The sequence below is a fragment of the Glutamicibacter sp. NPDC055354 genome (genome assembly GCF_053644955.1).
The window spans coordinates 1-113549 of record NZ_JBSHMB010000003.1 but is presented as its reverse complement, the minus strand read 5'-3'; the positions used below and the strand labels follow the sequence as shown (position 1 = coordinate 113549).

Genomic DNA, 113549 nt, shown 5'->3' with positions numbered 1-113549 from the left:
GGGCAAAAATTGATTTCTACTACGGGCAATGCCTGCGCCGAGCCGGCAAGCGAGCCGAATGCGTTGCGCCGTTGACCCGTGCGCTGGCGATTTTCACGCACTTCGATGCATCCGTGTACATCGACCGCTGCACTCGTGAGCTCCAGGCAAGCGGAACCGGGATGCTGCGCAGGGAGAGTGCTGACTGGTCGACGCTGACGGCGCAGGAACAAGCCGTGGCCAAGCTGGTTTGCGAAGGTGCAAGCAATCGACGTGTCGCTGAAGAGCTGTATATAGGCACCAAGACAGTGCAATACCACCTGACCAAGATCTACACGAAGCTGGCGGTCTCAAACCGTACTGAGCTTGCTGCGCTGGCGCGTTTCGACCTTGAGGGATAGTGCCTTCCGACTGAGAAAAATTTTCATTCCCGAGGGCAGCAAAACCATGCGGAGTTCGAGTTGACCTGCGCGCTGTGACTGTAGATTTTTTTCATTCAGCACGAATCGCTTGAAGCGAACGCGGCCGGGATTCTTGATTCAGGCCGCGGCCAGCATTGCAACCGGACTCAAAGCCGTTGCTCCTACGAAGTATGGGTGGTGTGGTGGTGCTAGTGACTGAAAAAATTTATCACTCGAAATCCAAATCAGGTACTGGCACTAACTGGTTCCGGTTCCGGGCAGGCCCTCATCTTGGCCGAGCCCCAGTACTCGTCGCACTTCGGGGGTCAATTGCACCTCGCAGGCCGCAGCCTCCTGGGGACGTTGAGGACAACGATCGTTGACATGATCAAATTTCTCCACGTTGTCCACGCTCTCGGGAACCGTGATTGACCGCAGCCCGTGCGGAGATACCCACGTCTTGGAGCCATCCGGGCAAGCGAAGACCTTCCAGCCAAGCGCGTGCTTGTACATCTGATGCTGCTTGCACAAGAGATGGGTGTTCTGCCGGGTAGTGTGGCCGCCCTGTCCATACGCTTCGATGTGATCAATTTCCGAACGATCGGGCAGGCGGCGGCAACCAGGGAAACCGCAATGCTGGTCGCGGTAACGCAGCAAATCGCGCAACCCCTGGGAAGGCCGATATTTCTTGGGCTCCACATCAATTGCGGCTCCCGTCCATGGGTCGGTCAGAACGCGCTGGAACGACGGAGCATCCGCGGCGATTTCCAACGCTACGCCGATTGGGATCGGCCCGTAACCTTCCAAATCAGCGAGGGCGCGAGCGGGATTCACGAGCATTTCAATGGCTGGGATCGTGATGGCAACCCGTGGCTTCAGCGGCATGCCTTCCATTCCGGGCCAGCCATGCAGATACACGTCCGCAAGCACATCGGCTTCAACCTGCGTTTGCGTGCGCAGATCCTTGGAATCAGTGATCTGGGCGGCTGCCTGCTTTATCGAGTTGCGAATCGAATGGATGACATCAGCTCGGTGATGCAGCTGCAAGGTAGCCATGCCATTCTCCTCATTCCACACCTTGAGATTACGGGCTGCGAATGCGTTCTTCTGCCGGTTCTCTGCCGAATTGGGATTCATCCGGTCGTGAAAGCGACGGGCCCGCTGGTAGACGGTTTCGTCGCAGGCTGTTCTTGCCAGAGGCAGCAAGTTTTCCTCCATGCGGCCGACCTGCTCCGGGGAAAGGTCTTGCGAGTATTTGACGATGTCGTGGGCGGCCTTAACGGTAATCTCACCTGCAGCGAGCGCGGCAAGGGTGGCTTTGCAGGCGTGACGCAAGCCCTTGGCATGGAACATCCGTTTGCTGACTTTACGGACGGATTCGCGCAATGCGACAGCTGACTCAGCTACGAAATTGGAGTTGATGACCTGCTCGCTGCCACGGTCTATGCCATAGTATTCGGCACTCTTGCTGGCTTCGGCTTCTTCGTCTGGGGTGTGGGCATGCTCGGTGGCAATCAGGTCATTGAAGGACGCGCTGACCTGCTCGACTCCGTCTGCCAGCAAAACGCAGATAGCGGCTTCAACGCTGCTCATCAGGCGTTGGAGTTTCTTCAGGCGTTCCAATGCGCCTCCGGGCCCATCCACGGGGCCCGCATTGAATAGTTCGTCAGCAACCTGCTTGATGGGTCCGAAGAACAACTGGTGCTCGCGATGGGCGTCGAGTGCTGACGCTCTGTGCGACTCCATGCGGGTGCCCGGCGGGCGCAGTGGAAGGCGATGTTCATCGTCGTGATCGTCTAGATATGCGGGAATAGTCATAGTTAACGTTCGCGCAGATTATCGACAGTATCTTCTGGTTCGAAACCAATTGTGGATAAGTTCTAGAAAGTTTATGCGAATGCGATTAAGCGTGATTCCGGCGCGAAAATCGCTAGACCAGGGAAGGTAGTAATGGGTGCCGTGCTAGTTGCTAGTTGCTAGTTGGATGCAGGGGGCGCGGCGGACGGGTGAAGGCAGTTCGGATGCCACGGGCTGCCATGGCTGCGAGTATGGCAAAGGCGAGGACGCTGGCCATGTACAGGGGTGCGTCTAGATCCGCGGCGGCATCGGCGTTCCAATCGGCAAAGGTGTCGCCCACCGAGTTCATATTGGCGAAAGAAGCGAAGAAATAAGCCGGTGCGCCTAAGGCAATGATCAGGCTCCATGCGCCGATAGCCGCCCAGGCGGGCAGCTTGCGTCCGGCGGAAACTACCGGAACGAGCCAGGAGATGGCGAGAGCGGATCCAATGGCTGCGAAGACCCACCCTCCAAGCGAGTCGTAATTCTGGTCCATTGAGGCCATCTCGGAAATGGTTTCATCGAGGGGAAGCCCACTTGCTGCGGTCACGGCCCAATTGTTCATGAGCAGTGAGCCGTAAGCCGCGTAAGCCACGATCATGGCGAACCCGGAGATAGCTAGAAGTTTACGCATGTCAGTAGCCTAACAGTGCGCTAGTCAACTCGGTGGGATAACCAATAAGCGTATGAGCTGGACGTCCGTGCTACGTCCTTGCACGATCAAGCTGTCCTGATGCCAGCTGTCTGTATTCCAGTGCAAGAATCCGTGAAGCAGATGCCCTTAGTCGGTAAGGTGCATTATGTGCCGATCGGGAGCCCAAAGCGATCGCGCGAGCGATACCACCCAGCGCCGCAACGCAGCGCCAACCGTTAGAAGGAGACTAGGGATGATCTTCACCAAAAAAGGCGACGCCGCAGTTCTGGCCAAGCTCAGCACAGCTCCAGCACCCTATCGCGAGATTGCCGAACGGCTTCACGCCATAATCATGCAGAGCGCACCATCGCTGGAGCCGATCGTCCGCTGGGGACTTCCGTTTTACGTCCGGGATGGCAAAGACGTCTGCTACATCAAGCCTGACAAGGACTTCGTAGCTTTCGGTTTTGGAGAAGTCGTGAATCCAGCCTACGAGGAAGGCTCCCACATGCATCCAGTTGCATGGACTATCACCTCGCTGGATTCTGCAACGGAAGACAGGATCCGGGAACTGGTGAAGAAGGCCGCGGGCTGATCCCGAGCAAGCTAGCTGGCCGCCAGATGAACAGTGCGCCCGCTGCAGGCAGCCGCATTGCCTGGAGTCAGTCCGCAAGTGCGCCGAAGGTCCCGTCAGCGCCATTGCTGTCGGGACCTTCGGCTTTGCGTCGGTAGTACTGAGGGCAAAAGCCTAGGCGGCAAGCATCGAGATGCCGTGCTCCTCTTCTGGCATCCATCCGGTCCAGGCCCAGTGGTTCTGGGGTTCACTGGCATCGGCAGCTCGGTGCGCGATGGATTGGGGCTGGAACTTCCCGGCTGGATCGTTCAGTGTTGAAGCATTCATGCTGCACTCCCATTGGATTGGCGGGTGTTCGCCCGTTCGTCGAGGTTCCGGGTACGGCAACGGCGGGGGTCCGGCCAATGCTGCCGGGACCCCCGCCGTGTTGAGGCGCGCTGGGGCTTACTTCACAGGGTCGAGCACGAAGTCGTAGGTGACCTGCTTGCCGTTGCCCGATGCTGCTGGCTGCACGTCGAGCATCAGTTCCGGCTTCACCGCGGTGGCGATGTCGTCGTCGTTGTGCGCATCGCCCGGGAAGTACAGCTGGGCGGTGAGCAGCTCGTGGCCCTCGGCGGAGACCTTCAGGTGCAGGTGCGCTGGGCGCCACGCGTGCCAGCCGGCGGCGGCGATCAGCTGGCCGCAGGCGCCGTCGGTCGGGATCTGGTACGGGGCTGGCTGCATGGTGTTGATCTGGAAGTTGCCTTCCTCGTCAGCAATGAAGGTGCCGCGCAGGTTCCACTCGGGGATGCCAGGGGCAAACTGCGAGTAGAACCCCTCTTCGTCTGCGTGCCACAGCTCGATCTTGGCGTTCTTCAGCGCCGAGCCGTCGGTGGAGCGAACCTGGCCCTGGAAGAGCAGGTTGGTGCCCTTCTCGTCCTCGCGCATCGAGATGGTGGCAGGGGTGTTCTGCGAAGGCGCTTCGGGCACGTAGTAAGGGCCTTCGATCGAGCCCTTGTTGCCTTCACGGTGGTCGGTGGCGACCTCTTCCACCGAGTGCTCCAGCCACACGTCCAGGAACAATGGCCATTCGCCGTCGTCGCCAACCTTGATCAACCATGCCTTCAGGGCATTGAACTCGTCGTAGCTCACGCGCTCTTCGAGGATGATGTCGTTGGCGGCCTTGACGAGCTTGGAAGCAAGCATGTTCACGCGCTCGGTGGAGGTCGCGATGCTGCCGAGCTTGCCGGAGTTGCGGAAGCTGTCGGTGGCGGCGTTGCCGGACTTGGCTGCAGTTGCGTCTGCTGGAGTTTCAGTGGTCATGGTGACTCCCCTAAATTATGTGGTGTGGCGGATGCGGATCCATACTGTGACCCCCATCATCCCGGGTGATTGATATTCAATGTAGTGCAGCGTCTATGCCAAGTGAAATACTCATTTGGCGGTCATTGGAACGTTCTGAATATCAATGCTTGTGGGCTGGGACACGGAGGGAATCCGCCGGTCCGGAAAAGTCCTAGGCCAGCGAATTCGGATGCTTGGCCAGCGCGGTGACCTTGATCTTCATGTACGGGTACATCGGGAAGCCGCTGAGGATTTCGTGCAGTTCATCGTTGGATTCGACGTTGTACAGCGAGTGGTTCGCGTACTCGCCGACCACGCGCCAGATGCCCTGCATCTTGCCGCTGCGCTGCAGGCTTGCGGAGTACTCCTTTTCCCGGGCCTGGAAGTCAGCGACCTGCTCATTGGTCAGGTGGTCCGGGAAAACAACGTCCATACGGGCGAGGAACAACATGGGGGATCTCCTTTAGTTCGAGGTGGAAAGCACGTGGTCCTGGCGGTAGCGCGCCAGCTTGGATTCGTCGATGGCGGCACCCACGCCGGGCACGGTGCGCACCGGAATGCGGCCGTTGACGATCTGCAGCGGCTCGGCGAGCAGGTCATCGGACATGTCCAGGAAATTGGACAGTTCGCCGGCGCGGCGGCTGGTGGCTTCGAAGGCCGCGCCGAAGGTCACCGTGGCCAGCGAGCCGACCTGGGTGTCGATCTGGTTGCCCATGGTGACATCCACGCCCAGCCCGGTGCACAGGCCCAGGATTTCGGTGGCTTCGGTGAAGCCCGAGCGGGCGGTCTTGATGCAGATTGCGTTCGCGCCGCCGGAGAGCAGTTCGCGCGAGGCATCGCCCGCGGTGGGCGCGGACTCGTCGGCGACGATCGGGATCGGGGAGCGTTCGACCAGGCGGCGTCGGCTCATCGCTTCCTTGGCATCGCACGGCTCTTCGAGCATGGTCAGGCCAAGGCCCTCGGTCTGGCGCAGCACCTCCATGGACTCGTTCGCGCTCCAGCCGCGGTTGGCGTCCAGGTAGAGCTCCACGTCCTCGCCCAGCCCTTCGCGCAGCACGCGGCAGGCCTCGATGTCCAGGGCGAGCGGGCGGCGGCCGACCTTGAGCTTGAAGGTGGTGATGCCGTACTGCTCGCCGAAGCGCAGGGCCTCGTCGAGCAGCTCCTGGGCGGGCTTGAAGCCGAGCATGTGGCTCACGCGCATCGAGTCGGTGAAGCCGCCGAGCAGCTTGTGCACCGGCGTGCCCAGCGCCTGGCCGATGGCGTCCCAGATGGCGATGTCGATCGCGCCCTTGGCCACCTGGTTGTGGATGGTCCTATCCAGCACCTGGCGGATCTTGGCGCGGTCCATGATTTCCAGGCCGATCAGCTGCGGGGCGAAGACATCCTGCACGATCGCGACGATGGACTTCTGCGTCTCGCCGTAGGTGTACGGGCGCGGCGGGGCGTCGGCGGTGCCGATCACGCCTTCGTCGGTGTGCACGCGGATGAGCACGTGCTCGGCGGTGTGCACCTCGCCGCTGGCAAAGCGCAGCGGGTGGTTGTAGGGGATGGCGTAGGGGATTGTTTCAATCCGCTGGATTCGCATCGGGGTCCAGCCTTTCTAGGGGGTTGAGCAATGTGCAAAGTTCCAGGAAGTTGCGCACCAGCGCAGACTCGTTGCCGGCCTTCCAGGCGATCGCCAGGTCGACGGCCGGTGCGTTGCGCAGCGGCCGGAAGGTGATCCGGTTGCTGTGCGGCAGGTAGTGCGTGGTGGGCAGCAACCCGATGCCCAGGCCCGCGGCGACGAAGGTGAGCAGGGTGGAAGTCTCGCTGGCCACCTGCGCGATCTGCGGGGCGAAGCCCACGCGGCGGCAGGAGTCCATGATGATGTTGTTCACCGCGGAGGATGGCGGGTAGCAGATGAACTTCTCGCCAGCCAGCTGTTCCAGGTCCAGCTCATCGTGGGCGGCGAGCGGGTGGCCCAGCGGCAGCGCCACGGCCAGGTGGTCGCGGTCCAGCAGCATGTAGTCCACCTCGGTGCCGCGCACCGGCGGGCGCAGGATGGCCAGGTCCAGGCGTCCTTCGACCAGTCCCTCGACCATCTGCGGGGTGAGCATTTCGCCCTGCACGTTCAGCTGCAGGCCCGGCATCTGCTGGGAGCTGGCTTCGATGAGCTTGGGCATGATGCGCGAGGTGGCGCTGCCGGTGGAACCCAGTCGCAGCACGCCCAGCGCGCCTTGGCCCACGGTGCGCACATCGCGGGAGAGCTGGTCGAGCTCTGCGAGCAGGATGCGTCCGCGGCGCAGCAGCAGCTCGCCGGCGTTGGTCAGTTCCACCTTGCGCGTGGTGCGGATCAGCAGCTGGGTATCCAGGGTCTCTTCGAGCTGCTTGATCTGCTGGGAGAGCGGGGGCTGCGCGATATGCAGGCGCGCCGCTGCGCGGCCGAAATGGCGTTCTTCGGCGACGGCGACAAAGTAGCGAAGTAGTCTCGTGTCCATGGTGCTCCGATCGTCGGACCGCGCGTCGAATGCGCAGAAGACGCTTGCTGGCAACTCTAACGCGGCGGTCCAAGAGGGTGAAATACTTATTCTGGGTCGATTGAGAGTCTACAAGTATGAATGACTGGGCCGCACTGTATTCAACGATTGATTTCCAGGGTTGAATTATGCCGGGAGGCACTAGGCTGCCACGGGCCCCATGTTGCCCCATGCCGCCACTTGGCCACCGGCGCGGCTCCTTCCTGGCGCTTGGCAGCGGGACAGCTCGCGGCTAGGGTGTGAATGTGACGCTGGGCACATGTTTCGTGTCCCCGCCAATTCCGACGAGGCGATCCATGAAGGGGTACGCAGATGAAGGCTTATGCCCAGGGCGAGAGCGGACCGCAGCTGATCGAAGAGACGATCGGAGCGAACTTCGAACGCACCACTGCCCGCTTCGGGCCGGCAGAAGCACTGGTCGAAGCGGCCAGCGGACGGCGTTGGTCATGGAGTGAACTGGATGCGCAGATCAACTCCCTGGCCAAGGGCCTTCTGGCAGCCGGCCTGGAGGCGGGAGACCGGGTGGGCATCTGGGCACCTAACTGCGCGGAATGGGTATTCGCGCAGTACGCCACCGCGAAGATCGGCGTCATCCTGGTCAATGTCAATCCTGCCTACCGCACCCACGAATACGCCTACGCGGTCAACCACTCCGGGGTGCGCCTGCTGCTGGCGGTCTCCGAATTCAAGACCAGCAACTACCGTTCGATGGTGGAGGCGACCCGCGCCGACACCCCGAGCCTCGAACGCGTGGTCTACGTGGACACCGGGGACTTCGCCCAATTGCTGGGCGAGGGCGAGCAGGTCAGCGACGAGGAGCTGGCCCGGCATCTGGCGGCCACCAAGCCCGGGGACCCGATCAACATCCAGTACACCTCGGGCACCACCGGCTACCCCAAGGGCGCGGTGCTCAGCCACCGCAACATCCTGAATAACGGCTACCAGGTCACCGGCATGATCGATCTGGACGAGCATGACCGGCTGTGCATCCCGGTACCGTTCTACCACTGCTTCGGCATGGTGATGGGCAACCTGGGCTGCACCTCCCGGGGCGCGACCATCGTCATCCCGGCCCCGGGCTTCGACGCCGAAACCACGCTGCGGGTGGTGGCGGAGGAGAAATGCACGGGCCTGTACGGGGTGCCCACGATGTTCATCGCCATGCAGAACCTCTCCAATTTCAAGGACTACGACCTTTCGTCGCTGCGCACCGGCATCATGGCCGGATCCATCTGCCCGGTCGAGGTGATGCGCCGCTGCATCGACGAGATGGGCATGGACGGGGTGTCCATCGCCTACGGCATGACCGAGACCTCGCCGGTCTCCTGCCAGACCCGCAGCGACGACGATATCGAGCGCCGCACCTCCACCATCGGCCGGGTGCACCCGCATGTGGAAATCAAGGTGGTGGACCCGGTGAGCGGCGAAACCCTGCAGCGCGGGGAAACCGGCGAATACTGCACCCGCGGCTACTCGGTGATGCTCGGCTACTGGAACGACGAAGACAAGACCCGGGCGGCCATCGACGACGAAGGCTGGATGCACACCGGCGACTTGGCGGTGATGCGCGAGGACGGGTACTGCACCATCGTGGGCCGCATCAAGGACATGGTGATCCGTGGCGGGGAGAACATCTACCCGGCGGAAATCGAGGAATTCCTCTACAAGCATCCGGATATCGAGGACGTGCAGGTGGTCGGGGTGCCCGATGAGAAGTACGGCGAGGCGATCTGCGCCTGCATCCGCCTGAGGGACGGCCGCGAACCCCTGGACGTTGCGGCCATCGGCGAATATTGCACCGGGCATCTGGCGCATTACAAGATCCCCGCCTACGTGCAGATCCTGCAGGATTTCCCGACCACCGTCACCGGGAAGATCCGCAAGAACCAGCTGCGCGAGGATGCGGCGAAAGTGCTCGAACTGTAGCCAAATGCCACCAGGCAGGGCGCAAGGCACAGCGTTGCTTTGGGTGGAGGTGACCTTGGACATAAATACTGCGTCGATGATTTTTCCGACTGCTAGTTTTCCAAGTAGCTTGCCTTGGGCAAGCCTGGCATGATTTGCTGATCCAGATCAGGTCCAGGCCAGGGGTGCCAAGGAATCCGAACGTGAATGGGGCGCGTACTTGCAGAAACATTTCAGCCGCTTAGTGGGCATCGCTGTCATTTTGATCGTCGTTCTCGCGGCCTCGCTCTTGGCCTGGGCGTTGAGCATGGGCGGGAAGCCTGCGCTGATGTGGAACCCGATCGAGGTCCATATCGGAAAACTCTGGACTACTTTCTACAGCACCGAGCTGCCGGATCTGTCCATTCTCGCTTTCGCCGTTGCCGCAGCAGTGATCCTGGTGCTGCTGGTGGTCCTGGGCGAACGCTTTGTCACCTGGCGCTATCGCCGGACGCCGATCCAGAAATCGAGCCGGCCGCTGGCGCCCAAGGCGGTGATGGCCCGGACGCGGGGCATCTACGCCGGGCCGGTCACCGTGACCGTGCTGATCCCGGCGCACAATGAAGAAGCCTCCCTGCCGTACACCCTGAAAGCACTGGAAGAGCAGAGCTTTGCTCCCTCGCGCATCATCGTGGTTGCCGATAACTGCACCGACCGGACCGTGCAAGTTGCCCGCGAGCACGGGGTCGAGGTGTTCGAATCGGTGGAGAACAAGCACAAGAAGGGCGGCGCGCTGAACCAGGCGCTGCACGCCATCCTGCCCGGGATGGGCGATAACGACTGCGTCATGGTGATGGATGCCGACAGCCAGATCGGCGCGGACTTCCTGGCAACCGCCAGGGACCGCTTCACCTGGGACCGCGCGCTGATGTCCGTGGGCGGGCTGTTCCACGGAGAAGAGGGCCATGGGCTGATCGGCCAGTTCCAGCGCAATGAGTACACCCGCTACCAACGCGAAATCGGCCGTCGCGACGGCCGGGTCTTCGTGCTGACCGGAACGGCCTCGGTGTTCCGCGCGACGGCCCTGCGCGAAGTGGCTGCGGCACGCGGGAGCATGCTGCCGGGCACCTTCGGCGAGGTCTACGACACGGCGGCTCTGACCGAAGACAACGAACTGACCATTGCGCTCAAAACCCTCGGCGCGCTGACCACATCGCCGCAGGACTGCACGGTGGTCACCGAGCTGATGCCCAACTGGAAGATGCTGTGGGCGCAGCGGCTGCGCTGGCAGCGCGGCGCCTTGGAGAATCTGGGCGCGTACGGAGTCACCCCGCAGACCTCGCGGTACTGGGCCCAGCAGATCGGCATCGGCTACGGCGTGATCGCGCTGTTCAGCTATTTCGCGCTGATGATCATCATGCTGGTCTCCATGGACACCTGGGTGTGGTTCCCCTTCTGGATGCTGCTTGGAGCGCTCTTCGCTGTCGAGCGCGTGGTTACGGTCTGGCACGGCGGCTGGAAAGCCAGGATCATCGCCGCGCTGGTGATTCCGGAATTGGTCTATGACGCCTTCCTGGACCTTGCGTTCCTCAAGGGCGTAGGGGATATCGCGTTTGCCCGGAGCGCGGATTGGAAGCACGTCGACCACGCGGGCGCCGCACGGAAGGAAAACATCTCATGATGAATCACATCGTCCAGATTCCACATGGGATCATTCTTCCCGAAAGCGTTCTGCTCAGTGATTGGTTCGCCGTGCTCGCTTCATTCGTCGCGATCAACACCGTGCTCTATCTGGTTCTGGGACTGGCCAAGCTGCTGCCGGTGATCCGGATCCGCAGTTCGCGGGGACGGGAACGGCGCTCAGAAACCCGGAATATCGATCCCGAGGCGTCCGTGTAGCTCATGCATCGCAGCTGGCAAGCCCGCAAGCTCTATGCCCGGGCTGAAATAGAAGCCCTGCGCATAGTCGAAGTCCAGCTTCCGGGCCAGATCCAGATGTTCCCCGGTTTCGATCCCCTCGACCAGAGTCCTGGCACCGATCTCGCGGGCAGCGGCCAGCAGGATGCCAACGTGTTCGCGAGCCTGCGTCGATGCCAGGTAGTGGAGGAAAAGCGACCGGTCCAGCTTCACGATGTGCGGCTTCAGCCGGAGGATGCGCCCCCGCGTTGCGTAGCCGATGCCGGCATCGTCAACCAGCAGCAGGCAGCCGAGCTCATCTGCATGGATGCGGGCCGCATCGCAAACTTCCGGCGCGGACTGCTCGTGCAGTTCCAGGCCCCAGAGCAGCCGGGGATCCAGTGCCGGCTCTGCGTGCGCGAACGCCCTGATCGCTGGACCCGAAGCATTCATGGTGAGCAGCAGCCCCTCGGGCAGGCCTTGGCTGGATTCGACGATGCGCTCCAGGGCGCGAAGCTCCAGTTCAACCAGGGTGCCTTCGGCGCGGGCTGCGGAGAAATGCTCGTCAGGGCTGCGCCCGTCGCTGAAGCGCGCCAGTGCCTCGAAACCCAGCAGCGTTGTGGAACGCAGGTTGATCAGTGGCTGGAATACGAACTTCATGGACTACCTAACCTGGCGGTATGGGCTGGCAACTTGATTGCTGATTAGGCTGTTGCTACGAATGAGATCTTACCGCGCCACTGGCCGGGATCACGCGGTTAAGATGAATTTAAGAGAAAGCGGGTGATGGCATGCCGAGGACAATGGACCGGCGGTCAAACGACGATGGAATTTGGTGGAGCCGGTTCCTTCCAGCCAGGCTCCGCCGCATCAAGCGATTGGAAGTGGCTGTCACCGGGATGGTGGCAGTTTTCCTGCTGCTTTTCTATGTGGTCAACCTGGGCAATGATTTCAGCTCTCCGCTCTTCCAGAAGCTGGCGGTAGCCAGGGTTGCCGGGGCGCTGGGGCTGGTGATCGCCGTGTGGTGGATGCTGGATCGTTTTCCGTTGTGGATCGCCTATCTCGGGGCCTTGGCCGAACTCTCGGCCTTCGTGGTCTTCGTGGGTTTTTCGGTCAACCATGAGCAGATCGTGTTCAGGCTCCAGGAATTTCCGCTCATCGCACTGTACATGTCGTGGCTCTTTCCACCGGCTATCACCCGGTGGACCATTTACCCGATCATGGCTTTCACGATTCCCTACTCGGTGTTCTTCGGCCCTGCTGCAGGCACCGAGCACCAAAGCGGGTTGTTGAACGTGCTGAGCTTGGTGTTCTTCACCGTCGCCGGGATATTTGTCGGCCTCTACGTCAAGCGCCGGTTCCGCCAGCAAACCCAGATCGACGCATTGACCGGGGCCTTGAACCGCGTCGGGCTGGCCGTGCGCGGCGATGCCGCCTTGCTCTCCTCCCGGAAATACCGCAGGCCCCTGGCTGTGGCGCTGCTGGACCTGGACAGATTCAAGGAGATCAACGACCAAGGCGGCCACGAAGCCGGGGATCTTGCCTTGAAGCAACTGGTGCGGCATTTGCGCAGTGCCACTCGGGCAGGGGACCTGGTCAGCCGCTTGGGCGGCGATGAATTCGTGCTGGTCTTCCCAAATACGACCCGTGGCCAGGCTCAGGTGCTGATGGAGCGCATCGAGTGTTCATCGCCGCTGGCGTGGAGCTTCGGAACGGCAGAAGCCCGCACGGATGACAACTTGAGCACGATGATTCTCCGGGCCGACCGGGACATGTACTCCTCCAAGCGCCTGCGGACGGCCGAACGCGGGAAGAGCGCGGAGGGAAACTGAGCTCCGTGCCCTAGTCCAGCTTCCCGCCCAGGCGGTCCTGCATCTTCTGGCTGGCCTCGTTCAGGCCGCGGATTTCCACGGTTTTCCCGTAGTTCTGGTACTTGGCGCGGATCGAATCCAGGGCGGCGATGGTCGAGGCGTCCCACAGGTGCGAATCGGACATGTCGATGATGACCTTCTCGGGGTCCTGCGCGTAGTCGAACTGGGTGTACAGGTCATTCGAGGAGGCGAAGAACAGTTCGCCGTTGACCTTGTACACGGCGGCATCCGGGGTTGAGCTGCGATCCACGGTGACCATATGCGCCACGCGATTGGCGAAAAGCACCATCGCCGAGAGGATGCCCGCCCCCACGCCGATGGCCAGGTTGCTGGTGATCACGGTGAGCGCCACGGTGATGGCCATGACGAAGGTTTCGCTCTTGGGCATCATCTTCAGCGTGCTCGGTCGGATGGAATGCCAGTCGAAGGTGGTCGCCGAAACCACGATCATCACCGCCACCAGGGCCGCCATCGGAATCTGCGCGACAATGTCGCCGAGCAGCACCGCCAGCAGCAGCATGAAGACGCCGGCGAAGGCGGTGGAAATGCGGGTGCGCCCGCCGGAGACCTTCACACCCACCATGGTCTGGCCGATCATCGCGCAGCCGCAGATGCCGCCGAAGAAGCCGGTGACGATATTCGCTGTGCCCTGTGCCCAGGACTCGCGGGTCTTGCTTGACGGGGTATCGGTGATGTCATCGACCAGCTTGGCGGTCAGCAGCGATTCGAGCAGCCCCACGAAGGCCACCGCGATCGCGTAGGGCGCGATGATCTGCAGGGTCTCCAGGTCCAGCGGCACCCCGGGCAGGTGGAAGATCGGCAGCGAATCAGGCAGTTCGCCCTTGTCGCCCACGGTCGGAACGGCGACCTTGGCAAAGATGGTGATCGCGGTGAGCACCACGATGGCGATCAGCGGAGCCGGAACCGCCTTGGTGATCTTCGGGAAGAAGCAGACGATGGCCACGCCCAGGATCACCAGCGGGTAGACCATCCACGGGACATTGCGCAGCTCGGGCATCTGCGCCCAGAAAATCGAGATGGCCAGGCCGTTGACGAAGCCGATCATCACCTGGCGCGGGATGAAGCGCAGCAGCTTGGCCACGCCCAGCAGGGCCAGTGATACCTGGATGATGCCGGCCAGGACCACCGTGGCGAAGAGGTATTCCACCCCGTGGGTGCGCACCAGCGGTGCGACCACCAGAGCCACCGCGCCGGCAGCTGCCGAAATCATCGCCGGGCGCCCGCCGGTGATCGCGATGACCACCGACATCGTGAAGGACGCGAAGATGCCCACGCGCGGGTCGACTCCGGCGATCACGGTGAAGGCGATGACCTCGGGGATCAGTGCCAGGGAGACTACCAGGCCGGCGAGCAGCTCTGTCTTGAGCAATCGCGGGGACTTCAGGGTGCGCAGCACCGACTGTCGTTGCAGGGGCGTCAGTTCAGCGGTCGCGGTACTCACCGGGGCTCCGTTTCGTCAGATGTCCCAGGGAAGGGAAATTGGGAACCCGTCTACGTTATCGCACCTATGCCCGATTGGGCTCAGGGCTGCAGATCGGACGCAGGCGCTGACCGTCATTCGGGAGGTACGCGCTCGCCGGTTGGGAGAATGAACAGATTGCTCAACAGTCAGAGCCCAGGCCTGGTACTCTCCACGAGGTCTTTACTGAGAAAGCACCGTTTCCTGCCAAATTACGCTGCGGAGCCAATCAATCCACGGTGGGTTGTGGTTACGACTACTGAATGTTCCTATCGACGAGATTTCCATTCCGCTGTCGAAGTTTCGTGGTGACGAGCGGTGCATGCTCGAATCCACATGGAGGAAGGTCGGTACTTTGTTCGCACGGATTTCATCAGTGCTGCGCGGTCCTGCGAATAGTTACTTTGGTGCCGGTGAGGGGTGAATATCAAAACTGCCATCACAACCCTGCTGTGGGTCTAAGTCGGAGAAATTGAAGCGCACGGTAGGCACAGCCGACTTATTTAACTGCTGAACCAGATCGTATGGCCTCCATCGGCATGCCACATGACCGGAGGCCAAATGCAGTGTCTGAATCACCATATTGAATTGTAGGCTCGATGGCTCGTCTGCTGGTCTGACAGTCGGTTGCATGAGCAATGCTGAAAATTTCAGCGATGTTCGGTACGGGTCAACCTGTCTCCTTTGGTGCGGCCATCATCACGCTGAGAAGCCACGCCTGGTTTGCCCCCTTTTCACGTTCGGCAACTTCACATACTGGCGTAAGGAACTGGATGCTTATCACAAAAGCTCGCCGACACCGCGAAGGTTTATTTCACCGAGGCTGACTCTGTGCAGATATTGACCCGGTGCTTCTTGCTCAGCGGTGTCCCGACTGCAATATAGGCCTGTAGGCTGTGGGGACTCCATGATTCCGAAGATTGGATTCCCATCGCCATCCTCGTCGTACGGCAATAAAGTAGTATGCGTGAGATACAGAATGCCGCCCCCTGTCAGTTCCATGCCTTCAGTATTCCGGACCTTCCGAGCTTCCCAGCTGACTTGAGTTTCTGGGTACTTTTCCTGAATCTCATAGCATTCACGCTCACTGGCCACGATCGCAATTATTGGCTCTATGTGTTCTAGATCTGGAAACGGGCTGGGTTGTTTACCGTAGACAACGAAAACCATCAGTTCCTCTGAATATTTCGATCTAAGACGATTCTTGATTTTTGTCAGGATATTGCTTAGAGGCGGCATCGAACCCCCTTCTGCACAGGAGCATAAGCATCAGCATAGTAAGTCTTGCCATTGTAGACAATTGTTCCGAGGGTGCGACCTGACCAAGTGGTCGTTTTTGCAGATTTACATGTCAGCGCGTGATTTGTCTGCTGGAAGACAGTCGGGTAGTAGGTGCCATTATGTTTACCAGCTTTTATCTTTTGGGCTGGCTGGCCAATCGCGCGACCACCCTTGACCCACCACGCAAACCGCTTAAAACGTGCCTGGGAAGAATGGTGGATCGCAGTGACTTTCTTGGTGCAATAGGTAGTGGATTTGAAGCCACCCGTCTCGTACTTCCCGGATTTTCTGGTGTGAAAACCTTCGGCCACGATCTTGCAAGGCCCATAGTTAACCTTTGCCATGGTCCCCACGTTGAATCCCGCTTGACGCAGTTCATCCATCATGTTCATTTTGGCTACTGCTTCGGCAGGTGATGCCGCTTCAATGTAGTTGGATTCTGCAGAGGTCTTTTCGGAGAAAAAATCTTTCGTTGAAAGGGCGTATTCCGAGGACTGCTGCAACGTGTAGGTTTCGCCAACCGGAGTTTCAACAGCTTGCGCCGTCCCTGGCGATACAGTCACCAAAGACAATGCAAGGGGTAATGCGACAAAGGAAAATTTCATCATTATGGCTTAAGTTGAATATTAAACATTTAGATATGAATGGGACGTTTTTATTATCGATAGTAGTGCAACCGATTTTCGAGAATCTACCATTGGTCCAAGTCCGCACATGGAATTTAGGTTCCACGGCCGCGGGGTGCGGTTATTAGGAACTTTGGCCATTCTGATACCCCTGGTAGCCCTGATCGCAACTCTCCTTCCATGCCGTAATCATGATGCCCAAATTCTCCTTCGCACGGTCGATGCCGTTGGTTACGAGATCTTGGGCCGCGCCTTCGTATTTCTCGATGGTTAGACATAAGGTTCTGCTTACAAGGAGCCCATAACCGTCAGCCGGAGCTGCGATATAGGAGTCAAGCGAAATTAATAGTCACAATTCAGTCACTCCGGATGTTTTTAAGCCCGACGTTAATGCATATAGGACAGGCTCGACGTAGCCCCTCAGCCGACCGATTCATATCGGGGTCACTAAATCAGGTCGCAGATGGCACCTAGATCGTAAGACTTGTGGACGGACCAGGCTGTTGCCGAGGACCGCGGATAAAAGTATCGAGAAATTCAGGACATGATAGCCCCGGGGGGCGAATCGGGGTTAGATTCACGAACGACTTTCAATGCCAAAATGTATACCCTTTTCGATATGTCCATCCATGAAAGCGTGTGTGAGCGGAGCCAAAAGTTGCAGGTGAGCGAGCTGCGATCGACCGGAACAAGTGTTTGCCGAACGGGGGGGTATCGTCATGGTAAGTAGTGCCTCCGAGGTGGAACAAGGGCAAGGCGTTATTGAGGCCAGAGGGCGGGTCGTTGATCCAATCTGTTCAATAAAGGGCGAGTAGCTCTGTAGGGCAACTCACTTAAAGTGGGCACCCAACTACCCGACTATCCGCCGGCCGGTTAAAATCGTAACCCCGGCGAATTGCTTTGCCGGGGTTACTCGATCATCACTCGCACCTTCATGAGGTATTTACCACTGTAGGGTGCAAAGCTATGCCGGCGCTGAGCGCCAACTGCAGGTTTGGGGAATTGCTTCAACTCCATGAGGGCGGGCCGCAGGGCCGGCGGACTGCTGGACACGAGCAAAAAGGTTTTGGATACAGAAACTGGCACTGTCGCAAGACCGACAGTGCCAGTTTCTACGTCATCACTCGCACCTTCATGAGGTACTTAATACTCTAAGTTGGCATTCTGTGGATGCGGTAAGCATGCACTGCGCGTAGGCCATGGATCCCTGGAGGTGAACTAGATCTTCTCCGGGGCGGGCTTGGCCAGTGCCGGGATGCACAGGGCGATCAACCCCGCCAGCAAGGAGATTCCCGCACCGAGCCACAGGGTCATGTGGAACCCGGCTTCGGAGGGCAGCACCGTGCCGTGGAAGTCGGTGGTCATCTGGGCCAAAACCAGGCCAATCACTGCCGCACCCGAGGTGGTACCCAGCGAACGCATCAGGGTGTTGAAGCCGTTGGCGGCACCGGTTTCGCTGCGTGGCACTGCGCCCATGATGATGGCTGGCATTGCGCCGTAGGCCAGGGCCACGCCAGAGTTGATGACCAGGCTGGTGATCAGCAGGCCCCAGAGGCTGCCCATGCCAATCTGGCCTACCGCGTAGCCAGCGGACATGATGAAAATACCCAGCACCAGGGTGAACTTTGGGCCCTTGGCGCTGGTCAGTCGACCGCCCACAGGGGAGAGGAAGAGCATCATCAGGCCGGCTGGAGCCATCCAGAGGCCGGCGGCCAGTACGCCCTGCCCCAGTCCGTAGCCTGCCTCGGTAGGCATCTGCAGGATCTGCGGCATCACCAGCGAGCTGGAATACATGCCGAAGCCCACGAAGATCGAGGCGATATTGGTCAACAGCACCCGGGGTATTGCGGCGGTGCGCAGGTCCACCAGCGGTGCACTGGTGCGTAGTTCCCATACTCCCCACAGCAGGAAGACGATGACCGCGCCGATCAGCAGGCTTAGTACCAGCGGGGAAGCCCAGCCCCAGGTGGAGCCCTTGGAAACGCCGAGCATCAGGGCGATCAAGCCGATGGCCAGGCCGATGGCACCAAGCCAATCGAAGCGGGTTTTCGCGCCGATGGTTGGAATTGCCGGAATGAACTTCAAGATCAGTGCGGCCACCACAACGGTAATCGCCGAACCGAAGAAGAACAGCACGCGCCAGGAAGAGAACTCGATCAGCGCTGCGGAGAGCGGCAGGCCGATCGCACCGCCCACACCAAGGGTGGCTGAAACCGTGGCGATGGCTGCCGGCAGATGCGCCTTATCCACGAGGTCGCGCAACATTGCGATACCCAGAGGGATCATGCCTGAACCAAAGCCTTGCAAGGCCCGGCCGATGATCATGACGGTGACATTTGGTGCCAGGGCACAAATGATTCCACCGAGGATCAGCGGGATGGCCAGGATCAGGATCATTCGGCGTTTGCCGAACATATCACCGAGACGACCGGAAATCGGCATCACTACGGCAGCTGCCAGCAGGGTCGCGGTGATGATCCATGCGGTGTTATCCGGTGAGGTGCTGAAGATTCCAGGCAGCTGGGGGATCAGTGGGGCAACCATCGTCTGGGTGAGCGATGAGGCGATGCCTGCCGTGGCGAGGATGCCGACGGCGAGTCCGGATTTCGGATGTCCGGTGGGGGTGGGGTTGGGCACAAGAGCCTTCCGGGATAAATGTGTAAGCTACATACTGTATGTATTTTACACATTGGAGAAGTTCGGAATGAAGCGCCATCTGGAACAGATCGAATACGAGCAGCTCATGCTCAGCCGCTACACCATCGCGCAGCAGCGCCAGTTCGGTGGTGTCGACCGCAGCGTGTACCTGCTGATGAGTCGCATTCAGGCCCAGGGTCCGCTGAGTATCGCGGAACTAAGCCACGGGCTGAGGCTGGACAACTCCACCCTGCAACGCCAGGTAACCCATGGAATCGACGATGGCTACCTAGAACGCATCGCAGATCCCGATGGCCATATTGCGCGTAAGATCACGCTGACCGACCTGGGGTTGGCGAAGCTGGAGCATGCCCGCGAAGTAACCCTCCATGCCCTGGATCGAATCCTGAATGAGTGGGAGGCTGAGGACGTTGAGCAGTTCGCCGGCTACCTGCAGCGCTTCAACGCTTCCATCGAGGAGTACCGCGACTCCCAGCGGGACTAATCACGAACTTGGTTAAAGAAAGATTCCCGTCGGGCAATATCCGACGGGAATCCTTACGATCATCACTCGCACCTTCAAGAGGTGTTTTAAACTCTAATGCCGCTTTCTGTGCCATTCCTTTGGCAGAGCTAGCTATTAGCGATGCACTTGAAAAGCATCTGCGAGCCAGACAAATGCACATAAGCAGGCCCCGAACTTCGCTCGAACTACAGTCAAAAGACCATAGGTGCAGGTCTCAAGAGTGCCTAGGCTGATGGGTATGACTTCAACCCAGCATTCGATGCCCTGCAAGGTGGCCATTGTGCCCGACTCCTTCAAGGGAAGTGCCCGCGCCAGCGGGGTAGCTGCGGCCTTGGCACGAGGCTTCAGCAAGGGTGCGGCTAGCCGGTCGCGGGCGGTCGAGATTACCGCGGTGCCCTTCGCCGACGGCGGCGAGGGAACCCTTGAAGCGTTGATCGACACCTGGGGGACCGAGGCGATCGCACTGGAGACCACCGACGCCTTGGGGCGCCCGGTCACCTCCCGGCTGGGGCTTTCGGCCGACGGGAAAATCGCGGTGGTGGAAGCGGCCGAAGCAGCCGGGTTGCCGCAGGTGAGCGACGTGCAACGGCAACCACTGGATGCCACTACCTATGGGTTGGGCATACTGGTATCTCACGCGCTGGACCTAGGGGTCGCCCGGATCATCCTGTGCCTAGGTGGTTCAGCAACCACCGATGGCGGAACGGGTTTGCTCAGCGCACTGGGCGCAAAATTCTTGGACGCCAACGGGGAGCAGCTTCCCGCAGGGGGCGGGGCACTGAACCAGCTGTCGCGGATCGACGTTTCGCAGCTGGATGCCCGGGCCGGGCAGGTTAACTGGCAAATCGCCTGCGATGTCACCAACCCGCTACTGGGCGCCAAGGGTGCGGCTGCGATCTTCGGTCCGCAAAAGGGCGCCAGTGAAAATGATGTCCAGATTCTGGATCAGGGGTTGGCGCAACTGGCCGATGTTTTGGAAGCCAATACCGGCCGGGCACTGCGTGAGCAGCCGGGCATGGGGGCTGCCGGCGGGATTGCGGTGAGCCTAGGGTCCTACTTCGAGGTGGAGCTGGTGCCGGGCTGGGATTTGGTGGCCAAGGTACTTGGTGCCCATGAAATTCTGGCCGACGCTGACCTGGTGATCACCGGTGAAGGCCGGCTGGATGCGCAATCCTTGGACGGCAAGGTAGTTTCCGGTGTGTTGCAGGCTGCCGGTGAACAGGCCGAGGTGATCGTGGTGGCCGGTTCGGTGCAGCTGTCCGATGAGCAGCTGGAGGCCTCGGGAATCCTGGCCGCGTACTCGATTGCGCCAGGTCCGGCCACGCTGGCAGAACTTTCAGCAGACACCATGGAGCTAGCCGAGCGCACAGCTTTCAGCGTGGCCCGAACCTTCCTGCGCTAGGCGCTAGAAAATATCCAGCTTGAGCAGGCCGGCATCCAGAATAATCTTGGCCGAAGCCTCATAGTGGGTTCGCAAGCGCGCAGCCAAGGTTGGTGCATCCCGATCAAGTGCCGCCTGCAGCAGGGCCTCATGCTCGGCCTCAACATTTCGGTGCGTGGCACCCTGCGAAGCGGCCGCCCAACGCCGGTAGAGCAAGGTGGAATTGGCCAGGTTGGACGACAACTCAAGGATCGGCGGGCAGGCGCATGGAGCCAGCAGCAGCTGATGGAAATCGCGGTGCGCCTTACCCCATTCAGGGGTAAACTGCTCCGGGTTATCTAGTTGCCGCCGCGGAGCCTTGGACAGCCTGTAATGCGTGGCAATCAGCGCGGACTCCCACTCCAGATCCCCGCGGGCGATGGCTAGGTTGACCGCCAACTCCTCGGTGACACAGCGCAGCTCAGTCTGATCCTGCAACTGCTGCAGGTTCAGCTCCGGTACGAAAAATCCGCGGTTGGGGATCGCCGCCACCAAACCCTCACCGGAAAGCCGGGTGAGAGATTCGCGGATAACGGTGGTGCTGGTGGAAAAACGCTGGGCCAGATGCGGGGGAGTCAGGCGCTCGCCGGGCATCCACGCGCCATCGAGGATGGCTTCGCGGATGCCGGACAGGGCAGCTTCTGCTGGCCTAGCCACGAGTTCCTTGCTTGGCGGCACCGAAGGTGCGCAGCACGGTGGCCTTGGCGCTGAGCGCCTCCAGAAGTTGGTCGACCTCGCGTGCTGGTGCAATGCCTGCTACATAGTAGTCTGGACGCACCAGCAGTACGGTACCGGTGGCGGTATCGAAGACCCGGTTGATGTCCTTGGCCCTCACGCTATCGCCGTCCTGATTGGTGAAGACCAGCTGGGATCCGGCAGCCACCTCAATGGTGTTCCAGCCGGCCGACAGCAGCTCGTCGAGCATCACAGTGGCGCCATTGACCTCAAGGTTTGGCTGCGGAAGCATGCGACCGGCAAAGTTCTGGGCCAGGTGCGGAACCCCGGAAACCGGTGCGGCGACGGTGCCGGTGGTGTAGTGAGGCTGCTTGAGGAAGCGCATGCCGGTTAGCCAGCGGTTCAGCGGTGGGATGATGCGGGTGCTGGTGACCACGGCATCGCGCACGCGGGTGATCACCGGGTTGGTGTTCATCACTACCCAGCCGATGCGCTTGGAAAGCTTGACCATTTCCTCGGCATGCGGGCGACGCTCGGTTTCGTAGTCATCGATGAGCACTTCGCTTGCTTCACCCTTGATGACCGCGGCCAGGCGCCAAGCAGCACCCACGGCATCGCGGATGCCGGCGTTCAGCCCCTGCCCGGCGAAGGGCGGCATCAGGTGCGCGGCGTCGCCGGCCAACAGGATGCGTCCCTTGCGGTAGGTGTCGGCGATGCGCTGGTGTGCGGTGTAGACCGCGGCGCGGCGTACGGAGACTACGTTGGTGTCCTGGAATGGTGCGACCAGGGCGGTGATGGATTCGGGGGTGATCATCGCGTCGCCATCTTCGTGATCGAAGAGCATGAATTCATAACGGCGGCGGCCACCGACCCCGGGGACCACTACGGCCGGGCGCTGCCCGTTGCAGTGGAAGGACGCGAAAGGTTCGGGGTTGCCGGGCACATCCAGCAGATCCACCACGATCCAGCGTTCGGTTTGGGTGGAACCCTGCAGCCCGATGCCCAGTTCGCGGCGGGTGAAGGAGCGACCGCCGTCGCAGGCAAGTACCCATTTGGCTTTAAACTCGAGGGCGGTTTCTTCGCCTTCTGCTACTGCGTAGGGGTTCTGCCCGGTGTCTGCTGCCTTGGAGCCGTTGAATCCGGTGGTGGCTTCGCCGGTGCGGGTGGCGTGCACGATCACGTGGTCGGCATGCTGTTCGATCCTGGTGGCCGCGGTGGCGTAGTGCAGATCCAGGTTCTGGCGCAAGGTGGCGGCCTCGTAGAGCAGGCCTTCCATGATTGGCTGGTCGAACTGGCTCTTGCCGGGCTGGCCTAGGCGGGGTGTGCCGGGGCGAACGTCGGCAATGACCTTGCCGCCCAGGCCGAAGTAGCGGGCACCGGTGTCCATGAGCATCTGCGGTCCCAGCTCATCCATGATTCCCAGGTGCGCCATGACGCGCAGGGTTTCATCGGTGGCGCTGATGGCACGTGGCTCATCGCCACTGCCCGGGTTCTTTTCGATCAATGCAACCTGCAGGCCGGTATCTGCCAGCAGGTTGGCGGCGGTCAGGCCGGTGGGACCCGAGCCGATGACCAGGACGTCGATTTCATGAGACTGTGCCACTGCCCGCTACTTCCTTTGTGCTTCGTGTATTAACAGTGCGCGGCTGCGCGTCAGGCGGTGGCGCCGGCGGTCGCCTGTGCGCCGGCCAGCAGCGAAGCCTCATCGGCGACGGTGTTGCGCAGGATGCCCAGGCCGGTGATCTCGACCTCGACGACGTCGCCGTGGTTGATCAGGCCCTCTGGACCGTAGAACAGGCCCACTCCGCCCGGGGTGCCGGTGACGATCACGTCGCCCGGGTTCAGCTGGGTGAAGCCGGTGACGTAGTTGATCAGGGTCGGGATGTCGAAGACCAGGTTGGATACCGGGGCGTTCTGGCGCACTTCGCCGTTTACGCGGGTTTCCAGTACGGCGGTGGTGATGTCGCCCAGATCGGCTGCAGGAACCAGGTACGGTCCGAAGCCGCCGGTGCCCGGGAAGTTCTTGCCCGGGATCCACTGGCTGGCGGCCTTCTGCCAGTCGCGCACCGAGAAGTCGTTGTAGCAGGCGTAGCCGGCGATGTGGTCCCAGGCGTCTTCCTTCTCCACGTGGAAGGCTTCCTTGGAGATGACCAGGGCCATTTCGCCCTCGTAGTCGAACTTGGTGGTGGAAGTCGGCTTGACCGCAGGAGCCAGGTGGCCCATCTGCGAGTCGGCGAAGCGGGTGAAGACGGTCGGTGCGGTCTGCCCGGTCTTGCCCGACTCTTCCTGGTGGGCCAGGTAGTTCACGCCGATGCAGATGATCTTGCCCGGGTTGGTCACCGAGGGCAGGAAGTCGATCTCGGCCTCGGCAATGGTTGGCGCGCCGGACAGGTCCAGCTGGGTGCCGAAGATGCCCTTTTCGATCGCGTCGCGGGTGTTGGCGGCCAGGTTCTTGCCGGTGGGGCCCAGGTCGTAGACGGTGCCGTCGATGGACACGCCCCAGGTTTCGGTGCCGTCAGCTGCCTTGAAGGATACGTACTGCATGGTGGTGCCTTTCGGGTGTTCTAGATGAAGGTTTTCAGTTCGGTGACAGTGGGAATGCCGAAGGTGCGGAAGTCCTCGGTGCGGCGGTTGGACCACATGTTCCACCAGTTCTCGTCTTCGCCCCAGACAATGGGATCGCGCTCATCGTCGTAGATCTGCTCCAAATCGGTGTAGAGCTCCACGACCGCGCCGGAGGTTTCCACGTAGTAGGCGGCGATATTGTGGCCGGCGCCGTGGCGGACCGGGCCCCAGATCAGTTCGCGGCCGGCCGCGCCCAGACGGTCGCCGAGCTTGGCGAGGTCGCCGATCGACTGGACCTGCCAGGCATGGTGGTGGAAGGTGCCCTGGCCCTTGATCAGCGCGATGCCGTGGTGATCCGGGTTGCAGCGCATGAAGTAGGCGAAGTCATCCCCGATGACATCCGAGAGGCGGAAGTCGAAGATCCGGCGCAAAAATTCCATCATGCCGCGCACGTCGCGCGGGTGGAAGTTGATGTGGCCGTAGCGGTCCGGGCCGAAGGAAAGCAGGCCGCGGTCGTTGTGCTGCATGCCGGTGTAGACCTCGAAGATCCAGCCTTCGGGGCCGATGAACGAGAAGCCGTCCTGCACGCCGGCGGAGACCGGGGTTTCGGAGACGATTCTGAAGTTCTCGTTGGCTACGCGCTTGCGGATCTCGCGCAGCGCGTCGCCGTTCTGCGCGATCAGGCCCAGGGAGTGGATGCCGTTGACTTCGGACTCGACGTAGGTCAGCTCGTGGTGCACTGAGTTCGCTGCGAGGTAGGCCTCGTTGCCGGTGCGCTCGGTGACGCGCAGGCCGAGCAGCTGCGTGGCGTCGAAGATGGATCCTTCGATGTCATTGGTCTGGATGGACACGTGGCCCATTTCCCTGATTAATCCCCAAGCCATGGTGGATCCCTTCTGTTGCCGATAAAAATATTGTGATCTTAATAATTAGATTATTTGCATTAAGTTAGATTGTCTAGTGCTTTCGGAAAAGACTCGCGCGCCTGCCCGAGCAGACCTGCTGGTCCGCAAGAATAGGCGCGCAAAGACTAGGCCAAAACCGGTCCCCTGGTGCTGAACGGACGCTGAATTTCTCGCTTGATCAGGCCTGTTTCATCCAGTGCTGTCAGCGATTGAGCACCCGTCTGGTGCACCGCAAGAGCGTTATTATCGCTGGTAGCTGCGGTTCCCAGGCGGATAAATGACCCTAGGGCATCACCCAGAACCTTCGCCGTTTGCTCGAAGAGCTCATCGGCCACGCCATCGAGCATCGGGGCATCCTGCCAGCGCTCACGGTTGCCAAAGAGGAACGGCAGCTCTAAGCAGTGGGCCGAACCAGCGTGAGGCAACGGGGAGCGAACTTCGAAGCCCAGGAGCTGCACCTGGATGCCGGCAGCGGCTGCCGCATCGGCCAATTCCACGGCATAGAGTTGAATCTGGTGCAGGCTCATCGCCCTAACCATGAGTGACTTGGCCGTTGCTTGCGGTTCTGCGGCAATCAGTGCGTCGAAGACTTCTTGCGGTTCATTGAAGTTCCCTGCAATAAACCCGCGCACACTATCTAGGGTGAATGCCTGCTCGGGGGCCATGCCAATGAAGGCACTTGCCTCATCGGCGGTGTAGGACAGCAATAGCTGCTTCACATGCAGGCGTTCGACTGCCCGCGCGGTATCAAAAAGATCCGCCGGAACGGACTCATCGGCACTCGGGTAGAGGCCCAAGCCGCGCCCGGCCCAAGCCTGGGCCAGTGCTGTGCCGGTAGCCAATAGCTGCTCGGTGCTTGCCTCGGCCAAGGCGGTGCCATTAAGCGCTTGGGCCATCACCGCATTGCGTTCCTGCGCCTGGGTTTCACCCATCGGCGGCTGGAAGGACAGCGAACCAACGTAGAGCCTGTTGAACAGTCCGCGGGCTGCCTCAAGCTGGGCCAATGCGAAGGCCCAGAAGGCACCTGCGGACTGGCCTGCCATGGTGACTTCCTGCGGGTTGCCACCGAGTTCAGCAATATTGCGCTGTACCCATTCGAGCGCCAAGAGCAGTTCTTCGGGCGGCGTATTCCCGCCGCCCACCTGCTGGTTGTGGGCCAGCAATCCGATGCGGTAGTTGACCACGGCAACCACGCAGTTCTGCTTCTCGGCAAAGTTCTGCGCGTCGTACCAGCGCACGGTGCCGGCGCCGGAAACGAATCCGCCGCCGGGAAGGAAAACCATCACCGGAAGCCCTTCGGCACCAGCGGGTGCGAACACCGCAACCTGGAAAGCGTCCTCGGACTGGGGCAGTTCCTGCAGTGCAGGACCTAGCAACCAATCCAGGGAACCTGGGGTCTGCGGGAAAATTGCCGGCTGCGCTTGATGAAGCTCGAGCACAGCTGAGAGCTTCTCGAAGCGCCCGGCGCTGCGCTGCGCGTAGCTGTAAACCCCCATGCCTAGCGGATTTCCGTGTACTGCGACTGGTCGACCGCGCGGGTGATGTTCCAGTACTCGACGATCGGGTAAGGCCAGATCTGCGAGACGCGGCCGAACTTGTTCTTGTACCAGGTGTGCACCTCGGGGTGGCCCCAGGCCTTCTGCGCGTTGGCGGCATCGAGATCCGCCACGAACGCATCGAGCACCTCCTGCTTCAGGTCCAGTGCCTTGATGTCCTTGTCGAGCACGATGTTCAGTGCGTCCAGGATGTAGGTCAGGCCGTACTCGATCATCGAGAACAGCGAGCCGTTGACCACATGCCCGGTATTCGGTCCGGAAACGATGAACAGGTTCGGGAAGCCGGGCACTGTGGCCCCGGCATAGGCGGTGGCGTTGCCGCCCCAGTATTCGTGGATGTCCTTGCCCTCGCGGCCGGTGATGCGCAGCGGCTCGAGGAACTCGGAGGCCTGGAAGCCGGTGGCGTAGATGATGACGTCCAGCTCGTGCAGGGTGCCGTCGCCATCGATGATCCCGGCCTCGGTCATTTCGCTCATGCCCGAGGTGACCAGGGTGGTCTGCGGCTTCTTCAGGCTCTTGGCCCACACGCCGTTATCGCGCAGCATGCGCTTGCCGCCCACGATGTAGTCCGGTATGACCTTGGCCAGCAGGTCCGGGCGATCGGCGTACTGCTCCTTGAGCATCTCGGTCAGCTGCTGGCGCACGCGCTCGTTGACCGCGGACACTGAACCTTCCTTGGTCCAGTTAGGATCCGCGGCGGTGGTGTGCTGGCGGCCCTCGACGCCCAGCCAGTGCTGCCAGAAGCGCAGCCACTGGCCGTACTGTGGCAGGTGCTCGACCAGCCAGGTCACCGATTCGGGCATGTCCTCGTAGTAGAACGGGGTAGGCAGCATCCAAGGGGAGGAGCGCTGGAAGATCTTGAGCTCTTCGACCTCGTCCACGATGGCTGGGACGATCTGGTAGGCGCTGGCGCCGGTGCCGATGACGGCAACCTTCTTGCCCTTCAAATCGATGCCCGGCTTCCATTCGGCCGAGTGCACGTGGATGCCGGCGAACGTGTCGTGGCCCGGGGTATCGGGGAACTTCGGGCGGTCCAGCTGGCCGACGGCGGTCAGGACGGCATTGAAGCGGCGTTCCTGGACTTCGCCGCCGTCCACGATCATGGACAGTACCCAGCGTCCGTCTTCTTCATCCCAGGTGGCCGAAAGCACCTCGGTGCCCATCTGGATGTTCTGCGTGATGCCGCCGCGTTCTGCGACGTCGCGGGTGTACTTGTGGATCTCGGGGCCTTCGGAGAACTGCTGGGGCCAGTCATCGCGCTGCGCGAAGGAAAATGAATAGGCGTAGTTGGGGGTATCGAGGCGCACGCCCGGGTAGGTGTTCTTCCACCAGGTACCGCCGACTTCGTGGCCCTTCTCGAAGACGGTGTAGTCCAGGCCGGCCTGCTTCAGCCGGTAAGCGGCGGCCATGCCGGCCACGCCCGAGCCGATGACGGCCACGGTGAAGTCGCGGGTGGGAGCAACCTGTTCCTTGGTGAAGGCCGGTGCGCCGCTCACTTCGGGAACCAATGCCATGTCGTGCTTGAGCATCTGGTGGTAATCGGTGGTGGCCTGGTTGGTGATCCAGTCCAGGATCGTGGTGGCCTGCTCGTCGTCTAGGGTCTCCACCGAGGTGATTTTTTCATCGCGGATCTGGCGCAGTGCTTGGAAGGCCAATTCGCGGGCTGCTTCCTGAGCTGCGGCGTCCATGCCGCCGTGCGGCTGGCCCACGGTGTCTACCGGCGGCTGCGGCGGACGCAGGTCATCACGAAGGATCGAGTAATCGCCGGTTGCCGCGGCCAGGGCCACCATCAGTGGCGGCAGGTCGGTGCTTGCAACGATCTTGCGCAGCTGCTCGTCGCTTTCGGTGATAGCCGAGTAGTTTGCACGCCAGTACAGGTCATCTACCTGTTTGGTGGCGGCGGTCTCGATCAGTGATTCGCTCATTGGTTACTCCTAGCAAGTCTCTTCGGGCCGTGCGCGACAGGGTCTGGCAGGCGCGTGATGTAACCAGTGTCACCTCTTGGTTATGCATAAGTCAACTAAAAATGTATTCTTTGCCGACTTTGGTATGATTTGTGTCATGGCGAAACGCACCGATTCAGAAACGATGTCAAAGCACATCCGCGACATCCTGCGCACCGATATCCTGGATGGGCGCTGGGAACCAGGTGCCCGGCTGCAGCTCACGCATCTTTCTGAGCATTACGAAACCTCCAGTACGGTCATTCGCGAAGCGTTGACCCGGCTGGTGGGGGACAAGCTCGTCACCCTTCGACCCAACAAGGGCTTCTTTGTCCCGGAACTGTCGTTGGCCGACTTGAGTGACATCGTGGAAATGCGCTGCGTCAACGAGCAGCTGGCAATTTCGCTGGGCTTCGAACGTGCGCCATTGGAGTGGGAGAGCGAGCTGATGGCAGCGCACCACACCCTGGAGCGCACGCCGCGCCGTTCGGACGAAGACCCGGATAACCACACCCCGGCATGGAATCACGCGCATCAGAACTTCCATGACAAGCTCGTTGAGGCCTGTGGTGTTCCGTTGCTGACCGAGGTGACTCGAACCTTGTCTGACCTGATCCAGCTCTATGGACGCTGGGCCGGACCGGCCACCCGTGACGCCAAGCGGGACCTGGACAAGGAGCATCGCGATATCCTCAACGCCGCCCTGGACCGCAATGCGGAACTGGCTGGCCAACTATTGCGTGCGCACTATGAAACCACGCTCAGTGCGGTGAAAAACGGTGGCGAGGTAGGCCTAGCCTGCTTGCCGCACGTGAAGCTGCTCAAGTAGCCAGAACCTTCGTGGGCATTCCCACGCCCAGACCCTGACCCGGATTGCTGCAGCGGGAACATCCCCGGCTGGTTCCGGAGCCGACGCAAGCGCAGTTTCCATCATGACGCTGCACGCATCCGGCCTCTATCCCGACAGTGTTTTGGCAACGCGGATTGCCGGCAAGCCTGTTTTGCGGCGCTATCAAGGGAAGAGCTGGGTCGCCGCTTTTCGCAGCGACCTAGCTTAAGAAGCCAGAATGGGAGTTCAGTAGCGTGAATGCTTTCGTTCAAGGAACTGATTGCGCTAGGAATCAATAGCCTGGAGTGCCTGGCCCTCGCCGGTGTACACCGATGAATACGGGCCCAAGGGCATACGCATGAATAACGTGCTTCCCGGCTTCACCAAGGAGGACCCGAGCACGGTTCCTGAAGCATGGGTCCAGAAGATTCCATTGCGCCGTGCTGCCAGCACCACCGAGATTGCCAAGGCCGCGCGCTTCTTGGCCAGCGACGAGTCAAGCTACATGACCGGACAGAACGTTCGCGTTGACGGTGGTTTTGCGCGCGGTCTCTAGCAGCGGCGTGGGTCCGGATGGTGGCGGGAACGAAACTAGTGCCAGCAGGAGATTATTTCTTTTTGCCCGATGCCAGAGCCCGCTTTTTCAGTTGGCGGCGTTCGCGTGCTTCTTCGATGAATAGCTCGCATACAAGGAGAACTGCGCCAGCGCCGACCATGATGAAAAATACTCGGATGCCTTCTGCCGGTGAATCAAAGATGCTGCTCAGAAGTCCTGACATCAGAGCTGTTGGCACTGCGATCAGAATCAGAACCACGATAGCGATGAGGATCGCAAAGGCACGCTTGGACAGGGACTGGAAGAAGTCTTTCACTTAACTGCTCCTCTGGCGCTCATGCGGGATTCGTCGGTTTGCATATGCTCAATGCCAGTGCGATCACGATTGCGCGTTGTGCCCGATCTTCTCCACTTTATATCAATGGTTCATTAAATCAACGCATGTAAAAATGGAGTGTGCTGCACTTTCCTAGCATCTTCCGAGCTGGCGGGGGCGTATGCCCAATTCTCTGTCGACGCTAATTCCGGGGAGGAGCCATATGAAAATCCCCCCACTGCCTATTGCGGCGAGGGGATCATGCGTGGCTCAAGGCACGGGCTTTGGGGCTAGACGCTGGAGCGCTGATCGCGGAAGCGCGCAGGCCAGACGCCCTGCTTGCCAGGGGCCAGGATCCCCGCCGGATCCAGTGCATCCTTGATCTTCTCCTGCAGGCGGCGGGCTGCGTTGTCGTTGAAGTCGAAGCCGTCGGCAATGCGGTCCATGTAGTCCACGTGGCTGCGGTACGGTGCGTAGCCGCGGGCGCGGGCCGCATCGAGCAGCTCGGAGTACAGGGCGCGCGCACGGGCGAGCATCTCCTGGTTGCCGCGCTCGAAGAAGATCATTGTCACGTGAACCATATGCCGGGGGTACAGGTGGTACCCGATGTACAGGTCGAAGCCGTGCTTCGCGTAGAGCTTCTTGGCTTCCTGGTAGAACTCGGCCACGAGTTCGCCGCGGGCCGGGATGATCGGCGCCGCGTCGATGTGTCCGCCGTTTTCAGCTGCCCAGCTCACGGTGGACAGCGGCTTCAAGGTCGGGACGCCGGCCATCTGGGTGCGGTCCTGGGCGGCGATGTCCTCATGCTGCAGGGCCAAGCCCTCTTCTCCCGAGTAGAACCGGGCGTCAACGCGGGCACCGGGGATCAAGCTGATCCTGTCCTTGACGATTTGCAGGCGGCGTTCGCACAGTTCGCGGTCGCCGTAGAAGGCGAACTTGCAGTTCCACTGGCCAATGCCGAATTCCTGGCGCATTTCTTCCAGGCGCCAGTCGGGGATGGAACCTTCGCCATCCCAGAAGTCGGCGCGCGATCCGCGCATGGTTGCCGCGCGCACCACATTGCCGCAGAGGGCATTGTTCTGGATGATTTCCTCGCGGCGCAAGGTGGTGAGGATGTCGATCAGCTGCGGCAGGTGCGCCTCGTCGTCGACGAAAATATCGCCATTGACGTAGGTGTGCGGTGCCGGCATCAGCCATAGTCCGACCTGGGTAACCACGCCGTAGTTGGACTGGGTGAACAGGCCGTCCAAGGTCGGGCCGAAGCCGCCCTGGAAGATCGGGCCCAGCTCGGTGCCGTCCATCGCGCCCATGCCGGTGCGGACCAGATCGCCGTCGGGCATGACCACTTCCATGCCGCACAAGGACTTCACGTGGTCGCCCAGCGGGGTCATGCCGTAGCCGCGGTCGAGCATGTTGCCCATGACCGAGCCCCAGCCCAAGGCCGGAACCGACATCCAGACCTTCAGGCCGCGTTCCTTGATGTATTCGAAGAGATCGAAGAAGGTGACGCCGGGCTCCACCACGGCGTAGCACAGCCGGTCATCGACCGCGATGATGCGGTTCATGCGGCTCAAATCCAGCGCCACCATCCCGGTATCGCGTGGTTCGGGGCCGCCATAGCCCAGGTTCTTGCCGCAGGAGAAGGTCCACAACGGTACCTCGTGCTCGGTGGCCAGCTTGACGATGGCCTGCACTTCCTCGGTGCTGGCCGGGCGGATGCCGGGCCAAGGGGTACGGCCCGGGTTCAGCGGGTAGGGATCCAAGTAGCCCTCGGAATCTCCCAAGGAAACAACGTTTTCTGCGCCAACGATTTCCTTGGCTGCCTCAAGAAATTCTTCACGACGATCCATGATTCACCCTTCCACTGGCCATCGGCGAACGCCGCGGCCCCACTGTCTTAATCTAAAAAAGTTGCTTTGTTTCGTGCCGTCATCAATATGCTTGATGACATGAATCTTGTGTCCCACCCGCAACTGACCTTGCGCCAGCTTTGGCACTTCGTTGTCGCGGCCGAGGCTGGAACCATGGCCGAAGCTGCCCGCCGGCTGCATCTGGCGCCTTCGGCAATTTCCATGTCCATCGCGGAACTCGAACGCATCGTCGGTGCCGAGCTGGCGATCAAGCGCCGGGCCAAGGGGCTGACGTTGACCGCGACCGGCAAGACCGTGCTGCTCCAGGCCCGGGAACTGCTGGAGCGGGCCCATGATCTGGAAACCATGGGCCAGGGAACCCGCGAAGAGCTTGCCGGCCCGTTAACCGTTGGCTGCTTCATGCCCCTGGGCCCGATCATCATTCCGCCCATGCTCAGTGCCTTTGCCCAGCAATGCCCGAAGGTGGAGGTCGATTTCCTGGAGGGGTTCCACCAGGAAATGCAGCATGCGCTGCTCGATGGTTCCATCGATGTCGCCTTCCTCTACGGATCGGAGATCTCACCAGCCTTGCGTTCGGCCACCGTGGCGATGGCCGAGGCCCAGATACTGCTGCCTTCCGGGCATCCGCTGGCCGCCAGCCCGTCGGTGTCATTGCGTGAAATCGCGAACGAGCCGTTGGTCCTCTTCGAATCCGAGCCGATCACCCAGCGCATCCTCGGCCTGTACCAGAGCAGCGGGCTGGAACCGATGATCCGGCACCGCTCGCGTTCCTATGCGACCGTGCGCTCGCTGGTCAGTACCGGCCGCGGGGTGGCTGTGCTGTTCCAGCAGCCGGCCCTGGAAGCACCCTACGAAGAGCTGAACGTGGTGCTCAAGCCGCTGAAACTCGATGACGAAAATATCGCCGTGGTTCCGGTTTCGGTGGCTTGGCCCCGCAGTTCGCGGCTGAACTCCCGTGCCCAAGCCTGGGTGGAAGTCGCCGCGGAACTCTTCGAGAATGCGGGCCGGCGCAGCTAGCGGCTAGACGCGCGTGCGGATCGAGGACGGGTAGGACAATCCGAAGTTATCCCGCAGGGTGGTGCCCTCGTATTCGGTGCGGAAGTAGCCGCGATTCTGCAATTCAGGGATCAGCTTGTCGCAGATGAGCTTGAATCCGCCTGGGTTGAACGGGGCGTTCAGGTTGAAGCCGTCGCAGGCCTTGGAATCGAACCAGTCGATCATGCGGTCTGCCACTGCCGCGGCGGTGCCGGCCATCCACTGGTGTCCGGTGGAGCGGGCCAGGTCAACGATCAGCTCGCGCAGGGTCATGCCCTGGTCCACCGACTTGCGGCGGTAGATCTGGTAGCGCGAACCCAGGGCCGGGTCATCGGAGAACCATTCGGCAGGGATCTTCTCGTTGAAGTCCAGCGAGGACAGGTCCATCTTCAGATCGGCACCCACCTGCACGCGGCCGTTTTCCAGGTGGATGTGGTTGGCCAGTTCCTCGGCCAGCTCATCTGCTTCGGCCTGGGTGTCGCCGAGGATCGGCAGGATGCCCGGGATGATCTTGATGTCGTTGGGGTTGCGGCCCTTGGCAGCCGCCATCGCCTTGAACTTGGCGTAAAACTCCACCGATGGTTCCTTCAGCGGCTGCGCGGTGTAGATGCCATCGGCCACCGAGGAGCCCAGTTCCATGCCTGGTCCCGAGGAGCCTGCCTGCACCAGCACCGGGCGGCCTTGCGGGCTGCGCGGCATGTTGATCGGGCCCTGCACCTTGAAGAATTCGCCCTCATGGTTGATCGGGTGGATCTTGTCGGTGTCCACGTACCATGCCGATTCCTTGTCGTTGGTGACGGCGTCGTCTTCCCACGAATCCCACAACTGGTTGGCTACCTCGACGAACTCGGTGGCGCGGCGGTAGCGGGTGGCTGGATCCGGCGCGCAGTCCATGCCGAAGTTCTGGAAACCATCGGAGCTGGTCACGATGTTCCACCCGGCGCGGCCACCTGACATGTGGTCCAGTCCGGCCATCTGGCGGGCCAGGTTGTATGGCTCCGAGAAGGAAGTGGAAACGGTTCCGATCAGGCCAATGTTCTTGGTGCGTGCTGCCAGTGCGGAAAGTACCGAGATCGGCTCGTAGAAGCCGTTCATCTTGATATCGCCGCGCATCACGGTGTTGGCATGGACGATGTCGCCGAAGAAGATGGCGTCCAGCTTGGCGTCTTCAGCCATCTTGGTCAGGTCGTAGACGAATTCCAGGTTGGCCAGCTCCTCGGAGCGCGAGCCGTCCATGCGCCACGAGTCCTTGTGGTAGCCAGCGGGGAGCATGAAGGTCGTGAGCACCATGTGCTGGGGGTTCTTGGGAGTCATTGAGACTCATCCTTTCCTGCGGATGTGACGGGAAGCACTGAGTCCATGGTTTCAAGAGTCTCTAAAGTCGTAAATGGAGAACTTTTGCGCCATAGCGTTCAGAAAAATTGATGTTTGGTGTTAAAAGCTGGTCCGCGTATCAACTGATACGCGGACCGGTGCCGGGGTTCAGGCGTTCAGCTTTGCGTTGGACGGCGCTGACGCGGCTGCCTTGGGAGGCAGGGCGGCGCCCTCCGGGCTGATGCGGATGGCGACCAGCCCGACGATCAGGATTGCCACCCAGAAGATGCCTACGGCGGTGATGCCGAAGCTGACGGCCAGCGCGGTGCAGATCATCGGGGTGAAGCCGGCCCCAAGGGTCGAGGAGCCCTGGTAGGCCAGCGAGGCGCCGGTGTAGCGGACATCAGCTGGGAACAGCTCGGAGATGTAGGCGCCGATCGGTCCGGCCAGGATGCCCTGGATGACGCCGTTGCCGACGATGACTGCAACTGCGAAGCCCCAGCCGGTGCCGTTGCTCATCAGGAAGACTGCCGGGAAGGCCCAGAGGATGCCGGCGGTGCCGCCGATGGTCAGGATCATCTTCCGGCCGTACTTGTCCGAGAGCTTGGCGGCCAGCAGGCAGACCACGATGGTGACCATGGCCGCGTAGCCCTTGGTGTTCAGCACAAAGGAGCGGTCCACGCCCTGGGCCGCGGCTTCGGAAACGCCCCACGAAGTCAGCACGCCCTGGCAGGTGTAGAAGCCAAGGGAAGCGATCAGGGTGATGATGACGGTGCGCGAATGGTTCTTCAGCACCAGCGAGATAGGAGTCTTGCGCTCCTGCTTGCGCTCGGCGGCCTTGGCATCCAGCTCCTGGAAGACCGGAGTTTCTGCGACCTTCAGGCGGATCACCATGCCGATGATGATCAGGACTGCCGAGAAGATGAACGGAATGCGCCAGCCCCATTCCAGGAACGCTTCACCGGTGGAGAAGGAGATGAAGGAAACCAGGAAGGTGGCCAGCAGGCCACCGGCCGGTGCGCCGGCGTTGGCGAAGGATGCTGCGAAACCGCGCTTGGAAGCGGGTGCATGTTCCAAGGCCATCAGGGTGGCGCCGCCCCATTCGCCGCCAACTGCGACTCCCTGGACCACGCGGAGCAAGACCAGGATGACCGGGGCAGCTGCGCCAATGGTTGCGGTAGTCGGCAATAGGCCAATGGCAACGGTGGCTACGCCCATCATCATCATGGAAAGCACCAGCATCTTCTTGCGGCCAAGGCGGTCGCCGAAGTGGCCGAAGACGATGCCGCCCAGCGGGCGGGCAATGTACCCGACGGCCAAGGTGCCGAAGGAGGCGAAGAGTGCCAAGCCCGGGCTCAGGTTGCCGAAGAAGACCTTGTCGAAAATCAGCGACGCCGCAGTGGCGTACAAGATGAAGTCGTAGTACTCGATGACGCTGCCCAAGAAGCTGGATCCGAGAATGCGGCGCAAATCCTTGGTGTTGAGGGAGTCGCTTGGCTCCATTGCCGGCACTGGCTGGTTCTGTTGCGAGTCGGACACGTCGAGAACCTTTCCTGATCGCTGATGTGACTTAAGCCATAGTGGCCCATTTCACTAACCTTGTCCACTTTTTACGCATTTTAAGACAGATAATATTTTCTTGGGCCTTTGAAAACCGTGTAATCCTGCGGGTTTGAAAAAATTCTTCGGTCCAGAGCTTGATCTAGGTCACACAAGTTATATAAACTGATGCACAGAATATATTTTTGAACCCGCTCAGCGGGACGCCCGATAAGGAGCAGCGAAGATGAGTGCACGCACTGGAGAGCAGTACCTGGCAGGGCTCAAGGATTCCCGCGAGGTCTGGCTGGGCGATCAGCGCATTGACGTCACCGAGCACCCGGCATTTGCCGGCTCGATCAACGGCATGGCCGCCTACTTCGACTACCAGCACAAGTACGCCGATGACTGCCTGATGAACGACGAACAGACCGGCGAACAGCACAACGTCTCCCTGCTGCGTCCCAAGAACGCAGAAGACATCGCCCGCCGCCACCGCGCGTTCGACCGCCTGGCCCGCTACTCCAATGGCATGCTCGGCCGCACCCCCGACTACGTCAACGTGGTGCTCGCCGGCCACGCCTCGCGCCCGGACATCTTCGCCAAATCCGGCGACCCGGTCTACTACGAGCGCCTGGAGAACTACTGGCGCCATGTGCAGGAAAACGACCTGGCGCTGACCCACACCATCGTGCACGCGGCCATCGACAAGTCGGTTGGCGAACTGCAGGGCATCAATGAAGAGCTGACCTTGCGCGTGGTGGACCGCACCGCTGAAGGCCTGATCGTGCGCGGCGCGAAGATGCTCGCCACCCTGGGCCCGATCGCCGACGAGCTCTATGTCTACCCGGCGGTGCCCATCCAGAAGGGCTACGAGGAATACGCGCTGTCCTTCGCGATCCCGGTCGCCACCAGCGGCGTGGTCTCGGTCTGCCGCGACCACTACGGCGTGGACCAGCCGGTAGTGGACAAGCCGTTCTCCTCGCGCTTCGACGAGCAGGATGCGGTCATCATCTTCGACGACGTGCTGGTCCCTTGGGATCGCGTGTTCATCGACGGCCAGCTCGATGTCTACAATTCCCTGAACGCCGGCACCGCCACCGGCAACACCCAGCAGCAGACCGCCATCCGCGCGTCGGTGAAGTTGGAATTCGCCTACGACCTGTGCGTGCAGATGGCCAAGGTCACCGCCACCGACAACAAGCCGGACACCGCATCGATGCTCGGCGAGATCTACTCCTACCTGCGCATCGCCCGCGCCGTGATCCACTCGGCCGAGGTCAACGCGTCGGAATGGGGCGGCGGGGCGTTCTTCTGCCACGACGACATCTCCGCGCTGCGCACCATGATGCCCATCTGGATGGCCCGCGTGAACGACATCATCAAGTCCATGGGCAGCCACAACCTGCTGGCCACCCCGACCGCGGCCTCCTTCGAGGACCCGCGCCTGGGCCCACTGCTCAAGAAGTACCTGCCGGGAGCCAACGGCATCGCGCCAGAGGAACGCGCCAAGATCTTCCGCACCGCTTGGGACTTCGCCGGATCCGCCCTGGGCAGCCGCATCGAACTGTACGAGCGCTTCTACCTGGGGTCGGTCAGCCGTGCCCGCGGGCTGGATCACCGCAAGGCGCAGATGAAGGGCGAGACCGGTGCCTTCGAGGCGATGTTCGCCGAGGTGGGCATCAGCCCGGTCATCGCCGAGCAGGCCGCACTGGACCTGGACGCCGCGGCAACGCGCGCCTAGGGAAGCAGGAAAATCATGGCTAACCCGACGCCCGATGTGCTCGATGCGCTGCTCGAGCACCTGCTGGAAACCCAGTACGGCCAGCTGCCGACGGCCACGATCCAGCGCGTGAACCAGCGCCTGCTGGATTCGGTGGGCGTTGGGCTGGCAGGGCACCGCGCCGACGACATTGCCGGACTCATCGAAGCGGCGCAGGCCTGGGGCCACGGCGATGAAGCAACCGTGCTGGGTACCGGAATCAAGCTTCCGGCCACCTCCGCGGCCTTCGTCAACGCGGCCCTGATCCGCTCCTTCGACTTCGAGCCGGTGGAAGCCGAAGGCCCGGCCGGCAAGCAGGTCGCCGCCCACATCTCCGGAACCACCGTGGCCGTCGTGCTGGCCCTGGCCGAAGCCACCGGCGCCACCGGAGAAGAAGCACTGGCCGCGCTGGCGCTGGGCGATGACCTGGCAGCCCGCCTGGCCATCGCCGGCGGCTTCGACGTGTACTCGGGGCAGGATAATACCGGCACCTTGAATGCCCTGGCCGCCGCTGGAATCGCCAGCCGGATGCTGGGCCTGGACAAGGCGCAGGCACGCCATGCCATCGGCATTGCGGTCAACCAGGCTTCGGGCAATGTGGCGGCGATCTTCGATGGGGCCAACGGCTTCAAGCTGCCCATGGCCTTCGCCGCCCGCTCCGGAATTTCCGCCGCGCAGCTGGCCAAAGCCGGCATGAAGGCGGCGGATGATCCGCTGACCGGCAAGCACGGCTACTTCCAGCTGTTCGGCATCGACGCGCAGCCGGAACTGGCGGTGGCGGATCTTGGCGTGAGCTTCCATGGGGACTGCACGATCAAGCCCTTTGCCAGTTGCCGGGCCGCGCAGCCTTCGCTGCAGGCCTGCGCGGAACTGGTGGCCGACGGCACGGTGGGCTACAAGGACATCGAATGCCTCACCGTCCACCTGAGCGAGCGGACCCTGAACGGATTCGTCGGGGCGCGCTTCGAGGCGGGGGACACCCGCACCGTGGCAGCCCTGTTCTCGGTGCACGCCACCGCGGCGATCGCCTTGATCCACGGAACGGTTCGCCCCGAGCACCTGACCGCCAGCGCGCTGGCGGACCCGGAGCTGGCGCAGATGCTCGGGCGCATCGAGCTAGCCGGCACCCTGCCTAACAGCCAGCGGCTGACGGCGGAGATCACTGCACGGCTGCGCAGCGGCGAGGTGCGCCACGTGCGCGTGGAGCACCCGGACGGAAACATCTTGCGCACACCCCTGGAGCATGACCAGGTAGTTGAGAAGTTCTCGAAGAATCTCGAGTTCTCGCATCCAGAACTGGCAGCACGCAAGGACGCGTTGCAGCACCAGCTCGAACACCTCGCCAGCGCACCGGATCTGACTGATCTGATGGCGGCGCTGGACCCCGCTAGAAACTTCACCCCGAATTACCAGGAGCAACTCCCATGAGCATCACCAACCTTGAATCGGTCACCCCAGTAGACATGAACACCTTCCGCAACGTCGTAGGCCACTTCGCCTCCGGTGTCACGGTGATCACCACGGCCGTGGACGGCCAGCTCTACGGCACCACCGCTTCGGCAGTGTCCTCCCTGTCGATGGAACCGCCAATGATGCTCGCTTGCCTGAACCGCTCCAGCTCCACCCATGACCGGGTAGTTGAAGCAGGCGTCTTCGGCATCAACATCCTGGCCGAGGACCAAGACGCGCTGGCCTTCCACTTCGGCCGCAAGGGCGAGGACAAGTTCGCCACCGTGCCGCATACCCTCTCCGCGGAGGGCATCCCGCTGATTGACGGCGCATTGGCCACGATCGTATGCCATGTGGCCGAAACCCCGACCGGCGGTACCCACACCGTTTTCCTGGGACTGGTCAGCCACGCTGAAGCCCATGACCGCGAACCGCTGGCCTACTACCGCGGAACCATGGGCCGCCTCGAGCCCACCAAGGAGTTGGCTGCCTACCAGGCCACCCGCACCTGGGTGCTGCTGCGCACCAGTCCACTGGGCGAAGACCTCGACGTGGATGCCATCGCCGCGGCTTCCCGGGCCGACGCTGATCATGTAGCCAACGCGCTGGTGAAGCTGGAAAGCGAGCACCTGGTCTTCCGCACCGAAACCGGAAAATACCAGCCAAAGCCGATTACCGCAGAACTGACCGATTCGGCCTACGACTCGCGCGCCACCATCGAGTCCGGGGTGATCGCCTCGCACCTGGGCAAGATTTCCGAAGAGACCATTTCCAGCCTGCGCGAGATCACCGCGAAGCTGGCTGACCTGCGTGAGACTTCGGAATCCGACCTGGAAGAGTTCTTGGCCCTGAATGTCGCCTACCACGATGCTCTGGTTGGCGTTGCCGGCTCCAGCCAGCTGGTGGATTCCTTCCGCCGTTTGGGAATTGGCACCGTCTGGCGCCAAGCGCTGACCGCAGAGCAGTGGTCGCGCCAGCTGGACCACCGCCACGTTGCAGAATTGACCGAAGCGCTGGCTGCCGGTGACGCGCCAGCGGCCCAGGCAGCGCTTGTCGCGCACACCGAGTTCGGCAAGGCGCTGGCTCGTGAAGCAGTGGCCCGCCATGGCGGCCAGGTTTAGGCATTGAGGCGATAGCCACTGTGGAAAGGCGGCAGGTTGGAAGATCCAGCCTGCCGCCGTGGCTTTTAAAGCGTCGAAGTGCGGGCCTATTGCGCTGTGGCCCCGACAAATAGGCGCAGCTTCCACTGGCCGCCGGTATTGGCCCACACCGTGCGGTTGGCAGTTGCCAGATGCTTTTCGACGCCTCCGGAAATCAGTCGCATTTTCATGCTGCCTTCGACGACCACCACGTTGCCCTCCTGGGTAACGGACTCGAAGTCGTGGCTGAGCGCCAAATATTCGACGGCCCCGGAACCGAGCAGTTCCAGCAATGAGTCGCGGTCATCGACACGACCGGTGGAGTGGGTGTACTGCACATCCGGCTCAAGCAGGTTCTCCAAGGTTTCGAGGTCACGGGCGAGCATGGCCGAAAGGCGCCGTTCTTCTGCGATGCGCAGTTCCGATTCAAGTGCCGCAGGGTCAATAGTCGTCAACGGTGATGGCTCCTAAGTAGCGTTTGGTTCGTAGGCAATCTACCAATAAGCAGTGGCGATGTGCGGATATTAGCGAGTGCTTTTACTGGGTGAGATGGAGTTTCAGGGTTGATCCCAGAAGTGGAAACTATCAGCCGAGGGTATGAGCCGGGCACGGGATAGTTACCTCGCATCGCTGATTCCCCGGGCCGCGGAAATTTCTACGATGGAATCATGCTCAAGAAAAAGTACCTCGCCACTGGCGCGCTCGCCCTTCCCTTCGCTCTCCTGCTCACCGGCTGCAGCGGTTCTGATCTCTTCGTCGACAAGTACGATGAATCCACCACTCGAACTGCCAAAACTTCAGAGAAGGCCGTGGCCGATGGCGTGCTGCCCGACTGGGTTCCGTCCGGCGGCACCGACGTTCAGCTGGTCCAGCGCAATACCGGCGCTGAACGCATCTTCATGCTGAACTACGACGGCAAGCTGGACAGCGAACAGTGCAAGGCGCTGGAAACCGTTGGGAATCCGACCGAAGCCGAACTGGCCAAGGCCTACGCTTCTGACCCGCGCACCAAGAACCTCGAGCCTGACGAGATCTCAGCTACCCGCACCCTGGATGCCGACTGGTGGCCAGCCGATGGCCAAAGCGAGACGACTGATCTGTGCGGGCGCTTCTGGGTCCATCAGTCAGAGGGCAAGCTCTATGCCTTTGCTCCGGACATGGTTGCCCAGGTCCAAGCCATCGAGAAGGAGCGGGCCACCAAGGAAGGCAAATAGAGGCTGGCCGCCACTAGCTGGGCTGCAGGCCGCGAACCAGGAAACTGGTTCGCGGCCTGCAGCTTGTTGCTCATGCGGATCAGAAGCGGATCACGCTGCGGGCGATGGACCCGGTTTCCTGCTTTGCATAGGCTTCGTTGATCTCGTCGAGCTGGATCTCCTGCGCCACCAGGTCATCGAGATTCAACCGGCCCTGCAGATAGAGCTCGGCGTAGTAGGGAATGTCATTGCGGACCGTGGAGGAGCCCATGTAGATGCCGTGGAGATTGCGCTGCGGGATCAGCAGGTCCAGCATGATATTCATTTCCAGCGGCTTGCCCTGGGGAATGCCGATGAAATACACGTGTCCGCCGGTTTTGGCGACTTCCAGGGCCTGGCGCTGCGTGGGGGCAATGCCGATGGCTTCGAAGGAATGGTGGACTCCGCGGCCGGTGATGGCGCGGATGGCGCTGACCACGTCTTCGGTGCCGCCGTTGATGACATGGGTGGCTCCGAATTTCTTGGCCAGCTCCAGCTTCTCTGGCTGCAGGTCAATGCCGATGATGGTCTTGGCGCCGGCCAGCTTGGCTCCCTGGATGACATTCAGGCCGATGCCGCCCAAGCCGATGACCGCGACGGTTTCCCCGGGAGAAACCTTGGCGGCGTTGAGCACCGCGCCCACGCCGGTGGCTGTCGCGCAGCCAAGCACAGCAGCCTGCGCGAATGGGATTTCCTTGGGCACCCTGACCAGCTTGTTCTGGTGCAGGACCGTGTACTCGGCGAAACCGGCCACGCCGAAGCCTTCTACGCGCTCGCCGTTGCGCGTCAAGCGTGCCGGGGTATCCGGTCCGCGCAGCGCATGCTGGGGATTCAAGCAGCGGTAGGTCGCTCCGTTGACGCATTCTTCGCAGCTCCCGCAGAAGCTGATTTCCGTGGCGATGACATGGTCTCCCACTTCGAAGTCGGTGGCTTCGGGGCCTAGCGCGATGACGGTGCCGGCCATTTCGTGGCCGACCACCATCGGCAAGGGGCGCCCGCGGTCTACGGTGGCAACTATGTGATCAGAGTGGCACAGGCCTGCGGCTTCGACCTTCACCAGAACTTCTTGCCCCCGCGGCTCGTCGACTTCGAGTTCCTCGATGCTGAAACCTTCGCCGATGGAGTTGATGACCGCTGCGCGCATTGCAGATCCTTCGTTAGATTCTTCTTCTAAAAATGCATTATTTCTAATAGTATATTTTCATTAGTGTTCTGCGTCACCCCCTTTGCGCGACTATTTTCCGGAGGAAGCATGAAAGCAGCAGTCGTTTCTGAAGTTGCCGGCTCTTTTGATGTCCTGGACATCAGCATTGACAACCCTGAAGCCCATGAAGTCCTCATTGACGTGAAGGCCAGCGGCCTGTGCCACTCGGATTTGCACGTGGCGACGTCGGACATCGGCTTCCCCATGCCAGCGGTGCTCGGCCACGAAGTCTCGGGTCTGGTCGTGGGCGTCGGTTCGGCTGTCACCTCGCTTTCGGTGGGGGACCGCGTGGTGACTTCTCCAGTGCACAGCTGCGGGGTCTGCAAGGGATGCCGCACCGGCAAACCCTACCAGTGCCGCGTGCCCTCGCACACCGACCGCACCGCGCAGCAGAATCCGCGATTGTCCCTGGGCGGGCAGCGGCTCACCCAGTTCATCGGTGTTGGCGGCTTCGCGGAACAGGTGCTGGTGCATGAGAACACCGTCGTAAGGGTTCCGGACGCTATCCCGTTCGACCGTGCGGCGCTGCTTGGCTGTGGAGTGGTCACGGGTGCTGGCGCGGCTATTAATACCGCGCGCATCCGTCCAGGCGATACCGTTGCCGTGATCGGCGCCGGTGGTGTCGGGCTGAACGTCATCCAGGGCGCGAAACTGGCTGGCGCGACCCGCATCATCGCTATCGACCTGCAGCCGGCCAAGCTGGAGCTGGCCAAGGTCTTCGGCGCCACCGACGTCATCAACGGCGGGGAGGGCGATGCGGTGGAAACCGTCAAGCGGATTGCTGGCGGGGGAGTGACGCATGCCTTCGAGGTCATCGGCCTGCAAGCCACCAGCGAGCAGGCGGTGGCCATGCTGGAAATTGGCGGCACCGCGTACCTGATTGGCGTTCACAAGCCCGGCGCGCAGATCAGCATCACCCCATTTGGAGACCTGATGGGACGCCAGAAGGGCATCCGTGGCGTGGCCATGGGGTCGAGCAATATCCAGGTGGATATCCCAATGTACGCCGAGTTGTATCTGCAGGGCCGTTTCAAGCTCGACGAACTGGTGTCAGCGCATATCAGCTTGGATGAAATCGACAAGGGATACGAGCAGCTGCGTGGCGGTGCGGTGGCCCGAAGCGTGATTACCTTCTAGATTTATCGACGCCGGTCGCTGAACGAAGCAAGGCCAGCAGTTCTATTTGAACCGCTGGCCTTGTTTCATGTTCTGGGGGTGCTGCTACTCTCCGGTCTGCGCGCGGCGCTGTATGCGCGTGGCGTACAAGACGCAGCCCAGCAACCCGATGAAGCTGAGCGCAACCGCCACGGACCCGGTGATGCCGGGCAGGTGCTGGTTCCAGGTCATGTTCAGGGTGACAAGCAGAGACACCAGAAATCCTCCGGTGAGGTAACTGATTGCCGAACTCATGGTGAACCTTCCGTGGGCAGAACGTGCTCCCGTGAGCCTAGCATCGCGCCAGTCGCTGTCCAAGGATTTGCCGGTGCTGGTTATTTGCGAGACGCGTGCTCCCAGAGCACTTCATCCACTGTTACGGGCTTGTCAATGAGCTCGAAGCGTGCCATTGCATCCAGGCCTGACTGGGAAGCCTCTGCATCGAACGCGGTGCCTGCCAAGGCGAACCGCGTTGGAGCTTTTTCCACCGGAATCTGGTTGACCTCGGCGTGTATCTTCTGCACTTCCTCGAGGTTTGCTGCATCGGAGTAGAACTCCACTGCCTCTTTCATGGCCGATACGAAGGCCTTGGCAGTATCTGGATTCGCACCGGCCCACTGGGAAGTGCTTAGCCACAAAGTGCCCGGCTGATTCCCCTGGTACTCGCGGACCGGGTTGCCCAAGGAGGGGAAGCCGGCCGCAATCATCTGGTGGTAGAAGACGTCGCTGGGGACGACCGCGTCAACGGTCCCGGTCTCCACCGCGGCCTGCATCCCGGCGTAGGGCATGCCCACTTCGCTGAACTCCTCGGCGCCCACCCCTGCGTCTTCCAGGGCTTGGAAGACCGGCAGATCGCTGCCGGTCTTCACGCCGATGACACCGATGGTCTTGCCCTTGAGATCGGCAAGCCTCGCAATCCCAGAGTCCTTGGCGACGAGCACTCCGGAGTTATCGACGTTCGGGTCGACCACGCCATTCGAAGCCAGCGCTTCGATCGGCAGGCCCTTTGACACGGAGGTGGCGACGTTGACCCAGGAACCGGTGGCGATGTCCACCTCGCCGGAGATAGCAGAAGCAATCTGGGCGGCGGGGTCTGCGCCATTGATGATTTCAACGTCCAAGCCATGGTCTTCGAAGAAGCCTTGGGATTCGGCGAGGTAAGCCGGCTCGAACTGGATGCCGGCCACCGAGACCTTCAGCGGGATCAAGCCGCCCGGTGTTTCGGCGCCTTGCCCAGCGTTGCCGCAAGAGGCCAAGGCCATGGTGGAAACGAGCAGGACCGCGGACAGGGGCAGGGCCCGGCGCGCGGAAGATGGAGTTCTCAAGATGGCCTCGTCGTGCTTGAAGGGGGTATGAAGTGGCAGGCAATCAACTGAAATCGGTGATGACCGAACGGGCAACGCCCTGCCCGGCCTTCATCGCTGCGAAGCCCTCGTTGATCTGCGAGATATGAAGTTCCCGGGCAACGAGCGCGTCGAGCTTGAGGCGCCCGGCAAGATAGTGCTCGGTGTATTTGGGGACATCACGTTGCGGGCTGGAAGAGCCCATATAGATCCCGTGCAGGCTGCGCTGCGGCCCAATGATGTCGGCCATGGCATCCAGCGGCAGTTGCGCGCCGGGCTTATGCAACCCGACCAGATAGGCATCCCCGCCTACACGGGTCATGCGCACCGCCTGCAAGCTGGTGGCCTGCAGGCCGATCATCTCGAAGGAATGATCCACCCCGCCGCCGGTGATTTCCTGGATTTTGGCGACAGCGTCTCCACTGCCGCCATTGATCGTGTGCGTTGCCCCGAATTCGCGGGCCAGTTCCAGCTTCTCATCGCTCAGATCCACTGCGATGATCTTCGAAGCGCCGGCGATCTGGGCGGCATTGATCGCGTTCAACCCGATGCCTCCAGCGCCAATGACTGCGACGGATTGCCCCTGGGCCACCTGGGCGGAGTTGAACACTGCCCCGGCACCGGTCAGCGTGGAGCAGGCCATCACCGCGGCTTGGGCGAAGGGCAACTCCTCGGGAATCCTTACTGCCTGGTTGGCATGCACCAAGGTGTACTGGGAAAATCCGCCGGTGCCGAACATCTGCATCACCGGCTGATCCTTGCAGCTGGCGCGCGGTGCTTGGCCGGCCGTGCGCAGCGTGCTGGGGCGGTTGGCGCAACGGTATTCCTGGCCCGAAAGGCACAGCGCACACTGCGCGCAGTACTGGATCAAGGCGGCCAGCACGTGGTCGCCCGCAGTGAAACCGCAGGCTTGGTTGCCGGTGCTGAGCACCACCCCGGCAACTTCATGGCCCAGCAGCAGCGGGGCAGGAAGGCCCAGATCCATGCCCGCCAGGTGGGCATCGGACTGGCACAGTCCAACTGCTTTGACTTCGATCAGCAATTCCGCGCCCAGCGGAGCATCAACGTGGATGTCCTCAATGCTGAAGCTGCCATCGCCGTGCCTTGCCAGTGCTGCCCGTGCGCTGAGTGCCATGGGGATCAATCCTTGCGCAGGCGCACGAGGATCCGTGCGCGGGCCTCGGTGAAGCGCGGGTCAGCCTTGGTGGCCAGCTGGTCGCGGGTCTCGCCGAAACCGGTGACGATCTCGTCGACTACGGTGGCCGGCTTTTCCGCGATCACGACCACCTTGTCGGCCAGGTACAGCGCTTCGTCGATGTCGTGGGTGACCAGCAGGATCGTCACACCCAGCTTGTGCTGCAAGTCCAGCACGAGGTCTTCGAGGTCGAAGCGGGTCTGCGCATCAACCGAGGCGAAGGGCTCATCCATGAGCAGCACCTTCGCGTTGTAGGCCAAGGCGCGGGCAATGGCCACGCGCTGCTGCATGCCTCCTGACATTTCCCAGGGGAACTTGCCGCCTTGGCCTTCAAGGCCCACAGCAGCCAGATGCTCATCGGCCAGCTTGTTGCGCTCGGCCTTGCTGATGCCCTTGCCCTGCAGCGGGAAGGCCACGTTTTCGCGGGTGGTCATCCACGGCATCAGCGAACGCGAGTAGTCCTGGAAGACCACGGCGAGATCGGGGTGCGGGCCGTTGATCTTCGTGCCGGAAACCTCGATGGTTCCGGCTTTTGGCTTCAGCAAGCCGGAAAGGCATCGCAGCAAGGTGGTCTTGCCGACGCCCGAAGGGCCGACTATCGAGATGAATTGGCCATACTCCACGTCCAGATCCAAATTCTCCAGGATCTTGTTTTCGGCCGGGCCGGCGCCATAGCTCATGGACATGCCGCGAACCTTCATGAGCAATGGTTTGGTTTCCATGGTCGTTTCAACGGGTGCTTGGGTGGTCATGGGATTCTCCTTGGTCAGAAGATGGAAGGTCGGACGGAAACGGAGGCTACTGGGCGCCGGAGGCGTGGTACCAGCGCAGGATCCGTTTTTCGACGAGCACGAAGAGGATCGAGATGATGTAGCCGATGACACCGACCAGCAGTGCGCCGGCCCATGTCTCCGGAACCTTGAAGGTGGCCGAGGAATTCAGGATGTAGAAGCCCAGGCCTTCAATGGAGGCGAACATTTCCGAAACCACCATCACGGTGATGCCGATCGGCAATGCGACGCGGATGCCGGCCACGATCTGCGGGGTGGCACCGGGCAGGATCACGCGGCGGAAGTGCAGGCCGCGCGGGATGCGGTAGACCTTGGAGAACTTGCGCACCGTTGGCTCGATGCCCAGGATGCCGTCGATGGTGTTCAGCAGGATCGGCCACATGCAGGCGAAGGCGATGGTGCCCATCTTCGGGCCCTGCCCCATGCCGAAGACGCCGATGATCATCGGAACCAATGCTGCCTGCGGGACAGCGCGGAAGAAGTGGATGATCGGGTCAACGATCTTCAGCAGCAACGGGACTTCGCCCAGCAGCAGTCCGCCGCAGATGCCGAAGAAGGCAGCCAGGGCCAAGCCGACAAAGAGGTTGGACAGCGAGTACCAGGCGCCGGAAATAATCACGCCGTTGCCCAGGTCGCGGACCAAGGCTTCGAGGATGGACTCCAGCGAGGGGATGAAGAAGTTCGTGGAGTTTGCCGAGCCGAACCACCAAGCCGCAACCACGGCAACGATGAGCCATGAAGAAACCAGTATCTTGCGTCCGGCGGCCGCCGAGGAACTCGGAGCCTTGGCCTTCGAAGCGCGTGATGGCACTGCGGGGGCGTTCAAAGTTGCGTTAGTCATCGTTCTGCCTCTTCCACTTCAGCAAACGGTTTTCGGCCTGTTGCAAGAGCAGGGCGATGGCCCATCCGGTCAGGCCGGCGAAGAACAGGTAGGCGAAGGCCAGATCCCAACGCTGCGCCTGCTGCATCAGCGTGATCTGGCGTCCAATGCCTGGCGCCTGGGAGATCACTTCAACGCCCACCGCCACCAGGATGGCGATGGCCGAGGAAATGCGCACACCGGTCGCGATCAGCGGCAGGGCAGAAGGCAGCAGGACCTTGGTGAAGCGCAGCATCGGCGGGATGCGGAAGACGGCGACGGTGTCGGCAACCGCGGCTTCCTGGCGGCGGGCACCGTAGATGGTCTGGATCAGCACTGGCCACAGGCAGGACAGCGCGACGACGACGATTTCCATCATGGTGTTCGAGCCGAGCAGCATGATCACGACTGGCATCAGGGCCAGTACCGGGAACGAACGGCCGAAATCGATCAGAATCGAGGTGGAGTTGTCGAGGAAGCGAACTGATCCAATGACCAGGCCCAGGACGACACCCACGACTGAAGCAATGAGCCAGCCGGTGAGGGCTGCGAGCAGGGTTTTGCCTAGCCCGCCCCAGAAGGCCGCTTGGCCCAGGGCTTCGGCGATGGCAGAGAAGATCTTTTCCACGCCGGGGAGCATGGAGGGCATGGTTCCTGAGGCGATCACCAGTTGCCAGATGCCCAGCAGGGCGGCGATGGCCACGATGCGCAGGGTCCAGAGCAGACCCGGTGAAATCGTTGACTCTTTCATGGGAATCCTTGAGTAAGCAGTTGCAAGCTAGGGGTGCTGGTGGCGCCAGCGCAGGGGATGGCGCCACCGGTTGGGCGAAGCGGAAGTGGGCTACTTGGCGTCTGCCGAAGCCCGGGTAGGGGCTTCGTCCCAGAGCACATCTTCGACGATGACCTTGTTCTCGACCAGGCCGAAGTGGACCATGGCATCGATGCCGGATTGGGCTTCAGCCACGTTGAAGGTGACGTCCGCCGGGACGAAGGTCTTGGGCGCATCGGCTACATCGATCTGGTTGGCTTCGGCGTGGACCTTGCGGACTTCCTCCAGATTGGCCGGGTCCGAGTAGAACTTCACGGCATCCTGCATAGCTGCGTCGAACTTCTTGGCGGTCTCGCCATTCTGCTCCAGCCACTGCTTCTGCACGGTCCAAACGGTTACCGGCATGCTGGACTGGAATTCCTGTACCGGGTTGGAGATGGTCTGGTAGCCCTTCTCCGACATCTGGTGGTAGAAGGAGTCGGCAGGTACTACTGCATCCACGGTGCCTTGTTCCAGGGCCGCTTCCATGCCCGCGTAGGGAACAGCAACTTCCGTGACTTCCTTTTCCTTCACGCCGGCCGCTTCCAATGCCTGGAGCACGGGGATGTCGCCACCGGACTTCACACCAACTACGCCAATGGTCTTGCCCTTCAGGTCTGCCAGTTCCTTGACCCCGGAATCCTTGGCCACCATGACGCCGGAGTTGTCGGCTTCCGGGTCGACCATGCCGTTGCCGCCAATGACCTGGATCGGAACACCTTGGGAGAAGGAGGTGGCAACGTTGATCCACGAGCCGATGGCAACGTTCACGTCACCGGAGACCACCTGGGCCAGCAGCGCGGCGGGGTCGGCGCCATTGACCAATTCAACGTCTAGGCCCTGGTCCTCGAAGTAGCCCTTCTCTTCAGCGATGCGTGCGGTTTCGAACTGGATCGGAGCAATGGCGACGCGCAGCTTCACCGGGCCGTCGGCGCTGGCCTCCTCGCTGGATCCGCACGCGGCCAGGGTGCCGATTGCGAGGGCAGAGACTGCGAGGCCGGAGAAGGCCTTCCGTGCAAAACGTCGTTTCGTGACCATGGGGATCTCCTTGAAAGCTTGGTGCCTAGGCGAAGGCTGCGAGTTGTCGACCGGGGTCGGCTCCCGGAAGAAGAAGTACATTGAGCATCAAAATGTATTCCTTGAATCACAATATATCTTTAGTATGATTGTGTGGCAAGACTCACATTCAAAATGATGCCAACGACGAAGCGCGCCGGGCAGACCAGGAGATACATTCCATGACAGCAACAGATCTTTCCGCCGTTCCGCTGGCTCAGCAGCTTCGCGCCGCTTTGGCGGCCACGCCCCTTCCGCTGGTGATCAATGGCCAGGAGGTCGCTGGCTCGGGGGAAAAGCTGCCGGTAACCGATCCCTCCACTGGCCAGCTGCTGACCGAGACGACGGCTGCCACCGCAGCGGACATCGACCGCGCAGTAGCTGCCGCCCGTGCAGCGTTCGAGTCCGGGCCCTGGGCAGAAATGACCCCGGCAGCACGCCAGCGGTCGCTGCACCGCTTCGCTGACGCATTGGAAGCGAACCTCGATGAATTGGCTACCCTGGAGTCCCTGAACTGCGGGAAGCCCTTCAACATCGCCCGCTTTGGCGAGCTGCCCGCGGGCATCGAGACCTTGCGCTACTTCGCCGGCTGGGCCACCAAGCTCAACGGCGAAACCCGCGATATTTCCCTGCCAGGAACCTGGCACGCCTATACCCAGCGCCAAGCCTTGGGCGTGGCCGCACTGATCGTGCCATGGAATGTCCCCTTCACCATTGCGCTGTCCAAGGTGGCTCCGGCGCTGGCGTCCGGCTGCACCGTCGTGCTCAAGCCCGCGGAGCTGACCCCGCTGACCGCCGTGCGCATGGCGCAGATTGCGCTTGAAGCAGGCATCCCGGCCGGTGTGCTGAACGTGGTCCAGGGCTTGGGGCCGGTGGCTGGCCAAGCGCTCGCCGACCATCCGGATGTTGACAAGCTCTCCTTCACCGGATCCACCGCGGTAGGCAAGAAGCTGCTGGCGTCGGCAGCGGGCAATCTCAAGCGGCTGAGCCTTGAGCTGGGCGGCAAATCCCCGGTGGTGATCTATCCCGACGCGGATCTGGACAAGGCCATTCCGGCCGCGGCCATGAGCATCTTCGGCAACTCCGGCCAGGTCTGCGCGGCAGGGTCGCGACTGTATGTCCACGAAGACATCGCAGACCAGGTCATCGAAGGCATCGCCGGATTCGCGAAGAACCTCAAGCTGGGCGCTGGCCTGGCAGAAGGAACCCAGCTGGGCCCGCTGATCTCCCAGGTGCAGCGCGAGCGCGTGCTGGGGTACATCGAGGCGGGCATCGCTGATGGCGCGGAACTCGTTGCCGGTGGCTTGGCCGAAGGCGGAAAAGGATTCTTCGTGCAGCCGACCGTGCTGAAAAATGTCAGTCCGGACATGTCCATCGCCAAGGATGAGATCTTCGGGCCGGTTCTCTCGGTGAGCACCTTCGGCGACGAGGATTCGCTGGCTGAGGTGCTGCGCCGGGCCAACGACACCGACTACGGCCTCAATTCGGTGATCTTCACCCAGGACATTTCCCGCGCGTTGACCTTCGCCAAGAAAATCCAGGCCGGCAACGTCAGGGTGAATACCGGTGCCGGCATGGATGCGAACATGCCGTTCGGCGGATTCAAGCAGTCGGGGTGGGGCGCGGAAAATGGCCGTGAAGGCATCGAGGCCTACACCTCGCTGAAGTCGGTCACCGTCAAGCTCGACTAGCGGCAATGTTCTAATCCGGGACTGCTTTGCGCAGTCCCGGGCCGATAGGATGAGCTCATGAGCGAAAAGGAGCAACCCCGGCTGGCTAGCGCGTTGGCGCAGAAAGTCGTCGACACGATTGCGCCGACCATCAACCGCAATGTGAACATCATGAATGCTCACGGAGTCATCATTGCTTCTACGGATGCTGCGCGTATCGGTACCCACCACGACGGCAGCGCAGAGGCGATCCGCCGCAACAACATCATCCGTGTCAACCAGGCCGACGGCTCGGCCGGAACCCAGCCCGGGGTCAATGTGCCGCTGGTGCTGAACGACCAGCTCTGCGGCGTTGTGGGCGTGACCGGAGCTCCCCACGAGGTGGAACCGCTGGCCGGCCTGATTGCATTGACCGTTCAATTGCTCTTCGCCCAGGAACGCGAGCACTCTCGCAGCGCGCGGCGCGAGACCGAAGCCCGCGACATTATCTCTGCGTTGATCGCCGGTCGCGTTGCGCCTGAAGTGATCGACCGCTCGCTCGCAGCGCATGGTTTGCGCGGGCCGAAATGCATTGAAGCTTGGCTGCCCCGAAGCGTGGGGGATCCGTCGCTCGAAGAGCCGGCGAAGGATCATCACCGCACGTCATGGATTAGCCTTTCCGGCGCGTACTGGAGGCTTTGCGCTGCCAGCGAGCCAGCTTTCGCTCCCGAGCGCATGGGCCAGGAACGTTTCCTGGTCTCCGCGCCTGTCGAAAAGGCCGAGGATCTCATGGCCGAAACCGAAGTGCTGCGCGTATTGGTGGGCTATCCGGCACTCGTGCCATCCCACGCGCGGCGCCGCATGTGGAGCCGGGAAATTGCTGTGGCTATCGCCCGCACCCCAGCCCGCAGCTTGGACCATGCAGCTGCTCCAGCGATGCAGCTCAATGAGGAACAAGCCAGAACCCTGCTGGTCGTTGCGACAGCTGCTTCGATGAGCCAAGCGGCCACGGATCTGCATATTCACCGCAATACCTTGGTGCAAAGACTTGAGCGGATAAGCCAGGTCAGCGGCGTCGATATTCGGCGGTCCAGCGAATCCCTGAAACTCCAGCATTCCATCTACGCGAGAGTGGCCTTGGGCCAGCTGCATGTTTTCTAGGCCCTGGAAACTAGGGGAGCTGGCGCCGGGGCTGGGAAGGGTGGGATGTTTGCACACATTGGCTCTTTCGAACCCAGGCAAATATGGTCGTGTGCCCATAGGTATTCGGGGTCACTTTTCCTAGTATTGGCAGGATGATCGATCTTTGCGCCCGAAACCGGGGTGGCACGGTGGCGTCTAGCCCAACGGGCAAAGCCTTGAGCGGCTTTGCCGATAGGGCTGGTCCACCCGTTGAGCCATTGCGGGCTGGACGCAGAGAACTACCGATATTGGCAAAGGAGCCAACCCGCCGTGTACGAACTGCTTGTTCTGCTGATCCTTGTTGTGGCCATCGTGATGGTCACAGCACGCCTGAAGATCAGCCCATTCCTCGCCCTCGTTGGCGCCGCTATCCTGGCGGCCTTCGCCTACCGGATTCCGCTGGCCGACGTGGCTTCGACGGTCACCACGGCTTTCGGCAGCACCATGGGAAATATCGGACTGGTGATCCTGTTCGGAACGATGATCGGTGTCATCCTGGAGAAATCCGGCGCCGCGATCTCCATGGCAGATGCGCTGATCAAGGTCCTCGGTACCCGGTTCCCCAACCTCACGCTATCGATTATCGGCTACATCGTTTCCATTCCGGTCTTCTGCGACTCGGGATACGTGGTGCTCAACTCGCTGCGCAAAGCCATCACCCTGCGTACCGGGGTCTCCGGGCTGGCAACTTCCATCGCCCTGATGACCGGCCTGTACGCGACCCACACCATGGTGCCTCCAACTCCGGGCCCGCTGGCCGCGGCCGAAAGCATCGGCATTGCCGATAACCTGGGCTTGATCATCGCAGTCGGATTGCCCGTTGCGGCCATCTCGGCACTTGCTGGCTTGGCCTACGCCAGCCGCTTCAACAAGTCCCAATGGACCCCGTTGCCAAGCGACGACCACAATGACATCTCCGAACTCGACTATGAGCAGCTGCGTGCAAGCTTCGGAAAATTGCCCAGCCCGGCGCTGGCCTTCATGCCGATCCTGGTTCCGCTGGTGCTGATCTGTGTCGCATCCATTGCGAAGCTGCCCTCGCACCCGATGGGCGAAGGCACTGCCCTGGAAATCCTTTCCTTCTTGGGGACGCCGGTTATTGCGCTGATCTTCGGCTTGATCTCCTCGACTTTCCTTTTGAGCGGTGGCAGCAAGCTGGCGGTCTTCAATGAGCAGATGAACGAAGCTGTACGCACCGCTGCTCCGATCTTGCTGATCACCGGTGCCGGCGCCGGCTTCGGCGCGGTCCTGGCCGCGTCGGATCTGACCACGATTCTTTCGGATTCACTCAGCGGACTGGGCTTGGGCCTGGCTGTGCCATTCCTGATCGCCGCTGCGCTGAAGTCCGCCCAGGGCTCGTCCACCGTCTCTATGGTGACCACTTCCGCGCTGGTCGCTCCGATGCTCGGCTCCCTGGGATTGGGTTCGGAGCTGGGCATGGTGCTATCCGTATTGGCAGTAGGCGCCGGTGCGATGGTTGTCTCGCACGCCAACGACTCCTACTTCTGGGTCGTCTCGCAGCTCAGCCGCATTCCGGTGATCACCGCCTACAAGACCCTGAGCGTGGCTACCGCCATCCAGGGCACCGCGGGGTTCCTGACTGTACTGGTCCTGGGAGCCGTACTGCTTTAGCAGCACGGCTTCCAAGAAAGCAACGGATCGCGCCATCGGCAGATGGCGCGATCCGTTGCTTTAAGCAGTGCTGGATTAGCCCAGGCCTGCCGCCGGGAAGCTCCGCACGGCCTTATTCGCTGTGGCAGTCGAGATCACCAGCAACGCGATGGCGGCCAGGTAGCCGGCTCCGGTCGCGGCGAAGGAGAAACCGAATTGGCCCAGCAGGCAGAGAACTGCTGCGCTGGCCAATGCCGCCCAACCGGCCCAGGAAGCCGCGGCAAGCAGGGGCGCAGCCTGCTGATGCCCGGCGAGCCAGGCCCCATCGCTGGCCAAGGTGTGGCGCGTCTTGATGCCGATCGCCGCATTGCGAGCGAGCTTCCGGTCCCGTGCCATTGGGGCGAGGAACGCTGCGACCAGCGTTATGCTCAGCAACCCGAACATGAAGGCAATCACGCCTGCTGGATCCACTTGCCGCCTCTTCTGCCGATTGATCTTGAATGGCCATTCTATGCGGTCGCATGGAAGTGCCCTGATCCACGCTGTGTTCCCAATCGATGCCTAGGGGAACGCCTTTGAAATCCAGTTCCAGCATGCCAATTGCGTCATGCGAAGGTCATATGACGTCTTATCCGCCCGTTTTCCGGCAGGGCGAAGGCGCGAAGATGACGTATTTTGTCCTGCTGTTCCTCCGCATGACAGCGCCCTTCCCGAGGACCTGCCAGCAATGCTTGACTCGGAGCACAACCCATCCAGAGCGGCTGAGAGGCCTGGCTCCGAGACGCCGCAGCAAGCCTGCACTCCGCAGGTAGTGCTAACGCCAGGTTCGATGGATCCGCAGATTTTCTGCATCCTTCGGAATCCATAGCCCAAGAGGAGAACGAAGATGACTGTACTGGATACCCAATTGCCGCGCGTGCCCTACACCGGCACTGCTGATGAAGCTGAACTGGCTCATTGGCGCGACGTCGCCCAGCAAGTAGCTGACAAGCTGGCGGCTGACGCGCTCGAACGCGACCGAAAGAACGCCCAGCCTTTCGCCGAAGTGCAGCTGCTGCGCGAAGCCGGGTTGCTCAATCTCTTAGTGCCTGCAGAATTCGGCGGAGCCGGAGCCCATTGGGAAACGGCCTTCGAAGTTGTCCGCATACTGGCCGCAGCTGATGGATCCATCTCGCAGTTGCTGGCTTACCACTACATCAACCAGTCCGGCATTGCGTTCTATGCCCCGGCAGAAGCCCAAGGGGCATGGTGGCAGCGCACCGTGGAAGGTGGCTGGCTCTGGGGCGATTCGGTGAATCCAGTGGATCCGGATTTGACGCTGAGCGCCGAAGGGGACGGCTACCGACTGCATGGAGCCAAGCGATTCTCCACGGGTTCCGGTGTTGGCGAGGTCATCGTCATCAACGCGCTGGTCCAGGGCGGAGAATACGACGGGCAGATTCTCGCGTTGGTTCTGCCACGCGATATCGATGGCTTGGAAATCGTTGACGACTGGGACTACCTGGGACAGCGGCTGAGCGCGTCGAATTCCTTGAAGTTCCACAACGTGCGGCTCGAAGCAGGGGACTTGCTGGGATTCGTCACCGATGAACCGGTCTCCACCCTGCTTACCCCCGGTATCCAGTTGGCCTTCGCCAACTTCTACCTGGGCATCGCCCAGGGAGCACTGGAGCGCGGCAAGCAGATCTTGCTGGGCCGCAAGAACGCCTGGCTGTTCTCGCAGGCAGAGACCTACTCGCAGGACCCGATCTTCCAGCGCACCGTCGGAGAGCTCAAAGCCCGCACTGCAGCAGTGGCGGCGCTGACCGAGAAGCTGGGCCGGAAATTCGATGCCCTGCTCTCGAAGGCCGGGGAAGTCACCCAGCCCGAACGAGCGGCGTTGGCCGTGGAAATTGCTGAAGCCAAGGTGGTCTCCACTGAGGTGGGAGTGGATGTGGCGAACCGGATCTTCGAGGTGACCGGTTCATCTTCGACTGCGAACTCGGTGGGTCTGGACCTGTACTGGCGCAATGTGCGCACCCATTCGCTGCACGACCCAGTGGACTACAAGAAGATCGAGGTCGGCGCCTACTTCCTGCGCGGAGAGTCCCAGCCGCTCTCGCTGTACACCTAAGAAAACTTCTCCCGGATTGGACTGAACGATGACTGTACTTGCAACTGGCAATCGACTCGCAGGCCTCAAAAACCGCTTCGCACCGCTCTTCGCGCGCATTGCGCAGGGTGCAGCTGAACGCGACCGCACCGGCGAATTGCCCTACCAGCAGGTCGCGGACCTGGCCGCTGCTGGCTTTGGCGCGGTTCGGGTCCCGGAATCGCACGGGGGTGCCGGTGCTACGCTGCCCGAACTCTTCGAGCTCTTCGTGGATCTCGCGGCGGCGGATTCCAATATTGCCCAAGCACTGCGCGCGCACTTCGCCTTCGTCGAGGACCGTCTGGTTGCGGCCCCCGGCCCGGGGCGCGACAAGTGGCTGGCCCGCTTCGTGGCGGGAGAACTGGTGGGTAACTCCTGGACCGAGGTCGGCACCGTCAAGGTCGGGGACGTGATCACCAAGGTCACCCCGGACGGCGAGGGCGGATTCAAGATCAACGGCACCAAGTACTACTCCACCGGCTCGATCTTCGCCGACTGGCTCGATACCTACGCAGAGCGCACCGACACCGGAAAGCGCGTGATCGCCGCAGTCAACCGCCACCAGCCCGGCGTCGAGCTGGCCGATGACTGGGATGGCTTCGGCCAGCGCACCACGGGTACCGGCACCTCCACCTTCACCGATGCGATTGTCGCCGAAGAAGACCTCATCGACTTCGATACGCGTTTCAAGTACCAGACAGCTTTCTACCAGCAGGTGCTGCTCGCTGTTCTGGCCGGCTCCGCCAAAGCAGCCGAGCGCGACTTCGCCGCCGAGCTGAAGGCGCGCAAGCGGACCTTCAGCCATGCCGCGGCCAATCTGGCGGCCGAAGACCCGCAGCTGCTGCAGGTGATCGGCGAGGTCTCCGCGGCGGCCTTCGCTGCCGCGGCAACGGTGGAACGAGTGTCGACGGCATTGCAGGGAGCCTATGAAACTGCGCAGGCGCTGCACACCGGCGAGGTGACCGGGGAAGAGGACGAAGCAGCCAACGATGCGGCAGAGCTGGCCAGTGCCCAGGCGCAGGTGGTGCTCACGCCATTGGTCCTCAACGCGATCACCCACGCTTTTGATGCGCTGGCCGCCAGCGCCACGAGCGTTACCAAGAACCTGGACCGGCACTGGCGCAATGCCCGTACCGCCGGCAACCACAACCCCTGGGTGTTCAAGGCGCGGTTGATTGGCGACCTGGCGGTCAATGGCACCGAGCTTCCGCGCGTGTGGGCGATTGGTGCATCAAAGTAGATTCCATGGTCTTGCGAGCCCAGCATCCTTTGCCGGTGCTGGGCTCGTGGTCGTCGGCCCGGGGCAATTGATCGACCATCGTTCCAGTCGCCTGACGGATAGCTGCCGGCCTTGGCCCTAGCGCACCTGGGTAACCGTGCCACTTGCGATATGGAAGATATCCAAGTCGCGGGGCACGAAGAGGCCGCCAGAGAACTGTTTCGAAGCCCGCTGCCAAACTTCCATTCCAGATCCAGCGGGAACCAAATGATGCAGCGCCAAGTTCCGTGCTCCAGCCCGCTGGGCGATTCGACCTGCGTCTTCTGCGGTGGTGTGCGCGCGCCGATGATGTCCCATGCTCGCTTCCAGTTCGGAGGATGAAGCATGCGGGTAGCTACGAGCGATGGCCTCCAGATCAATAGCTTCATGGAACAGCAAGTCGCAGCCTTGGGACAGGCGCGCAAGATTTGCGCTTGGCGCTGTATCGCCGGAAACCACGACCGATCCATATCTCGAATCAAAGCGGAATGCGAATGCCGGAGCGATAGGTTGGTGCTGGACCAGGATAGCGCTAATTTTTACATGCCGATCAGCGTATATTTCAAAAGGCTCCATGTCCGGATGGTTGTTGTGGTTGGGGTGGAAGCCTGTGCCGGCGGGAATCTCGATATCTACGCCATGGAAAATATCCGAAATATCAGGTGCCGCCGAATCCCGTCGGCGATCGTTGAGATCTGTCGCATGGGCGCGCAGCAGCAAGTTGACCATGGCGTTGGTCCCGGGTGTGGGCGACTGCGGAAATATGGCTTCCGGCTCTTCGGCCGCTGTCTGCATCGAGGGCAGCACTCCTCGATCACCCGGTCCGAAAACAGGAACCTGCCGACCCTCGGTGCCGCGGAACCCAAGGCCGCCCAGGACCATGACAGAATTCAGGTCAATGACGTGGTCTGAATGCTGATGGGTAATGAAAATTCCGCGCAGGGCAGTGGGGTGAATCCCGATCTCAGCCAGGCCCAAACCGACGCCATGGCCGCAATCCACCAAGTAAGCGTGGCCGTCCACAACGATCGCGGTAGAAATTCCGCGACGGTGACCGGTTCCTGGATCCGGCCTCAATAGCGGGCCGCCAGCAGTTCCAAGCGCCACTGCATGCATTCCGGTCTTCATCACTGGCTTCATCTGTCTCCTGTAGACGGGTTATTTCATCGGCAAGCTGATGCCATCATCCGCTTTCACGCTGGATATTGCCACGGGGCAGTGAGCCTGACCCGCGCTTCACGCTGGCCAACGAGCGCACCTTCTTGGCCTGGATTCGAACTTCGCTAGCCTTCCTCGCGGGCGGCACAGCGCTGGAGGCATTCGCCGCAGAGGCCTTCCCGTCGCCAGTTCGCACCTGGCTGGCGGTGCTGGTGATCGGCGTCGGCATCCTGATTGCCGCCGGTGCAGCCGTGCGCTGGGTCCGCGTGGAACGCAGCATGCGCACCGGCAGGCCGTTGCCGATTCCCGCCATTGTCCCGCTGCTGGCATTCGGTGCCGTGGTGGCCTCACTGGCAGCGATCGCCATGATTTTCTGGTCCCTCAGCTCGTGATGAAAGAGCCCATCGAGATCAGCGACCCGGGGTTGCAGCCAGAGCGCACCGTCTTCGCGTGGAACCGGACAATGGTTTCATTTCTCGTGGTTTCCGCGGTCTTCCTGCGCTGGCTTCCGCACTATGGCCTGGCCGTGATCCTGCTGATTGCGATATCTTCCTCGATGGCATTCGGGATTCTGCTCTCGCAGCGTGCCCGGTACCGGAAAATGGCGCAAGGCGTGAAGGCTGAACGCGTCAGCGCGGATGTTCTCGCCGTGCTGCTGACAACAGCGGTGCTGCTGGCTCTAGGCGCTTGCGCGATCATCCTTGTGCTCGGCGCCTAGTTCCGGGTGCTCGCCAGGCGCAGGTTTATCGAGGCTGCGGCAATAGCGGCCAGAGGAGTTGCGGGCGCGGCGCGAGTGCTGTTCCGGCCCTATTGCGAATGCCCGGGCCGGTGCAGCCAGTCCGGGCGCTCTAGCTGTACCGGTGCTGGGACCCGGATTTACCGAAGGGTCAGGGCCCATGGAGCTCGAGAATCTCCGCGGAGCTGAATGCTACCGATTCCGCGAGCTTTTGCACCGCTGCATAACGCTGTGACTCCGCATCGATTTCCTTGTGGAACTGGGAATTTCTTTCGTCCCTATCAGCCTCGAACTTCTTTCCGGCGAGAGCCAGCTCCCGGGCAATTAATGCTGCCAATCCGTCACGCAGTTGTTCCAGGGAGGTGTTGGAAATTTCCAATCTTCGGTTAGCTGCGCTCAGAACGGCATCAGGGTAGCCGGCGGCATCGAGTTGGCCGCGCATGAAATCGCTGGTCAAGAACTCTGTTTCCTCGGCTGCGGGCTGGCGGTTGAAAACCGCGGCAACCCGTTACGCGCCGGGCGCCTTGTCGCTGAGCAAAGTTCCCGGCAGAGAGTTCATGAGCACCGGGCCTATCTTCAGCGGCTGGTGCTTCTTGCCAAGAGTGCGGGAGAAGTCCATCATGGCTTTTCCTTTCCATGTCCGTTCCATGCCGGCGACCAGGGTGCTCTGCCGTGGGCAGCAGCGCCTGGCGCCAGCTCAGCTAGGCTTGCCGTAGGGTTGCTTGGCCCGTAGCAGGCAAGATGTCCACGCGGCGCTCTGGTCCCTGTAGTGGTTCTTGCGAACTGTAGGCAACCTTGCGCCATCCGCATGAGGTGCAGGTCCAGAGCACTTCACGCATCGTTACCAGCATGTCCTGGCGCTGGCCAGCTTCGTGGCCGCCTTCGTTGTCCCATCTCTTGAGCTGGTTTTGATCATCGACGAATCGACGGGTTTCTGTTTCAACCAAGGTATTTCTGTAGCACCTCGGACAGCTGTTCGGCTTGTTCATGACATTCCCTCCGTTGCTGCATAGTCGTTTTTATTGCCGCGCTCTGCCCTCGGTGCTGCAGTTCAAGGCCGGTTCCACGGGAAACGCCGTACCATTTCTTGAGTTGGGCATCGCGGGGACCGCGGCAGTTGTGCGCGTACTGCCGTTTTGCACTGTCGGCTTCAAAGGTGTTGTCCGGCTGTGCTGGTTGCATGATTCGCCACTAGCGGACCGAACCGGTCTGTGGGCTGCTGGAGCAAAACTGTGATTCGTTCCTGGCGGGCAACCCTTATCGGGCAAATGGAAGAAGCGCAAGGAAGCGGGCAGTTAATTCGAGCCGCCTCGATAAAGATCCCGGTTCAACACTGCTGCGTTAATCTGAACGCCGTCCTCGGCAATGAGGAGGGCACAAAAGCTCTACGCCGGTAGGAAGTGCTTCCGATGACGGCATTTCTACGGAAGTTAGATCCAATTCCAGTCTACTCCGGTTTCCCGGTTGTGGACCGGAAAATGGCCAAGTGAAGCGACGAAGGGTGCCCGCGGCTGCAACGGCTTGTGTTGCCGAGGGGCGTCACCCTGTCGCGGTCCGGGCTATGGCGCGGGAGGCCAGCGGAAACCGCCATCGGCTAATGCGGGGCACGATCTTGAATGTTCCGGAGTTCGGGGTCCAACGGGCGGGAATGCGCGTACAGTGAAAATACCGGTCCAGCTCGAATTCGCTGTAAAAGGGGATGATTCGCGATGCAGGCTGACGCTAGATTCAAGATGCCGTTCAATTTCGCCCAGGTGGTTATTGCGGCTTTCGGAGCCATGGGGCTTAGCACCTTGGCCTATTTTGTTGCCAGGGTTATCGGCGCATCCATGGAGTACTCCGGCGGCTTATTCCGGAACCTGGATTTCATCCACATCGTGCGATTCACTGCCCTGCCCATTCTCATTTTCGGCTTCCTGACCTTCTTGATCGGCCGGGCCAAGCCGGGCTTCTGCCGCATCGCCCAGTGGGTCGGCGTTGCCGCCGTCTTGACCTCAGCGGTGGTGCAGTGGTTCTTCGCCGAGGACTGGGGGACCGCGCTGACCCTGGCGATTATGCACCTGGTTGTTGCAGCGTCTTGGTATATCGCGGTGAACTACTCGAATAGGAAGTTCAACGAGATCGCGGCCCTGGAAAACCTATAGCCCTGCTAAGTGTCGCGGTTCTCACGGGCTCCTGAGAGCCGTGGCACAGGCACTCGGGAATAGAATAGTTGCGAACTATCAACAATTCTAGGAGTGCCATGACGTCTCAGGGACAACCCAATAGCCCATTCAATTTCATTCAGGTGATTATCGGTGCGCTGGGTACCAGCTACCTGAATGTCATCATTTTCTTCCTGTCTGGCGCCGCTGGGGCATCCCGCCGGATTGGTCCTAATTCAACTGATGTTGTCGCCTTTGACCACCTGTTGCAGTTCACGTTGATCCCGATTCTGTTCTTCGGCCTGGTGGTCTTCCTGATCGGACGGGCAAACAAGGGCATTTGCAAGATCGCGCAGTGGGCTGGCTTGCTCATCGCGGTAGTCTCGATCGTTTTCCCGATCATGAACGCAGCAGATGCCGCTACCGCTGTGGGCCTGTCCCTGATCCATATCGTGACCGGTATCGGCTGGTTCTTCTCGGTGCACTACGGCAACAAGGAGCTCCACGTTCCTTCCAAGGACGTAGCGCTCGTCTAAGCACGAAAAGCAAAACCTCGCAGAGCGATCAGCAATGATCTGTTCTGCGAGGTTTTCCGTTAAGCCGTGAGAGCTGCTAGTGCTGATTCGGGCTACACCCCAACTTTCTCGAGCTGAGGATGCTCGTAGGCTTTGCGCATGCGCGGCAAGAACAGCAGGCTGACGGCTGCCGCAAGGCACAGCACCGCAGCGGTAATCCACGCGGCCAGGTAGCTGCCGGTGGTTTCCCGCGACAGCCCTGCGGTCAGCGAGCCGGCGCCTGCGCCGATCATGTGGAAGGCGAAGACCCAGCCGAAGACCACGGTGGCTCTAACCGGACCGAAGTACTGGCGGCAGAGCACCACGGTAGGAGGCACGGTGGCCACCCAGTCCAAACCGTAGAAGACAATGAAGATCCACATCAGCGGCTCGACGGTTGGACCCATCAGCGAGTGCAGGAACATCAGGGACAGTCCGCGCAACGCGTAGTACACCGCAAGCAGCAGCCACGGGCGTACACGGTCGGTCAGCCACCCGGAGAACACCGTGCCGAGGATATCGAAAATGCCAACCAGCGCCAGCAACCCGGAAGCGGTCGTTGCCGGCATGCCATGGTCGTGCGCCGCAGGGATGAAGTGCGTCTGCACCAGCCCGTTGGTAGACCATCCGCAGATCCAGAAGGTCATCGCCAAGACCCAGAATGCCGGGTAGCGTGAGGCCGCGAACAGGGCCTTGAGAGTCGCGGCAGCCATCGAACCCTGCTGCGTTCCGGATGCCGGCGCGGCTGCAGCTCCGGCCCCGCCGTAAGGCAGTACACCGGCTTCGGCAGGGGAATTGGCGAAGGGCCAGCGCAGCAACGGGATGATCAGCACCGCGAAGACCGCAACAACCAGAGCCGCGGCCCTCCATGAGTACTGCTCGATGATCAGCACAATGCTTGGCAGGAACACCAGCTGGCCGGCGGCATTCGCGCCAGAGAAGATGCCCATCACCAGGCCGCGCCGTTCGCAGAACCAGCGGTTGGCAACCACAGAACCGAAAACCAACGCCATCGCCCCGGTGCCCAGTCCAACCAGCACACCCCAGAGCGCCCACAACTGCCAGATCTGGCTGATGAATACGGACAATCCGGCTCCGGAGGCCACCAATGCCAGAGCGATGGCAGCCACCTTGCGCATGGAATACCGTTCCAGCAAAGTCGCGGCGAAAGGAGCTGCCAGGCCGTAGACCACCAGGTTGATGGTCACCGCGGTCGATAACTGGGAGCGGAGCCAGCCGAATTCGGATTCAAGTGGTTCAAAGAACGCGCCGGTGGTCGAGCGGAACGCCGCCGTGGCGACTAGCGCCAGCGTGGTCACGATGGCGACCAGCCAGGCTCGATGGATCCGCAATGGCTTCGGGGAGTTCAATCGCATGCTCCTTCTGGGTGTTGCTTTAAGCATTGCACCGGCGCTAACAGGCGTTGGAGTTCGTGACGTGCGAAGAACAAATATTGATGTCCGAAACAGGTGGAGCGCCTTGCCTCGCCGGGATTAGCTGTGCATGGCGAAGCGCGGCAGACTCAGTTTTTGCGCCTGATCGGCTCTGCTTATTCGCTATGCGGGGTCGTTGCCGTTGCTGGGGTTCTGGCGCCGGCTGCGAGGGTGCCGCTCCTGCGGCTGCACTGCACCCAGCGCCTGCCGCGGAAAGGTTTTTAGCTTGGCCCCGGAAGGCGGTTCGTCCTGCTCCAGCGGATCGGCCATGGCCAATGGGGCAGCGGAGGCTTGGCCTGTTGCGGCTGCCTCGGCGGTTTGGGCCGTCACCGGGGCATCGCGGATCACCGGCATCCTGCGTGGCGGCAGCGGACGACGATGATGCACGAGATAAATCAGCATGGCCAGGGCCTTGTGCATGACCACGATGGTGAAGATGGCCGATCCGGCATAGCAGCCCCAGGCGACCAGGTGAAGCGTGGTCACTTCAAGGACGTTCAGCTCCAGCGAGCCGTTGAGCATCATGACGGCGCCGATTTGCTGGATGGCCATGCCGAGCACGGCCAGTCCAACCGCAAACCAGAAATACACCAGGGTATCGGCTCCGGGTTTCTTCACGACAGGCATTTGAACCTCCGTTGGCCAGCTGTCGGCGGTCATTGCTACACACTGTAGCCCATGGCGGGAAACAGCTTATCTGCCCAAGGTGGCCCGGGCCTGGCGCAGCAGCGGCTCATCGACCATCTGCCCTTCGAAAGCGAAAACTCCGGGATTCGCCTCCGCGGCGTCGAGGATCCGCCGGGCACGTTCCCGTTCTGCTTCGGTCGGTGCGAACGCCTCGCGAATGACCGGCATCTGGTTCGGGTGGATCGAGGCTTTCGCGGCGAATCCCGAGGCCTTGGCATCGCGGGACTCCTCGCCCAGGCCTTCCAGATCAGGGATATCGAGGTACACGGAATCAATTGCGGCCTTGCCGTGGGCCACCGCATGCAGCAGCACCTGCGACCGCGCGAACCGTGCCACCTCGCGGTAGCTGCCATCCTCGCCCCGCGAAGAAGTGCCGCCGAGCGAGGCGATCAGGTCTTCCGCGCCCCACATCAGCGCGACGACATTCTGCGCCCCGGCAATGCCCGAGGCATTGGTGATGCCCTTGGCGGTTTCGCACAGCGCCAGCACCTCGTAGCCCGCCAGCGCGGCCGGCTGCGCCGCCGATTCGCACTTGGGCAGCATCACGGTGCGATAGGCCGTTTTCCCCAGCGTTGCCAGGTCCTTGGCGAAGTGCTCGCTATCGACCGGGTTCACGCGCACAATGACCCGCTCGGGATCCAGCGGCGTATCCAGCAAGGCGCGGCGGGCCGCTTCCTTGTTCCCGGCAGCCACAGCGTCTTCCAGATCGATGATGACCGCATCGGCACGCTGTGCCGCCTTGGCGTAGCGCTCGGGCCGGTCGGCCGGGCAGAACAGCAGGGAAGGACCCATCAAGAACTCAGCCATCAGCTTTTCCCCCCTTGGCCTGCAACGAATCCTGGTGCGCCTGCTGGGTCCACATCAGGCAGGTGCGGGTGGCGGTGGCCACGATGTCGCCGTGCTGGTTGCGGCCGGTGTGCGTCATGGACGCCAGGCCCTGCCCGGGGCGGGACTTGGATTCGCGCAGCGCGGTGATCTCGGTTTCGGTGTAGAGGGTATCGCCGTGGAACATCGGGTGCGGGAAGCGCACGTCATTGATGCCCAGCTGCCCCACGATGGTGCCCTCGGTCAGCTGGCCCACCGACTGCCCAATCATGGTGCTCAGGGTGAGCAGGGAGTTGACCAGCGGCTTGCCGAAGGGCTGGGTGGATGCCCATGCCGCGTCCAGGTGCAGTCCCTGGTTGTTCATGGTCATCGTCGTGAACGCGACGTTATCCGCTTCGGTCAGGGTGCGCCCGGGCTTGTGCACGTAGGTGGCCCCCAGCTGCAGCTCATCGAAGTAGAGGCCGCGCTGCTCGACACGTTTGTGGGTTTGCTCGCTCATGCGTCCTGCTCCTGATGCTGTGCTTCGGTTGGCTGCGCTGCTTCCACGGTGGCCACGACCTGCTTGGCCTTGACCAGATCCCCGGTCTTCAACCCGGTCATGCGCACGATGCCGTCCGCGGGGGAGAAGAGCTGGTGCTCCATCTTCATCGCTTCGATGCTCAGCAGCAGCTGGCCTTCGGCGACCGCATCGCCATCGGCCGCCTGCACGTTGATCACGGTGCCGGGCATGGGCGAGAGGACATGCGGGGAGAAGGTCCCGGATTGCTTGGCGATGGTGGCCAGCTGGCGTTCGAGGACTTCTTCGCGGGGCAGCTTGCGCACCGCCGCGGTCCAGCCTTCCTCGCACAGCCACAGCGTGCCATCGGCGGCGAAGGCGTGCTGTAGTGCTGTGCGCTGGCCGTTGACGGACAGGGTTCCATCCGGTTCCTGCCGCACGGTGAATTCTTCGGCGCCCACGCGCACCCGGCTCGAATCGGGATCCCTGAGCAATGCGGTCCTGCCCTCGGCGGCCTCGTCGTCGAAGTGCCCGATGCTGGCCCGGCGATGCTGGGCGCGCCAGCCATCGCGCAGGCCCCACGGCGTATTCGCGGCTGGAATGCGCCGATCCTCCAGATGCGCTGCCAGTGCCAGTTCGCGGGCCCCGACCTGGCGGAAGGCGAACAGGTCCATCTTCCGCTCGATCAGGTTGGTGTCCAGGGCCCCGGCGGCCACATCCTCGTCGGCCAGCAGCAGCCGCAGGTATTCGCTGTTGGTCAGCACGCCCAGCACCACGGTCTGCGCCAGTGCCTTATCCAAGCGGGCCAGCGCCTCGGTGCGATCCGGGCCCCAGGCGATGAGCTTGGAAAGCATCGGATCGTAGTGGGCGCTGATCTCCAGGCCGTCGCGCAGCGAGGAATCCACCCGGACATTCTCCGGCTCGCGCACGTGCAGCACGGTGCCCACCGAGGGCAGGAAGCCGGAGGACGGGTCTTCGGCGTAGAGCCGGGCCTCGATGGCATGGCCTTCCAATGCCACCTGGTCCTGGGTGAAGTCCAGTGGCTGTCCGGCCGCGATGCGCACCTGCCACTGGACCAGATCCAGCTTTGCGCCGTTCACCCGCACGACTTCCTCGGTGACCGGGTGCTCCACCTGCAAGCGGGTATTCATTTCCATGAAGAAGAATTCGTCGGGGTTCTGGTCGCTCACCAGGAACTCGACAGTTCCGGCGCCGACGTAGCCCACCGATTGCGCAGCGGCCACCGCGGCGGCGCCAATGCGCTCGCGGATCGCCGCGCCGTGCTCCAGATTCTCGAACAGCGGAGCCGGGGCTTCCTCGATGACCTTCTGGTGGCGGCGCTGCAAGGAGCATTCGCGTTCGCCCAGGTGCACGGTGTTCCCGTGCGCATCGGCCAGGATCTGCACCTCGATATGGCGTGGATTGCGTACCAGCCGCTCGAGGAACAGGGTGTCATCGCCGAAGGCATTGCGTGCGGTGCGCCGGGCGCTGGCCAGTGCTTCGGTCAGTTCTGCGGCGGATTCCACGGCGAACATGCCCTTGCCGCCGCCGCCGGCCGAAGGCTTGATCAGCAGCGGGAAGCCGACGTCCGCGGCAGCGGCGAGCAGCTGCTGATCGCCCAGGCCGGGTTCGGCGATGCCGGGAACCACCGGCACCTGGTGGGAGAGGACATGGTTCTTGGAACGGATCTTGTCGCCCATGAGATTGATGGAGTTCACCGGCGGGCCGATGAAGGTGATGCCGGCAGCCTCCAGCGCACGGGCGAAGTCCACGTTCTCGGAGAGGAACCCGTAGCCCGGGTGCACCGCCTGGGCACCGGTGTGCCGGCAAGCGGCGATCACCGCGTCGATATCCAGGTAGCTTTCATTGGCCGCAGCCGCGCCGATGCGCACCGCGCGATCGGCTTCGGACACATGCAGCGCCCCGGCATCGGCATCGGAGTAGACGGCGACCGATTCGATGCCCAGCGCCCGCAGGGTACGGATGATGCGCACCGCGATTTCTCCGCGGTTGGCGATCAGGACAGTGTCAAAGAGCTTGGTAGTCATGGTGTTTTCCTCGTACTACATCCGGAAGAGGCCGAAGCTGGTCTCCGGCAGCGGCTGGCGGGCGCAGACATCCAGGGCCAGGCCGAGCACCCGGCGGGTATCTGCCGGGTCGATGACCCCGTCGTCCCATAATCTGGCGGTGGAATAGTAGGGGTTGCCCTGGGTTTCGTATTGCTCGCGGATCGGAGCCTTGAACGATTCCTCCTCCTCGGCGCTCCAGCTGCCGCCGCCCGACTCGATTCCGTCGCGCTTGACCGTGGAGAGCACCGAGGCGGCCTGGGCCCCGCCCATCACCGAGATCCGCGCGGCCGGCCACATCCACAAGAAGCGCGGGGAGTAGGCCCGGCCGCACATCGAGTAGTTGCCGGCGCCGAAGGAGCCTCCGATGACCACCGTCAGCTTGGGCACCCGGGCGGTGGCCACGGCGGTGACCATCTTGGCCCCGTGCTTGGCGATGCCGTCCGCCTCGTAGTCGCGGCCCACCATGAATCCGGCGAGGTTCTGCAAGAAGAGCAGCGGGATGCCGCGCTGGTCGCACAGCTCGATGAAGTGCGCGCCCTTCATCGCGGATTCGGAGAACAGCACGCCGTTGTTGGCGATGATGCCTACCCGGTGCCCGTGGATCTGCGCGAAGCCGGTGACCAGGGTGGTGCCGTAGTCGGCCTTGAATTCGTGGAACTCGCTGGCATCGACGATGCGGGCAATGATCTCGTGCACGTCGTAGGGCGCGTTGACATCCACCGGCACCACCCCGGCCAGTTCACTGCCCGGGTAGAGCGGCTCGGCGACCTGGCTCTCGATGGTCCACGCGGGGGCCGGGTTGGCCGGCAGGGTGGAGACGATATCGCGGATGATCATCAGCGCGTGCTCGTCGTTCTCGGCCAGGTGGTCCACCACGCCCGAGGTCTTGGCGTGCAGGTCGCCGCCGCCCAGCTCCTCGGCGGTGACGATCTCCCCGATGGCGGCCTTCACCAGCGGCGGGCCGCCCAGGAAGATGGTGCCCTGGTTGCGCACGATGACCGTCTCGTCGCTCATTGCCGGAACGTAGGCGCCGCCGGCGGTGCAGGAACCGAGCACCGCAGCCAGCTGCGGGATCTTCTTCGCGGAGAGCTGCGCCTGGTTGTAGAAGATGCGCCCGAAGTGCTCGCGGTCCGGGAAGACCTCGTCCTGCATGGGCAGGAACGCCCCGCCCGAATCCACCAGGTAGATGCAGGGCAGCTTGTTCTCCAGCGCGATTTCCTGGGCGCGCAGGTGCTTCTTGACCGTCATCGGGAAGTAGGTGCCACCCTTGACGGTGGCATCGTTGGCGATGACCAGCACGTGTCGGCCGTGCACCAGGCCGATGCCGGCGATCATTCCGGCGCCGGGGCTGGCGCCGTCATACATGTCCTCGGCGGCCAGCGGCGCGATTTCCAGGAAGGGCGAGCCGTCGTCCAGCAGCGCGTCTACGCGTTCGCGGGGCAGCAGCTTGCCGCGATCCACATGGCGCTGCCGGGACTTCTCGGAGCCGCCGCGCGCAGCGCGTTCGAGCCGTTCGTGCAGGTCGGCCAGCAGCGGTGCCTGGTCGGCGGCGTTGCGCTCGAACTGCTCGGGGTTCAAGTGGGAGGAGAGGGTCTTCACGAAGTCAGTCCTTGCTGGTCGGTTCGCTGGCGATCACCCGGGGTACGGGCAGCTGCTGCGCAGGCAACGGGAATTCGTCGGGCACGGCCAGGATGCGCATGGCCAGGGAAATGAAGTTCAACTGCACTTGCGCCAGTGTGAGCCGGCCGTCCTTGCGGTACCAGTGCGAGACACCGGTGCCCATTTCCATCAGTGCCAAGCGGGCGATGCCCAGGTCCACGGTGCTGAAGCTGCCTTGGCGCTCGCCGGCCTGAAGCGCGTCGGCGAAGAGCTGCTCGTAGGCGTCGCGCAGTTCCTGCATCTGCTCGCGGGCCTTGGCCGATAGCGCGCGCATCTCGTATTCGGTGACACGTGCGGTGCTGGGATTGGTGGCGGTGAACCCCACGTGGAAGGCCACGAGCAACGCGAGCTGGCGTACCGGGTCCTTGCTGCCGGCCAGCGCCTGCTCGGCGCCGGAGATCATGGCGGCCAGGCAGTCGTTCATGATGCCCACCAGCAGGTCTTCCTTGCCGCCGACGTAATGGTAGAGGGTCGCCGAGTTCAGTCCTACGGCACTGCCTAGTTCGCGGATGCCGGTGGCGGCGAAACCGCGCTGGGCAAAGCAGGCTACGGCTGCTTGCTGGACCTTTCCCAGTTCCATGGACACCACCCTGTGACTCAAGAGCCAATCAATCGATTGACTGCTTCCATCCAACCGAAGAAAAAGTGTGGTGTCAATCACCATCTTCCTCGGACGGGGACGCCGAGTGGCGCTGCCATCCGCACCTCATGCAACGCTCACGTTAAAAGGGGCCGAAATATGACGTTTGCTATTTATGAATCAAATGCAAAACACTAGACTGCTTGATGTTATTTACTGTCAAGCTCTAGTTAATTCTGCTGGGCAGCTGATCAGACGCCACTGGAAGGCATGATGCCGCAACCTGAACCACGTTTCCTCAACCGCCAAAACCCAACGCCAGCCGGACCGTCGCGCCGCGGCCTGCTCGCCGGTGCCTCCGGGCTCATTGCCCTGGCCGGACTGGCAGCCTGCGCATCACCGCAGGCCACGGACGCGGACAGGGCAAACCTCGCCGGACCCCCGCAGACCCCCGATGAAGTGCTGCAGGTACTGCGCGCCGGGAACCAGCGCTACGCCGACGGCATGCCAGAACGTCCCAACCAAGCAACCGAACGGCGCAGCGAGCAGGCCGAGCACCAGAACCCCTTCGCCCTGATCCACGGCTGCGTGGATTCCCGCGTGACCCCCGAGCTCCTGTTCGACCAGGGGATCGGAGACCTGTTCGTCACCCGGACCGCCGGCGGAGTGCTCGATGACACCTTGGTTGGCAGCATGGAATTCGCTGTTTCCAGTCCCTATTCGGTCCCGTTGCTGGTGATCCTCGGCCATACGGCCTGTGGTGCGGTGGCGGGCACCTTGAAGGCAATGGAAGAAGATGCCAAGAATCCGCAATTGCCCGGCGAGATGGTCGACTTCGCTGAACAGATTGCTCCTGTTGCCCGCAGGGCAAAAGTGGAAGGTTCGGGTAGCGAAGAGGTGGACCAAGTGGTGCAGGCCAATGCCCGTGCCGTCACCGAGCAGCTACTGGAGCGATCTGCCATCATTCGCGAGGCAGTGCAGGAAAAGCGGACCCGGGTGGTGGCAGCTGTCTACGACCTGGACAGCGGAGAAGTGCGCTGGCTCGATGGCTAGCTCCGATTTTCCGGTTGCGAATTAACCAGAAGTTCCCGCCGGTGGAACCGGCGGGAACTTCTGCGATCATCACTCGCACCCTCGCTGAGGTTGTTTCTACGATATTGACAATGCCTATGGCCACGCTGAGCGCAGGCTCCACGGCGGCAGGGCATCTGGCGAACGGGGCGATCCAGCTGCTGGACCAGCTGGGCTTCCAAGGTTGCAGCCGAAACGCGAATACCGGCGGATGGCCAGCTCGCCGCTATCCTGATGCAGCTGGTCAGACGCAAAACACCCATTCCCGGGCCTTTCGGCACGGTTTCGGGATTTGCCAGCAGGTGCACTGGTACTCTCGACGCTGGATGCTAGTGAAGCATTCCCCGTGAAGAATCCGCATGCACGTGCAGTGAAAGGCCCCATGGCAGCCAGCGAATCCAGCGTCAACTCCCGCGCCCGCGCTGCAGTCGCGGCCCTGTTCCTCACCAACGGAGCACTCTTTGCCAATATGGCGCCGCGCCTTCCCGAGCTGAAGCGGGAACTGGAATTGGACACCGCCGGCTACGGCTTGCTGGTCACCGCATGGCCTGTTGGGGCAATCCTTGCAGGGTTGGCTGCAGGTGCGCTGGTGCGCCGTTTTGGTTCCGCGCAGGTTGCCGTCGTGGGCACGATAGTTACCGGTGCGGCCTTGCTGGCCGCCGGCAGCGCGCCGGGCGTGGTCTTGGTCGTGCTGGCTTTTGCCCTGGGCGGCGCCATGGATTCGATTACGGATGTCGGGCAGAACGCGCACGGGCTGGTGGTGCAACGGCGCTATGGGCGTTCGATATTGAATTCCTTCCACGCGTTGTGGTCTGTCGGAGCGGTGATCGGCGGTTTGATGGCCGCTGGAGCGATCCAGATGAACTTGGCATTGCCAGTGCATTTGGGCATATCGATGGTGCTCTTCGCCGCGGTGGCACTGACTGCCCTGAAATTCTGCCTGCCTCGATCCGCCGAACTGGCGGTCATAGAACCTGTTGCGCCACCTGCACCCGGAACCGCCCGGGCCGCGGCCCCCGCAGGATCCCGCGGACGGCTGCTGCTGATGATGAGCGCCCTGGTCTTGATCTCCGTAGCCGGAGTAATGGTTGAAGACGCCGGGAATTCATGGTCCACGCTGTATCTTGGCCAGCTGGGGGCGCCAGCGGCGCTGGCGGCCAGCGGGTTCATCGCTCTGGTCGGGGCCCAGTTCATCGGCCGAATTCTCGGCGATGGCATGGTCAACCGCTTTGGCCAGCGCGGCATGGCCCAGTTCGGGGGAGCGCTGATAGCAATCGGTATGGGTCTGGCGTTGTTCTTCCCCACGGTTCCGGGCACGCTGCTGGGATTTGCCGCGGCTGGATTCGGCTCGGCAACCCTGGTCCCGGCGGTGATGGACCAGGCCGACAAGCTGTCCGGCCTGCCTCCGGGAACTGGGCTGAGCATCGTCTCCTGGCTCATGCGATTGGGCTTCTTGTTCTCCCCGCCGCTAGTGGGTTTCCTTGCCGAGAACTTCGGGTTGCGCATGGCCCTGATGGTGTTCCCCATTGCGGGACTTGTGGTGCTTGCTTGCTCGCCAGTGCTGCGTGGAAAAAGCCCGCGGAGCGATGGAACAGGGGAGCAAGGAAGCCGTAGCTAGTTTTCGCCCTGAAGCGTGATGGACTCGATGGCTTCTCCGTGCAGGTCTTCAATGACCAGATTAACTACCAGTTCCCTCCAGCTGATCAACGGGCTGATGGCACAGCGAACATAGTCAAGGACTTGCTGCTCGATAACCTTAACCGAGCTATCCCCAGGCATGCTCACATGGCATTGCACCCTCCAGTTAAGGTGGGGAATCTGCGTGTCGGTCGCCTTGATCTCCGTGTAGTTCAATTGCGCTGTCGTCGACTCGGAAAATGCCGCTCGAATCGCCTTGATCAATTCCAGGGACGATACGCGTTTGGCCAGTCCCGTGCCCGCTTCCTGCACATCCCACATCCGCTGGAATGGCGAGTGCTCGGCTATTTTGCCCAATATTCGCTGCGAGAATGCTTCAGGCTGGTGCTCCGGGGTCGAGCTGTGCAGCAGTTGGGTGATGAATCCGTTCTGGTCCTTGAGCCGCTGCCGTTCGGCATGGCACCACCGGCACTGCAATTCGTGCAGATCTGCAGGTTCATCCAGATTCAGCAAAACGTCTTCGGTTGTACGTCCGCAGGGAAGGGTTTTCATGACACCGCCTCGCTGATTGCATTGCGTGCCCGTGCGAGTCGCCCTCGCACAGTTGATTCTGAAACGTTGGTCACCAGGGCCGCTTCCTTATAGCTCATGCCTTGGAGCGCGACCAGTACGAACGCCTGGCGAAGCGCCGAGGGCAATCCGTTGATGATCTGCCAGGCATCGGCAATCTCGCCGCGTTGCACGGCGACGTTTTCTGGCAATTCACGGTCAGGGACTGGGGTTTGCTCTAGCACTTCATCATCCACGGTTTGCTGGTCATTGGCACGCTGGCGGATGCGATCAAGACAAATATTTCGTGCCATGCGGTAGAGCCAAGTCTTGAACGCGGCACGTTCGCGCAGCGAGCCCAATGACTGCCACGCGCGGATCCAGGCATCCTGGGTGGCATCCTCCGCATCGTGCCAGCTGCTGAAAAAAGTCTTGCAGTATTGGCGCAGGCCGGGTGTCAGCGCGGTGACGAGTTCGCCGAAGGCCTCGGGGTCCCCCTCCATTGAACGACCCACAAGCACGGTCAACCGGGTCGGTTCCAAACACCCCTCCTTAAGTGATCTATATCACACTCATAATGTGTGAGGATTAATCTGTAGCTCTCGTCTGTATGAGTGTAAGGCACAAAAATATCCGTTCAATGAATGAGGAGACCATCATGGTGCAACGCGATTCACAAGGGCCAATCATCAAGCCAACCGGCGAAGAGCTGGAACGCCAGGCCAAGGCAAAGGCCGCAAATGACACGCCGGTCCACGAAGAGCTGCGCGGTCCGCTGCACACCGAACTGGGCAAGACGACCATCGAAGACCGTGTGGTCCAGAAGATTGCCAGCATCGCCACCCGCGAAGTTTCCGGCGTCTACGCCATGGGCAACGCCGCCCGCCGGACCTTCAACTCGCTGGCCGAACGCATCCCCGGTGCCCAAGCCAACGCGGCCGGAGGCGTGAGCGTCGAAAAGGGCGAGCAACAGACCGCCATCGACGTGTCGATCGTAGTTTCCTACGGGTTCTCGATCGTTGAGGTCTCCAACGAGATCCGTTCGAATATCATCGCCCAGGTTGAACGCGCCACCGGTCTGGAAGTCATCGAGGTAAACATTGAAGTCACCGACGTGCACCTGCCAGAAGACGATGACGATGACGCCGAGCCCCGCGATGGCCTGAAATAACTGTCCTCATCTAAGGAGCAGAACATGTTACACGTCAAGTGGGGTTTGGCCATCGGCTGCCTAGCCGGATTGCTGATTGCCTTCGGATCATTCACGCAGTTCGTGGTGGTGGCATTCTTCGCCATCATCGGCGCTGGAGTCGGATGGCTTTTGCAGGACAGGGTTGACCTCGGCCAAGTGTTCAGCAAACGTCGGCGGTGAAGCAGATGGCAGAGCTGTCCTCTAGCCGTGGAAGCACCACGGTGAACACGGCCGTCTATTCAAAAATCGCTGCCCAAGCAGCCTATAAGGTGCCAGTTGTCGGCTCTGCCGCGGGTGGGATCCTGGGGTTGGGGAAGTACAAGGATTTTGACAGCCGGCCCAAGGCCAAGGCCGAGGTGCTTGGAAGTGCAGTGGTGGTCGATTTGGACCTTGGATTGAGCTATCCGAGCAATGTCCAGCAAGCCTGCGAAGACGTGCGGAACATGGTTGCGGCTGATCTGCGCAAGTATCTGGGCGTTGAGCAGGTGCAAACCGATATACGGGTGAGCTGGATGTCAACGCCGGATGAAGGAACTAGCAACAGGAGGCTGCGATGAGCAGGTTCTGGCACGTTCGCAGTGCCCGCACCCTGGCCTTGATGATCAGCTTCATCGTCGTATTGGCCACGAGCATTCTCCTGGCGCTATCCTGCCTGCTGCGTTTGACCAGCGGACAATGGCCCGGTTTTGCCCAGCAGGGCATTAACGCGGTCAGCAACTTGCGCTTCAATGACAACCTGGCAGTGATCGCCATGGTGGTTCTTGCGGTGCTCGGTCTGCTGCTGTTGCTCAGCGCGCTCATTCCAGGGCCCCGGCAGAGCATCCTGCTGACTACCGATGATCCTTCAGCGGGGTCGGAACAGGCAATCTCATGCCGTGGAATATCAACCTTGGTGGGGCATGAGGTCGAGCGAACCGATTCGGTGACCCGCGCGAGCGTGAAAACCAGCCCGGCCCTGGTCCAGGTTACCGTGCAGACTCCAGCCCACTCGGTTCAGCGCGTGCGGGAAAACGCGCAGGCGCGGGCGCAGCGCGTGATCGACGGGTTGCCATTGCAACGCGCTCCCAAGGTCAAGGTCTCAGTGCAACGCCGAGGGGGAAACTAGAAATGTTCAGAACGCATGTGGTGCGCCAACGACTTATTCTGGCGATTTTCGGTTTGGTCCTGCTGGCGGCCGGTGCCTCGGGCCTCGCAGCAGTCTGGTGGGGGCTTGGCCAAGGCGCTGGCCTCGGCCAAGCCCGGATTGCCAGCAGCCTGCCGATCGATCAGCAGTACCTGCTGCCACTGGGACTCGCGCTCGGAATTGCCGGCATCGTGCTCGCGCTGGCGGTGCTGATCACTGCCATTCCGCGCCGCCCATCGGCGCATGAATTCAGATACGAATCGAGCAGCGAAGGAGTCAGCGAGATCGAGACTTCGGTAATAGCCAAAGCCGCGGAAACGGCCGCTCGAACGCAACCGGAAATCGTGGATGCGAACGTTCGAATTGGCGGCAATGCAGCTGAACCGGTGCTTTATGCGCGATTCACCCTGCGCGCCGACGCTCCGGCGAATCGAGGGATCGAGCTGGTCAATGGCCGCGTGGTACCTGACCTTGAAATGGTGCTGGGGGTGCCTTTCTCCCGCAAGCACATCTCGTTCAGCTTCCAGAAGCCGGAAAAGCAGGATTCGAATAAGGCCGTGCTCATCTGAGCCGGCCCAGGAAAACAAAAAATAGCCATTAACGGCACGGGCATCGTGCCGCATCTCTTGGGGAAGTAGGAATACATGGGAATAATCGGTTGGATCATCCTTGGCCTCGTTGCCGGTGCGATCGCGAAGGCAATCAAGCCCGGAAAGCAGGGAGGCGGCTGGCTTGCCACGCTGCTGCTCGGCGTGGTCGGGGCGGTGCTGGGAGGCTGGATTGGCTCGGCAGTTTTCGGTGTCGGAGTGAGCGAGTTCTGGTCATTGTCCACCTGGCTGCTGGCCATCGGCGGCTCGCTGCTGGTCCTGGTCATTTGGGGTTTTGTCAGCAGCAAACGCGACTAGGGGCATGCGCTGAACTGCCTGCAGCCTGATGGCGTTGGCTAATGGGAACGGGCGGGATCCTTATGGATCCCGCCCGTTTCCTTCTGCCGCAACGCCTGCATGATGCCGGTGAGAACCTGCAGTGCCCAGGACAGCGCGGGGCCAGGTGCAGCGCGAATCATCCAACTTGGCATGCAAGGCGCCCTCCGCTACGAAGGCCATCATCGACAAGACCAGTCAGATCCCAGTCGAGCGAACGTGGCGGCCGGGACCGCCTGGAAACCGTAGGGCTAGGCTTGGGGAATGGAAGATGCGCTGAAAAAGATCAGCTGGCCGGTACGCACTGAACGCCTGTCCCTGCGTCGCGTGAATTCGCCTGATGTGGAAGACCTCTGGCGCTACCGGCAGCTTGCCGATGTCACCCAGTGGATTACCGCTGGCCCAGCAACCCTGGAAGAATTCCGTTCGCTGTTCTTCGCGAAGGACTATCCGCTGAGGAACCTGGCTGTGGAACTGGACACCGGGCAGGGGACCCAGCTGATTGGCACGGTCATGCTGGATATCGTGGATGGCTGGGGGCAAAGCGAAATTGAGCAGCGCGCCAAGGGCGTTGAGGGCAACCTCGGCTGGAGCTTCGATCCCTCCTTCGGTGGCAAGGGCTACGCCACTGAAGCCGTTGCCGCTGCCATGGGCCTGTGCTTCGGCCCTCTTGGCCTGCGCAGGGTTACTGCCGAATGCTTTGCCGCCAATGAGCCATCATGGAGACTGACGGAGCGTTTGGGGATGCGCAAGGAATTCCATGGCCGCAAGGACAGCCTGCATCGCAGCGGTGAATGGATGGATTCCGTGGGCTACGCGCTGTTGGCTGAGGAATGGACGGCCCAGGCCTCCTGCTAAAGGATGAGGGATGGATCCTTGATCACCGGTGTGTTCTTTGAAAGGCTGGAAGGGAACAGCACCACCCCAGCGAGCTAGGCGGTCCCATGGGCAAATCAACGCGCACCAGTGTTCTTTTGGCGCTGGCAACCGCCGCTATTCTGCTCATGGCGCTGTCGGAGGAACCTACCTGGGGGTTGCTCGTAGGCAGCTGGACCTTGATGCTTTGGGGTTGGACTGGCAGTCCGAAGCCCCAGGAAATCACCGTCGATGCACAGGGGCTCTCACCCCGGGATGTGAAGGAATACCGCCGTCAGCATCCGGGCGTGACGATGGTTGACGCGATCAATGCGCTGGGGAAGTCCAAGCAATAGCAAAAGCAGGGCCCGCAGTGCGGGTGAATGGATGCAGGTGAGCCCCATGAACTAGTTGTCGTTCACGGGGCTCAACTTTTGGTGTTCATGGCGTTGCCTAGTAGTAAACCGCCAGCGGGCCATTGGGGCCCGGGATGACCTTTACCGGGGTTTCGAAGACCTTGGTCAACACCTCATCGCACATGATTTCATCAGGGGTGCCGAACTCGACGACCTTGCCCTGCTTCATTGCGCAGATGTAGTCGGCGTAGTGGCCGGCGAAGTTGATGTCGTGCAGCACGATCACGATGGTGCGGTTCAGCTCGCGGGCAGCGCGCTGCAGGTGCTGCATCATCACTACCGAGTGCTTCATGTCCAGGTTGTTCAGCGGCTCATCGAGCAGCACGGTGTCGGTGTCCTGGGCCAGGACCATGGCCACGTAGGCGCGCTGGCGCTGGCCTCCGGAGAGCTCATCGAGGTAGCGGCTTTCCAATTCGCCCAGGTCCAGGAAGTCGATGGAGCGCGAGATGATCTCTTCATCGGCCTGGGTCAACCGGCCCTTGGAGTGCGGGTAGCGGCCGAAGCCCACCAGCTGGCGCACGGTCAGGCGGGTCACGAAGTGGTTTTCCTGGCGCAGGATCGAGACGATCTTGGCCAGATCCTTCGAGTTGGTCTTGGATACGTCGTAGCCGGAGACCTCGATGGAACCCTGGTCGATGCCCAGCAGGCGCCCGACCATGGTGAGCATGGTGGACTTGCCGGCGCCGTTCGGGCCTACCAGGGCGGTGATGCCGCCGGTGGGGATTTCCAAGCTGACCGGGCCGATGAAGACCGTGGAGCTGTACTTCTTGCTGACGGAATTGAGGGTAATCACAGCCGGCCCTTTCGCAGGATGAAGATCAGGAATGTAATGCCGCCGACGGCTTCGATGATGATGCCGACCACGCCTTCTGCGTAGAAGATGTTCTTCATGACGAAGTAGGCGCCGGCCAGGACCACGAAGCCGATGAGGAAGGACATCGGGTAGATGTAGCGGTGGTCGTAGGTGTCCGCCAGCTGGTAGGCCAAGGTGGCCACCAGGAAGCCGAGGAAGGTCAGCGGGCCCACCAGTGCGGTGGTGACCGCCATGAGAATCGATACGAAGAACAAGGTCTTCATGACCTCGCGGCGGTGGTTGATCCCCAGGTTGATGGTGGTTTCCTTGCCCAAGGCCAGGATGTTCATCTTCTTCGAGGACAGCACCAGGTAGCCGCCGGCAATGGCCACCAGCGGGATGGCCACCGGCATGTAGCTCATGTCGGCGTTGGCCATCGAGCCGAACAGGCGTGCGGTGAGGACATCGAATTCGCTCGGGGTCAGCAGGCGCTGCATGAAGGTCGAGATCGAGCCCAGCCCGGTGCCGATGATGATGCCCACCAGCAGCATGATCTGGATGTTGCCCAGCTTGCCCGAAAGCAGCCAGCCGTACAGCGCCACCGAGAGGCCCACCATGATCGCCACTTGCAGGACGAACTGGCTGACACCGGTGAAGAAGGTCACCCCGGCAACGCCCAGCACGAAGATCGCACCGGTCTGCACAACCCGGTACAAGGCTTCGAAGCCCATGATCGACGGGGTGATGATGCGGTTGTTGGTCACCGTTTGGAAAGCCACCGTGGCGATGGACTGGCAGGCGGCCACGATCACCATGGTCAGGATGTTGCTGGCGCGCAGCTTGGCGATGATCCAGAATCCGTCGGAGCCAAATGGCATGGGGTTATCCCAGGCGAGCAAGCCGATCCCGAAGAACAGGGCCAGCCCGATCATGATGGACAGGGTGATCCAGTAGCGCTTGCGGACCTTTGGGGTGGGCAGCGGGCCGGCAGAACGGCCGGAGCGGTGCATGCCCAATGCGGGGTGAGTCATGAGATTAGCCAACTTTGCGCTGCCTCAGAAGCAGGAAGATGAAGACGGCCGCGCCGAGCACGCCCAGGATCAGCGAGACCGGAATCTCGAAAGGCATGATGATGGTGCGGCCGATCAGGTCGCACACCGTGGTGATGGCAATGCCCAGCAGGCAGACCCAGGGCAGGTTGCTGCGCAGGTCGTCACCGCGGACCATCGAGACGATATTCGGCACGATCAGGCCGAGGAATGGCAGGTTGCCGATGACCACGGTGACCACGCCGGTGGCGACCGCGATCAGCGCGGTGCCCAGCAGCATCACCTGGCGGTAATTCAGCCCGACGTTGGTGGCGATTTCCTCGCCGAGCCCTGCTACGGTGAAGCGGTCGGCCACGATGTAGATGGCAATGGCGACGATGGCCACGATCCACAGCACCTCGTACTGCCCGCGGATCACCGAGGTGAAGGAGCCGGCCAGCCAGATGCCCATGGACTGCAGCTTGTCGGTGGACAGCGCGAAGAAGGTGGAGAAGGCGCCGACCACGGAACCGAGCATGATGCCCACGATCGGCACGGTCAGCGAGGCCTTGAGCGAAATGCGCTGCAAGAACAGGAAGAAGATCATGGTGCCGATGAAGGCGAAGACAATCGCGACGCTCATCTTGGCCAGCAGCGACGCGCTGGGGAAGAGTACCAGCATGGTCAGTAGGCCCAGGCCCGCCCATTCGGTGGTGCCGGTGGTGGTCGGCTCCACGAAGCGGTTCTGGGTCAGCAGCTGCATCACCAATCCGCTCATGGCCATGGCCGCTCCGGCCAGTACCAGCGCAAGGGTGCGCGGAATGCGGGTGACGGCGAACATCATGGCGCCGTCGTCCATGCCGAAAATGTCGTAGACGCCGGTGAACAGGGAGAACGCCAGCAGCACCAGTACTGCGAGGATGCCCAATGCGAGTTTTCCGGAAAGGGCCTTGCTCTTGGTCCGGGCTGGGGAGGTCGTGCTTGTCATTATGCCGCCGTGGAAATAAGTGGTGGGAAAACAGCTCTAGTGGCGAAGCCGGAATACGGCTTCGCCACTAGCTGGCTGGGGTGTCCGGAATGCTACTTGGCAGCTTCCAGCGCGTCAGCGAAAGTATTCAGGAACTCGGTGTAGGTCTGGATGCTCTCGTTGGTGTAGGTGTCAGCAGGCATGACGACAACCTGGGATTCCTTCGAGGCGGTGACATTCTGCAGCGCCTCGGACTTCTCCAGCAGGTCCTTTGCCGGCTGGTAGTCCGCACCGTCGGCTTCAACCGCTGCGTCGCGGTCCATGACGATGATCCAGTCCGGGTTGGACTTGGCGATGGCTTCGACCGAAACGTCGTCGCCCTCGTGGTCGGTGGAGGATTCGTCGAGCTTCAGCGCCGGGGTCAGGCCCAGGAAGTCGAACATCGGGCCGACGGTGCGGCCGGTGGTAGGAGCCGAGTAGCCCAGCTCGCCGCCCGAGGCGATCAGGCCCATGACGGTCTGGTCCTTGTCGTAGGCATCGGTGACGCGCTTCTCGGCGGCTTCGAAGTCCTCAACGAGCTTCTTGGCCTCGGCCTGCTTGCCGAAGATCTCGCCCAGGGTGGTGACCTGGCGTTCCAGCTCAGCGTCAAATGGCTCGCCTTCGCGTGGGTCCAGCGAAATGATGGCGGCTTCCGGAGCCAGTTCCTTGAACTTCGCGGCGTGCTGGGTGTAGCGCTGGCCGTTGATGATCAGGTCAGGGTCGACGGTGACAACTGATTCCAGGTTCGGTTCCTTGTGGCTGCCCAAGTCCAGGACCTTCTCGTCCTTGGTGTAGGAGATGGTGTCCGGCATCAGCGAGACAGCGCCTGCGGTGAGCTTGATGCCCCAGGAATCCAAGGTCTCGAAGGTGCGGTTGTCGGTGGCAACGACAGACTTCGCGGGAACCTCGATCTTCTTCTCGCCTTCATTGTCGGTGATGGTGACGGTCTTGGTGTCGCCAGCCTTGGCCTCAGCTGCCGTATCGGTAGCGGAACCGCAAGCGGTCAGGGACAGTGCGGCGATGCTCAGCAGTGCGGCAGCGCGAAGCTTCATGGAGGACATGTATTCCTTCTTCGGACAGCAACCGGCGTTGGTTGCGCTATTGAATGATCTGATAATTAGCTTAGCCTTATCTGAGCGAATTAAGCCAAACGGCTCTTATGTTAGCTAGGTCACCCAAATACGCGAATTGAAGGCCGGAACCGTCCGCAAATGCGGCTCTTGATGAGGCTTGCCCCAGCTGACTGGGCTATTTCAGGGAGAAATAACGATCATCGGCCTTGTTTAATTAGTGTCCGAAGGCATGGAGGAAGCTGCGTCAGGCAGCGTAATGAATTGAACCTCCAGCTCATTGCATGAGCCGAGCCATGGCGCAGATGCTGCCATTGATGCCCGTTTTGCCCGCCGGTATCAGGCTGCCGGGTAGGTGATCCGCGACTGCTGGTCGATCACCGCGCCCGGGCTCAGCTCGGCAGGTTTGGCCGGATGCCCATCGATGATGTGGAATACCTCGGCACCGCGGGCCAGCAGATGATCAGCAATGATCCTGCGATGGCAACGCCACCATACAGCTTCGGCGCACATGATCGCGGTCTTCTGGCCGGCGGCCCGCGCCTGCAGCCGCTGGAGCGCCTGCAGGAAATCCTCCCCGAGGGCATGGTCGGCGTAATTATGGAAGCTGCGGTTCGTCCACCATGCGTTGACTGCGAAATCGACGCTTCGGCTCACAGGACGCCTGCCGGCCAGCGCTTCCTCGCGGTGCAGGCTGATTCCCGCCGTGCTCAAGGAGGCTTCCAAGGCATCCGCATTGAACTGCGGGAATTTGCGGGAGCCGGCCAGTTTGCGGACATCCACAACATTCGTGATTCCGTACTGCGTTAGCAGTGCGAGGAAATCCTCGATGGATCGTGCCGAATGTCCAATGGTGAAAATTCCGGCGGGCAAAATGCTGGCTCCTTGGGTGGGGATGGGGCGGGGCTAATGCTGATCGTGCTTGGCGGAGCTGAGGACTAGTTGGAGCAGCTCTTCGACTTCGGCAGCACGGGACTGCCAGTAGCCGGTATCGAGCCCGAAGCCGAGCGTTGCTTCATCGGCGCGTTTCTTGAAATAGTCCCGGTGGTCCTCCAGCGCATTGGCCAGGTCCGCGAATTGGTCATTGCTCAGTTCCAAGTTCAAGGTTCTCTGCTTCATGAGCTTCATCCTGGGTCGAGTGCGAATTCTATGAACCCGAGCGTACGCCCATTGCCAGCCGAAATGACCGCTATCAAGCTGGCACTCAGAAAGTCGTCGCCGAAGCTCGCCGGGAATAGGCTCGTGGCAGGCCTTGTTGTGCCGAATACGAGCATCGATCAGAAGGAGCAGTTCATGGCTGAAGAAAATCGAGTAGTTCTCATTGGCGGACATGGGAAGGTTGCCCTGCTGGCAGCGCCCAAGCTGGTTGGGCGCGGCTACGCGGTCAACTCGCTGATACGCAACCCGGAGCATGCAGCCGACATCAGCGCCACGGGCGCCACCCCAGTAGTCATCGACATCGAAAGCGCTGGCGTGGATCAGTTGGCCCAGGCCTTTTCCGGTGCCAGCGCCATCGTCTTCTCCGCAGGTGCCGGTGGCGGCAACGAGCATCGCACCCGCGCTGTGGACTATGACGCCGCGGTGCGTTCCATGCAGGCCGCCAAGCAGGCCGGCGTGGACCGCTTCGTGATGGTCTCCTACAGCCGCGCCCTGGTGGATGTGGACAGCCTGGATCCGGCCAACTCGTTCTACGCCTATGCCAAGGCCAAGCACGACGCCGACGCGTACTTGCGCGGCACGGAGCTGGACTACACGATCCTGGGCCCGGGGGCGCTGACCCTGGAACCGGCCAGCCAGCGCGTGGTGCTGGCTGACAAGGCGGGCAAGGTGAACGGAGCAGACGTTGAAGGCGAGGCATCGCAGACCTCGCGCGAGAACGTCGCCGAAGTGATCACCCATGTGGTGGCCAATAATGCAGCACGCCGCTCCACCGTGAACTTCTACAACGGCAACATGCCGATCGTGGAAGCGATCGTCTAGTAAAGCGCAGCCGCAGCCCTGTCTCCGCAACGGGGGCAGGGCTGTTCTGCGTCTGCGGATGAAAGTTCCGCGGCTTCCACTGAGTGGATGCGGGGCCTTCTGCCTACGGGCAAGCGGTGGGATCATGTGCCCATGACCAAACTAGAACCCGCTGCGAATCACTACGGGCGCGATGTCTCGAACAGGATCGGGAGCGCCGGACCTGCCCTGTTCGAGCAGTACCCGCTGCTGGACAAGCTGTGGGAGGACGCCAAGCAGCTTCTCGCGGTCCGGAGCAATGATGCGCACACCCTGTATTCGGTGTCCTTGGCCCAGCAGCTGCTGGGCCATCACCCGCAAGCCGATGCCAATATCGTGCTGCCGGCCATGCTGCTGCACGATATCGGCTGGTCTGCCGTGGATCCGGCCCTCGTGCTGGGCGCGATCGCACCGGGTGCGGGCAATGCCGAGCTGGTGCTGCAGCATGAAAAGGAAGGCGCCAAGCTGGCCAGGCGGCTGCTGGCGGGCCAGGGCGTGGCATCGGCGGATATCGAGCGCATCGTATTCATCATCGACGGCCACGACTCCCGCAAGGAATCCACCAGCATCGAGGATTCCTTGGTCAAGGACGCGGACAAGCTATGGAGGCTGACCGGCCATGGGCTGGATACCATCATGGACTGGTTCGGCCTGACCCGCAGCCAGGCTTTCACGCTGGTGGAATCGCGGGTTGCCGGACATCTCTTTACCGAGCAGGCCCGAAGCATGGCCAGCGGATTCATCGCGGTGGAGCGTGCCAACATGCTGCCGCAGCGGCTCTTGCTCGACGGCCGGTAGCTGCCACTTCCCCCGGCGGCCAGGCGCCCTGGACCGCCGGGGCCATGGCGCATCGGGCCAAGGGGACTAGTGTGGGCCTTGGCGGCACGTGCAACGAGGGGCATGAGCAGATTTCCTACAGGAGGCATCAATGGCCGGTGGCAGTTCGCAGCCAGGGCGCAGCGTCACATCGAAGATCCTGGCGATCCTGGCCGCATTCGAAACGACCAGGAGATCGCTGAGCCTGACCGAGATCTCCGTGGCGGCGGACCTGCCGCTATCCACCACCCACCGCCTGGTTGGCGAGCTTGTCGAGTCCGGGATGCTCAGCCGCTCGGCCAACGGCGGCATCCAGCTGGGCCTGCGGCTGTGGGCGATAGCCCAGAACACCGGCCGGCAACTTCGCGATACGGCCCGGCCCTATGTGCAGGACCTGTTCTCGTTGACCGGTGAGACCAGCCAGCTGGCCATCCGGGATGGGAACATGACGCTGTATATCGACCGCGTCTATGGCACCAAGCGCATTGCACGGGCCTCGCGCGTTGGCGGACGCCTGCCGTTGCACGCGACCGCCGTGGGCAAGGTCATCCTGGCATTCTCCGAACCCTGGGTTGCCGACGCGTACCTGGAACTGCCGCTGCAGAAGATGACCGCGCATACCCGCAGCTCCGCAAAGCAGCTGCGCGAGGAGCTGGGCCGGGTCCGTGAGAACGGCTATGCCACCACCAATGAGGAAGTCCGGCTGGGTACCTCGTCGATAGCGGTGCCGGTATTCCATACCGGCCGGTTGGGCTGCTCCATCGGGCTGGTCATCCCGACCTCCCACGCCGCGAACATGGACCGCTTCCTGCCGGTGCTCCATGGAACCTCCCAGCGCCTGGAAGCCGCGACCGTGCATATTCCGCTGGAAACATTGCTGGGCATCATATCCGGCCCCGACATGAATGTTCCCGAGGAAGACCTCTCGGAAGAAGGATAAGGGCCCGGAGAAAGACAGCTTCCACTGGATGGAAGACCAGTCTTTGCTTGGGGTGTGGCGTGGGTAACACTTGGGTTAGTGAATGCGGCACGGGAAACACCGTGCATCATCGATTTCCCAAGGAGCAGTTCCATGACGAGCACCCCAGCCATCTCGGGCGGATGCCCCATGGGCTTCGGCGCCGAAGCGCCGGCAGGCCATCACGGGTACGAGCCGTTTGCGATGGAGAATCCCTTCCCGTCCTACGCGAAGATGCGCAGCGAACAGCCGGTCATGTTCGACGAGCGAACCGGCCTGTACGTTCTGACCCGCTATGACGATGTGAAGGCCGTCTTCGAGGACTGGGAGACCTTCTCCTCGGAGAATGCGCAGGCCCCGGTCCGCAAGCGCGGCACGCAGGCTGCCAGGATCATGGACGAGGGCGGATTCACCACCTACTCCGGACTCTCCGCCCGCCGCCCGCCGGAGCACACCCGCATCCGCGCGATTGCGCAAAAGGCGTTCACCCCCAGGCGCTTCAAGGCCCTGGAGCCGATGATCCGCCAAAACGTGCGCAGCGCCATCGAGCAGATGCTCGCCCGCGGCGAGGGCCATGCGGAAATCGTTGCCGACCTGGCCTACTCGCTGCCGACCATCACCATCGTGACCCTGATCGGCGCAGATATCTCCAAGGTCGACACCTACAAGCGCTGGAGCGACTCCCGCGCGGCCATGACCTGGGGGGACTTGAGCGACGAGGAGCAGATCCCGCACGCCCACAACCTCGTCGAATACTGGGACGAATGCCAGAAGCTGGTCGCCGAAGCCCATGGAACCGGGCGCGACAGCCTCACCACCGACCTGGTCAAGGCGCAGCGCGAAGGCGCGGAGATTTCCGACCACGAAATCGCCTCGCTGCTCTACTCGCTGCTTTTCGCCGGCCATGAGACCACCACGACGCTGATCTCCAACTGCGTGCGCGTGCTGCTTGAGCACCGCGATGCGTGGGAAGCGCTCGTCGCCGAGCCGAAACAGATCCCCAAGGCCATCGACGAGGTGCTGCGCTACTCCGGCTCCATTGTCGGCTGGCGCCGCAAGGCCCTGGTGGACACCGAAATCGCCGGCGTGCAGATCCCGCAGGGCGCAGAGATCCTGCTGCTGATGGGCTCGGCCAACCGCGACGAGGCCCGTTTCGAGAACGGCGAGGACTTCGATATCACCCGCGCCAACGCCCGCGACCACCTGTCCTTCGGTTTCGGCATCCACTACTGCCTGGGCAATATGCTCGCGAAGCTGCAGGCGAAGATCGCGCTGGAAGAACTGACCAGCGCACTGCCGCAGCTCGAACTGTTGGACGGGGATTCCATCACCTTCCGCAAGAACATTTCCTTCCGCGTCCCGGACTTCGTGAATGTCACGTTGAACGCGGATCCCGATTCGCTGAAAGAGGCCTAGAGATGAGCAGCAACGAATTCATTGAGTTCTTCGACGGCGGCATGGCGCCGACCCTCGACTCCCTGGGCGGCAAGGGTGCTTCCCTGGTCACCATGACCGCCGCGGGCATGCCGGTGCCCCCGGGATTCGTGGTCAACACCCAGGCCTTCCGCACCTTCATGCACTCCGGGCTCTCCGAGGCGATTGCTCAGCAGCTCAAGGGCCTGGACCCGGAGGATGTCCAAGCGGCGGACGCCGCCAGCGCGGCCATCCGCGAGATCATCCTCTCCCGTCCGGTCCCGCAGGAACTGGGCCGCGCCACCAAGGAGGCCTACGCGCAGCTGCAGTCCCGCTTCGAAAGCGAAGTGCCGCTGGCGGTGCGTTCCTCGGCCACCGCGGAGGACCTGCCCGATGCCTCTTTCGCCGGCCAGCAGGACACCTACCTCTGGCTGAACGGCTACCCCGAGGTGGCAGAGCACATCCGCGCATGCTTCGCGTCGCTGTACACCACCCGTGCGATCATCTACCGCATCAAGAACGGGATCCCCGATGAAGGATTGTGCATGGCGGTGGTCGTGCAGAAGATGGTCAATGCCAAGACCGCAGGCGTGGCCATGAGCCTGGATCCGACCAACGGCGACCGCTCCAAGATCACCGTGGACGCATCCTGGGGAGTTGGCGAAATGGTCGTCTCGGGCACCGTCACCCCGGATAACATCCAGCTGGACAAGGTCACCTTGGCCGTGATCCATGAGCATGTCGGCGACAAGCATGCCGAGATGGTCCCCGATGCGGCCACCAACACCCTGGTGGAACGCGAAGTCGAGGAAGCACGACGCAACGTGCGTTGCCTCTCCGACGACGAGCTGGCCGCCGTGGCCCAGCTGGCCAAGCGCGCCGAGAAGCACTACAAGGCGCCGCAGGATATCGAATGGGCGATCGACGCCGACCTGCCCGATGGCGAAAACCTGCTGCTCTTGCAGGCCCGTCCGGAAACGGTCCACTCGGCCAAGGCCACCGAAGCCAAGCCCAAGAGCACCGGCTACTCCTCCTCCCTTGGATTCGGATCCATCACCGCATCGCTGATCAAGATCAGCGGCTAGCACGCACTGAAGATTTCCACCCGCGCTTTCCCTTACCCCTTGAAAGGGTGCATGACCATGACAATGAAGTCGTTCCCCAAGCCATCCGATTTGCCGGTACCAGCAGGTGCCGAAGGATGGGAAGAGATCTACCCGTACTACCTGGTGTTCCAAGACGAGCTTAAGGAACAAGAAGATGCCAAGTTCTGGTTCTGCGACTCCTCGCACTGGCCAACGGTCTTCAAGCCCTTCGAGACCATTGGCGGCGAATTCGCGGTCAAGTGCCTGGGCCAGTACAACGCCCGCCACCTGATGATCCCGAATGCCAACGGCATCGACTTCCGCGTGCACTTAGGCTACCTGTACATGTCCCCGATCCCGGTGCCCGAGGACCAGATCGCGGCTCGCGTCCCTGAGTTCGAGGCACGCATCGGCCACTACTTCGGCGACTGGGAAAACAAGCTGGCTGCCTGGCACGAGAAGGTCAAGGGCACCATTGCGGACATGGAAGAGCTGCGCTTTGATCCACTGCCTGAAATTGTTCCTTTCCAGGACATCGAGAACGGCGTGGGCAAGGACGGATCGCAGGTCCTGCTGGATAACTACGACCGGCTGATCTCGCTCACCTACCAGAACTGGCAGTACCACTTCGAATTCCTGAACCTGGGCTACATCGCCTACCTGGACTTCTTCAACTTCTGCAAGGAAGTTTTCCCCAACATCCCTGACCAGTCCATCGCCACCATGGTGCAAGGCGTGGATATGGAATTGTTCCGCCCCGACGATGAGCTCAAGGCGCTGGCCCTGCTGGCGGTTGAACTGAAGCTGTCGGATCTGTTCTCCAACACCGATGACCCGCAGGCCACCCTGGCGGCCATCGCCGCAGCCCCAGGCGGCGAACGCTGGATCGCGCAGTGGGAAGCAGCCCACGAGCCATGGTTCAACTTCACCATCGGCAACGGCTTCTACGGCCACGACAAGTACTGGAACGAGCACCCGCAGATCCCGCTGAGCTTCATCGCCGACTACATCCGCCGCGTAGGGGAAGGTGCGCAGATCCTGCGCCCCACCGAAAAGCTGATCGCGGAGAAAGACCGCATTGTCGCCGAATACACTGACCTCCTGGATGCCGAAACCGCGCAGGTCTTCGAGGCCAAGCGCTCGCTGGCTGCTACCGCCTACCCCTACGTGGAGAACCACAACTTCTACATCGAGCACTGGACCATGGGCGTCTTCTGGCGCAAGGTCCGCGAGCTCTCGCGGATGATGGCCGATGCCGGGGTCTTCGAGGATCCCGAAGACCTGCTCTACCTGGGCCGCAACGAGTTGCGCGATGTCATCTTCGATCTGGTCACCTCCTTCGGCATCGGCGCCGGCGAGCCTATCGCCGCGGTAGCCCTGCCGAAGAAGATCGCCAAGCGCCGCCAGATCGTCGACGCGCTGAAGACCGCACGCCCGGCACCGGCACTGAACACCCCGCCGGAATCGATCACCGAGCCATTCACCCGCATGCTGTGGGGCATCACCACCGAACAGGTGCAGTCGTGGCTGGGCAATGACGAGGATGCCCAGGAAAACGTCCTCAAGGGCATGGCCGCCTCGCCAGGCGCTGTCGAGGGCGTGGCACGGGTGATCATGCACGCCGACGACCTGGGCCAGATCCAGCCGGGCGAAATCCTGGTGGCGCCGATCACTGCGCCGAGCTGGGGACCGATCTTCGGCAAGATCAAGGCAACGGTCACCGACATCGGCGGCATGATGTCCCACGCGGCGATCGTTTGCCGTGAATACGACCTGCCAGCCGTGACCGGTACCGGCAGCGCATCGACCACCATCAAGACCGGCGACCGCCTTCGGGTGGATGGCGGCAAGGGAACCGTGGAAATCCTGGTGGACAGCCCCGTCTTGACCGGGCCCGGAGCCCATTCGCACAACCACGGCTAAGACCTTCCTGGTACCCCAAACCAGGAATACCCCCGGGTGCCGGCCCAGCCCCCAAGGGCCGGCACCCATCCCACCAAGAATCTTTTCTTCTGATGAAAGGCACGATCCATGAGCAGCTCACCAACGGTGCTGATCACCGGAGCCGCCGGCGGACTGGGCCGGGCCTTCGCCCTCGGGTTCGCCGAACGCGGCTACCGGGTAGCCGCCGCCGACATCGACCTGGCGGGCACCGAGCAGACCGTGCAGCTGGTTCGCGAGGCCGGCGGGCAGGCCGCGGCCTTCGAAGTAAATGTCACCGACCCGCAATCCACCGACAAGATGGCGGACGGCGCCGCCGAATTCGCTGGCGGGCACATCGACGTGCTGATCAACAACGCCGCGATCTACGCCACCGTGACCCGCTCGCTGTTCGAGGACATCGACCCCGGCGAATGGGACAAGGTCATGGGCGTGAACCTCAAGGGCCCCTGGATGGTCACCCGCGCGGTCTCCCCGTTCCTGGCCGCCGGATCACGGGTGATCAACCTGGCCAGCGCCACCGTGTACTCCGGCTCCGAGCAGTGGGCCCACTACGTGGCTTCCAAGGGCGGCGTCATCGCCCTGAGCCGGGTGATGGCCAAGGAACTGGGCCGGCGGGAAATCACCGTGAACACCATCGCGCCGGGGTTCACCCTCACCGAAGCAAGCCTGGGGCTGATGGAAGACGCGGCCAGCTACGGCGTGGACCGCGGGGCGCTGAAGCGGGCTAGCCAGCCCGCCGATATCGTCGGAGCCGCACTCTTCCTGGCCGGCCAGGACTCCTCCTTCATCACCGGGCAAACGCTCGTCGTTGACGGCGGACGCCAATTCATCTGATTCATGCTTCATCGGACAAGACTTCAATCACCAAATTAGGAGTGATCATCATGGCGACAGTAAATTTCACTGATTTCGAAGGCAATGCACGCAGCATCGAGGCCAACACCGGCGACTCGGTGATGGAAACCGCTGTACGCAACGGTGTCGAAGGCATCGTTGGCGAATGCGGCGGCTCGCTATCCTGCGCCACCTGCCACGTTTTCGTTGCCGAGAATGACCTGGATTCGCTGGAGCCAATGAGCGAGATGGAAGACGAGATGCTCTACGGCACCGCGGAAGAGCGCGAAGACAACTCGCGGCTGTCCTGCCAGATCAAGATGTGCGAAGGGCAAACGATCAACGTCACCACCCCGGAAACCCAGGTGTAGCCATGAAAACCGCAACCGCCGTATCCACCGCCGGCGCCCCGGCCCCAGAGGCGCAAACAGCCACCGGCCTGCTGATTGTCGGCGCTTCCCAGTCCGGCGTCCAGCTAGCGATCTCGCTGCGCGCGCTGGGCTATGACGAGCACATCACGCTGCTCGGGGATGAAGACCACCGCCCCTACCAGCGCCCGGCGCTGTCCAAGGAATTCCTGCAGGACAAGATCGGCAGCGAGTCGCTGATCTTCCGCTCCAACGAGTACTGGGACGAGCACAACGTCACCCTGGTCAAGGGCGAGCGCATCGAGGAAATCGCCTCCAATGCGGATGGCTCCGGCGTCGCAGTGGGCAGCTCCGGCACCCGCTACCCGTACACCCGTCTGGCGCTGGCGGTGGGCGCGCGCCCACGCCGCTTCGAAGCAGAAGGCAGCGGACTGCACGGCGTGGTGTACCTGCGCAACGCCGACGACGCCCTGCACCTGAAGGACCTGGCCCCGAAGGCCACCGACGTGGTGGTCATTGGCGGCGGATTCATCGGCCTGGAAGCAGCCAGCTCGCTGCAGGCCATGGGCAAGAAGGTCACCGTGCTGGAATACGGGCCACGCCTGGTGGGCCGCGCCGTGGGCGAGGACACCAGCAGCTACTTCCTGCGCAAGCACCGGGAACGGGGGCTCGATATCCACCTCGACGCCCGGGTGCGCAAGATCCACGGCGCAAGCGGCCACGTGAGCGCCGTCGAATTGGAATCCGGGGAAATGATCGACGCGCAAATCGTGCTGATCGGCATCGGCGTCATCCCGAACACCGAGCTCGGCGAAAAACTCGGCCTGCGCATCGATAACGGCATCGTCGTCGACCACGCGGCCCTGGCTTCGGATGGCCACACGCTGGTAGTCGGCGACGTGGCCAATATGCCCAACCCGGTGCCCGGCGCCCCTGAAGGCGAGCGGATCCGCTTGGAATCGGTGAACAACGCCGTGGAGCACGCCAAGGTGGCCGCCTACGCCCTGATGGGCCAGCGCGAAGCCTACGCCGGCATCCCATGGTTCTGGTCCAACCAGGCCGACATGAAACTGCAGATCGCCGGCCTGTCCATGGGCTTCGACAAGATGGTGAAGCGTGAAGTACCCCAGAAGGGGAAATTCACCGTGCTGTACTACCGCGAAGGCCAGATCATCGCGGCCGACTGCGTGAACGCGCCATTGGATTTCATGGCGGTAAAGCAGGCCCTGGCGGCCGGGAAGAACATCAACCCGCAGGCCAGCGCCGATACTGCTGTCCAACTCAAGACCCTGATTGCCTGAGGACATCATGACCACTCTGAACGAGACCCGGCCACTGCCTGCGCAGGGCTCCATCAACACCAGGCCCATTGCCCTGGATGAGCACTTCGACGGCGAACTGGACAAGATCTGGGCCGCGGTGGAACCGGAAACCCGTGCCCGCGGCAACGACATCCACCTGCCGATTTCGCTGTCCTTCGCCCGTCGCCTGTGCGACGCCTATCCGGAAGCGGACCGCACCCTGGTGCTGGTTTCCACCCTGCTGCACGACACCGGCTGGGCCCACGTCGATGAAGAAAAGATCATCTCCGACGGCTTCCGCGGCGACTGGCGCACAGCGGATATCCGCTACGAGCACGAGCGCGAGGGCTGCGAAGTGGCCCGGCGCGTGCTGCCGCCGCTGGGCTATGGCGCGCAGTTCGTCGAAGCCGTCTGCGCGATCATCGATGGGCATGACACCCGTGCGGTGGCCTATTCGCTGGAGGATGCGCTGATGCGCGACGCGGATCGGCTGTGGCGCTTCGACCAGGCGGGCATCGCACTGGCGTCGGGCTGGTTCGGCCAGGACCCGAGCACCTACACCGACCGGCTGGAAACCGAGATCATCCCGGAGCTGATCACCGAGGCGGCCGTGGCCATGGCCACCGCTGACCTGGCCCGCTCCCGGTCGCTGCTGCGGACCAAGGCCCTGCGATGAGCGCGGCCGCAAGCACCCGCGACAGCTTGGCGATCCCGTACCGCCATGTCGATACGCATTTCATTGACGGGGGATGGGTTGGCTCTGCGGGAACCGGGCGCATCGAGGTCACCGATCCGGCCACTGGGCAAGTATGGGGCTCGGTTCCGGCAGGCACCAGCCAGGACATCGATCGCGCGGTGGGCGCCGCGCACGCCGCGTTCCACGGAACGCAGTGGCGAAGCTGCTCGCCGTCGGATCGTGCGGCCTTGCTGCTGCGTATCGCCGACGAAGTGGAGGCCCGGGCCACCGAATTGTCGCTGACCAATACCCTGGAAAACGGGTCCCCGATTTCGGAAACGCAGGGAGCGGCTGCCAATGCCGCCTCAATCTTCCGCTACTTCGCATCGCTGGCTCCATTGCTGGAAAACGAGGACCTGCGCCCCTTCCCGAACGGGTCCGGGGAATCCCTGGTCCGCCGTGACCCGGTGGGGGTCTGCGCGCTGATTGCCCCCTGGAACTTCCCCATCAACCTGATGGTGATCAAGCTGGCCCCGGCCCTGCTGGCGGGGTGCACCGTGGTCATGAAGCCGGCTTCGCCAACACCGCTGTCCTTCCGCATTATCATGGATGCCATGGCTGCCGCCGGAGTGCCAGCGGGCGTCGCCAACCTGGTCACCGGGCCGGGGCGCATGGGCGATGAACTGGTTCGCCATCCGCTGGTCTCCAAGGTCGCATTCACCGGGTCCACGCCGGTGGGGCGCAAGATCGCCGCGGCCTGCGGCGAGCTGCTGCGGCCGGTCACCTTGGAACTGGGCGGCAAGTCCAGCGCCTTGGTGCTGCCGGATGCCGATATGGAGGTGCTCAGTTCGCGGCTGATCCGCTCGTGCATGCGCAATACCGGGCAGACGTGCTACATCTCCACCCGGATCCTGGCCCCAGCGCAGCGCTACGACGACGTCGTGGAGACGGTGCGCGCAACGATTTCCGCAGGAACCCAAGGGGACCCGTTGCAGGCCGGCACGGTGTTCGGCCCTTCGGCCAACAAGAGCCAGTACGAGACGGTCCTGGGGTACCTCCAGGCAGGCCACGCCGAAGGCGCGCAGGCGGTTGCAGGTGGCCGCAAGGCCGCGATGGAGGCCGAGCTGGCCGGCGGATACTTCATCGAGCCAACCGTTTTTGCCGGTGTCACGCCGGACATGAGGATATCCCGCGAGGAAATCTTCGGACCGGTGATCACCGTGCTCAAGTACCAGGACGAAGCCGAGGGCATTGCCCTGGCGAATAACACCGAATTCGGCTTGGGCGGCCTGGTCTTCAGCTCCGATGAGCAGCACGCGGTGCAGGTCGCTGACCGGATCGATTCGGGCAGCGTGGGCATCAACTTCTTCGCTTCGAACCATGCGGCGCCATTTGGCGGGCGCAACGACTCCGGCCTGGGCGCCGAATACGGTCCCGAGGGGCTCTCGGCGTACCTGAGCTACAAGTCCATCCATCGCCAGGTCCGCTAGCAAGAACACCGACCGGCAAGCATAGCAGCAGGACGTCTCGGGCCGGTGCGCCCGAGACGTCCTGCTGCCCTTTTTGGCGCTAATGCGGGCCGCGGAAAAAGCGCTGAAACCACTGGAACATCTGGTCAAATGCCATAAATGGGATTTAAAAGATGGCTTCCGCTGGGTGGAAGATTCACGTGGTGCTTCCCCGCGGAAGGGCGCAGGATTGCTACTAGTCCTCAGCGTGTTCCGCATCACAATCATGCGAGCGCGAAGAACTTTTTCAAATGATCGGCAGCGACAGTGCAGTTCCTGCCTGAAGATCATGCGACCCAGCTAAGGAGCTCCAGGATGCAGTACCACCACGACGGATATGTCGGCCGCAACCCTCGTATCAGGAATGCAGAAGGTACGGGAGTGAACCGTACTGCAGAACTGCCCGAGACGATGGATGTGCTCATCGTCGGCGCCGGACCCGCCGGCATCGTCCAGGCTGCCCAGTTGACCGAGTATCCCGAGGTCCACACCCGCATCATCGAAGCCCGCCCGGAGCGGCTGGCCGCGGGCCGCGCCGACGGCCTGTTCCCGCGCAGCTGCGAAACCTTCCAGGCCTTCGAGTTCTACGACGAGATCGCGCACGAGGCAGCGCACATGCGCGAGATGAGCTTCTGGGGTCCGCATCCGCAGAACCCTGCCGAAATTGCCCGTGGCGCCCGTGCTGATGATCCGCCGGCATATGTCAGCGAATTCCCGATCCTCACCGTCAACCAGGCCCGCGTGATCGACTACTTCGCAGAGCGCGCAGAAAACGGCCCGGCCCGCATCAACATCAACTACGGTGTCGAATTCCTGGACCTGGTGGTCCACGATTCCGGCGACTATCCGGTAGAAGTCCGCATCAATGACGAGCACGGCATCGAGCGCACGGTGCGCGCCAAGTATGTTGTCGGTTGCGACGGCGCGCGGAGCAAGGTGCGCAGCTGCATCGACGTCGAGGTGGTCACCGACCCTGCCGACCAGGCCTGGGCAGTGATCGACATGCTGGCCAACACCGACTTCCCGGACTTCCGCACGCGCAGCGGCATCCAGTCCGACAAAGACGGATCCATCCTGCTGATTCCCCGCGAAGGCGGCTTCCTGACTCGCTTCTACGTGTCGCTGGATACCCCGAACGACCAGAACCGGGCGCAGGTCCGCGCCACCACCGCGGAAGAAGCCATCGCCCGCGCCAACCGCATCCTGCACCCGTACTCGGTGGATGTGCGCGAGGTGACCTGGTTCAGCATCTACGAGGTGCGCCACTCGGTGGCCCAGAGCTTCGATGATGTCGCCGCGAAAAATGATCCATCGCTGAACCCGCATGTGTTCATCGCCGGCGATGCCTGCCATACGCATAGCGCCAAGGCCGGCCAGGGCATGAACGTTTCCATCCAGGACGGGTGGAACCTGTCCTGGAAGCTGGGCCAGGTGCTCACCGGGCGCAGCGACGAGTCGCTGTTGAAGACCTATAACGAAGAGCGCCAGGATGTTGCGCAGAAGCTCATCGACTACGACAAGGAATGGTCTGCGATGATGTCGCGCAGCCCGGAGGAAATGGAAGGCCCGCACGAGATCATCGACTTCTTCGTGAAGACCGCCAACTTCCCCGGCGGCTTCGACACCAAGTACGAGCTGTCCACGCTGACCGGCGGGACCGCGCACCAGAAGCTGGCCGAAGGCTTCCCGGTGGGCATGCGCTTCAAATCCGCGCAGGTCTCCCGCGTCTGCGATACCACCACGGTGCAGCTCGGGCACCACTTCCGTGCCGATGGGCGCTGGAGGCTCTACGCCTTTGCCGACGAATCGGGGCAAGAGCTCGAACAGCTGGCGCAATGGCTGGAGAATTCTGCCGATTCGCCAATTACCGCGTACACCGCTGAGGGCCAAGACATCGACAGCGTATTCGACGCCAAGGTGATCTACCAGCAGGACTACCATGAGGTGGAAATCAACAAGGTGCCACGGCTGTTCCTGCCGAAGGTGGGCCAGGTCCAGATCACCGACTGGGAGAAGGTCTATGCCGCGATCCCGCATCAGGATATCTTCACCGAGCGCAAGATCGACCGGGCCGGAGCCCTGGTTGTCGTCCGCCCGGACATGTATGTCGCCCAGGTCTTGCCGTTGACTGCCCGCGCGGAACTGGCCGAGTTCTTCTCGAAGAACATGGCTTTGCCGAAGGTGCCTGAATTCTCCTAGGCCAATCCGGTCCTCGATGGAGAGCAGGGCAAGAAGAAAACCCCGGTGCCGAAGCACCGGGGTTTCCTTTTGTCATCACTCGCACCTTCATGAGGTACTTATAACTCTAGGACGGCTGACTGTGAGCGCGCTGGGCTGAGCCTGCCATTTGGCTTGGCATTCAGAGACCCGCCGGAACGACGGCCGCCGGAGTCATGGGAAAGCCGGTCACGGTCTTGGGCCGCGGGGGAGCGTAGGTGCGCACCTTGGAGGTGCTCAGCCCCATGCGGACCAGCGACTCCGCGATGGTCACCGCTGCGCGCACGCCATCAACAATTGGCACGCCGGTGGCCAGCCGCACCTGTTCCTCCAGCTCGGCCATGCCGCCGCAGCCCAGGCAGATCACTTCGGCCTTGTCGTGCTCCACTGCCTGGCGGGATTGCTCGACGATGGCCGCTACCGCGCGCTGCGGATCGGATTCCAGTTCCAGCACGCCCAGCCCGCTGGCGCGCACCGAGGCGAGCCGGTCGGTCAGGCCGGCCAGTTTCAGCCGGTCCTCGATCAGCGGCACCGTGCGGTCCAGCGTGGTGACCACCGAATACTTGTGGCCGAGGAATTGCGCCGTGGAGGCGGCGGCTTCGGTAATGTCCACGACCGGGATATCCAGCAGCTCCTGCAGGCCCTCGCGGCCGTGCTCGCCGTAGCCTGCTTGGATGACCGCGTCGAATGGCTCGGTGTAGCGGACCACCTTGTCCATTACGGCGATGGCCGCCAGGTAGCTTTCGAAATTGCCTTCGCAGGAGTCCGCCCCGAAATCCGGGGTCAGCTCGACGATCTCGGTGCCGGGCGAGGCGACCTGCCGTGCGGAATCCCCGATGGCGCGGGTCATGGACTGCGTGGTGTTGACGTTCAGGATCAGAATGCGCATCAGTTGTCCTAGTGGGTTGGTGCCACGGCGATCGGCTCGCCATCGATGTCTGCCAGATCGTGCTGGCGCTTGGCCAAGGCCAGGTAGGCCAGGGCACCGGCGCTCGAACCCAGGAACCAGGCAAACGGACCGACAATGTGCAGGGCAGGGACGAAGGCCAGCACCAGTGCGATCACCGAGCTGATCACCAGTGCCCCGACGGCCCGGTAGTTCACGCCGCGGGTGAAGTAGTAGGTGCCTTCGGCATCCGAGCGGTACAAGTCCAAGACGTTGATCCGGGCTTTGCGGATCAGCCAGTAGTCGGCCATGATGATGCCGAACAGCGGGCCAAGCAGCGCGCCCAGGCCGCCCAGGAAGTAGTTGATGATCTCGGGGGAGTTGTACAAGTTCCAGGGCAGGATGACCAGGCCGATGACTCCGGAGATCAGTGCGGCGGTGCGGAAGTTCAGCTTCTTCGGGAGCAGGTTGGTCAATGCGTAGGTCGGTGCCACGAAATTGGCCATCAGGTTCACCGCGATGGTCAGCACCAGCAGGGCGGCGGAGGCCAGCAATAGCAGCAAGGTGTTCGGGATCGCGCCCACAATATCCGACGGCGAGGTGATGACCTGGCCGTTGATGGAGAACTGCGTACCGGTCAGGACCACCACGATGGCGCCGAAGAACATCATGTTCAGCGGGATGCCGAAGAAGTTGCCCTTCACGATCGCCTTCTTGGAGGATGCGCCACGGGTGAAGTCGCAGAAGTTCAGGACGAAGGTGCCGTAGATCGAGACCCACAGGGCGGCTGCGCCGAACATCGCGGTCCACATCTCGATGCCGGTCTTCGATTCGCCGGTGCTCATCGAGACGTTGAAACCCGATTCGAAGAGCATCCAGATGGCCAGGCCCAGGAAGGTGGCCAGGATGACCGGGCCAGCGAAGGCCTCGTACTTGCGGATCATCTCCATGCCGTAGCTGACGATGACCAGCTGCACCGCCCAGAGGGCGACGAAGCAGATCCAGCCCAGGGCGTTCAGTCCCAGGAAGCTGGTCTGCTCCAGGGCTGCGGACCCCGGGGCCACGGCAATCACCATGACGGCGAGGACCTGGGCGGCGAGGTAGGTCTGGATGCCGAACCAGGCAATGGCCACGGCCCCGCGCAGCAGCGCGGGGATCTGGGCGCCGTTGATGCCGAAGGCGATGCGGCTCATCACCGGGAAGGGGACCCCGGTTTTCTCGCCCATGAATCCCGAGAAGTTCAGCAGCGCGAAGAGCAGGACCGCTCCGATGCCCAGCGCGCCGAGGATCTGCCATCCGCTCATGCCCAGGGCGAAGAGCCCGATGGCGAAGGTGTAGTTGCCCAGGGAGTGCACGTCGTTGGCCCACAGGGTGAAGATGCTGTAAGAGCTCCAGGTGCGTCCCTTGCGGGCGGTAGGTGCCAGGTCCTGGTTGTAGAGCGACGCGCTCAACTCGAAGGGATTGGCCCGGTCGATAGCGTGCGGGTTTTCCTGCGGTGCGGCCTCGGGCACCATTTCAGGGGTCTTTTGCGACATGATGGACATCCTTGTCAAAGGGTCATGTATCCGGGCAAGGCGCATTCGGGCGCACTGCGACAGGGGAAAATGACAGATCTGGGGGAAGCGGAGCGCTCAGTTGAACGGCCCGTGCCTGCCTGCGGGGACGCAGGGCAGGTAGGCGGGCCCGCTTACGGGTAGATCGGCTGTCCGAAATTCACGTAGAACTCGGCCGGCGAGCCGAGAAGCGGCATGGCCGGGCGCGGCGCAGCGGCAAGCCGCTGGGCGCTGTGCGTGATGCACGGTGGAAAAAGCATGGCTGCTCCTGAGCTAGGAAGTCACTCCGAGATATGTGCCAGGTGAGTAACCACCACTGTATGCACTGGATCACATTCCCGCAATAGAAAATGATGATTTCACCAGATGGTATTTTGGCCGGATTCCGGAGCCTTTTATTCCATTCCCGGAATCCGCTAATGAGCCTGCTTTTATCAGGATCGCACCGGGCGCCATTCCTGTCCTGATGCCACTGCAGCGCCCTTCTGTGCGACTCTGCGCGCATCGGCACTTCGTCCCGAAACCTTCTTGACAGTGATTGGCGTCTCGTCCTAGAGTTTTCATAAAGCAAAAGCTAACTTCCATAAAGCGGAATCTTTGGAAGGTGTTCTTGAAGGGAAATCCAGTGTCCTACACTCTGAACTGCTCGATCCTCCTCACCGAGTTGCCGCTGCTGCAGCGCGCGGATGCCGCCAAGCAGGCGGGTTTCGACAGCGTCGAATTCTGGTGGCCATTTGGCGAAGCCGCACCCTCCGGCAAGCAGGTCGACGAATTTCTTGCCTCGCTGGCCAACGCCGGCGTCCAGCTGGACGGATTGAACTTCTTCGCCGGCGACATGCCGGCAGGCGACCGCGGACTGGTTTCATGGCTGGGGCGCGAGTCCGAATTCAAGGACAATGTCGACGCCGTCGTGGCCATCGCCGAAGCTACCGGCTGCAAGGCCTTCAACGCCCTGTACGGCAACCGCATCGAGGGCGCCGACCCGGCGGCCCAGGATGAGCTGGCCTTGGAGAACCTGGTGGCCGCGGCCCAGGGCGTGGCCAAGGTCGGCGGCACCGTGCTGATCGAGCCGGTCTCCGGCACGGAAGCCTACCCGCTGAAAACTGCGGCCCAGGCGCTTGCGGTTGTCGAGGCTGTCAAGGCCCAGGGCGAAGGGAACATCGCGCTGCTGGCCGACTTCTACCACCTGTCAGTCAACGGCGATGACGTCGCCGCCGTCATTGAAGCGCATGCCAAGGACTTCGGCCATATCCAGATCGCCGATGCGCCGGGCCGCGGAGCTCCGGGCACCGGGGACCTGCCGCTGCAGGACTGGATCAAGCGCTCGCGCGAGTTGGGCTACACCGGCAACGTCGCCCTGGAGTACAAGCAGGAAGCGGCCACCGCCTTCGACTGGCTCCAGAACGCCAGCAGCAACGCCGCAGTCTAGAGAACACCTTTTCGCACAAGAATTTTTGGAGAATCACATGTCGCAGAACATCGCCTTCATCGGACTGGGCATCATGGGCCTGCCGATGGCCAAGAACCTGGTCAACGCCGGCTATCACGTCACCGGCTACAACCGCAGCGACAAGGCCGGCAACGAGCTGGCCGCCGCTGGCGGAACCAAGGCCGCCTCCATCGCGCAAGCCGTGGCCAATGCAGACGTGGTCATCACCATGGTTCCGGATTCCCCGGATGTCCAAGCCGTCACCCTCGGCGAAGAGGGCGTCTTCGCCAACGCGAAGGCCGGAGCCCTGTGGATCGACAACTCCTCGATCCGTCCCGACGTGGCCGTCGAGCTTGCGGCCTCGGCCCGCGACGCCGGACTGCGCCCGCTCGATGCCCCGGTCTCCGGCGGCGAGGCCGGCGCCATCGAGGGCGTGCTGTCCATTATGGCCGGCGGCGAGCAAGCCGACTTCGAGGCGGCCAAGCCGGTGCTCGAAGCGGTGGGCAAGACCATCGTGCTGGTGGGTCCTTCGGGCTCCGGGCAGACCGTCAAGGCGGCCAACCAGCTGATCGTCGCGGCCAACATCCAGGCCCTGTCCGAAGCGGTGCTCTTCCTCGAAGCCTATGGCGTGGACACCGACGCGGCCATCAAGGTCCTCGGCGGCGGCCTGGCCGGCTCCAAGGTGCTTGACCAGAAGGCCCAGAAGATCCTGGACCGCGAATTCGCCCCGGGCTTCCGCCTGGCCTTGCACAACAAGGACATGGGCATCGTGACCTCTGCGGCCCGCGAAGCGGGCGTCGTGCTGCCCCTGGGAGCATTGGTTGCCCAGCTGGTCACCTCCACCGTGGCTTCCGGCGACGGGGCACTGGACCATTCGGGCCTCTTCCGCGGGGTGCAGCGCCTGGCCGGAAAGATCGACGCCCCGGTCCCTGCCTAGCACCACCACAACTTCCTACGGCGGGGACAACTAGGTAACCCGCTTCTTCAGCTAGCGGCCGCGCAATACCGGCTACGCTCCGGTGCCGCCGGACCCCTGGTACACGGCAGGGGCCCGACGCGCCGTATCCGCTGCGCAATGGGCTTTGTTCCAGTTCATCGCCGCTAGCTGGTGCTCAAGGAAGCGGCGTTGTGGTGACTCATGCACCTTGGCTTCCCGCCGTAGGTATCCTTCTTTTCTTCTTCTCGTTCCAAAGGACGTATTCCCATGCCTAAGATGCGCGCAATCGACGCCGTCGTCCAGATCCTGGCCAAGGAGGGCGCCACCGAGGCGTTCGGCCTGCCAGGGGCCGCGATCAACCCGCTGTACTCGGCCATGAAGGCCCACGGCGGCATCCGCCACACCCTGCACCGCCACGTCGAGGGTGCCAGCCACGCCGCGGACGGCTACTCGCGGGCCACCGGCAAGATCGGCCTGTGCCTGGGCACCTCCGGCCCTGCCGGCACCGACATGATCACCGGCTTGTACGCCGCGATCGCCGACTCCATCCCGATGCTGTGCATCACCGGGCAGGCCCCCACCAATGTGCTGCACAAGGAGGACTTCCAGGCCGTGGACATCGAGTCCATCGCCAAGCCGGTGACCAAGTATGCCTCGACCGTGCTGGAGCCGGGACTGGTTCCGGGCACCTTCGCCAAGGCCTTCCAGATCATGCGCTCGGGCCGCCCGGGCCCGGCCCTGATCGACCTGCCGATCGACGTGCAGATGGCCGAGATCGACTTCGACATCGATGCCTATGAGCCGTTGCCGGTCCAGAAGCCGAAGGCCACGCGCGGCCAGGCCGAGAAGATCGTGGACCTGCTGCTCTCCGGAAGCAAGCCGATCATCATTGCCGGCGGCGGCGTGATCAACGCCAACGCCAGCGCGCAGCTGGTCGAACTCGCCGAGGAACTGGACATCCCGGTCTCCCCGACCCTGATGGGCTGGGGCGCCATCCCGGATGACCACCGCCTGCAGTCGGGCATGGTCGGCATCCAGACGCACACCAAGTACGGCAACCAGACCTTCCTGGAATCGGATATGGTGCTGGGCCTGGGCAACCGCTGGGCCAACCGCCACACCGGGGATCTGGCCACCTACCGCGCCGGACGCAAATTCATCCACGTGGATATCGAAGGCACGCAGATCGGCCGGGTGTTCTCCCCGGACCTGGGAATCACCTCGGATGCCGGCGCCGCCATCGAGGCCATCCTGGAAGTCGTGCGCGAGCGCAAGGCCGCCGGCACCCTGCCGGACTACTCGGCCTGGGCCAACGAGGCCACCGCCCGCAAGTCCACCGGGCACCGCAAGACCAACTTCGAGAACGTGCCGATCAAGCCGCAGCGCGTCTACCAGGAAATGAACGCCGCCTTCGGCCAGGACACTACCTACGTGTCCACCATCGGGCTCAGCCAGATCGCCGGCGCGCAGATGCTGCATGTCTACAAGCCGCGCAACTGGATCAACGCCGGACAGGCCGGCCCGCTGGGCTGGACCGGACCGGCCGCCCTGGGCGTCGTGCGCGGCAAGCCGGGGGAGAAAGTCGTGGCCCTCTCCGGAGACTACGATTTCCAGTTCATGATCGAGGAGCTGGCCGTCGGCGCCCAGTTCAAGCTGCCGTACGTGCACGTGGTGGTCAACAACTCCTACCTCGGACTGATCCGCCAATCGCAGCGCGCCTTCGAGATGGATTACCACGTGTCTCTGGGCTTCGATAACATCAACTCCCCGGAAACCAACGGCTACGGCGTGGACCATGTGAAGGTCGCCGAGGGCCTGGGCTGCAAGGCCGTGCGCGTCGAGGATCCCAGCCAGCTGGCTGCCGGATTCGCGCAGGCCAATGCGCTGGCCGAAGAGCACCAGGTGCCAGTTGTGGTGGAAGTGATTCTGGAAAAGGTCACCAACATCGCCATGGGCGCCCAGCTGGATGCCGTCAATGAATTCGAAGACCTGGCTTTGGACGCCGCCGATGCACCAACCGCGTTGGTGCCGATGGCAGCCTCGGCCACCGTGGGTGCGTGAAAGGGCAGTCGTCGCTGACCTGCAACCCGCAAAGTTTGGCGCGGGGCACCGGTTCACCAATACGGGTGTGCCCCGCGCCACAACAACCTAGACTTGGCATAGAGCTGCCGAGCCCCAAGAACACCTAGCAATTAACGAGTAGGAACACCTCATGAGCATCAACGAAGCTGTTGGCCGCACATCGTCCCCGACCGCCACCGGAACAACCTATGATCTGGTGCTGCGCGGCCAGCAAGTGCTGACCGCGCAGGGCATTGGCCCGCGCGAAATCGGCGTGCGCGACGGAAAGATCGTCGCCGTGCAGGAATTGGGTGCCGGACTGGCCGCAGAGCGCGTCATCGAGGTGGCCTCCGACGAGGTCCTGCTGCCCGGACTCGTTGATACCCATGTGCACGTGAATGAGCCAGGCCGCACCGAATGGGAAGGGTTCGAGTCGGCGACCAAGGCCGCCGCTGCCGGCGGGGTGACCACCATCGTGGACATGCCGCTGAACTCCATCCCGCCCACGGTGAACCTCGAAGCGCTGGAAATCAAGCGCGCGGCCGCTTCCAAGAACGCCTATGTCAACGTCGGCTTCTGGGGCGGTGCCATCCCGGGCAACAAAAAGGATTTGCGCGAGCTGCACGAGGCCGGAGTCTTCGGCTTCAAGTGCTTCCTGCTGCATTCGGGAGTCGACGAGTTCCCGTCCCTGAGCGTTGGCGAAATGGAAGAGGACATGGCCGAACTGGCCTCCTTCGACTCGCTGATGATCGTGCACGCCGAGGACTCCGATATCATCGGCAACTCCCCGCAACCGGTGGGCGGCAAGTACGCCGGCTTCCTGGACTCGCGCCCGCGCGATGCCGAGAACACCGCCATCGCGCAGGTGATCGAACGCGCCCGCACAACCGGAGTGCGCGCCCACGTGCTGCACCTGTCCAGCTCGGATGCGCTTGAGATGATCCGCGAGGCGAAGGCCGAGGGCGTGCTGCTCACCGTGGAAACCTGCCCGCACTACCTGACCTTGCTGGCCGAGGAAATCCCCGACGGTGCCACCGCCTTCAAATGCTGCCCTCCGATCCGCGAGAACGACAACCGCGAGCTGCTCTGGAAGGGCCTGGAAGAAGGCGTCATCGACTGCATCGTTTCGGATCATTCCCCGTCCACCATCGACCTGAAGGATGTGGAGAACGGCGACTTCGGCGTGGCCTGGGGCGGAGTGGCTTCGCTGCAGCTGGGGCTGCCGCTGATCTGGAGCGAGGCGAAGAAGCGCGGGCTGAAGCTGGAACAGGTCGTGCAGTGGATGGGCCTGAATCCCGCGAAGCTTGCCGGACTGAGCGCCAAGGGCAGCATCGAGGTAGGCAAGGACGCGGACTTCGCGGTCTTCGCTCCTGAGGACACCTTCGAGGTGGACGTCCAGAAGCTGCACCACAAGAACCCGATCTCCCCGTACCAGGGCAAGACGCTGAGCGGCGTGGTCCGCCGGTCCATCATTGCCGGGACCGACGTGGATTTCCAGAATCCAACGGGTCAGCTGATCCGCCGCGAGAGCTAGGAACCGGTACCTCGCAGAGCCCCTGTCCGCAGGACGGGGGCTCTGCCGCGCCGTGGGCAATAATAGCCCCGGCGTGCTTTGGCCACCACAGATTCGCAGCGTATTCACCGGTGGTACGCAGGCTATTTCCCTGGCGCATAACAAACAGGTATCGATTGGATGTGGCGTTAAAGGATTGGGCTGCCCAGCTCATAGACTGTCAGCACTATGGGGATAGAGCAGCCGTCACTCTGAATACAGGAAATGGGTATGAACGCGATTACTGCTGCTTCGATAATGAGCAAAGAAGTCGACGATCTGGCGTTGGGCGAAGTGGTTCAGGCGTCGCTGGTTCTCGGCGCGATCCTCATGGCTGTGCTCCTTGCCTTCGGGCTCAAGACCTATGCCCATTGGCGCCGTCATGCCAACGGCACTCCAACTGATCAGCGTCCGGCCGAGCGTGATGAAGCTCCGAGTCCAGCCAGCGGTACCCGGCAACTCCCGGCACCGCGGATTGAAGTGCTTTCGGCGCTCGGGGACCTGCGCCGGACCGGGGCCTTGAACCGCGGTTTAGAGGACAGCAGATGAGCACAGGGATTCGGCCGGACGCAACGGGATAGTTAGTCAAAGACGAGATTGGTAGTCTCAAGCCCATGCAGGGCCGCACTTGGCTTGGCCCACGTGATAACGGGCTGGAGGTATAGCGGTGGTTGAAGCAACCCGGGTGCACCCGACCTTGCCACGCTTCCTGCGCTGGGCAGATCCCGCATCACGCCTCTTGCTGGTGCGCGCAGCGCCCGAAACCGGACGGACCTGGTTCGCGAAATCCTGGATGGGGGACCGGAAGGGTGCCGTCCATGATTTCTCGGAGCGGCCATTCGAGGCGCTGGAAGAACTCGAGAAGATTTCCCTGCAGCTAGCCCAAGACCCGCAGCTCCATGCCGCAGTGGTGCTTGCACCGGGGCATACGGTGTGGCATCCCGATGAAGCTGAGGAAGATCTCGTTCAGAAGTCAACTTCGGCTGAAGACTCAGCCGAAGCTCCGCAGCCATCTGAAAAGGATGACAAGCTTGCGGACACAGGTTTCACCGCGCTGTACGTGTTGGTCGCTGGACTCCTTTTGGCAGCTGCTGGTGTGCTGATTTCTCGGCGCAGCAACCGCCGTCATGGCTAAAGCCTAGGATTCGAATGAGGCTGTGAACTGTTCACGGAGCAGGCTCTTGCGATCGTCGTATAACCGATCAGCTAGGCTGTTGAAGATAGTTCGCGCATACGCCCGACTGGAATTAACTTTCCGGTCGGGCGTCTTGCGTATCAGGCTGATGTGCAAAAACGGGCAGCTGTTTCAGACCGCCCTGAGTTTGACTCAACCGGCCGGCTTATTTGGTGCGTTGCTGATGGCCTCTCCGCCCGGTGTTCTCATCTGAACTTTGCCGGTCTGGTTCCCTCCGCCCTGTGAACCTGCAGCGATGACTCACCAGAATCTAGGACCTCGGTAGAAACCGTTAGTGAGCTGACAGTTGTAGCTCTCACTACCATGGGCATTGCTTGCTCGCCGATACGCAGTTTCGGAATTCCTGCGAAAGTGCCGTCACGAAGTGAACCCAGGCGCCCTCTAACTCTATGGATCCATCGATTGGGCACTCGTTGATGGCATGAAAGCATGCGCTTTAGGAATCTCCCAACAATCCAGGCGCAGCATGGGGATGCGGCTTTCTTCGCTATCAGGAGGACCAGAGCCAAGAACGCAAAGGATCCGCTTCTGAACGCTCCATAGAAAGGGAACGTCATGAGTATGTCACTCGCAATCTTCGGCATTGTGGCCTCTATAACCGCGATCTTCAGTGCATTGAGCCGGCGGGGACGACGATGGCTGGTGCGCGACTTTACGCACTACAAGACCATCCTTGTCGCTTGGGTTGCTGGCAACTTGGTGCTCATCGCCGCGGCCTGCTGGCATCTTCTTTCCCAAGAGCAGTCGGACATCGGGGCAGTGGTGGCCATAATGATGGCCATCTCTCTATTGATTTTCTGCCTGTCCATGTTGGCGTTGCAACGAAGGCCTCGAAACAACACCCGTCCGCGACGCTTCCTGGCTGTCGGAGCACATCCCGATGATGTTGAGCTGGCTTGCGGTGCAACCATCGCGAAACTGGTGGATGCCGGCCATGATGTGCGTATTGTCGTCATGTCGCAGGGTGAAAGTGGTGGACATGCTCCTCGCAGGATTCAAGAAGCCCGACGCGGAGCCGGTTACCTGGGTGCCCAGTCCCATACGGTGCGGTCCTTTTGCGATACGCGGCTGTCGGAGAATTCCAACCTGATGGTTGCAGCGATCGAGGAGGAAATCGCTGCTTTCGAACCGGATGTCGTGCTGACTCATTCTGCTACTGATATCCACCAAGACCATGAGGCGGTGCACCGTGCAGTAATGCGCGCCGGGAGGCGACTGCCCTCCATACTCTGCTTCGAGAGCCCCTCGGTGGGCAATGATTTCTCTCCAAGCTTCTTCGTTGACGTCGAGAACTACACCGACGTCAAGGTGGAAGCCATCAAGCTACATGCCGATCAGCGGAACAAGCCCTATATGACCCGTGCGCGGATCGAGTCCATGGCCACTTTCCGTGGCAATCAGGTCAAGCAGCAGCGGGCCGAAGGGTTTGAAGTAATGCGCCTCGTATCAACCACAGTGGGGGATTTCTAATGAAGATTCTAGTCACCGGGGTCGGCGGTCCAGCAGGAAGCTCGCTTGCGCGCCAGCTGCACGCGCGAGGACATAGCGTCATCGGCGCTGACATGGTGCCAACAACTGATCCGCTGCTCGACGCCTTCCACCAGGTTCCAGCAGCCAGTCACCAGCAGTACCCCACTCGGCTTCAAGAGATTGTTCTCCAGCACTCAGCTGAACTGGTTATCCCTACCGTCAGCGAAGAACTCCCGGTGCTTTCGGCAGAGAGTATCCGAGAGCTGCTGGAATCGGCCGGAGCCCGATTATTGATTTCCTCGAAAGAATCCGTGCTGATCAGCGACGACAAGTACTACACGATGCTGACTTTGCGAGGGGACAACGTGCCCGTCCCCGACTTTGCCCGGATCAACGCTGGCAGTGGCGAAGCCTTGGCGCAGTTCAGCCCGGAAGAGCAGATCATCATCAAGCCACGCGTATCACGCGGAGGACGGGGCGTTCGCTTGGCTACGGCAGGAGACCTCGGGGCAGGCCGCGTACTGGCTGGTACGCGGGATCTTGTGCAGCGCTTTGCCCCCGGACGCGAATTCGCGCCGATGATCTTCAGGAACCCTGATTCCGGGGAGATCGAGGTCTGCGTGGTGGTGGAGAAGACCGAGCTGCGCGAGGGACTCGTGGGCAACGCAGTATCGGTGCGCCGCTGCGAGTCGAATGATCCAATAGCCGCTCATGTTGCGTGGGTGGCCAAGAATGCAGTGCAGTCGCTAGAGCTGGTCGGGCCGGTAGACATGGACGTGCGCCTGGGTGGCGATGGGCAACCGGTGGTGCTCGAGGTCAATGCCCGTTTTGGAGCCAATAGCCAGTCCGCGCCGGAACTGCTGGATGCTGCATTGCGCTTGCTCGGGCTGGCGTCCACAGCGCAAGTTGGCTGTGCATGAGTTCGGCACTCGTTCTTGGCTATTACACACTGACCGCAGTCATCCTTTCCGTCGGCGTGCTCAAGCTGGGGTTGATCCCCTTGGCGTTGCTTTTCGAATGCCGCCGGGGTCTGCTTTTCACCCGGTACGGGAAGCTGTCGTCATTGCCTCCTGGTATCCCGGCAAACGCTATTCTGCGGCCCCGCCGTCGAACCCGGGCGTCGAGGCATTTCGGGCAGATCCCGGACTACAGGGTATCGGTAATCATCCCGGCCTATAACGAGGAAGTGGTATTGCGCGCCTGCGTTGAATCAATTGTCCGCAGCAAGGGAAACCTCGCTGAAGTGGTGATTGTTGATGACGGATCCACTGATGGCACCGCACGGCTGATGCATGAGCTGGCTCAGGAGCATCGCCTGGTGCAGGCCATCAGCCAGGAGAACGCCGGCAAAGGCGCGGCACTTAATCGTGGGATTGCCCTCGCGACTGGAGAGATACTGGTTTTTGTCGATGCCGACGGAATTTTTTCGCCGGTGACTATTCCGTGGTTGCTCACCGGATTCCGCGATGTGAAGGTGGGCGCGGTTTGCGGTGATGACCGGCCTGTAAACCTGGACAGGGTGCTGACCAAGATGCTTTCGGTCCTTTCGCATCTGGGAACGGGAGTTGTTCGGCGGGCGCTGTCCCTGATTCATTGCTTGCCGGTGGTTTCCGGGAATATAGGTGCATTCCGTGCTGATCTGGTCAGGGATCTTGGCGGGTTCCGCACCGATACGGTTGGAGAGGACTTGGAATTGACCTGGCGCTTCTACGGTGCCGGATATCGTGTGGCTTTTGAACCACGCGCGATTGTCTTGGCGGAGTCGCCTTCTACGCTGCAGGCGCTGTGGAAGCAACGAGTCCGCTGGGCACGGGGCCTGCTGCAATCGATCAAGATGCATTGGCGGATGCACGGCAACCCCCGGTTCGGGCCGTTCGGAGTGTTCCTGCTGTTCAATTTTCTCACGATGGTGGTGGTGCCACTGGCTCAGATCCTGGTGCTTGCCGGATTGCTCTATTTCATCCCGGCCGGGCTGATTACCTTCGGCGGCGAAGAAGAAGCAACCTTAATTGGTCGCACCGCGATGGTGGTCGGTTGGATTGGCATCGGAATCACGCTGGCTTCGGTGGTTCTTGGCATTGCGTTGAACACTGCATGGAGGGATTTGGCGAACCTGTGGACCCTTCCGCTATGGCCGTTCTATGCCACGGGGATGGGGCTCACCATGCTCGCAGCGGTAGCGTTTGAGATCCGCGGGAGGCCCGCTAAATGGAACAAGCTGCAAAGAACCGGTGTCATTTCCAGCGGCGAGTTCTCTGCCATTCTTGGAAGCGGATCATGAGCACGGCCAAGATGCAGCGTCAACGCCGGAAACTGGCAATGGCAGCCATAGCGGGCTTGGTGACTTTTCTTTTGTTGGCGGCTGCTTGCTACATGACCGGATTCCCCACTTCTGCAGCCTATCAACCGACCCCCACGCCGGACCCCACGGTGGTTGCGCCGATGCCTCCGCAGCATGCCTGCCAAGATTCCCCTCGCGCAGAGGGCACCAGTTCCCCAGGAGACAACCTCGGCATGCGCCACTCCAAGATAGACGCCCAACTTCCCCGATTTTCCAGAGTTGTGAACGTTGGTTTTGAAGATATTACCGCCGAAGATCCTGACCGTATTCCGGAAATTGCCCGTCGATTAAATTCGGTCAGGGCGACAGGAGTATCGCTCTCCATTGGACGTCTCGACTGGGTGGCTTTCCCCTGGCCAGCCCAACGCGATGTCGAATCCAGCGAAGTCACGCAAACCGGGCGGGACTATGTTGCCGAAGCGATTAGTGCCTTCCGCTGCGATGAGCAGGGTAGACCTCGAACAATCTACTTGAATATCGATACGTTGCTGGGCAGAGAGCTGGAGCGCCGTCCATCGCTAGCAGGAATCAACTCCGAGGGGCATCCTTCCAAGAACTGGGCAAGTATCTCGGCGTGGAAAGAGGATGGACTTGATACCAGGCTTGTCGAGCTGGTTAGTGAAGCCGTTCGGCGCTATGCACCCGATGGCATCAACGTCACGGAGCTGATGTTTCCCAGCTACACGTTCGGCGAGGATGACTTGGAGAATTTTGCGAAGTTCAGCGAGCGCCCTGATTGGCCGAGGTCTGCTGACGGAACGATTGATTCCACGTCAGAGCAAATCTACCTATGGCGGTCAAACGCAGTCACCTCGATCATGAAGAAAGTGGCTGGAAGTCTGGACGAAACCGGTCCGGTGCTCACCATGGATGTGCGATCACCTGCCAACGGAGATCCAAGGGGACGCCCTGATTCCGGCCAAGACTACGGGCAGCTTCTGAACGTGGTTGACCGCCTGAACATCTGGAATTTTCGGGGCATCGCATCGTCCAATCGGGTTTCGACAGACGAATTGGTACAGCGGTACATGAAGCAGGAACCTGAAAAGTATTCCTTGGAAATCGGGCTTTGGGAAGGCGCAGGTTCCATGGACAGCAGTTCCGTGAGCAAGGAACTGCTGAATGCCGAGGACCATTCATTGCTGCATGTCTCCGTTACCCCCACTTCGTTAATGGACGACAGCATATGGTCCGCATTGGAGGGTGCTTGGAGCCAGGTTCCTGCTACTCGCCCGGATGCGGACTAATCGCGGAATCTATGCGAATTCCGGCTCGAAGAAAAAATTTCAGATTAATCCGGATTCTTGCGTCATGATTCCCTTTTCCGCGTATCTAAGTGATGTACGCGCTGAGCTGGGCAACAAGGAATTATGAGGTTTCGAGACGTCCAGTTGTCTTATGGGGAAGATGCTGACGGGTGGGCGAGTTGCAAGCTTGGGGGATGGAGCTCGCCCACCTTTCAGGATTTTCGAACCCATTTCATAGAGATATTGGAAAAATCCTGATAGGTTCTAAAGGATGAAAATGCCGTCCAAAGTCGGGCGGCATCGTCGACGGGGCATTGGTTGCCGTTTGCCGGCTTCGGGGATTGGGGAATCCTTGGGGCGATCGGCGGCGGGTACCGGCGCTGTCGCGTGAAACGTTATGGGGACGTAATGACAATAGATTCTGGGGCACGCTTTGCTGACGTCAGCGATGCAGATTTAATTCGTGGCGTTAGGAACGGAAGCAGCGAGGCCCAGGACCACCTGTATCGACGGCACAGGCAAGTGGCGCTGAACGTAGCGTTTAGGCATACGAACTCTCCTTCCGATGCCGAGGATGTCGTCTCCGAAGCTTTCCTGCGGGTCTTCCGTATCATCGAACGTGGGGCAGGACCTGATGAGTTCTTCCGCGCCTATTTACTGACTGCGGTATCGCGCGAAGCCTTTTCCAGGAACAAATCAGCCTCAAAGCAGATTACCGTCGAAGACGTCCAGGACTTCCTGCCAGGCGATGCGCACGCGGACGAGGCGATGGAACGCCATGAATCCACCTTTGCCATCCTCGCGTTCAAGGCCTTGACCGAGCGCTGGAAGACGGTCCTGTGGCTCACCGAAGTAGAGGAACTGCCGCCGAGAGACGTTGCGCCAATGCTCGGCATGACACCCAATGCGGTTTCCGCATTGGCGGTACGCGCGCGAGAGGGACTGCGCGAAGCCTACTTGGCTGCGCATATGAATGGCCAGTCAGGGTTGCCCGCAAGCTGTTCCGATATTCGTGAACATCTGCCGGCCTTTATCCGCGGAACGCTGGGGAGCCGGAACGAGCGTGGAGTCAAGGCGCACTTGAAGTCGTGCGCGAATTGCGCAGTAGTGTTCGGGGAATTGGACGAAATCGGTGCTACTTTGCGTGCTTTCGTCCTTCCTCTGGTCGTTGGAGGGATTACTGCGCTGGGAATTCCTGCCTCGGGAGGTATTGCAGGAATGGGAGCTTCGGCAGCCACGGCAACGGCTGCTGGTGGAGCTACTGCCGGGACAGCAGCTTCTGTTGCTTCGGGGGCCGGTGTGAGTATTGCAGGGGGTAGTAGCCTGGCCGTTACTTTAGGCGTTGGCTTGGTGGGTGTCGCCGTAACAGCGTCCGCCATCGGTCTGATACCGATACTGATCGTGCATGATGAAAGAGAAAGGGGCGCACCCGAAAGCGCAGTCCAGCCCCAGCTGGAAGGAGTCGAAGCCCCGATGGTTGGGGCCGAGCCATCTGCCGTCATGAGCCGTGCCATGTTCTTGCGGGACCTGACTGGGCGAACCGTTCCTGATGCGAAAGACGAATTAGAATTCACAAACCAAGTGGAATCGCCATTCACGAGGCCGTTTTACCCGCTGTCACATGTGCCAGCGGCAAGACCGTCACCTGAAGCGACCTCTGAATCTACTTTTGAGCCGACTGCGGAGCCAACGGTGGAGCCTTCAGTCGAGCCGACTCCGGAACCGACTCCGGAACCGACTCCGGAACCAACAGTGGAACCGACTCCGGAACCAACCCCGGAACCAACGGTGGAGCCTTCAGTCGAGCCGACTCCTGAACCAACTCCGGAACTGACTCCTGAACCAACCCCGGAACTGACTCCTGAACCAACCCCGGAACTGACTCCTGAACCAACCCCGGAACTGACTCCTGAACCAACCCCGGAACTGACTCCTGAACCAAC

At 61.9% G+C, this 113549-nt stretch carries 112 protein-coding genes, 1 pseudogene and 1 riboswitch (1 of these 114 running past the window's edge); of the genes and pseudogenes, 59 read left to right on the top strand and 54 right to left on the bottom strand.

What is annotated here, in order from left to right; genetic code table 11:
• Window positions 1–380, top strand: the 3' end of a protein-coding gene (locus ACWICV_RS13830; RefSeq protein WP_454091274.1) for a LuxR C-terminal-related transcriptional regulator. The gene continues 2305 nt to the left of window position 1, outside the view; only the last 380 of its 2685 coding nucleotides appear in the window; its start codon lies beyond the left edge, outside the window; the stop codon is at window positions 378–380.
• 258 nt (window positions 381–638) lie between these two features.
• Here ACWICV_RS13830 and ACWICV_RS13825 read toward each other — a convergent pair whose 3' ends face one another.
• Both ACWICV_RS13825 and ACWICV_RS13820 read right to left on the bottom strand, forming a co-directional pair.
• The gene (locus ACWICV_RS13825; protein ID WP_454091214.1) at window positions 639–2198 is read right to left on the bottom strand and encodes a DUF222 domain-containing protein; all 1560 of its coding nucleotides are present in this window, start codon (window positions 2196–2198) and stop codon (window positions 639–641) included.
• A 151-nt stretch (window positions 2199–2349) separates the two neighbouring features.
• Window positions 2350–2850 (bottom strand): hypothetical protein, encoded by a 501-nt coding sequence (locus tag ACWICV_RS13820; RefSeq protein WP_400289832.1) that lies wholly within the window; start codon window positions 2848–2850, stop codon window positions 2350–2352.
• Between the two features lie 253 nt (window positions 2851–3103).
• On the opposite strand from ACWICV_RS13820, the gene ACWICV_RS13815 reads away from it, so the two are divergent.
• On the top strand, window positions 3104–3445 hold the full coding sequence (locus ACWICV_RS13815; RefSeq protein WP_402471853.1) for a DUF1801 domain-containing protein: 342 nt from the start codon (window positions 3104–3106) through the stop codon (window positions 3443–3445).
• A 153-nt stretch (window positions 3446–3598) separates the two neighbouring features.
• Here ACWICV_RS13815 and ACWICV_RS13810 read toward each other — a convergent pair whose 3' ends face one another.
• From ACWICV_RS13810 to ACWICV_RS13790, 5 genes are all read right to left on the bottom strand, one after another.
• A complete protein-coding gene (locus tag ACWICV_RS13810; RefSeq protein ID WP_332594567.1) occupies window positions 3599–3751 on the bottom strand; it encodes a hypothetical protein in 153 nt (50 codons plus the stop codon).
• Between the two features lie 117 nt (window positions 3752–3868).
• A complete protein-coding gene (catA, locus tag ACWICV_RS13805; RefSeq protein ID WP_388024814.1) occupies window positions 3869–4726 on the bottom strand; it encodes a catechol 1,2-dioxygenase in 858 nt (285 codons plus the stop codon).
• A gap of 193 nt (window positions 4727–4919) precedes the next feature.
• Window positions 4920–5198 carry a muconolactone Delta-isomerase gene (catC, locus tag ACWICV_RS13800; protein WP_105656482.1) on the bottom strand — a complete coding sequence of 93 codons (279 nt, stop codon included), beginning with the start codon at window positions 5196–5198 and terminating at the stop codon, window positions 4920–4922.
• A 12-nt stretch (window positions 5199–5210) separates the two neighbouring features.
• Complete coding sequence (locus ACWICV_RS13795) at window positions 5211–6332, bottom strand: enolase C-terminal domain-like protein (RefSeq protein WP_400289838.1); 1122 nt, start codon at window positions 6330–6332, stop codon at window positions 5211–5213.
• Window positions 6313–7224, bottom strand: a complete 912-nt coding sequence (locus ACWICV_RS13790; protein WP_400289840.1) for a LysR substrate-binding domain-containing protein — start codon at window positions 7222–7224, stop codon at window positions 6313–6315. Before ACWICV_RS13790 ends, ACWICV_RS13795 begins: the two co-directional genes overlap by 20 nt.
• Before the next feature lie 351 nt (window positions 7225–7575).
• On the opposite strand from ACWICV_RS13790, the gene ACWICV_RS13785 reads away from it, so the two are divergent.
• The 3 genes from ACWICV_RS13785 (at window position 7576) to ACWICV_RS13775 (ending at window position 11046) form a co-directional block, all read left to right on the top strand.
• Entirely contained in the window at window positions 7576–9189 is a 1614-nt protein-coding gene (locus ACWICV_RS13785) for an AMP-binding protein (RefSeq protein WP_454091215.1), read from the top strand.
• A 223-nt stretch (window positions 9190–9412) separates the two neighbouring features.
• Complete coding sequence (locus tag ACWICV_RS13780) at window positions 9413–10828, top strand: glycosyltransferase family 2 protein (protein ID WP_454091216.1); 1416 nt, start codon at window positions 9413–9415, stop codon at window positions 10826–10828.
• Window positions 10825–11046, top strand: coding sequence for a hypothetical protein (locus tag ACWICV_RS13775; protein WP_454091217.1), 222 nt, complete (start codon window positions 10825–10827; stop codon window positions 11044–11046). Before ACWICV_RS13780 ends, ACWICV_RS13775 begins: the two co-directional genes overlap by 4 nt.
• Here ACWICV_RS13775 and ACWICV_RS13770 read toward each other — a convergent pair.
• Window positions 11008–11703 (bottom strand): EAL domain-containing protein, encoded by a 696-nt coding sequence (locus ACWICV_RS13770; RefSeq protein ID WP_454091218.1) that lies wholly within the window; start codon window positions 11701–11703, stop codon window positions 11008–11010. The genes ACWICV_RS13775 and ACWICV_RS13770 overlap by 39 nt on opposite strands.
• Before the next feature lie 224 nt (window positions 11704–11927).
• Between ACWICV_RS13770 and ACWICV_RS13765 the strand changes: the two genes are divergently transcribed.
• Window positions 11928–12875 (top strand): GGDEF domain-containing protein, encoded by a 948-nt coding sequence (locus tag ACWICV_RS13765; RefSeq protein ID WP_454133055.1) that lies wholly within the window; start codon window positions 11928–11930, stop codon window positions 12873–12875.
• 10 nt (window positions 12876–12885) lie between these two features.
• Here ACWICV_RS13765 and ACWICV_RS13760 read toward each other — a convergent pair whose 3' ends face one another.
• The 4 genes from ACWICV_RS13760 to ACWICV_RS13745 all read right to left on the bottom strand — a co-directional run bounded on the left by ACWICV_RS13760 (window position 12886) and on the right by ACWICV_RS13745 (window position 18938).
• Entirely contained in the window at window positions 12886–14376 is a 1491-nt protein-coding gene (locus ACWICV_RS13760) for a SulP family inorganic anion transporter (RefSeq protein ID WP_454091220.1), read from the bottom strand.
• Between the two features lie 798 nt (window positions 14377–15174).
• Window positions 15175–15633 (bottom strand): hypothetical protein, encoded by a 459-nt coding sequence (locus ACWICV_RS13755; protein WP_454091221.1) that lies wholly within the window; start codon window positions 15631–15633, stop codon window positions 15175–15177.
• Window positions 15621–16283, bottom strand: coding sequence for a hypothetical protein (locus ACWICV_RS13750; RefSeq protein ID WP_454091222.1), 663 nt, complete (start codon window positions 16281–16283; stop codon window positions 15621–15623). The genes ACWICV_RS13755 and ACWICV_RS13750 overlap by 13 nt, the downstream gene beginning before the upstream one ends.
• Before the next feature lie 1236 nt (window positions 16284–17519).
• The gene (locus ACWICV_RS13745; RefSeq protein ID WP_286134076.1) at window positions 17520–18938 is read right to left on the bottom strand and encodes an MFS transporter; all 1419 of its coding nucleotides are present in this window, start codon (window positions 18936–18938) and stop codon (window positions 17520–17522) included.
• 67 nt (window positions 18939–19005) lie between these two features.
• Between ACWICV_RS13745 and ACWICV_RS13740 the strand changes: the two genes are divergently transcribed.
• The gene (locus tag ACWICV_RS13740) at window positions 19006–19443 is read left to right on the top strand and encodes a MarR family winged helix-turn-helix transcriptional regulator (RefSeq protein ID WP_105656474.1); all 438 of its coding nucleotides are present in this window, start codon (window positions 19006–19008) and stop codon (window positions 19441–19443) included.
• 259 nt (window positions 19444–19702) lie between these two features.
• Window positions 19703–20866, top strand: a complete 1164-nt coding sequence (locus ACWICV_RS13735) for a glycerate kinase (protein WP_454091223.1) — start codon at window positions 19703–19705, stop codon at window positions 20864–20866.
• Window positions 20867–20869: 3 nt separating this feature from the next.
• On the opposite strand, the gene ACWICV_RS13730 is transcribed toward ACWICV_RS13735, so the two are convergent.
• The 6 genes from ACWICV_RS13730 to ACWICV_RS13705 all read right to left on the bottom strand — a co-directional run bounded on the left by ACWICV_RS13730 (window position 20870) and on the right by ACWICV_RS13705 (window position 28510).
• Window positions 20870–21541, bottom strand: coding sequence for a GntR family transcriptional regulator (locus ACWICV_RS13730; RefSeq protein ID WP_454091224.1), 672 nt, complete (start codon window positions 21539–21541; stop codon window positions 20870–20872).
• Entirely contained in the window at window positions 21534–23162 is a 1629-nt protein-coding gene (locus ACWICV_RS13725) for an FAD-dependent monooxygenase (RefSeq protein ID WP_454091225.1), read from the bottom strand. The genes ACWICV_RS13730 and ACWICV_RS13725 overlap by 8 nt, the downstream gene beginning before the upstream one ends.
• A gap of 50 nt (window positions 23163–23212) precedes the next feature.
• Window positions 23213–24103 carry a fumarylacetoacetate hydrolase family protein gene (locus tag ACWICV_RS13720; protein WP_402471821.1) on the bottom strand — a complete coding sequence of 297 codons (891 nt, stop codon included), beginning with the start codon at window positions 24101–24103 and terminating at the stop codon, window positions 23213–23215.
• Window positions 24104–24123: 20 nt separating this feature from the next.
• Window positions 24124–25008, bottom strand: a complete 885-nt coding sequence (locus tag ACWICV_RS13715) for a VOC family protein (RefSeq protein WP_105656469.1) — start codon at window positions 25006–25008, stop codon at window positions 24124–24126.
• A gap of 146 nt (window positions 25009–25154) precedes the next feature.
• Entirely contained in the window at window positions 25155–26525 is a 1371-nt protein-coding gene (locus tag ACWICV_RS13710) for a carboxylesterase family protein (protein WP_454091226.1), read from the bottom strand.
• Between the two features lie 2 nt (window positions 26526–26527).
• Entirely contained in the window at window positions 26528–28510 is a 1983-nt protein-coding gene (locus ACWICV_RS13705) for a flavin-containing monooxygenase (RefSeq protein ID WP_454091227.1), read from the bottom strand.
• 136 nt (window positions 28511–28646) lie between these two features.
• Here ACWICV_RS13705 and ACWICV_RS13700 point away from each other — a divergent pair, with 136 nt between their 5' ends.
• Window positions 28647–29357, top strand: a complete 711-nt coding sequence (locus ACWICV_RS13700; protein ID WP_454091228.1) for a GntR family transcriptional regulator — start codon at window positions 28647–28649, stop codon at window positions 29355–29357.
• A gap of 322 nt (window positions 29358–29679) precedes the next feature.
• A complete protein-coding gene (locus tag ACWICV_RS13695) occupies window positions 29680–29913 on the top strand; it encodes an SDR family oxidoreductase (RefSeq protein ID WP_454091229.1) in 234 nt (77 codons plus the stop codon).
• Window positions 29914–29965: 52 nt separating this feature from the next.
• On the opposite strand, the gene ACWICV_RS13690 is transcribed toward ACWICV_RS13695, so the two are convergent.
• Entirely contained in the window at window positions 29966–30229 is a 264-nt protein-coding gene (locus tag ACWICV_RS13690) for a hypothetical protein (protein WP_402471780.1), read from the bottom strand.
• 290 nt (window positions 30230–30519) lie between these two features.
• Entirely contained in the window at window positions 30520–32079 is a 1560-nt protein-coding gene (locus tag ACWICV_RS13685; RefSeq protein ID WP_454091230.1) for an FAD-binding oxidoreductase, read from the bottom strand.
• A gap of 99 nt (window positions 32080–32178) precedes the next feature.
• On the opposite strand from ACWICV_RS13685, the gene ACWICV_RS13680 reads away from it, so the two are divergent.
• Window positions 32179–33117: a LysR substrate-binding domain-containing protein gene (locus ACWICV_RS13680; protein ID WP_454091231.1), complete on the top strand. Its 939-nt coding sequence runs from the start codon at window positions 32179–32181 to the stop codon at window positions 33115–33117.
• 3 nt (window positions 33118–33120) lie between these two features.
• Here the strand turns inward: ACWICV_RS13680 and ACWICV_RS13675 are convergent, their stop codons facing one another.
• Complete coding sequence (locus tag ACWICV_RS13675) at window positions 33121–34449, bottom strand: NtaA/DmoA family FMN-dependent monooxygenase (protein ID WP_454091232.1); 1329 nt, start codon at window positions 34447–34449, stop codon at window positions 33121–33123.
• Window positions 34450–34617: 168 nt separating this feature from the next.
• A complete protein-coding gene (locus tag ACWICV_RS13670) occupies window positions 34618–35988 on the bottom strand; it encodes an MFS transporter (protein ID WP_454091233.1) in 1371 nt (456 codons plus the stop codon).
• Window positions 35989–36235: 247 nt separating this feature from the next.
• On the opposite strand from ACWICV_RS13670, the gene ACWICV_RS13665 reads away from it, so the two are divergent.
• The 3 genes from ACWICV_RS13665 to ACWICV_RS13655 are packed head-to-tail and all read left to right on the top strand — an operon-like array spanning window position 36236 to window position 40320.
• Complete coding sequence (locus ACWICV_RS13665) at window positions 36236–37732, top strand: 4-hydroxyphenylacetate 3-hydroxylase family protein (protein WP_133833894.1); 1497 nt, start codon at window positions 36236–36238, stop codon at window positions 37730–37732.
• A 15-nt stretch (window positions 37733–37747) separates the two neighbouring features.
• On the top strand, window positions 37748–39178 hold the full coding sequence (locus tag ACWICV_RS13660; protein WP_105662289.1) for an MmgE/PrpD family protein: 1431 nt from the start codon (window positions 37748–37750) through the stop codon (window positions 39176–39178).
• Complete coding sequence (locus tag ACWICV_RS13655; RefSeq protein ID WP_454091234.1) at window positions 39175–40320, top strand: flavin reductase; 1146 nt, start codon at window positions 39175–39177, stop codon at window positions 40318–40320. Before ACWICV_RS13660 ends, ACWICV_RS13655 begins: the two co-directional genes overlap by 4 nt.
• A gap of 86 nt (window positions 40321–40406) precedes the next feature.
• On the opposite strand, the gene ACWICV_RS13650 is transcribed toward ACWICV_RS13655, so the two are convergent.
• Window positions 40407–40793, bottom strand: coding sequence for a nuclear transport factor 2 family protein (locus tag ACWICV_RS13650; RefSeq protein WP_454091235.1), 387 nt, complete (start codon window positions 40791–40793; stop codon window positions 40407–40409).
• A gap of 213 nt (window positions 40794–41006) precedes the next feature.
• Between ACWICV_RS13650 and ACWICV_RS13645 the strand changes: the two genes are divergently transcribed.
• Window positions 41007–41552, top strand: coding sequence for a hypothetical protein (locus tag ACWICV_RS13645; RefSeq protein WP_454091236.1), 546 nt, complete (start codon window positions 41007–41009; stop codon window positions 41550–41552).
• Window positions 41553–41631: 79 nt separating this feature from the next.
• On the opposite strand, the gene ACWICV_RS13640 is transcribed toward ACWICV_RS13645, so the two are convergent.
• Window positions 41632–42714, bottom strand: a complete 1083-nt coding sequence (locus ACWICV_RS13640; RefSeq protein ID WP_105656456.1) for a zinc-binding dehydrogenase — start codon at window positions 42712–42714, stop codon at window positions 41632–41634.
• 108 nt (window positions 42715–42822) lie between these two features.
• Between ACWICV_RS13640 and ACWICV_RS13635 the strand changes: the two genes are divergently transcribed.
• A complete protein-coding gene (locus tag ACWICV_RS13635; RefSeq protein ID WP_105656455.1) occupies window positions 42823–43911 on the top strand; it encodes an alcohol dehydrogenase catalytic domain-containing protein in 1089 nt (362 codons plus the stop codon).
• Between the two features lie 84 nt (window positions 43912–43995).
• Here ACWICV_RS13635 and ACWICV_RS13630 read toward each other — a convergent pair whose 3' ends face one another.
• The 7 genes from ACWICV_RS13630 to ACWICV_RS13600 form a co-directional block, all read right to left on the bottom strand.
• A complete protein-coding gene (locus ACWICV_RS13630) occupies window positions 43996–44145 on the bottom strand; it encodes a hypothetical protein (protein WP_166650762.1) in 150 nt (49 codons plus the stop codon).
• A 119-nt stretch (window positions 44146–44264) separates the two neighbouring features.
• Window positions 44265–45254: an ABC transporter substrate-binding protein gene (locus ACWICV_RS13625; RefSeq protein WP_105656453.1), complete on the bottom strand. Its 990-nt coding sequence runs from the start codon at window positions 45252–45254 to the stop codon at window positions 44265–44267.
• Window positions 45255–45297: 43 nt separating this feature from the next.
• On the bottom strand, window positions 45298–46407 hold the full coding sequence (locus ACWICV_RS13620; RefSeq protein ID WP_402471748.1) for a zinc-binding dehydrogenase: 1110 nt from the start codon (window positions 46405–46407) through the stop codon (window positions 45298–45300).
• 5 nt (window positions 46408–46412) lie between these two features.
• Window positions 46413–47219: an ABC transporter ATP-binding protein gene (locus ACWICV_RS13615; protein WP_454091237.1), complete on the bottom strand. Its 807-nt coding sequence runs from the start codon at window positions 47217–47219 to the stop codon at window positions 46413–46415.
• A 46-nt stretch (window positions 47220–47265) separates the two neighbouring features.
• Entirely contained in the window at window positions 47266–48099 is an 834-nt protein-coding gene (locus ACWICV_RS13610; protein ID WP_105656450.1) for an ABC transporter permease, read from the bottom strand.
• Window positions 48092–48868, bottom strand: coding sequence for an ABC transporter permease (locus ACWICV_RS13605; protein ID WP_332486489.1), 777 nt, complete (start codon window positions 48866–48868; stop codon window positions 48092–48094). The genes ACWICV_RS13610 and ACWICV_RS13605 overlap by 8 nt, the downstream gene beginning before the upstream one ends.
• A gap of 90 nt (window positions 48869–48958) precedes the next feature.
• Complete coding sequence (locus tag ACWICV_RS13600) at window positions 48959–49963, bottom strand: ABC transporter substrate-binding protein (protein WP_332595029.1); 1005 nt, start codon at window positions 49961–49963, stop codon at window positions 48959–48961.
• Between the two features lie 200 nt (window positions 49964–50163).
• Here ACWICV_RS13600 and ACWICV_RS13595 point away from each other — a divergent pair, with 200 nt between their 5' ends.
• The 3 genes from ACWICV_RS13595 to ACWICV_RS13585 all read left to right on the top strand — a co-directional run bounded on the left by ACWICV_RS13595 (window position 50164) and on the right by ACWICV_RS13585 (window position 54444).
• On the top strand, window positions 50164–51672 hold the full coding sequence (locus tag ACWICV_RS13595; RefSeq protein WP_454091238.1) for an aldehyde dehydrogenase family protein: 1509 nt from the start codon (window positions 50164–50166) through the stop codon (window positions 51670–51672).
• Window positions 51673–51729: 57 nt separating this feature from the next.
• Complete coding sequence (locus tag ACWICV_RS13590) at window positions 51730–52791, top strand: CdaR family transcriptional regulator (RefSeq protein WP_454091239.1); 1062 nt, start codon at window positions 51730–51732, stop codon at window positions 52789–52791.
• A gap of 291 nt (window positions 52792–53082) precedes the next feature.
• Complete coding sequence (locus ACWICV_RS13585; protein WP_454091240.1) at window positions 53083–54444, top strand: GntP family permease; 1362 nt, start codon at window positions 53083–53085, stop codon at window positions 54442–54444.
• A 75-nt stretch (window positions 54445–54519) separates the two neighbouring features.
• Here the strand turns inward: ACWICV_RS13585 and ACWICV_RS13580 are convergent, their stop codons facing one another.
• The gene (locus ACWICV_RS13580; protein ID WP_454091241.1) at window positions 54520–54894 is read right to left on the bottom strand and encodes a hypothetical protein; all 375 of its coding nucleotides are present in this window, start codon (window positions 54892–54894) and stop codon (window positions 54520–54522) included.
• 274 nt (window positions 54895–55168) lie between these two features.
• Window positions 55169–55259: riboswitch (SAM riboswitch) on the top strand.
• Window positions 55260–55309: 50 nt separating this feature from the next.
• Between ACWICV_RS13580 and ACWICV_RS13575 the strand changes: the two genes are divergently transcribed.
• Together ACWICV_RS13575 and ACWICV_RS13570 are read left to right on the top strand one after the other, a co-directional pair.
• Window positions 55310–56536, top strand: coding sequence for an acyl-CoA dehydrogenase family protein (locus ACWICV_RS13575; protein ID WP_454091242.1), 1227 nt, complete (start codon window positions 55310–55312; stop codon window positions 56534–56536).
• A gap of 28 nt (window positions 56537–56564) precedes the next feature.
• Window positions 56565–57794: an acyl-CoA dehydrogenase family protein gene (locus tag ACWICV_RS13570; protein ID WP_454091243.1), complete on the top strand. Its 1230-nt coding sequence runs from the start codon at window positions 56565–56567 to the stop codon at window positions 57792–57794.
• Between the two features lie 117 nt (window positions 57795–57911).
• Here ACWICV_RS13570 and ACWICV_RS13565 read toward each other — a convergent pair whose 3' ends face one another.
• Window positions 57912–58952 carry an MBL fold metallo-hydrolase gene (locus ACWICV_RS13565; protein ID WP_332595033.1) on the bottom strand — a complete coding sequence of 347 codons (1041 nt, stop codon included), beginning with the start codon at window positions 58950–58952 and terminating at the stop codon, window positions 57912–57914.
• Between the two features lie 62 nt (window positions 58953–59014).
• Here ACWICV_RS13565 and ACWICV_RS13560 point away from each other — a divergent pair, with 62 nt between their 5' ends.
• Window positions 59015–59362: a YidH family protein gene (locus tag ACWICV_RS13560; protein ID WP_402472143.1), complete on the top strand. Its 348-nt coding sequence runs from the start codon at window positions 59015–59017 to the stop codon at window positions 59360–59362.
• Window positions 59362–59688: a DUF202 domain-containing protein gene (locus ACWICV_RS13555; RefSeq protein WP_105656432.1), complete on the top strand. Its 327-nt coding sequence runs from the start codon at window positions 59362–59364 to the stop codon at window positions 59686–59688. Before ACWICV_RS13560 ends, ACWICV_RS13555 begins: the two co-directional genes overlap by 1 nt.
• A 169-nt stretch (window positions 59689–59857) precedes the next feature.
• On the opposite strand, the gene ACWICV_RS13550 is transcribed toward ACWICV_RS13555, so the two are convergent.
• From ACWICV_RS13550 to ACWICV_RS13540, 3 genes are all read right to left on the bottom strand, one after another.
• A complete protein-coding gene (locus ACWICV_RS13550; protein WP_454091244.1) occupies window positions 59858–60163 on the bottom strand; it encodes a hypothetical protein in 306 nt (101 codons plus the stop codon).
• A 244-nt stretch (window positions 60164–60407) separates the two neighbouring features.
• Window positions 60408–60653: a hypothetical protein gene (locus ACWICV_RS13545; RefSeq protein WP_105656430.1), complete on the bottom strand. Its 246-nt coding sequence runs from the start codon at window positions 60651–60653 to the stop codon at window positions 60408–60410.
• The gene (locus ACWICV_RS13540; RefSeq protein ID WP_402471721.1) at window positions 60646–60888 is read right to left on the bottom strand and encodes a hypothetical protein; all 243 of its coding nucleotides are present in this window, start codon (window positions 60886–60888) and stop codon (window positions 60646–60648) included. Before ACWICV_RS13540 ends, ACWICV_RS13545 begins: the two co-directional genes overlap by 8 nt.
• 551 nt (window positions 60889–61439) lie before the next feature.
• Here ACWICV_RS13540 and ACWICV_RS13535 point away from each other — a divergent pair.
• Together ACWICV_RS13535 and ACWICV_RS13530 are read left to right on the top strand one after the other, a co-directional pair.
• Window positions 61440–61850: a DUF6069 family protein gene (locus ACWICV_RS13535; RefSeq protein WP_402471719.1), complete on the top strand. Its 411-nt coding sequence runs from the start codon at window positions 61440–61442 to the stop codon at window positions 61848–61850.
• 98 nt (window positions 61851–61948) lie between these two features.
• Window positions 61949–62386 (top strand): DUF6069 family protein, encoded by a 438-nt coding sequence (locus tag ACWICV_RS13530; RefSeq protein WP_105656428.1) that lies wholly within the window; start codon window positions 61949–61951, stop codon window positions 62384–62386.
• A 92-nt stretch (window positions 62387–62478) separates the two neighbouring features.
• Here ACWICV_RS13530 and ACWICV_RS13525 read toward each other — a convergent pair whose 3' ends face one another.
• The 7 genes from ACWICV_RS13525 to ACWICV_RS13495 form a co-directional block, all read right to left on the bottom strand.
• Complete coding sequence (locus tag ACWICV_RS13525) at window positions 62479–63780, bottom strand: MFS transporter (RefSeq protein ID WP_133833913.1); 1302 nt, start codon at window positions 63778–63780, stop codon at window positions 62479–62481.
• A gap of 180 nt (window positions 63781–63960) precedes the next feature.
• Window positions 63961–64464 (bottom strand): hypothetical protein, encoded by a 504-nt coding sequence (locus ACWICV_RS13520; RefSeq protein WP_454091245.1) that lies wholly within the window; start codon window positions 64462–64464, stop codon window positions 63961–63963.
• Between the two features lie 66 nt (window positions 64465–64530).
• A complete protein-coding gene (locus tag ACWICV_RS13515; protein ID WP_454091246.1) occupies window positions 64531–65331 on the bottom strand; it encodes an HpcH/HpaI aldolase/citrate lyase family protein in 801 nt (266 codons plus the stop codon).
• The gene (locus ACWICV_RS13510) at window positions 65324–65848 is read right to left on the bottom strand and encodes a MaoC family dehydratase (RefSeq protein WP_454091247.1); all 525 of its coding nucleotides are present in this window, start codon (window positions 65846–65848) and stop codon (window positions 65324–65326) included. Before ACWICV_RS13510 ends, ACWICV_RS13515 begins: the two co-directional genes overlap by 8 nt.
• Window positions 65845–67893 (bottom strand): ATP-binding protein, encoded by a 2049-nt coding sequence (locus tag ACWICV_RS13505; RefSeq protein ID WP_454091248.1) that lies wholly within the window; start codon window positions 67891–67893, stop codon window positions 65845–65847. Before ACWICV_RS13505 ends, ACWICV_RS13510 begins: the two co-directional genes overlap by 4 nt.
• 15 nt (window positions 67894–67908) lie before the next feature.
• A complete protein-coding gene (locus ACWICV_RS13500; protein ID WP_454091249.1) occupies window positions 67909–69513 on the bottom strand; it encodes a carboxyl transferase domain-containing protein in 1605 nt (534 codons plus the stop codon).
• Window positions 69514–69517: 4 nt separating this feature from the next.
• Entirely contained in the window at window positions 69518–70153 is a 636-nt protein-coding gene (locus tag ACWICV_RS13495; RefSeq protein WP_105656422.1) for a TetR/AcrR family transcriptional regulator, read from the bottom strand.
• Between the two features lie 270 nt (window positions 70154–70423).
• Between ACWICV_RS13495 and ACWICV_RS13490 the strand changes: the two genes are divergently transcribed.
• Window positions 70424–71206, top strand: a complete 783-nt coding sequence (locus ACWICV_RS13490) for a carbonic anhydrase (RefSeq protein ID WP_454091250.1) — start codon at window positions 70424–70426, stop codon at window positions 71204–71206.
• Window positions 71207–71570: 364 nt separating this feature from the next.
• Window positions 71571–72842, top strand: a complete 1272-nt coding sequence (locus ACWICV_RS13485) for an MFS transporter (RefSeq protein ID WP_454091251.1) — start codon at window positions 71571–71573, stop codon at window positions 72840–72842.
• On the opposite strand, the gene ACWICV_RS13480 is transcribed toward ACWICV_RS13485, so the two are convergent.
• Both ACWICV_RS13480 and ACWICV_RS13475 read right to left on the bottom strand, forming a co-directional pair.
• The gene (locus ACWICV_RS13480; RefSeq protein ID WP_454091252.1) at window positions 72839–73414 is read right to left on the bottom strand and encodes a hypothetical protein; all 576 of its coding nucleotides are present in this window, start codon (window positions 73412–73414) and stop codon (window positions 72839–72841) included. The genes ACWICV_RS13485 and ACWICV_RS13480 overlap by 4 nt on opposite strands.
• Window positions 73411–73953: an RNA polymerase sigma factor gene (locus ACWICV_RS13475; RefSeq protein WP_133833920.1), complete on the bottom strand. Its 543-nt coding sequence runs from the start codon at window positions 73951–73953 to the stop codon at window positions 73411–73413. Before ACWICV_RS13475 ends, ACWICV_RS13480 begins: the two co-directional genes overlap by 4 nt.
• A gap of 98 nt (window positions 73954–74051) precedes the next feature.
• On the opposite strand from ACWICV_RS13475, the gene ACWICV_RS13470 reads away from it, so the two are divergent.
• From ACWICV_RS13470 to ACWICV_RS13435, 8 genes are all read left to right on the top strand, one after another.
• Window positions 74052–74582: an Asp23/Gls24 family envelope stress response protein gene (locus ACWICV_RS13470; protein ID WP_286134072.1), complete on the top strand. Its 531-nt coding sequence runs from the start codon at window positions 74052–74054 to the stop codon at window positions 74580–74582.
• A gap of 24 nt (window positions 74583–74606) precedes the next feature.
• A complete protein-coding gene (locus ACWICV_RS13465) occupies window positions 74607–74783 on the top strand; it encodes a hypothetical protein (RefSeq protein WP_181148776.1) in 177 nt (58 codons plus the stop codon).
• A gap of 5 nt (window positions 74784–74788) precedes the next feature.
• Window positions 74789–75160 (top strand): Asp23/Gls24 family envelope stress response protein, encoded by a 372-nt coding sequence (locus ACWICV_RS13460; protein WP_146112224.1) that lies wholly within the window; start codon window positions 74789–74791, stop codon window positions 75158–75160.
• A complete protein-coding gene (locus tag ACWICV_RS13455) occupies window positions 75157–75708 on the top strand; it encodes a DUF6286 domain-containing protein (protein WP_105656416.1) in 552 nt (183 codons plus the stop codon). Before ACWICV_RS13460 ends, ACWICV_RS13455 begins: the two co-directional genes overlap by 4 nt.
• 2 nt (window positions 75709–75710) lie before the next feature.
• Window positions 75711–76295 (top strand): Asp23/Gls24 family envelope stress response protein, encoded by a 585-nt coding sequence (locus ACWICV_RS13450; RefSeq protein ID WP_332594970.1) that lies wholly within the window; start codon window positions 75711–75713, stop codon window positions 76293–76295.
• A gap of 75 nt (window positions 76296–76370) precedes the next feature.
• Window positions 76371–76631, top strand: a complete 261-nt coding sequence (locus ACWICV_RS13445) for a GlsB/YeaQ/YmgE family stress response membrane protein (RefSeq protein WP_105656414.1) — start codon at window positions 76371–76373, stop codon at window positions 76629–76631.
• A gap of 282 nt (window positions 76632–76913) precedes the next feature.
• Window positions 76914–77507, top strand: a complete 594-nt coding sequence (locus ACWICV_RS13440; protein ID WP_454091253.1) for a GNAT family N-acetyltransferase — start codon at window positions 76914–76916, stop codon at window positions 77505–77507.
• Between the two features lie 86 nt (window positions 77508–77593).
• A complete protein-coding gene (locus ACWICV_RS13435) occupies window positions 77594–77860 on the top strand; it encodes a hypothetical protein (RefSeq protein WP_105656412.1) in 267 nt (88 codons plus the stop codon).
• A 97-nt stretch (window positions 77861–77957) separates the two neighbouring features.
• On the opposite strand, the gene ACWICV_RS13430 is transcribed toward ACWICV_RS13435, so the two are convergent.
• From ACWICV_RS13430 to ACWICV_RS13405, 6 genes are all read right to left on the bottom strand, one after another.
• Window positions 77958–78713, bottom strand: a complete 756-nt coding sequence (locus ACWICV_RS13430) for an iron ABC transporter ATP-binding protein (RefSeq protein ID WP_454091254.1) — start codon at window positions 78711–78713, stop codon at window positions 77958–77960.
• The gene (locus tag ACWICV_RS13425; protein ID WP_332594969.1) at window positions 78710–79744 is read right to left on the bottom strand and encodes an iron chelate uptake ABC transporter family permease subunit; all 1035 of its coding nucleotides are present in this window, start codon (window positions 79742–79744) and stop codon (window positions 78710–78712) included. Before ACWICV_RS13425 ends, ACWICV_RS13430 begins: the two co-directional genes overlap by 4 nt.
• A gap of 4 nt (window positions 79745–79748) precedes the next feature.
• On the bottom strand, window positions 79749–80729 hold the full coding sequence (locus ACWICV_RS13420; RefSeq protein ID WP_400289985.1) for an ABC transporter permease: 981 nt from the start codon (window positions 80727–80729) through the stop codon (window positions 79749–79751).
• Window positions 80730–80821: 92 nt separating this feature from the next.
• Window positions 80822–81808, bottom strand: coding sequence for a siderophore ABC transporter substrate-binding protein (locus tag ACWICV_RS13415; protein ID WP_332594968.1), 987 nt, complete (start codon window positions 81806–81808; stop codon window positions 80822–80824).
• Window positions 81809–82156: 348 nt separating this feature from the next.
• A complete protein-coding gene (locus ACWICV_RS13410) occupies window positions 82157–82690 on the bottom strand; it encodes a DUF488 domain-containing protein (protein WP_400289988.1) in 534 nt (177 codons plus the stop codon).
• A 33-nt stretch (window positions 82691–82723) separates the two neighbouring features.
• Window positions 82724–82936: a hypothetical protein gene (locus ACWICV_RS13405; protein ID WP_105656406.1), complete on the bottom strand. Its 213-nt coding sequence runs from the start codon at window positions 82934–82936 to the stop codon at window positions 82724–82726.
• A 174-nt stretch (window positions 82937–83110) separates the two neighbouring features.
• Here ACWICV_RS13405 and ACWICV_RS13400 point away from each other — a divergent pair, with 174 nt between their 5' ends.
• The 12 genes from ACWICV_RS13400 to ACWICV_RS13345 all read left to right on the top strand — a co-directional run bounded on the left by ACWICV_RS13400 (window position 83111) and on the right by ACWICV_RS13345 (window position 96917).
• On the top strand, window positions 83111–83797 hold the full coding sequence (locus ACWICV_RS13400; protein ID WP_454091255.1) for an SDR family oxidoreductase: 687 nt from the start codon (window positions 83111–83113) through the stop codon (window positions 83795–83797).
• Between the two features lie 132 nt (window positions 83798–83929).
• Entirely contained in the window at window positions 83930–84613 is a 684-nt protein-coding gene (locus ACWICV_RS13395) for an HD domain-containing protein (RefSeq protein WP_400289992.1), read from the top strand.
• Between the two features lie 130 nt (window positions 84614–84743).
• A complete protein-coding gene (locus tag ACWICV_RS13390; protein WP_388024892.1) occupies window positions 84744–85571 on the top strand; it encodes an IclR family transcriptional regulator in 828 nt (275 codons plus the stop codon).
• A gap of 132 nt (window positions 85572–85703) precedes the next feature.
• Entirely contained in the window at window positions 85704–87005 is a 1302-nt protein-coding gene (locus ACWICV_RS13385) for a cytochrome P450 (RefSeq protein ID WP_454091256.1), read from the top strand.
• Between the two features lie 2 nt (window positions 87006–87007).
• Entirely contained in the window at window positions 87008–88087 is a 1080-nt protein-coding gene (locus ACWICV_RS13380) for a PEP/pyruvate-binding domain-containing protein (RefSeq protein ID WP_454091257.1), read from the top strand.
• A 51-nt stretch (window positions 88088–88138) separates the two neighbouring features.
• Window positions 88139–90010, top strand: coding sequence for a PEP-utilizing enzyme (locus ACWICV_RS13375; RefSeq protein ID WP_454091258.1), 1872 nt, complete (start codon window positions 88139–88141; stop codon window positions 90008–90010).
• Window positions 90011–90118: 108 nt separating this feature from the next.
• The gene (locus tag ACWICV_RS13370) at window positions 90119–90865 is read left to right on the top strand and encodes an SDR family NAD(P)-dependent oxidoreductase (protein WP_388024898.1); all 747 of its coding nucleotides are present in this window, start codon (window positions 90119–90121) and stop codon (window positions 90863–90865) included.
• A gap of 50 nt (window positions 90866–90915) precedes the next feature.
• The gene (locus ACWICV_RS13365) at window positions 90916–91236 is read left to right on the top strand and encodes a 2Fe-2S iron-sulfur cluster-binding protein (RefSeq protein WP_454091259.1); all 321 of its coding nucleotides are present in this window, start codon (window positions 90916–90918) and stop codon (window positions 91234–91236) included.
• Window positions 91237–91238: 2 nt separating this feature from the next.
• Complete coding sequence (locus ACWICV_RS13360; RefSeq protein WP_454091260.1) at window positions 91239–92534, top strand: NAD(P)/FAD-dependent oxidoreductase; 1296 nt, start codon at window positions 91239–91241, stop codon at window positions 92532–92534.
• Window positions 92535–92541: 7 nt separating this feature from the next.
• Window positions 92542–93210, top strand: a complete 669-nt coding sequence (locus ACWICV_RS13355) for an HD domain-containing protein (RefSeq protein ID WP_454091261.1) — start codon at window positions 92542–92544, stop codon at window positions 93208–93210.
• Window positions 93207–94700, top strand: coding sequence for an aldehyde dehydrogenase family protein (locus tag ACWICV_RS13350; RefSeq protein ID WP_454091262.1), 1494 nt, complete (start codon window positions 93207–93209; stop codon window positions 94698–94700). Before ACWICV_RS13355 ends, ACWICV_RS13350 begins: the two co-directional genes overlap by 4 nt.
• A gap of 333 nt (window positions 94701–95033) precedes the next feature.
• The gene (locus ACWICV_RS13345; protein WP_454091263.1) at window positions 95034–96917 is read left to right on the top strand and encodes an FAD-dependent monooxygenase; all 1884 of its coding nucleotides are present in this window, start codon (window positions 95034–95036) and stop codon (window positions 96915–96917) included.
• Between the two features lie 160 nt (window positions 96918–97077).
• Here ACWICV_RS13345 and ACWICV_RS13340 read toward each other — a convergent pair whose 3' ends face one another.
• The 3 genes from ACWICV_RS13340 to ACWICV_RS13330 all read right to left on the bottom strand — a co-directional run bounded on the left by ACWICV_RS13340 (window position 97078) and on the right by ACWICV_RS13330 (window position 99634).
• A complete protein-coding gene (locus ACWICV_RS13340) occupies window positions 97078–97824 on the bottom strand; it encodes an aspartate/glutamate racemase family protein (protein WP_454091264.1) in 747 nt (248 codons plus the stop codon).
• A gap of 8 nt (window positions 97825–97832) precedes the next feature.
• Window positions 97833–99356 carry an NCS1 family nucleobase:cation symporter-1 gene (locus ACWICV_RS13335; protein ID WP_454091265.1) on the bottom strand — a complete coding sequence of 508 codons (1524 nt, stop codon included), beginning with the start codon at window positions 99354–99356 and terminating at the stop codon, window positions 97833–97835.
• A gap of 152 nt (window positions 99357–99508) precedes the next feature.
• Window positions 99509–99634, bottom strand: a complete 126-nt coding sequence (locus ACWICV_RS13330; RefSeq protein WP_402471666.1) for a hypothetical protein — start codon at window positions 99632–99634, stop codon at window positions 99509–99511.
• Between the two features lie 365 nt (window positions 99635–99999).
• Between ACWICV_RS13330 and ACWICV_RS13325 the strand changes: the two genes are divergently transcribed.
• The 12 genes and pseudogenes from ACWICV_RS13325 to ACWICV_RS13270 all read left to right on the top strand — a co-directional run.
• Window positions 100000–100803: a hydroxypyruvate isomerase family protein gene (locus tag ACWICV_RS13325; RefSeq protein WP_402471664.1), complete on the top strand. Its 804-nt coding sequence runs from the start codon at window positions 100000–100002 to the stop codon at window positions 100801–100803.
• 25 nt (window positions 100804–100828) lie between these two features.
• Window positions 100829–101740: a 2-hydroxy-3-oxopropionate reductase gene (locus tag ACWICV_RS13320; protein WP_454091266.1), complete on the top strand. Its 912-nt coding sequence runs from the start codon at window positions 100829–100831 to the stop codon at window positions 101738–101740.
• 267 nt (window positions 101741–102007) lie between these two features.
• Window positions 102008–103801, top strand: a complete 1794-nt coding sequence (gene gcl / locus ACWICV_RS13315) for a glyoxylate carboligase (protein ID WP_402471659.1) — start codon at window positions 102008–102010, stop codon at window positions 103799–103801.
• Window positions 103802–103952: 151 nt separating this feature from the next.
• Entirely contained in the window at window positions 103953–105335 is a 1383-nt protein-coding gene (gene allB, locus ACWICV_RS13310) for an allantoinase AllB (RefSeq protein ID WP_400290013.1), read from the top strand.
• 249 nt (window positions 105336–105584) lie between these two features.
• Window positions 105585–105902: a hypothetical protein gene (locus tag ACWICV_RS13305; RefSeq protein ID WP_400290015.1), complete on the top strand. Its 318-nt coding sequence runs from the start codon at window positions 105585–105587 to the stop codon at window positions 105900–105902.
• A gap of 118 nt (window positions 105903–106020) precedes the next feature.
• Window positions 106021–106488, top strand: a complete 468-nt coding sequence (locus ACWICV_RS13300) for an LPXTG cell wall anchor domain-containing protein (RefSeq protein WP_454091267.1) — start codon at window positions 106021–106023, stop codon at window positions 106486–106488.
• A gap of 615 nt (window positions 106489–107103) precedes the next feature.
• Entirely contained in the window at window positions 107104–108018 is a 915-nt protein-coding gene (locus tag ACWICV_RS13295; protein ID WP_454091268.1) for a PIG-L deacetylase family protein, read from the top strand.
• Entirely contained in the window at window positions 108018–108938 is a 921-nt protein-coding gene (locus tag ACWICV_RS13290) for an ATP-grasp domain-containing protein (RefSeq protein WP_454091269.1), read from the top strand. Before ACWICV_RS13295 ends, ACWICV_RS13290 begins: the two co-directional genes overlap by 1 nt.
• Window positions 108935–110299, top strand: a complete 1365-nt coding sequence (locus ACWICV_RS13285; RefSeq protein ID WP_400290023.1) for a glycosyltransferase — start codon at window positions 108935–108937, stop codon at window positions 110297–110299. The genes ACWICV_RS13290 and ACWICV_RS13285 overlap by 4 nt, the downstream gene beginning before the upstream one ends.
• Complete coding sequence (locus ACWICV_RS13280) at window positions 110296–111606, top strand: hypothetical protein (protein WP_454091270.1); 1311 nt, start codon at window positions 110296–110298, stop codon at window positions 111604–111606. The genes ACWICV_RS13285 and ACWICV_RS13280 overlap by 4 nt, the downstream gene beginning before the upstream one ends.
• A 408-nt stretch (window positions 111607–112014) precedes the next feature.
• Window positions 112015–112698: pseudogene (locus ACWICV_RS13275) on the top strand (sigma-70 family RNA polymerase sigma factor); the annotation flags it as partial.
• 600 nt (window positions 112699–113298) lie between these two features.
• A partial coding sequence (locus tag ACWICV_RS13270) for a hypothetical protein (RefSeq protein WP_454152496.1) occupies window positions 113299–113549 on the top strand: 251 nt, incomplete at its 3' end.

Coding starts and splice junctions, on each gene's coding strand:
- ACWICV_RS13825 (WP_454091214.1), bottom strand. CDS start 2,198: ATGACTATTCCCGCATATCTAGACGATCACGACGATGAACATCGCCTT.
- ACWICV_RS13820 (WP_400289832.1), bottom strand. CDS start 2,850: ATGCGTAAACTTCTAGCTATCTCCGGGTTCGCCATGATCGTGGCTTAC.
- ACWICV_RS13815 (WP_402471853.1), top strand. CDS start 3,104: ATGATCTTCACCAAAAAAGGCGACGCCGCAGTTCTGGCCAAGCTCAGC.
- ACWICV_RS13810 (WP_332594567.1), bottom strand. CDS start 3,751: ATGAATGCTTCAACACTGAACGATCCAGCCGGGAAGTTCCAGCCCCAA.
- catA (WP_388024814.1), bottom strand. CDS start 4,726: ATGACCACTGAAACTCCAGCAGACGCAACTGCAGCCAAGTCCGGCAAC.
- catC (WP_105656482.1), bottom strand. CDS start 5,198: ATGTTGTTCCTCGCCCGTATGGACGTTGTTTTCCCGGACCACCTGACC.
- ACWICV_RS13795 (WP_400289838.1), bottom strand. CDS start 6,332: ATGCGAATCCAGCGGATTGAAACAATCCCCTACGCCATCCCCTACAAC.
- ACWICV_RS13790 (WP_400289840.1), bottom strand. CDS start 7,224: ATGGACACGAGACTACTTCGCTACTTTGTCGCCGTCGCCGAAGAACGC.
- ACWICV_RS13785 (WP_454091215.1), top strand. CDS start 7,576: ATGAAGGCTTATGCCCAGGGCGAGAGCGGACCGCAGCTGATCGAAGAG.
- ACWICV_RS13775 (WP_454091217.1), top strand. CDS start 10,825: ATGATGAATCACATCGTCCAGATTCCACATGGGATCATTCTTCCCGAA.
- ACWICV_RS13770 (WP_454091218.1), bottom strand. CDS start 11,703: ATGAAGTTCGTATTCCAGCCACTGATCAACCTGCGTTCCACAACGCTG.
- ACWICV_RS13755 (WP_454091221.1), bottom strand. CDS start 15,633: ATGCCGCCTCTAAGCAATATCCTGACAAAAATCAAGAATCGTCTTAGA.
- ACWICV_RS13750 (WP_454091222.1), bottom strand. CDS start 16,283: ATGATGAAATTTTCCTTTGTCGCATTACCCCTTGCATTGTCTTTGGTG.
- ACWICV_RS13740 (WP_105656474.1), top strand. CDS start 19,006: ATGAAGCGCCATCTGGAACAGATCGAATACGAGCAGCTCATGCTCAGC.
- ACWICV_RS13735 (WP_454091223.1), top strand. CDS start 19,703: ATGACTTCAACCCAGCATTCGATGCCCTGCAAGGTGGCCATTGTGCCC.
- ACWICV_RS13720 (WP_402471821.1), bottom strand. CDS start 24,103: ATGCAGTACGTATCCTTCAAGGCAGCTGACGGCACCGAAACCTGGGGC.
- ACWICV_RS13715 (WP_105656469.1), bottom strand. CDS start 25,008: ATGGCTTGGGGATTAATCAGGGAAATGGGCCACGTGTCCATCCAGACC.
- ACWICV_RS13710 (WP_454091226.1), bottom strand. CDS start 26,525: ATGGGGGTTTACAGCTACGCGCAGCGCAGCGCCGGGCGCTTCGAGAAG.
- ACWICV_RS13705 (WP_454091227.1), bottom strand. CDS start 28,510: ATGAGCGAATCACTGATCGAGACCGCCGCCACCAAACAGGTAGATGAC.
- ACWICV_RS13700 (WP_454091228.1), top strand. CDS start 28,647: ATGGCGAAACGCACCGATTCAGAAACGATGTCAAAGCACATCCGCGAC.
- ACWICV_RS13685 (WP_454091230.1), bottom strand. CDS start 32,079: ATGGATCGTCGTGAAGAATTTCTTGAGGCAGCCAAGGAAATCGTTGGC.
- ACWICV_RS13680 (WP_454091231.1), top strand. CDS start 32,179: ATGAATCTTGTGTCCCACCCGCAACTGACCTTGCGCCAGCTTTGGCAC.
- ACWICV_RS13675 (WP_454091232.1), bottom strand. CDS start 34,449: ATGACTCCCAAGAACCCCCAGCACATGGTGCTCACGACCTTCATGCTC.
- ACWICV_RS13665 (WP_133833894.1), top strand. CDS start 36,236: ATGAGTGCACGCACTGGAGAGCAGTACCTGGCAGGGCTCAAGGATTCC.
- ACWICV_RS13660 (WP_105662289.1), top strand. CDS start 37,748: ATGGCTAACCCGACGCCCGATGTGCTCGATGCGCTGCTCGAGCACCTG.
- ACWICV_RS13655 (WP_454091234.1), top strand. CDS start 39,175: ATGAGCATCACCAACCTTGAATCGGTCACCCCAGTAGACATGAACACC.
- ACWICV_RS13645 (WP_454091236.1), top strand. CDS start 41,007: ATGCTCAAGAAAAAGTACCTCGCCACTGGCGCGCTCGCCCTTCCCTTC.
- ACWICV_RS13640 (WP_105656456.1), bottom strand. CDS start 42,714: ATGCGCGCAGCGGTCATCAACTCCATCGGCGAAGGTTTCAGCATCGAG.
- ACWICV_RS13635 (WP_105656455.1), top strand. CDS start 42,823: ATGAAAGCAGCAGTCGTTTCTGAAGTTGCCGGCTCTTTTGATGTCCTG.
- ACWICV_RS13620 (WP_402471748.1), bottom strand. CDS start 46,407: ATGGCACTCAGCGCACGGGCAGCACTGGCAAGGCACGGCGATGGCAGC.
- ACWICV_RS13615 (WP_454091237.1), bottom strand. CDS start 47,219: ATGACCACCCAAGCACCCGTTGAAACGACCATGGAAACCAAACCATTG.
- ACWICV_RS13610 (WP_105656450.1), bottom strand. CDS start 48,099: ATGACTAACGCAACTTTGAACGCCCCCGCAGTGCCATCACGCGCTTCG.
- ACWICV_RS13605 (WP_332486489.1), bottom strand. CDS start 48,868: ATGAAAGAGTCAACGATTTCACCGGGTCTGCTCTGGACCCTGCGCATC.
- ACWICV_RS13600 (WP_332595029.1), bottom strand. CDS start 49,963: ATGGTCACGAAACGACGTTTTGCACGGAAGGCCTTCTCCGGCCTCGCA.
- ACWICV_RS13595 (WP_454091238.1), top strand. CDS start 50,164: ATGACAGCAACAGATCTTTCCGCCGTTCCGCTGGCTCAGCAGCTTCGC.
- ACWICV_RS13590 (WP_454091239.1), top strand. CDS start 51,730: ATGAGCGAAAAGGAGCAACCCCGGCTGGCTAGCGCGTTGGCGCAGAAA.
- ACWICV_RS13575 (WP_454091242.1), top strand. CDS start 55,310: ATGACTGTACTGGATACCCAATTGCCGCGCGTGCCCTACACCGGCACT.
- ACWICV_RS13570 (WP_454091243.1), top strand. CDS start 56,565: ATGACTGTACTTGCAACTGGCAATCGACTCGCAGGCCTCAAAAACCGC.
- ACWICV_RS13565 (WP_332595033.1), bottom strand. CDS start 58,952: ATGAAGCCAGTGATGAAGACCGGAATGCATGCAGTGGCGCTTGGAACT.
- ACWICV_RS13555 (WP_105656432.1), top strand. CDS start 59,362: ATGAAAGAGCCCATCGAGATCAGCGACCCGGGGTTGCAGCCAGAGCGC.
- ACWICV_RS13540 (WP_402471721.1), bottom strand. CDS start 60,888: ATGCAACCAGCACAGCCGGACAACACCTTTGAAGCCGACAGTGCAAAA.
- ACWICV_RS13535 (WP_402471719.1), top strand. CDS start 61,440: ATGCCGTTCAATTTCGCCCAGGTGGTTATTGCGGCTTTCGGAGCCATG.
- ACWICV_RS13530 (WP_105656428.1), top strand. CDS start 61,949: ATGACGTCTCAGGGACAACCCAATAGCCCATTCAATTTCATTCAGGTG.
- ACWICV_RS13525 (WP_133833913.1), bottom strand. CDS start 63,780: ATGCGATTGAACTCCCCGAAGCCATTGCGGATCCATCGAGCCTGGCTG.
- ACWICV_RS13520 (WP_454091245.1), bottom strand. CDS start 64,464: ATGCCTGTCGTGAAGAAACCCGGAGCCGATACCCTGGTGTATTTCTGG.
- ACWICV_RS13515 (WP_454091246.1), bottom strand. CDS start 65,331: ATGGCTGAGTTCTTGATGGGTCCTTCCCTGCTGTTCTGCCCGGCCGAC.
- ACWICV_RS13510 (WP_454091247.1), bottom strand. CDS start 65,848: ATGAGCGAGCAAACCCACAAACGTGTCGAGCAGCGCGGCCTCTACTTC.
- ACWICV_RS13505 (WP_454091248.1), bottom strand. CDS start 67,893: ATGACTACCAAGCTCTTTGACACTGTCCTGATCGCCAACCGCGGAGAA.
- ACWICV_RS13495 (WP_105656422.1), bottom strand. CDS start 70,153: ATGGAACTGGGAAAGGTCCAGCAAGCAGCCGTAGCCTGCTTTGCCCAG.
- ACWICV_RS13490 (WP_454091250.1), top strand. CDS start 70,424: ATGATGCCGCAACCTGAACCACGTTTCCTCAACCGCCAAAACCCAACG.
- ACWICV_RS13480 (WP_454091252.1), bottom strand. CDS start 73,414: ATGAAAACCCTTCCCTGCGGACGTACAACCGAAGACGTTTTGCTGAAT.
- ACWICV_RS13470 (WP_286134072.1), top strand. CDS start 74,052: ATGAATGAGGAGACCATCATGGTGCAACGCGATTCACAAGGGCCAATC.
- ACWICV_RS13465 (WP_181148776.1), top strand. CDS start 74,607: ATGTTACACGTCAAGTGGGGTTTGGCCATCGGCTGCCTAGCCGGATTG.
- ACWICV_RS13460 (WP_146112224.1), top strand. CDS start 74,789: ATGGCAGAGCTGTCCTCTAGCCGTGGAAGCACCACGGTGAACACGGCC.
- ACWICV_RS13455 (WP_105656416.1), top strand. CDS start 75,157: ATGAGCAGGTTCTGGCACGTTCGCAGTGCCCGCACCCTGGCCTTGATG.
- ACWICV_RS13450 (WP_332594970.1), top strand. CDS start 75,711: ATGTTCAGAACGCATGTGGTGCGCCAACGACTTATTCTGGCGATTTTC.
- ACWICV_RS13445 (WP_105656414.1), top strand. CDS start 76,371: ATGGGAATAATCGGTTGGATCATCCTTGGCCTCGTTGCCGGTGCGATC.
- ACWICV_RS13440 (WP_454091253.1), top strand. CDS start 76,914: ATGGAAGATGCGCTGAAAAAGATCAGCTGGCCGGTACGCACTGAACGC.
- ACWICV_RS13435 (WP_105656412.1), top strand. CDS start 77,594: ATGGGCAAATCAACGCGCACCAGTGTTCTTTTGGCGCTGGCAACCGCC.
- ACWICV_RS13425 (WP_332594969.1), bottom strand. CDS start 79,744: ATGACTCACCCCGCATTGGGCATGCACCGCTCCGGCCGTTCTGCCGGC.
- ACWICV_RS13420 (WP_400289985.1), bottom strand. CDS start 80,729: ATGACAAGCACGACCTCCCCAGCCCGGACCAAGAGCAAGGCCCTTTCC.
- ACWICV_RS13415 (WP_332594968.1), bottom strand. CDS start 81,808: ATGTCCTCCATGAAGCTTCGCGCTGCCGCACTGCTGAGCATCGCCGCA.
- ACWICV_RS13405 (WP_105656406.1), bottom strand. CDS start 82,936: ATGAAGCAGAGAACCTTGAACTTGGAACTGAGCAATGACCAATTCGCG.
- ACWICV_RS13400 (WP_454091255.1), top strand. CDS start 83,111: ATGGCTGAAGAAAATCGAGTAGTTCTCATTGGCGGACATGGGAAGGTT.
- ACWICV_RS13395 (WP_400289992.1), top strand. CDS start 83,930: ATGACCAAACTAGAACCCGCTGCGAATCACTACGGGCGCGATGTCTCG.
- ACWICV_RS13390 (WP_388024892.1), top strand. CDS start 84,744: ATGGCCGGTGGCAGTTCGCAGCCAGGGCGCAGCGTCACATCGAAGATC.
- ACWICV_RS13385 (WP_454091256.1), top strand. CDS start 85,704: ATGACGAGCACCCCAGCCATCTCGGGCGGATGCCCCATGGGCTTCGGC.
- ACWICV_RS13380 (WP_454091257.1), top strand. CDS start 87,008: ATGAGCAGCAACGAATTCATTGAGTTCTTCGACGGCGGCATGGCGCCG.
- ACWICV_RS13375 (WP_454091258.1), top strand. CDS start 88,139: ATGACCATGACAATGAAGTCGTTCCCCAAGCCATCCGATTTGCCGGTA.
- ACWICV_RS13370 (WP_388024898.1), top strand. CDS start 90,119: ATGAGCAGCTCACCAACGGTGCTGATCACCGGAGCCGCCGGCGGACTG.
- ACWICV_RS13365 (WP_454091259.1), top strand. CDS start 90,916: ATGGCGACAGTAAATTTCACTGATTTCGAAGGCAATGCACGCAGCATC.
- ACWICV_RS13360 (WP_454091260.1), top strand. CDS start 91,239: ATGAAAACCGCAACCGCCGTATCCACCGCCGGCGCCCCGGCCCCAGAG.
- ACWICV_RS13355 (WP_454091261.1), top strand. CDS start 92,542: ATGACCACTCTGAACGAGACCCGGCCACTGCCTGCGCAGGGCTCCATC.
- ACWICV_RS13350 (WP_454091262.1), top strand. CDS start 93,207: ATGAGCGCGGCCGCAAGCACCCGCGACAGCTTGGCGATCCCGTACCGC.
- ACWICV_RS13345 (WP_454091263.1), top strand. CDS start 95,034: ATGCAGTACCACCACGACGGATATGTCGGCCGCAACCCTCGTATCAGG.
- ACWICV_RS13340 (WP_454091264.1), bottom strand. CDS start 97,824: ATGCGCATTCTGATCCTGAACGTCAACACCACGCAGTCCATGACCCGC.
- ACWICV_RS13335 (WP_454091265.1), bottom strand. CDS start 99,356: ATGTCGCAAAAGACCCCTGAAATGGTGCCCGAGGCCGCACCGCAGGAA.
- ACWICV_RS13330 (WP_402471666.1), bottom strand. CDS start 99,634: ATGCTTTTTCCACCGTGCATCACGCACAGCGCCCAGCGGCTTGCCGCT.
- gcl (WP_402471659.1), top strand. CDS start 102,008: ATGCCTAAGATGCGCGCAATCGACGCCGTCGTCCAGATCCTGGCCAAG.
- allB (WP_400290013.1), top strand. CDS start 103,953: ATGAGCATCAACGAAGCTGTTGGCCGCACATCGTCCCCGACCGCCACC.
- ACWICV_RS13305 (WP_400290015.1), top strand. CDS start 105,585: ATGAACGCGATTACTGCTGCTTCGATAATGAGCAAAGAAGTCGACGAT.
- ACWICV_RS13295 (WP_454091268.1), top strand. CDS start 107,104: ATGAGTATGTCACTCGCAATCTTCGGCATTGTGGCCTCTATAACCGCG.
- ACWICV_RS13290 (WP_454091269.1), top strand. CDS start 108,018: ATGAAGATTCTAGTCACCGGGGTCGGCGGTCCAGCAGGAAGCTCGCTT.
- ACWICV_RS13285 (WP_400290023.1), top strand. CDS start 108,935: ATGAGTTCGGCACTCGTTCTTGGCTATTACACACTGACCGCAGTCATC.
- ACWICV_RS13280 (WP_454091270.1), top strand. CDS start 110,296: ATGAGCACGGCCAAGATGCAGCGTCAACGCCGGAAACTGGCAATGGCA.